Origin of the sequence: Paraburkholderia sp. NPDC080076 (genome assembly GCF_050281145.1) — a bacterium.
GTDB lineage: Bacteria > Pseudomonadota > Gammaproteobacteria > Burkholderiales > Burkholderiaceae > Paraburkholderia.
Genome location: NZ_JBNNWQ010000008.1, coordinates 225,843 through 339,307 on the forward strand (window position 1 = coordinate 225,843; position 113,465 = coordinate 339,307).

General features: G+C 61.7%; 106 protein-coding genes and 1 pseudogene (1 of these 107 only partly in view). 46 read left to right on the plus strand and 61 right to left on the minus strand.

The features are described 5' to 3' along the window. On the minus strand, positions 1-171 hold the beginning of the coding sequence (locus tag ACQKRQ_RS28805; protein WP_427481173.1) for a LysR substrate-binding domain-containing protein. The gene continues 750 nt to the left of window position 1, outside the view; the window shows 171 of its 921 coding nt (coding positions 1-171); its start codon is at positions 169-171; its stop codon lies beyond the left edge, outside the window. A gap of 121 nt (positions 172-292) precedes the next feature. On the opposite strand from ACQKRQ_RS28805, the gene ACQKRQ_RS28810 reads away from it, so the two are divergent. Continuing rightward, positions 293-1,060 carry a transporter substrate-binding domain-containing protein gene (locus tag ACQKRQ_RS28810; RefSeq protein WP_427481044.1) on the plus strand — a complete coding sequence of 256 codons (768 nt, stop codon included), beginning with the start codon at positions 293-295 and terminating at the stop codon, positions 1,058-1,060. Between the two features lie 39 nt (positions 1,061-1,099). Then, positions 1,100-2,215, plus strand: a complete 1,116-nt coding sequence (locus tag ACQKRQ_RS28815) for a succinylglutamate desuccinylase/aspartoacylase family protein (RefSeq protein WP_427481045.1) — start codon at positions 1,100-1,102, stop codon at positions 2,213-2,215. A 42-nt stretch (positions 2,216-2,257) separates the two neighbouring features. Here the strand turns inward: ACQKRQ_RS28815 and ACQKRQ_RS28820 are convergent, their stop codons facing one another. From ACQKRQ_RS28820 to ACQKRQ_RS28830, 3 genes are all read right to left on the minus strand, one after another. Next, positions 2,258-2,527, minus strand: coding sequence for a cupin domain-containing protein (locus tag ACQKRQ_RS28820; protein WP_132379200.1), 270 nt, complete (start codon positions 2,525-2,527; stop codon positions 2,258-2,260). A 153-nt stretch (positions 2,528-2,680) separates the two neighbouring features. Next, positions 2,681-4,834, minus strand: coding sequence for a phosphocholine-specific phospholipase C (locus ACQKRQ_RS28825; protein WP_132379198.1), 2,154 nt, complete (start codon positions 4,832-4,834; stop codon positions 2,681-2,683). Between the two features lie 58 nt (positions 4,835-4,892). Beyond that, complete coding sequence (locus ACQKRQ_RS28830; RefSeq protein WP_427481046.1) at positions 4,893-5,372, minus strand: hypothetical protein; 480 nt, start codon at positions 5,370-5,372, stop codon at positions 4,893-4,895. Between the two features lie 45 nt (positions 5,373-5,417). Between ACQKRQ_RS28830 and ACQKRQ_RS28835 the strand changes: the two genes are divergently transcribed. From ACQKRQ_RS28835 to ACQKRQ_RS28855, 5 genes are all read left to right on the plus strand, one after another. Beyond that, positions 5,418-7,403: an amylo-alpha-1,6-glucosidase gene (locus tag ACQKRQ_RS28835; protein WP_427481047.1), complete on the plus strand. Its 1,986-nt coding sequence runs from the start codon at positions 5,418-5,420 to the stop codon at positions 7,401-7,403. A gap of 51 nt (positions 7,404-7,454) precedes the next feature. Beyond that, positions 7,455-10,262, plus strand: a complete 2,808-nt coding sequence (locus ACQKRQ_RS28840; protein WP_427481048.1) for an MGH1-like glycoside hydrolase domain-containing protein — start codon at positions 7,455-7,457, stop codon at positions 10,260-10,262. A 149-nt stretch (positions 10,263-10,411) separates the two neighbouring features. Continuing rightward, positions 10,412-12,022, plus strand: a complete 1,611-nt coding sequence (zwf, locus tag ACQKRQ_RS28845; RefSeq protein WP_427481049.1) for a glucose-6-phosphate dehydrogenase — start codon at positions 10,412-10,414, stop codon at positions 12,020-12,022. Between the two features lie 164 nt (positions 12,023-12,186). Further along, a complete protein-coding gene (locus ACQKRQ_RS28850; protein ID WP_427481050.1) occupies positions 12,187-12,966 on the plus strand; it encodes an ROK family protein in 780 nt (259 codons plus the stop codon). A gap of 39 nt (positions 12,967-13,005) precedes the next feature. Then, entirely contained in the window at positions 13,006-13,575 is a 570-nt protein-coding gene (locus ACQKRQ_RS28855) for a YbhB/YbcL family Raf kinase inhibitor-like protein (protein WP_132379188.1), read from the plus strand. Between the two features lie 31 nt (positions 13,576-13,606). Here ACQKRQ_RS28855 and ACQKRQ_RS28860 read toward each other — a convergent pair whose 3' ends face one another. Next, positions 13,607-14,602, minus strand: a complete 996-nt coding sequence (locus ACQKRQ_RS28860) for an aldo/keto reductase (RefSeq protein ID WP_132379186.1) — start codon at positions 14,600-14,602, stop codon at positions 13,607-13,609. 455 nt (positions 14,603-15,057) lie between these two features. Between ACQKRQ_RS28860 and ACQKRQ_RS28865 the strand changes: the two genes are divergently transcribed. The 6 genes from ACQKRQ_RS28865 (at position 15,058) to ACQKRQ_RS28890 (ending at position 25,160) form a co-directional block, all read left to right on the plus strand. Next, on the plus strand, positions 15,058-17,259 hold the full coding sequence (locus ACQKRQ_RS28865; RefSeq protein ID WP_408313534.1) for a TonB-dependent receptor: 2,202 nt from the start codon (positions 15,058-15,060) through the stop codon (positions 17,257-17,259). Positions 17,260-17,326: 67 nt separating this feature from the next. Next, positions 17,327-18,010, plus strand: coding sequence for a Fe2+-dependent dioxygenase (locus ACQKRQ_RS28870; RefSeq protein ID WP_132379182.1), 684 nt, complete (start codon positions 17,327-17,329; stop codon positions 18,008-18,010). Further along, a complete protein-coding gene (locus tag ACQKRQ_RS28875) occupies positions 18,007-18,726 on the plus strand; it encodes a PepSY-associated TM helix domain-containing protein (protein WP_427481051.1) in 720 nt (239 codons plus the stop codon). The genes ACQKRQ_RS28870 and ACQKRQ_RS28875 overlap by 4 nt, the downstream gene beginning before the upstream one ends. 332 nt (positions 18,727-19,058) lie before the next feature. Then, positions 19,059-24,002 carry a response regulator gene (locus tag ACQKRQ_RS28880; RefSeq protein ID WP_427481052.1) on the plus strand — a complete coding sequence of 1,648 codons (4,944 nt, stop codon included), beginning with the start codon at positions 19,059-19,061 and terminating at the stop codon, positions 24,000-24,002. 106 nt (positions 24,003-24,108) lie between these two features. Continuing rightward, positions 24,109-24,798, plus strand: coding sequence for a nitroreductase (locus tag ACQKRQ_RS28885; protein ID WP_408286202.1), 690 nt, complete (start codon positions 24,109-24,111; stop codon positions 24,796-24,798). Positions 24,799-24,848: 50 nt separating this feature from the next. Then, positions 24,849-25,160 (plus strand): high-potential iron-sulfur protein, encoded by a 312-nt coding sequence (locus tag ACQKRQ_RS28890; RefSeq protein WP_427481053.1) that lies wholly within the window; start codon positions 24,849-24,851, stop codon positions 25,158-25,160. A 35-nt stretch (positions 25,161-25,195) separates the two neighbouring features. Here the strand turns inward: ACQKRQ_RS28890 and ACQKRQ_RS28895 are convergent, their stop codons facing one another. Next, on the minus strand, positions 25,196-25,546 hold the full coding sequence (locus tag ACQKRQ_RS28895) for a DOPA 4,5-dioxygenase family protein (protein WP_427481054.1): 351 nt from the start codon (positions 25,544-25,546) through the stop codon (positions 25,196-25,198). 35 nt (positions 25,547-25,581) lie between these two features. Beyond that, entirely contained in the window at positions 25,582-26,055 is a 474-nt protein-coding gene (locus ACQKRQ_RS28900) for a GNAT family N-acetyltransferase (protein WP_132379170.1), read from the minus strand. A gap of 377 nt (positions 26,056-26,432) precedes the next feature. Between ACQKRQ_RS28900 and ACQKRQ_RS28905 the strand changes: the two genes are divergently transcribed. From ACQKRQ_RS28905 to ACQKRQ_RS28920, 4 genes are all read left to right on the plus strand, one after another. After that, positions 26,433-26,717, plus strand: a complete 285-nt coding sequence (locus ACQKRQ_RS28905; protein WP_427481055.1) for a hypothetical protein — start codon at positions 26,433-26,435, stop codon at positions 26,715-26,717. A 144-nt stretch (positions 26,718-26,861) separates the two neighbouring features. Further along, on the plus strand, positions 26,862-27,134 hold the full coding sequence (locus tag ACQKRQ_RS28910) for a DUF1488 domain-containing protein (RefSeq protein ID WP_095421882.1): 273 nt from the start codon (positions 26,862-26,864) through the stop codon (positions 27,132-27,134). A 1,029-nt stretch (positions 27,135-28,163) separates the two neighbouring features. Further along, positions 28,164-28,637: a hypothetical protein gene (locus tag ACQKRQ_RS28915; protein WP_132379168.1), complete on the plus strand. Its 474-nt coding sequence runs from the start codon at positions 28,164-28,166 to the stop codon at positions 28,635-28,637. A 140-nt stretch (positions 28,638-28,777) separates the two neighbouring features. After that, positions 28,778-28,987 (plus strand): hypothetical protein, encoded by a 210-nt coding sequence (locus tag ACQKRQ_RS28920; protein ID WP_427481056.1) that lies wholly within the window; start codon positions 28,778-28,780, stop codon positions 28,985-28,987. Positions 28,988-29,007: 20 nt separating this feature from the next. Here the strand turns inward: ACQKRQ_RS28920 and ACQKRQ_RS28925 are convergent, their stop codons facing one another. Next, the gene (locus ACQKRQ_RS28925) at positions 29,008-29,193 is read right to left on the minus strand and encodes a hypothetical protein (RefSeq protein ID WP_427481057.1); all 186 of its coding nucleotides are present in this window, start codon (positions 29,191-29,193) and stop codon (positions 29,008-29,010) included. A 100-nt stretch (positions 29,194-29,293) separates the two neighbouring features. Here ACQKRQ_RS28925 and ACQKRQ_RS28930 point away from each other — a divergent pair, with 100 nt between their 5' ends. From ACQKRQ_RS28930 to ACQKRQ_RS28950, 5 genes are all read left to right on the plus strand, one after another. Next, positions 29,294-29,647, plus strand: a complete 354-nt coding sequence (locus tag ACQKRQ_RS28930) for a YciI family protein (protein ID WP_132379166.1) — start codon at positions 29,294-29,296, stop codon at positions 29,645-29,647. Between the two features lie 150 nt (positions 29,648-29,797). After that, complete coding sequence (locus tag ACQKRQ_RS28935) at positions 29,798-30,211, plus strand: YciI family protein (RefSeq protein ID WP_427481058.1); 414 nt, start codon at positions 29,798-29,800, stop codon at positions 30,209-30,211. Between the two features lie 44 nt (positions 30,212-30,255). Beyond that, a complete protein-coding gene (locus tag ACQKRQ_RS28940; RefSeq protein WP_427481059.1) occupies positions 30,256-30,783 on the plus strand; it encodes an SRPBCC family protein in 528 nt (175 codons plus the stop codon). A 93-nt stretch (positions 30,784-30,876) separates the two neighbouring features. Further along, entirely contained in the window at positions 30,877-31,284 is a 408-nt protein-coding gene (locus ACQKRQ_RS28945; RefSeq protein WP_408286210.1) for a VOC family protein, read from the plus strand. A gap of 4 nt (positions 31,285-31,288) precedes the next feature. Next, positions 31,289-32,563 (plus strand): RNA polymerase sigma factor, encoded by a 1,275-nt coding sequence (locus ACQKRQ_RS28950; RefSeq protein ID WP_132379158.1) that lies wholly within the window; start codon positions 31,289-31,291, stop codon positions 32,561-32,563. A gap of 119 nt (positions 32,564-32,682) precedes the next feature. Here ACQKRQ_RS28950 and ACQKRQ_RS28955 read toward each other — a convergent pair whose 3' ends face one another. The 5 genes from ACQKRQ_RS28955 to ACQKRQ_RS28975 form a co-directional block, all read right to left on the minus strand. Then, positions 32,683-33,261, minus strand: a complete 579-nt coding sequence (locus ACQKRQ_RS28955; RefSeq protein ID WP_132379156.1) for a DUF4337 domain-containing protein — start codon at positions 33,259-33,261, stop codon at positions 32,683-32,685. Between the two features lie 182 nt (positions 33,262-33,443). Further along, positions 33,444-33,620: a DUF1427 family protein gene (locus ACQKRQ_RS28960; protein WP_132379154.1), complete on the minus strand. Its 177-nt coding sequence runs from the start codon at positions 33,618-33,620 to the stop codon at positions 33,444-33,446. A 55-nt stretch (positions 33,621-33,675) separates the two neighbouring features. Continuing rightward, positions 33,676-34,641 (minus strand): quinone oxidoreductase family protein, encoded by a 966-nt coding sequence (locus ACQKRQ_RS28965; protein WP_427481060.1) that lies wholly within the window; start codon positions 34,639-34,641, stop codon positions 33,676-33,678. A gap of 146 nt (positions 34,642-34,787) precedes the next feature. Beyond that, positions 34,788-35,618: an AraC family transcriptional regulator gene (locus ACQKRQ_RS28970; RefSeq protein ID WP_427481061.1), complete on the minus strand. Its 831-nt coding sequence runs from the start codon at positions 35,616-35,618 to the stop codon at positions 34,788-34,790. 145 nt (positions 35,619-35,763) lie between these two features. Beyond that, positions 35,764-36,708, minus strand: coding sequence for an AEC family transporter (locus ACQKRQ_RS28975; protein WP_132379150.1), 945 nt, complete (start codon positions 36,706-36,708; stop codon positions 35,764-35,766). 136 nt (positions 36,709-36,844) lie between these two features. On the opposite strand from ACQKRQ_RS28975, the gene ACQKRQ_RS28980 reads away from it, so the two are divergent. Further along, positions 36,845-37,711, plus strand: a complete 867-nt coding sequence (locus tag ACQKRQ_RS28980; RefSeq protein WP_132379148.1) for a LysR family transcriptional regulator — start codon at positions 36,845-36,847, stop codon at positions 37,709-37,711. Between the two features lie 9 nt (positions 37,712-37,720). Here the strand turns inward: ACQKRQ_RS28980 and ACQKRQ_RS28985 are convergent, their stop codons facing one another. Next, positions 37,721-38,389 (minus strand): VC0807 family protein, encoded by a 669-nt coding sequence (locus tag ACQKRQ_RS28985; RefSeq protein WP_427481062.1) that lies wholly within the window; start codon positions 38,387-38,389, stop codon positions 37,721-37,723. 191 nt (positions 38,390-38,580) lie between these two features. On the opposite strand from ACQKRQ_RS28985, the gene ACQKRQ_RS28990 reads away from it, so the two are divergent. Then, positions 38,581-39,114, plus strand: coding sequence for a GNAT family N-acetyltransferase (locus ACQKRQ_RS28990; protein ID WP_408286360.1), 534 nt, complete (start codon positions 38,581-38,583; stop codon positions 39,112-39,114). A 75-nt stretch (positions 39,115-39,189) separates the two neighbouring features. On the opposite strand, the gene ACQKRQ_RS28995 is transcribed toward ACQKRQ_RS28990, so the two are convergent. Further along, complete coding sequence (locus ACQKRQ_RS28995; protein ID WP_427481063.1) at positions 39,190-39,930, minus strand: GNAT family N-acetyltransferase; 741 nt, start codon at positions 39,928-39,930, stop codon at positions 39,190-39,192. Between the two features lie 108 nt (positions 39,931-40,038). Here ACQKRQ_RS28995 and ACQKRQ_RS29000 point away from each other — a divergent pair, with 108 nt between their 5' ends. Both ACQKRQ_RS29000 and ACQKRQ_RS29005 read left to right on the plus strand, forming a co-directional pair. Continuing rightward, positions 40,039-41,562 (plus strand): PLP-dependent aminotransferase family protein, encoded by a 1,524-nt coding sequence (locus tag ACQKRQ_RS29000; protein WP_427481064.1) that lies wholly within the window; start codon positions 40,039-40,041, stop codon positions 41,560-41,562. 227 nt (positions 41,563-41,789) lie between these two features. Continuing rightward, on the plus strand, positions 41,790-42,122 hold the full coding sequence (locus ACQKRQ_RS29005; protein ID WP_132379516.1) for a hypothetical protein: 333 nt from the start codon (positions 41,790-41,792) through the stop codon (positions 42,120-42,122). Between the two features lie 49 nt (positions 42,123-42,171). Here ACQKRQ_RS29005 and ACQKRQ_RS29010 read toward each other — a convergent pair whose 3' ends face one another. Then, entirely contained in the window at positions 42,172-42,978 is an 807-nt protein-coding gene (locus ACQKRQ_RS29010; protein ID WP_427481065.1) for an aminoglycoside phosphotransferase family protein, read from the minus strand. Between the two features lie 186 nt (positions 42,979-43,164). Between ACQKRQ_RS29010 and ACQKRQ_RS29015 the strand changes: the two genes are divergently transcribed. Then, the gene (locus ACQKRQ_RS29015) at positions 43,165-43,752 is read left to right on the plus strand and encodes a flavin reductase family protein (RefSeq protein ID WP_132379140.1); all 588 of its coding nucleotides are present in this window, start codon (positions 43,165-43,167) and stop codon (positions 43,750-43,752) included. 16 nt (positions 43,753-43,768) lie between these two features. Here ACQKRQ_RS29015 and ACQKRQ_RS29020 read toward each other — a convergent pair. Next, positions 43,769-43,855, minus strand: a pseudogene (locus ACQKRQ_RS29020) (phosphotyrosine protein phosphatase); the annotation flags it as partial. A gap of 7 nt (positions 43,856-43,862) precedes the next feature. Further along, the gene (locus ACQKRQ_RS29025; protein WP_132379138.1) at positions 43,863-44,348 is read right to left on the minus strand and encodes a GNAT family N-acetyltransferase; all 486 of its coding nucleotides are present in this window, start codon (positions 44,346-44,348) and stop codon (positions 43,863-43,865) included. 366 nt (positions 44,349-44,714) lie between these two features. Between ACQKRQ_RS29025 and thrS the strand changes: the two genes are divergently transcribed. Further along, positions 44,715-45,695 carry a threonine--tRNA ligase gene (gene thrS / locus ACQKRQ_RS29030; protein WP_427481066.1) on the plus strand — a complete coding sequence of 327 codons (981 nt, stop codon included), beginning with the start codon at positions 44,715-44,717 and terminating at the stop codon, positions 45,693-45,695. Next, positions 45,682-45,930, plus strand: a complete 249-nt coding sequence (locus tag ACQKRQ_RS29035; protein ID WP_427481067.1) for a His/Gly/Thr/Pro-type tRNA ligase C-terminal domain-containing protein — start codon at positions 45,682-45,684, stop codon at positions 45,928-45,930. Before thrS ends, ACQKRQ_RS29035 begins: the two co-directional genes overlap by 14 nt. Positions 45,931-46,194: 264 nt before the next feature. Here the strand turns inward: ACQKRQ_RS29035 and ACQKRQ_RS29040 are convergent, their stop codons facing one another. The 8 genes from ACQKRQ_RS29040 to ACQKRQ_RS29075 form a co-directional block, all read right to left on the minus strand. Continuing rightward, the gene (locus tag ACQKRQ_RS29040) at positions 46,195-46,926 is read right to left on the minus strand and encodes a maleate cis-trans isomerase family protein (protein WP_427481068.1); all 732 of its coding nucleotides are present in this window, start codon (positions 46,924-46,926) and stop codon (positions 46,195-46,197) included. A gap of 24 nt (positions 46,927-46,950) precedes the next feature. Further along, positions 46,951-48,330 (minus strand): amidohydrolase family protein, encoded by a 1,380-nt coding sequence (locus tag ACQKRQ_RS29045; protein ID WP_408286364.1) that lies wholly within the window; start codon positions 48,328-48,330, stop codon positions 46,951-46,953. 79 nt (positions 48,331-48,409) lie between these two features. Further along, entirely contained in the window at positions 48,410-49,750 is a 1,341-nt protein-coding gene (locus tag ACQKRQ_RS29050; RefSeq protein WP_427481069.1) for a nucleobase:cation symporter-2 family protein, read from the minus strand. Between the two features lie 89 nt (positions 49,751-49,839). After that, on the minus strand, positions 49,840-50,928 hold the full coding sequence (locus ACQKRQ_RS29055) for a CobW family GTP-binding protein (RefSeq protein WP_427481070.1): 1,089 nt from the start codon (positions 50,926-50,928) through the stop codon (positions 49,840-49,842). Between the two features lie 40 nt (positions 50,929-50,968). Beyond that, a complete protein-coding gene (locus ACQKRQ_RS29060) occupies positions 50,969-51,559 on the minus strand; it encodes a UbiX family flavin prenyltransferase (RefSeq protein ID WP_427481071.1) in 591 nt (196 codons plus the stop codon). After that, positions 51,556-52,950 (minus strand): UbiD family decarboxylase, encoded by a 1,395-nt coding sequence (locus ACQKRQ_RS29065; RefSeq protein ID WP_427481072.1) that lies wholly within the window; start codon positions 52,948-52,950, stop codon positions 51,556-51,558. Before ACQKRQ_RS29065 ends, ACQKRQ_RS29060 begins: the two co-directional genes overlap by 4 nt. 75 nt (positions 52,951-53,025) lie before the next feature. Further along, positions 53,026-53,952, minus strand: a complete 927-nt coding sequence (locus tag ACQKRQ_RS29070) for an amidohydrolase family protein (RefSeq protein WP_012428924.1) — start codon at positions 53,950-53,952, stop codon at positions 53,026-53,028. Beyond that, the gene (locus ACQKRQ_RS29075) at positions 53,952-54,908 is read right to left on the minus strand and encodes an amidohydrolase family protein (RefSeq protein ID WP_012428925.1); all 957 of its coding nucleotides are present in this window, start codon (positions 54,906-54,908) and stop codon (positions 53,952-53,954) included. Before ACQKRQ_RS29075 ends, ACQKRQ_RS29070 begins: the two co-directional genes overlap by 1 nt. A 241-nt stretch (positions 54,909-55,149) precedes the next feature. On the opposite strand from ACQKRQ_RS29075, the gene ACQKRQ_RS29080 reads away from it, so the two are divergent. Continuing rightward, positions 55,150-56,037, plus strand: coding sequence for a LysR substrate-binding domain-containing protein (locus ACQKRQ_RS29080; RefSeq protein ID WP_427481073.1), 888 nt, complete (start codon positions 55,150-55,152; stop codon positions 56,035-56,037). On the opposite strand, the gene ACQKRQ_RS29085 is transcribed toward ACQKRQ_RS29080, so the two are convergent. Further along, complete coding sequence (locus ACQKRQ_RS29085) at positions 56,024-56,920, minus strand: LysR substrate-binding domain-containing protein (RefSeq protein ID WP_427481074.1); 897 nt, start codon at positions 56,918-56,920, stop codon at positions 56,024-56,026. The genes ACQKRQ_RS29080 and ACQKRQ_RS29085 overlap by 14 nt on opposite strands. Positions 56,921-57,068: 148 nt before the next feature. Between ACQKRQ_RS29085 and ACQKRQ_RS29090 the strand changes: the two genes are divergently transcribed. From ACQKRQ_RS29090 to ACQKRQ_RS29110, 5 genes are all read left to right on the plus strand, one after another. Beyond that, positions 57,069-57,596 (plus strand): (2Fe-2S)-binding protein, encoded by a 528-nt coding sequence (locus ACQKRQ_RS29090; protein WP_427481075.1) that lies wholly within the window; start codon positions 57,069-57,071, stop codon positions 57,594-57,596. Beyond that, complete coding sequence (locus ACQKRQ_RS29095) at positions 57,597-59,855, plus strand: molybdopterin cofactor-binding domain-containing protein (protein ID WP_427481076.1); 2,259 nt, start codon at positions 57,597-57,599, stop codon at positions 59,853-59,855. 157 nt (positions 59,856-60,012) lie between these two features. Beyond that, positions 60,013-60,315 (plus strand): hypothetical protein, encoded by a 303-nt coding sequence (locus tag ACQKRQ_RS29100; RefSeq protein WP_427481077.1) that lies wholly within the window; start codon positions 60,013-60,015, stop codon positions 60,313-60,315. Positions 60,316-61,282: 967 nt separating this feature from the next. Next, on the plus strand, positions 61,283-61,468 hold the full coding sequence (locus ACQKRQ_RS29105; RefSeq protein ID WP_132379132.1) for a hypothetical protein: 186 nt from the start codon (positions 61,283-61,285) through the stop codon (positions 61,466-61,468). A gap of 33 nt (positions 61,469-61,501) precedes the next feature. Then, positions 61,502-62,086, plus strand: a complete 585-nt coding sequence (locus ACQKRQ_RS29110) for an alpha-ketoglutarate-dependent dioxygenase AlkB (protein ID WP_427481078.1) — start codon at positions 61,502-61,504, stop codon at positions 62,084-62,086. A gap of 335 nt (positions 62,087-62,421) precedes the next feature. Here ACQKRQ_RS29110 and ACQKRQ_RS29115 read toward each other — a convergent pair whose 3' ends face one another. The 19 genes from ACQKRQ_RS29115 to ACQKRQ_RS29205 form a co-directional block, all read right to left on the minus strand. Next, positions 62,422-64,815 carry an SdiA-regulated domain-containing protein gene (locus ACQKRQ_RS29115; RefSeq protein WP_427481079.1) on the minus strand — a complete coding sequence of 798 codons (2,394 nt, stop codon included), beginning with the start codon at positions 64,813-64,815 and terminating at the stop codon, positions 62,422-62,424. 286 nt (positions 64,816-65,101) lie between these two features. Next, on the minus strand, positions 65,102-65,935 hold the full coding sequence (locus ACQKRQ_RS29120) for an AraC family transcriptional regulator (RefSeq protein WP_427481174.1): 834 nt from the start codon (positions 65,933-65,935) through the stop codon (positions 65,102-65,104). An 85-nt stretch (positions 65,936-66,020) separates the two neighbouring features. After that, on the minus strand, positions 66,021-67,526 hold the full coding sequence (locus tag ACQKRQ_RS29125) for a DHA2 family efflux MFS transporter permease subunit (RefSeq protein ID WP_427481080.1): 1,506 nt from the start codon (positions 67,524-67,526) through the stop codon (positions 66,021-66,023). A 192-nt stretch (positions 67,527-67,718) separates the two neighbouring features. Next, positions 67,719-68,396 (minus strand): glutathione S-transferase, encoded by a 678-nt coding sequence (locus tag ACQKRQ_RS29130; RefSeq protein WP_132379124.1) that lies wholly within the window; start codon positions 68,394-68,396, stop codon positions 67,719-67,721. A 73-nt stretch (positions 68,397-68,469) separates the two neighbouring features. After that, positions 68,470-69,693, minus strand: coding sequence for a dienelactone hydrolase family protein (locus tag ACQKRQ_RS29135; RefSeq protein ID WP_427481081.1), 1,224 nt, complete (start codon positions 69,691-69,693; stop codon positions 68,470-68,472). Positions 69,694-69,735: 42 nt separating this feature from the next. Next, positions 69,736-71,376, minus strand: a complete 1,641-nt coding sequence (locus ACQKRQ_RS29140; RefSeq protein WP_427481175.1) for an AMP-binding protein — start codon at positions 71,374-71,376, stop codon at positions 69,736-69,738. Positions 71,377-71,455: 79 nt separating this feature from the next. Beyond that, positions 71,456-71,851: a RidA family protein gene (locus ACQKRQ_RS29145; protein WP_132379118.1), complete on the minus strand. Its 396-nt coding sequence runs from the start codon at positions 71,849-71,851 to the stop codon at positions 71,456-71,458. Beyond that, positions 71,848-72,291, minus strand: a complete 444-nt coding sequence (locus ACQKRQ_RS29150; RefSeq protein ID WP_132379116.1) for an acyl-CoA thioesterase — start codon at positions 72,289-72,291, stop codon at positions 71,848-71,850. The genes ACQKRQ_RS29145 and ACQKRQ_RS29150 overlap by 4 nt, the downstream gene beginning before the upstream one ends. Then, on the minus strand, positions 72,288-73,496 hold the full coding sequence (locus ACQKRQ_RS29155) for an acyl-CoA dehydrogenase family protein (RefSeq protein ID WP_427481082.1): 1,209 nt from the start codon (positions 73,494-73,496) through the stop codon (positions 72,288-72,290). The genes ACQKRQ_RS29150 and ACQKRQ_RS29155 overlap by 4 nt, the downstream gene beginning before the upstream one ends. A 1-nt stretch (position 73,497) precedes the next feature. Continuing rightward, the gene (locus ACQKRQ_RS29160; RefSeq protein WP_427481083.1) at positions 73,498-74,349 is read right to left on the minus strand and encodes an enoyl-CoA hydratase family protein; all 852 of its coding nucleotides are present in this window, start codon (positions 74,347-74,349) and stop codon (positions 73,498-73,500) included. 34 nt (positions 74,350-74,383) lie between these two features. Continuing rightward, the gene (locus ACQKRQ_RS29165; protein ID WP_427481084.1) at positions 74,384-74,944 is read right to left on the minus strand and encodes a MarR family winged helix-turn-helix transcriptional regulator; all 561 of its coding nucleotides are present in this window, start codon (positions 74,942-74,944) and stop codon (positions 74,384-74,386) included. Beyond that, on the minus strand, positions 74,941-75,714 hold the full coding sequence (locus tag ACQKRQ_RS29170) for an SDR family NAD(P)-dependent oxidoreductase (protein WP_427481085.1): 774 nt from the start codon (positions 75,712-75,714) through the stop codon (positions 74,941-74,943). The genes ACQKRQ_RS29165 and ACQKRQ_RS29170 overlap by 4 nt, the downstream gene beginning before the upstream one ends. Next, a complete protein-coding gene (locus ACQKRQ_RS29175; RefSeq protein WP_427481086.1) occupies positions 75,711-78,083 on the minus strand; it encodes a bifunctional salicylyl-CoA 5-hydroxylase/oxidoreductase in 2,373 nt (790 codons plus the stop codon). The genes ACQKRQ_RS29170 and ACQKRQ_RS29175 overlap by 4 nt, the downstream gene beginning before the upstream one ends. Positions 78,084-78,370: 287 nt before the next feature. After that, the gene (locus ACQKRQ_RS29180) at positions 78,371-79,198 is read right to left on the minus strand and encodes an ABC transporter permease (protein ID WP_427481087.1); all 828 of its coding nucleotides are present in this window, start codon (positions 79,196-79,198) and stop codon (positions 78,371-78,373) included. A 38-nt stretch (positions 79,199-79,236) separates the two neighbouring features. Then, entirely contained in the window at positions 79,237-80,490 is a 1,254-nt protein-coding gene (locus ACQKRQ_RS29185) for an ABC transporter permease (protein ID WP_132379510.1), read from the minus strand. Positions 80,491-80,527: 37 nt separating this feature from the next. Beyond that, positions 80,528-81,574, minus strand: a complete 1,047-nt coding sequence (locus ACQKRQ_RS29190) for an ABC transporter substrate-binding protein (protein ID WP_427481088.1) — start codon at positions 81,572-81,574, stop codon at positions 80,528-80,530. Between the two features lies 1 nt (position 81,575). Next, entirely contained in the window at positions 81,576-82,757 is a 1,182-nt protein-coding gene (locus tag ACQKRQ_RS29195; protein ID WP_427481089.1) for an ABC transporter ATP-binding protein, read from the minus strand. Between the two features lie 32 nt (positions 82,758-82,789). Further along, entirely contained in the window at positions 82,790-83,953 is a 1,164-nt protein-coding gene (locus ACQKRQ_RS29200; protein ID WP_132379098.1) for an aromatic ring-hydroxylating oxygenase subunit alpha, read from the minus strand. A gap of 181 nt (positions 83,954-84,134) precedes the next feature. Then, positions 84,135-85,061 carry a LysR family transcriptional regulator gene (locus tag ACQKRQ_RS29205; RefSeq protein ID WP_408319251.1) on the minus strand — a complete coding sequence of 309 codons (927 nt, stop codon included), beginning with the start codon at positions 85,059-85,061 and terminating at the stop codon, positions 84,135-84,137. Positions 85,062-85,324: 263 nt separating this feature from the next. On the opposite strand from ACQKRQ_RS29205, the gene ACQKRQ_RS29210 reads away from it, so the two are divergent. The 5 genes from ACQKRQ_RS29210 to ACQKRQ_RS29230 all read left to right on the plus strand — a co-directional run bounded on the left by ACQKRQ_RS29210 (position 85,325) and on the right by ACQKRQ_RS29230 (position 90,618). Continuing rightward, positions 85,325-86,683: a flavin-containing monooxygenase gene (locus tag ACQKRQ_RS29210; protein WP_132379094.1), complete on the plus strand. Its 1,359-nt coding sequence runs from the start codon at positions 85,325-85,327 to the stop codon at positions 86,681-86,683. Positions 86,684-86,737: 54 nt separating this feature from the next. Further along, the gene (locus ACQKRQ_RS29215; protein WP_132379092.1) at positions 86,738-87,175 is read left to right on the plus strand and encodes a RidA family protein; all 438 of its coding nucleotides are present in this window, start codon (positions 86,738-86,740) and stop codon (positions 87,173-87,175) included. Between the two features lie 10 nt (positions 87,176-87,185). Continuing rightward, positions 87,186-87,863, plus strand: a complete 678-nt coding sequence (locus ACQKRQ_RS29220; protein ID WP_427481090.1) for a DUF1028 domain-containing protein — start codon at positions 87,186-87,188, stop codon at positions 87,861-87,863. Next, the gene (gene argE, locus ACQKRQ_RS29225; RefSeq protein ID WP_427481091.1) at positions 87,856-89,019 is read left to right on the plus strand and encodes an acetylornithine deacetylase; all 1,164 of its coding nucleotides are present in this window, start codon (positions 87,856-87,858) and stop codon (positions 89,017-89,019) included. Before ACQKRQ_RS29220 ends, argE begins: the two co-directional genes overlap by 8 nt. Before the next feature lie 171 nt (positions 89,020-89,190). Next, positions 89,191-90,618 (plus strand): purine-cytosine permease family protein, encoded by a 1,428-nt coding sequence (locus tag ACQKRQ_RS29230; RefSeq protein ID WP_427481092.1) that lies wholly within the window; start codon positions 89,191-89,193, stop codon positions 90,616-90,618. Positions 90,619-90,673: 55 nt separating this feature from the next. On the opposite strand, the gene ACQKRQ_RS29235 is transcribed toward ACQKRQ_RS29230, so the two are convergent. Beyond that, positions 90,674-91,399, minus strand: coding sequence for an SDR family oxidoreductase (locus tag ACQKRQ_RS29235; RefSeq protein ID WP_427481093.1), 726 nt, complete (start codon positions 91,397-91,399; stop codon positions 90,674-90,676). Between the two features lie 119 nt (positions 91,400-91,518). On the opposite strand from ACQKRQ_RS29235, the gene ACQKRQ_RS29240 reads away from it, so the two are divergent. The 3 genes from ACQKRQ_RS29240 to ACQKRQ_RS29250 all read left to right on the plus strand — a co-directional run bounded on the left by ACQKRQ_RS29240 (position 91,519) and on the right by ACQKRQ_RS29250 (position 95,320). Continuing rightward, a complete protein-coding gene (locus tag ACQKRQ_RS29240) occupies positions 91,519-92,466 on the plus strand; it encodes a LysR family transcriptional regulator (RefSeq protein ID WP_427481094.1) in 948 nt (315 codons plus the stop codon). A gap of 309 nt (positions 92,467-92,775) precedes the next feature. Further along, entirely contained in the window at positions 92,776-94,080 is a 1,305-nt protein-coding gene (locus ACQKRQ_RS29245; protein WP_427481095.1) for an MFS transporter, read from the plus strand. A 67-nt stretch (positions 94,081-94,147) separates the two neighbouring features. Then, positions 94,148-95,320, plus strand: coding sequence for a thiolase family protein (locus ACQKRQ_RS29250; RefSeq protein WP_427481176.1), 1,173 nt, complete (start codon positions 94,148-94,150; stop codon positions 95,318-95,320). Positions 95,321-95,393: 73 nt separating this feature from the next. Here the strand turns inward: ACQKRQ_RS29250 and gcvA are convergent, their stop codons facing one another. The 3 genes from gcvA to ACQKRQ_RS29265 form a co-directional block, all read right to left on the minus strand. Continuing rightward, positions 95,394-96,293, minus strand: coding sequence for a transcriptional regulator GcvA (gene gcvA, locus ACQKRQ_RS29255; RefSeq protein ID WP_427481096.1), 900 nt, complete (start codon positions 96,291-96,293; stop codon positions 95,394-95,396). Between the two features lie 338 nt (positions 96,294-96,631). Further along, complete coding sequence (locus ACQKRQ_RS29260) at positions 96,632-97,057, minus strand: ester cyclase (protein WP_427481097.1); 426 nt, start codon at positions 97,055-97,057, stop codon at positions 96,632-96,634. A 1-nt stretch (position 97,058) separates the two neighbouring features. After that, positions 97,059-99,134 (minus strand): CoA transferase, encoded by a 2,076-nt coding sequence (locus ACQKRQ_RS29265; protein WP_427481098.1) that lies wholly within the window; start codon positions 99,132-99,134, stop codon positions 97,059-97,061. Positions 99,135-99,481: 347 nt separating this feature from the next. Here ACQKRQ_RS29265 and ACQKRQ_RS29270 point away from each other — a divergent pair, with 347 nt between their 5' ends. Further along, complete coding sequence (locus ACQKRQ_RS29270; protein WP_427481177.1) at positions 99,482-100,249, plus strand: SDR family NAD(P)-dependent oxidoreductase; 768 nt, start codon at positions 99,482-99,484, stop codon at positions 100,247-100,249. A gap of 11 nt (positions 100,250-100,260) precedes the next feature. Further along, complete coding sequence (locus tag ACQKRQ_RS29275) at positions 100,261-101,064, plus strand: enoyl-CoA hydratase/isomerase family protein (RefSeq protein ID WP_408177377.1); 804 nt, start codon at positions 100,261-100,263, stop codon at positions 101,062-101,064. A gap of 85 nt (positions 101,065-101,149) precedes the next feature. On the opposite strand, the gene ACQKRQ_RS29280 is transcribed toward ACQKRQ_RS29275, so the two are convergent. The 5 genes from ACQKRQ_RS29280 to ACQKRQ_RS29300 form a co-directional block, all read right to left on the minus strand. Further along, entirely contained in the window at positions 101,150-101,605 is a 456-nt protein-coding gene (locus tag ACQKRQ_RS29280) for an MEKHLA domain-containing protein (protein ID WP_427481099.1), read from the minus strand. Further along, complete coding sequence (locus tag ACQKRQ_RS29285) at positions 101,596-103,671, minus strand: FUSC family protein (protein ID WP_427481100.1); 2,076 nt, start codon at positions 103,669-103,671, stop codon at positions 101,596-101,598. The genes ACQKRQ_RS29280 and ACQKRQ_RS29285 overlap by 10 nt, the downstream gene beginning before the upstream one ends. Before the next feature lie 123 nt (positions 103,672-103,794). Next, on the minus strand, positions 103,795-105,273 hold the full coding sequence (locus tag ACQKRQ_RS29290) for an aldehyde dehydrogenase (RefSeq protein ID WP_427481101.1): 1,479 nt from the start codon (positions 105,271-105,273) through the stop codon (positions 103,795-103,797). A 138-nt stretch (positions 105,274-105,411) separates the two neighbouring features. Beyond that, on the minus strand, positions 105,412-105,738 hold the full coding sequence (locus ACQKRQ_RS29295) for a DUF4148 domain-containing protein (protein ID WP_427481102.1): 327 nt from the start codon (positions 105,736-105,738) through the stop codon (positions 105,412-105,414). 314 nt (positions 105,739-106,052) lie between these two features. After that, complete coding sequence (locus ACQKRQ_RS29300) at positions 106,053-106,226, minus strand: helix-turn-helix domain-containing protein (protein WP_427481103.1); 174 nt, start codon at positions 106,224-106,226, stop codon at positions 106,053-106,055. 305 nt (positions 106,227-106,531) lie between these two features. Here ACQKRQ_RS29300 and ACQKRQ_RS29305 point away from each other — a divergent pair, with 305 nt between their 5' ends. Further along, a complete protein-coding gene (locus ACQKRQ_RS29305) occupies positions 106,532-107,176 on the plus strand; it encodes an NAD(P)H-dependent oxidoreductase (RefSeq protein ID WP_427481104.1) in 645 nt (214 codons plus the stop codon). Between the two features lie 15 nt (positions 107,177-107,191). Here the strand turns inward: ACQKRQ_RS29305 and ACQKRQ_RS29310 are convergent, their stop codons facing one another. The 6 genes from ACQKRQ_RS29310 to ACQKRQ_RS29335 all read right to left on the minus strand — a co-directional run bounded on the left by ACQKRQ_RS29310 (position 107,192) and on the right by ACQKRQ_RS29335 (position 113,419). Then, complete coding sequence (locus ACQKRQ_RS29310; protein WP_427481105.1) at positions 107,192-107,866, minus strand: MarR family winged helix-turn-helix transcriptional regulator; 675 nt, start codon at positions 107,864-107,866, stop codon at positions 107,192-107,194. 150 nt (positions 107,867-108,016) lie between these two features. Further along, positions 108,017-108,961 carry an alpha/beta hydrolase gene (locus ACQKRQ_RS29315; protein ID WP_427481106.1) on the minus strand — a complete coding sequence of 315 codons (945 nt, stop codon included), beginning with the start codon at positions 108,959-108,961 and terminating at the stop codon, positions 108,017-108,019. An 8-nt stretch (positions 108,962-108,969) separates the two neighbouring features. Continuing rightward, complete coding sequence (locus ACQKRQ_RS29320; RefSeq protein ID WP_427481107.1) at positions 108,970-109,722, minus strand: SDR family NAD(P)-dependent oxidoreductase; 753 nt, start codon at positions 109,720-109,722, stop codon at positions 108,970-108,972. 85 nt (positions 109,723-109,807) lie between these two features. After that, positions 109,808-111,076, minus strand: coding sequence for a Rieske 2Fe-2S domain-containing protein (locus ACQKRQ_RS29325; protein ID WP_427481108.1), 1,269 nt, complete (start codon positions 111,074-111,076; stop codon positions 109,808-109,810). 27 nt (positions 111,077-111,103) lie between these two features. Next, the gene (locus tag ACQKRQ_RS29330) at positions 111,104-112,402 is read right to left on the minus strand and encodes a Rieske 2Fe-2S domain-containing protein (RefSeq protein WP_427481109.1); all 1,299 of its coding nucleotides are present in this window, start codon (positions 112,400-112,402) and stop codon (positions 111,104-111,106) included. Positions 112,403-112,447: 45 nt separating this feature from the next. Then, entirely contained in the window at positions 112,448-113,419 is a 972-nt protein-coding gene (locus ACQKRQ_RS29335; RefSeq protein ID WP_427481110.1) for a PDR/VanB family oxidoreductase, read from the minus strand. Positions 113,420-113,465: the final 46 nt, after the last annotated feature.

Consider the following 113,465-nt stretch of genomic DNA (forward strand, 5'->3'; position numbering starts at 1 on the left):
AATGCCACGATTCGTGCGGGTGAACAGGGTCGCGCCGAGCATCGATTCGAGATTCTGCAGCTGCTGCGTGATGCCGCTCTGCGCGATGCCTAGCGCCCGCGAGGCCGCGCGGATGCTGCCATGCTCGGCCACGGCGGTGAACGCGCGGAGCTGGGAGATCGTCAACGCCATGAGGGCTGCCGTCCGGTGATCGGTAAAAGTGATCATGATAGTCCGAATGGGACTTCTTTGAGGCGCGGACGCGGCATAGGATAGCTGGGTCGTCATTCGCCCACCCACACTTCGTGCTCCCATGAAAATTCCGTTGATGATCTTGAGCGCCGCGCTGGTTTTCAGCAGTGGCGCGTCTGCCGCTGAGCCCACCACGCTGCGCCTCGGTATCGACCCGAGCTATCCGCCGATGGACGCCAAGGCGCCCGACGGCAGCTTCAAAGGTTTCGACGTCGATCTCGGCAATGAAATCTGCAAGCGCATCCGCGCGCGCTGCCAGTGGGTCGAACTCGAATTTTCGGGGATGATTCCGGCGCTGCAGGCGCGCAAGATCGACGCGATCCTTTCGTCGATGGCGATCACGGAGAAGCGCGAGCAACAGATTCTGTTTTCGTCGAAACTCTTTCAGTTCAAGTCGCGGCTGATCGCGCGCCAAGGTTCGGCGCTCGCGGGCGGCACGAATGCGTTGGCGGGCAAGCAGATCGGCGTGCAGTCGGGCACGCAGTTCGAGGGCTATGCGCTGAAGAACTGGGCGCCGCTCGGCGCGCATGTGGTGGCGTACAAGAGTCAGGACGAAGTGTTCGCCGACTTGCAGAACGGGCGACTGGACGGCGCGTTGCTCGGTTCGGTGGAAGCGGACATCGGTTTCTTGCGTACGCCGGCGGGCAAGGGCTTTGCGTTCGTCGGCGAACCGCTTTCGATGGGCGATCGCGGCGTGGGCATTGGCTTGCGCAAGGACGAGACCGCGGTGCAGGCTTCCATCAACGCGGCGATCGCCTCGATGCTCAAGGACGGCACGTACGCGCAGATCGCGAAGAAGTACTTCGACTTCGATCCGTACGGCAATTGATTCTTCGACTTCCGACTTCTCTTCTACAGACCCCCGCTCATGAACAGGCAATCGATTCCGCTTCTCTCGCCGGCTATCGGCACGCACCGCCAACTGGTGTCGTTTCATTTCGGCCCGGCGAATAGCGGGCAGAAGATTTATATCCAGTCGTCGCTGCATGCCGATGAAACGCCCGCGATGCTGACGACGGTGTTGTTGAAGCGTCGTTTGCTCGAACTGGAAAAGCAAGGCGCGCTGAACGCGGAAATCGTGCTGGTGCCCGTGGCGAATCCGGTCGGGCTCGGGCAATACGTGCTCGGGCAGTTTCTTGGCCGCTTCGATCTGGGCAGCGGGAAGAACTTCAATCGCCACTTCCTGCAGTTCTCGAAGCTGGTCGCGCACGCTAAAGAAACGCTGGGTTCCAATGCAGCCGAGAACGTGCGGCTAGTGCGAAAGTTGATTGCCGAGGAACTGGCCGATCAGAAACCGTTGACCGAGTTCGAATCGCTGCAACTGGCGTTGCTGCAACTCTCGTTCGATGCGGATGTGATTATCGATCTCCACTGTTCGCTTGAAGCGGCCATGCATCTCTACACCAGCGAGGCGGCGTGGCAGGAGTTCGAGCCGTTGTCGCGCTATCTCGGCGCACAAGCGTCGCTACTGGCCACCAATTCAGGCGGCGAATCGTTCGATGAAACGCATAGTCTTTTGTGGTGGAAATTGCAGCAGGAGTTGCCGGCCGATAAGCCGGTGCCCAACGGTGTGATCGCCGTGACCGTGGAATGCCGCGGGCAGCGCGACGTGTCCTATGAAGTCGCTCAGGAAGATGCCGACGCGCTTGTCGATTATCTGGTATGGCGCAAGGCGATCAAGCTCGATGCCAAGCCTTTGCCGGAGCTACTGTCGCCTGCCACGCCGCTCGCCGGCAGCGAGCAGTTCTATGCGCCCGTAAGCGGGATTCTGATTCATCGCGCGAAGATCGGCGATACGATTCGCGTCGGCCAGGCGCTGTTCGATATCGTCGATCCGCTGACCGACGAGACCACGACGATCGCCAGCAAAACCGAAGGTGTGCTTTACATGCGGCGCGCGATTCGCTTCGTGACGGCCGGCGCGCCGCTCGGGCGTGTGACGGGTACGCGGGCTTTCAGGACTGGGGTTTTGCTGGGTGCCTGATGCTTTTCTTTCTACAGGCGCGCGCTGTCATTCAGGCCGCGCCTACTGCTTCCTTCCCACCAGATACGTCACACCATTCGGACCAAAGCGCTCCGCATGCGGCTTGTTCGCCGGCAAGTGGAAGACGTCGCCGACGCGATACGCCCGCACTTCGTCGTCCATGCGTATGCTCATTTCGCCTTCCAGGATCAGGGCCTTGGCTTCGAATGGATGCTCGTGAATTTCCATCTCGACGTTGGCCTCGCGCGTGACAACCACGGCGTCAGGGAAGCCTTCTTTCGTCAGGCTTTCGATGAATGCGTTACGGTCCATGATGTGCCCATCAGCAGGAAGTGGCGAAGACTGAATGTAACGCTATCCGCCATTTCGTGCAGGACGTCTTGCGCGACACAACCTGCGCTGAGCTACGGTCAAGCGCGCCGCCGAGGCGGCCGCCTGACCGAAGCCCTTTACCTTCACCGGCCTTTAGTTCACCACCAACACCGGCGCAACCGCCGCTGGATCGCTAATGCTCGGCCGCCCATTCTCGACGTGACCCGCAAGACGGCGCGAGAAGCTGGCGTCGTCATGACTCGTCACCGTCAAGTCGTACCAGTGATGGCTCGACGCCAGCACCCACGCTTCTTCGATATGCGCGCCGGCCGGCACCAGCACCGGACGCGGGCGCGCGCCGTACGCGTTGTCCGTCACCGTCAGACGCGCAATGCCGCTGCCCTTGTTGCTGAACTTCAGGAACACGTTGCCGTTCGCGGCGTCGTATTGCACCTTCACTTCCGGTTCCGCCGGTTTGTTGTTGCCGCGGCCGGCGGCGATCTGCGCGTTCTGCGCCGTCGACTGCTGCGTGTTGCCCGCAAACTTGCGCACGAAGCCATTCGGGCCGAACACTTCGAAGGTGTACACGCCGTTGGTCATCGTCAGATCGAACGTCTCATTGATCGACTTGCCCGCTTCGACGGTGTAACGCCACGGACCGTCCGTGCGATTCGTCGCGTACATATAGAAGTGCGCGCCTTGATCGCCGGTGTTGCCGATCGAGATCTCGAACGTGTTCTTCTTCTCGTTGGCCTGGCCATTCACATGCAACTCGTACGGCAACGCGCGCGCGAAACGAATACCGCTTTCCTGCGGATCGATAGCGCCCGGCGTCGCGGGCACGGTCGGCTTCGGCTGCGTTGCGCACTGATTGTCGGCGATGCTCTTGTAGTTGCTCGTGTCCGGCAGCGGCGGCACTTTCGAGTCCGGCGTGCGGAAGTCGAAGGCCGTGGTCAAGTCGCCGCACACCGCGCGGCGCCATGCCGTGATGTTCGGCTCATACACGCCAAAGCGCGCTTCGATGAAGCGAATTACCGACGTGTGGTCGAACACCTGCGAGCAGACAAAACCGCCTTTGCTCCAAGGCGACACGATCGTCATCGGCACGCGCGGGCCGAGGCCGTACGGCAGGCCGTCGGCGGTGTAGCTGCCGCCGCGCTGCGGATTCACCACGTTGTGAATTTCGCCTTCGGTGCTGACCGTCGACTTGCCTTGCGCGCCGGTCGTCGCCGGTTGCGGCGGCACGAGGTGATCGAAGAAGCCGTCGTTCTCGTCGTACATGATGAACAACACGGTCTTGCTCCACACCTCGGGATTCGACGTCAACGCATCGAGAATCTGCGAGGTGTACTCCGCGCCGTATGCGGGCGTATAGCTCGGGTGTTCCGAGTACGCGGCCGGCGGGCACAACCACGACACTTGCGGCAGCTTGTTGGCCAGCACGTCGGCCTTCAGGTCGTCGATGGTGCGCACGGTTTGCGCGCGCTCATACAACGGCGAACCCGGCTGCGCGTTGATGAAATTCGTGAAGTTCTGCAGGATGTTGGTGCCGTAGTTGCCGTTCAACGGATCGGCGCCGGTCAGCCCCTGCTGGTACACCTGCCACGAAATGCCCGCGGATTGCAGACGCTCCGGGTACGTGGTCCACGAGAGCAACTGATAATTCGGCGGACCGTCGCCGTCGACGAAATCGTTGTTGTCGAGCAGCGGTCCACCCAGCGTGCCGCTCGGATCGACCATGCCGGTCATCAGATACGAGCGGTTCGGGTGCGTCGGTCCCGGCAGCGAGCAGAAGTACGCGTCGCAGATGGTGAACGCATCGGCCAGCGCGTAGTGGAACGGAATGTCGCTGCGCAGGTGATAGCCCATCGTCATGTCGGTCTTGTTAGCGGGCCACTGGTCGTAGCGGCCGCCGTCGATCGCGGCATGGGTCTTGTACCAGGAGTGATCCAGATCGCCGACGCATTGCGCGCTGGTGGTCGCCGTGTTCAGATGGAACGGCAGAACCGGCTGGGTCGGATCTTCCTTCGACGGTTGATACCACACCGGCTTGCCGTTCGGCAGCGGAATCGGGAACCGGTCGTTGTAGCCACGCACGCCGCGCATATGGCCGAAGTAGTGGTCGAACGAGCGGTTCTCCTGCATGAATACGACGATGTGCTCGACATCGCGGATCGTGCCAGTGCGCGAAAACGCGGGAACGGCGAGCGCGTTGCGAATCGACTCGGGCAGCGCGGTCAGCGCGGCAGCAGCGCCGGCGGATGAAGCCACGGTCTGCAGGAAACGGCGACGGCTAGTTGATGTCATCGAATATCACCTTCTGCGGGGGGAAGAATAGCGCGCCACGCGCGCCGGTGGAATTAGGTCAGTTGCTGCTGGCGCTGTCGCCGGGTGCGTAATGCATGACAGGCGCGACTTGCTGGTTGTCCGCGGCGAGACTGGCTTGCATGTTCTGCGTGATTGGATCGGAGGCCGCTGCCGGGTCTGCCGCGAGCGTTGAGGATGCGTTGAGGATTGGCGTTGCGGGCGCTGCCGCCGCATTCGGCGCGGCGTCGTTGTTCGCAGCGGCCGGCGTTGTCGATGCCGCCGACGGCGCGGAATCATCCGCACCGCAACCGCTCAACGCTAAAGTTGCAAGTGCAACCAAAACGGCACTTGCGACGCGTTTGTCTTGTCCCATGTCTACATCCAGTTTCGTGAAAGCGGATGCAGTGTCTAATCCTTTCAAGAAATAATTGTGAAACGTTTGCGAGTGGTAAAACTTGCGTTGATAAGTCGGTTTTTCGAAAGAAAGTGGAAAGTGATAAGTAGGAGAATGGTCACCGCGGCGCCTTATGCCTGACATTCAGGCGCGCTGAAAAATGGACGGCTTTGCTCAACCGATATGTTCATGACACACATCGAACAACCCTTCGACATCACGCGCCTCGAAGACGAATGGCTGGAAGCAGACGGCTTTGGCGGTTTCGCGTCGGGCACCGTGGGCACGCTGCGCACGCGCCGCTATCACGCGCTGCTGCTCACCGCGACGCGCGCGCCAGGCGGGCGCGTGGTGCTGGTCAACGGCGTGGAGGCGTGGCTCGAAGCGAACGGCGAGCGTTATCCATTGAGCATGCAGCGGTACGTGCCCGACTTGATTTATCCGGACCTGACAGCGAGTCTTGCCGCGTTCGATACGAAGCCATGGCCAACGTGGCGTTTTCAGATCGCTGCGCAACTAGTGGTGACCGCTGATGTATTCGTCAGCAAGACGACGCGCGAAACTGTTTTGCGCTGGCGCCTGGACGGGGGTGCTGGAGTTCCTTCTCAAGCGAGCACGCTGACATTGAAAGTCAGGCCGCTGCTGTCGGGCCGCGACTATCATGCGCTGCACCATGAGAACGCCGCGTTCAACTTCAACGCGCAGACGAGCGACGACCAGGCCAGCGTAAATTGGCAACCCTACGGCGACCTGCCGGTAATCCACGCCGCGACTAATGGCGTCTACACGCACGCGCCCGATTGGTATCGCAACTTCTGCTATGTTCGCGAGCGGGAACGCGGCCTCGACTTCAGCGAGGATCTCGCCACGCCCGGCGTGTTCAGCTTCAATCTCGCCGATGGCGAAGCGGTGATGATTCTCAGCGCTTCAGGCGCCACGAGCGGAACGCAACCGGCGAACGCAAGAGCGGCAGCCATCCACGCAGCAGAACTCGCGCGCATCGAACAACAACGCCGCGACGCGCTCGGCTCACGCCTGCAGCGCTCCGCCGACGCCTACGTCGTGACGCGCAACGAAGGCCGCACGATCCTCGCGGGTTTTCCGTGGTTCACCGACTGGGGGCGCGACACGTTCATCGCGATGCGTGGCTTGCTGATCGCATCGGGCCGGCTCGACGACGCGGAAGCGATCCTGCTCGAATGGTCGAGTACGTTGTCGCAAGGCATGCTGCCGAATCGCTTTCCCGACTATGGCGACACGCCGGAATACAACTCCGTCGACGCATCGTTGTGGTTCATCGTCGCCGTCCACGACTATCTGGCGACCCATCACGCGAGCGCTGCAACGCAGCAGCGGCTGCAAGAGGCCAGCGAATCCATCCTCACGGGCTACACGAAAGGCACGCGCTTCAACATCCAGGCCTCAGCCGACGATGGCCTGCTGAGCGCCGGCGTACCCGGCGTGCAACTCACGTGGATGGATGCGAAAGTCGGCGACTGGGTGGTGACGCCGCGCATCGGCAAGCCGGTCGAGGTGCAAGCACTTTGGATCAACGCATTGCGCATTGCAGCAACGTGGAATCCGCGGTGGCAGCCGGCCGCTGAGCGAGCGTTGCAAGCGTTTCATGAACGCTTCGTCGATCCGTCCACGCAAGCGCTTTTCGACAACGTGGACGTCGACCACGTCAAAGGCGCGATAGATCGCGCGATCCGGCCCAACCAGATCTTTGCCGTAGGCGGCCTGCCGTTTCCGTTGCTGGAGGGCGCACCGGCGCGCGCGGTGCTCGATCAGGTGGAAGCGCAGTTGCTCACGCCGCTGGGACTGCGGACGCTCGCGCCGTCCGATCCTGCCTATCGCGGACACTACAACGGGTCTCCACTCGAGCGCGATGGCGCCTATCATCAAGGAACCGTGTGGCCGTGGCTGCTCGGCCCGTTCGTCGAAGCGTGGCTGCGAGTCCACGGCGGCGCGGCGGATGCCCGTATGCAGGCGAAAACGCGTTTTCTCGACCCGCTCTACGCGCATCTCGACCACGCCGGTCTCGACCATCTCTCCGAAATCGCCGACGGCGATGCGCCGCACGCACTCGCCGGCACGCCGTTTCAGGCGTGGTCGCTGGGAGAGTTGCTGCGCATTGAACACCTGCTCGCCGGGTTGGCGACCGCGGGTGCCTAAACCGCGCTACGATGTGTGTCCCACCGCCAAGCCCGATGCAAGGATGTAGTCATGCCACCGCTGCGCGCTGCCAATCTGCTCGCCACCATTGAAGGTTCACGGCTGCATTCGGCCGACTGTGCGCATTGGCAGCGCTGGGGGCCGTATCTCAGCGAGCGTCAATGGGGTACCGTGCGCGAGGATTACAGCCCGGACGGCACCGCCTGGGACTATTTTCCGCACGACCATGCGCGCAGCCGCGCGTATCGCTGGGGTGAGGACGGCATTGCCGGTTTCGGCGACGACAAGCTGAGCTGGTGCGTCTCGCTCGCGCTATGGAACCGCAAGGACGCGATCCTGAAGGAGCGTCTGTTCGGCGTCACGAATGCGCAGGGCAATCATGGCGAGGACGTGAAGGAGCTGTACTTCTACGTCGACGGCACGCCGACGCATTCGTACATGCGCATGCTCTACAAGTATCCGCAAGCCGCCTTTCCGTACGACGACCTCGTTCAGGAAAACGCGCGCCGTGGCGGCGACATGCCGGAGTACGAAATTCTCGACACGGGCGTGTTCGACGATTTGCGCTACTTCGACGTGCAGGTGGAATACGCCAAACACGCGCCGGACGACATTCTCATGCGCGTGACGATCGAGAATCGCGGCGATCAGGCGGCCTCGCTGGATGTGCTGCCGCAAATCTGGGCGCGCAATTCATGGTCGTGGAAGGAGAGCAAGGACAAGCCCTCGCTCGTCGCCGGCACGGACCACAATGGCGAGGTGCATGTGGTCGGGCATCAGCATGGCCATGAGCCGATTGTCGTTACTGCCTGGTCGAAAGACGCACCGCAGCTGACGTGGCTCTTCTGCGAGAACGACACCAACGTCAAGCGCCTCTTCAACATGGACGGCGCGGGCCCGTTCAAAGACGGCTTCAACGATTACCTCGTGCACGGCGATGAACAGGCGATTCGCCGCGACGCGGGCACCAAGGCCGGCGCGCATGCGGCGATCGAGCTCGAACCATATGGACGCGCCGTGGTGTACATGCGCTGGCGTCCGCAGTCGAGTCCCGACGACGTGCAGCTCGATGCCGATGCGATCTTCGCGCACCGCATCGCCGAGGCCGACGAATTCTATGGTGCGCTGCAACACGAGATCACCGACCCCGATGCGCGGCTCGTGCAGCGCCAGGCACTCGCCGGCATGCTGTGGTCGAAGCAGTACTACCAATACGACGTGCAGCGCTGGCTCGACGGCGATCCGCTTCAGCCGACCCCGCCCGCCGGCCGCAAACGCGGCCGCAATATGGACTGGCGGCATCTGTGCAATGCGGACATCGTGTCGATGCCCGATAAGTGGGAATACCCGTGGTACGCGTCGTGGGACCTGGCGTTTCATGCGGCTGCATTCGCGCTGATCGACCCGGCGTTCGCGAAACGGCAGTTGCTACTGCTGGTAAAGGACCGCTATCAGCATCCGAACGGTCAGATCCCCGCCTATGAATGGGCGCTCGGCGACGCCAATCCGCCTGTGCATGCGTGGGCCGCGTGGCGCGTGTATGAAATCGACCGCGCGCTCACCGGCAAGGCGGATCGCGATTTTCTGGAACTCGTGTTCCATAAGCTGTTGCTGAATTTCACATGGTGGGTGAACCGCAAGGACGCCGACGGCCACAATATTTTCCAGGGCGGTTTTCTCGGGCTAGATAACGTCGGGATATTCGACCGTTCATCGCCGCTGCCAACCGGCGGCCACATCGATCAGTCCGACGGTACGGCGTGGATGGCCGCGTACGCGCTCGACCTGATGCGTATCGCGCTGGAACTCGCGTACGCCAATCACGTGTTCGTCGACATCGGCGTGAAGTTCTTCGAGCACTTTCTGTATATCGCCGAGGCCGTGAGTTGCGACGACGGCTGCGAAACGGGCCTGTGGGACAACGAGGACGAGTTCTTCTACGACAAGCTGCACCTGCCGGACGGCAGCAGCATTCCCATGCGGTTGCGCTCGATCGTGGGTCTGATTCCGCTATTTGCGGTGCACGTGCTCGAAGAGCGTCTGCATGGCGGCTTGCCGTGTTTGCGCGAACGGCTTGTCTGGTTCCTCGAACATCGTCCCGATCTGGCGAAGCTGGTTTCGCGCTGGAACGAGCCGGGCAAGGGCAATGCGCTGCTGCTCTCGCTATTGCGTGGGCATCGCATGAAAGCGTTGTTGCGCCGCGCGCTCGACGAAAGCGAATTTCTTTCCGATCATGGCGTGCGGGCACTGTCGCGGTACCACCGCGATCATCCGTTCGTGTTCAATCACAATGGCGATAGTTTTACCGTGAAGTATTTGCCGGCCGAATCCGATACGCGTGTGTTCGGCGGCAATTCGAACTGGCGCGGTCCGGTGTGGATGCCGGTGAACTATTTGTTGATCGAGTCGCTATACGAATTTCACCGCTATTACGGTGAGGATTTCAAAGTCGAGTATCCGACCGGCTCGGGCGAGAAGTTCTCGCTGAGCCACATCGCCGACGAACTGGCGCGCCGCTGCACTACGCTGTTTCTTAAGAACAAGGACGGCGAGCGTCCGGTCATGGGTGCTTATCCGCTGTTGCAGGCCGACCCGCGTTCGCGCGATCTGATCCTGTTCCATGAGTATTTCCATGGCGATAGCGGACGCGGCGTGGGCGCTTCGCATCAGACCGGCTGGACCGGGCTGGTTGCGTTGCTGTTGCAGCCGCGCGCGATGAGCGCGTCGGGCAATGTGCCGCTGGCGGGCGAACCGGATCAGGCGCCGATTCCGACTTCACCTTCGGCGCAAGCCACAGCGCCCGCGCGCCCGGCGGAGCCTGCGTCTGTACCCGAGCCGGCGCACGCATCGGCGAAGTAGTGCGCGGCGGCGCAAGCGAGTGAGGTTGCACAAGCCATGCAACGTCGCATAGTGACCAGGTTGCGTGGCTGTTTTTGAACTGTGTGGGTTCAAGCGTGGTCTTTCATGTACCACCACGTCCGTTCCATTGGTTTCCAAAAGTGAATCCCATGTCGACTACATCGAATACCCCAGCAGCCGATCGCCCCGCCGCCAGTCAACAACCGAGCTGCAAAGTCAGCGCGAGCCCGCAGGAAGCGCCCGCCTCGCCGCCCGGCAAGCGGCCCGCGCCGCCGTGTACGCTGGTGATCTTCGGCGCCGGCGGCGACCTGACCAAGCGGCTTTTGATGCCGGCGATGTACAACCTCGCGGTGGATGGCCTGCTCGACGACGGCATGAAAATCATCGGCGTGAATCATGGCGAGCGCGAGACTAGCGTGTGGCGCGAAGATCTGCACAAGTCGCTCGAACAGTTTGCCGCCGACAAAGCCAGCACTTTCCACGCCGGCAAGCTCGACGACAAGGCGTGGGACTGGGTCGCGCAACGCCTCGAATACATGCCCGGCGAATTCGAAACCGACGATGTCTTCACGAAGCTCAAGCAAAAGCTCGAGCAGACGCCCGGCGCCAACGTGATCTTCTATCTCGCGGTCAGCGCGCGCTTTTTCAAACCGATCGTCGAGCATCTCGGCAAAGCGGGTCTGCTGAAAGAGGGCGACAGCGGCGGTGGTTTCCGCCGCATCGTGATCGAGAAACCGTTCGGCACCGATCTCGCCTCGGCGCGCGATCTGAACGCGCATATCCTGTCGTACGCGAAAGAGACGCAGGTGTATCGCATCGATCACTTTCTCGGTAAGGACACCGTGCAGAGCATTCTCGCGGTGCGCTTCGCCAACGCGCTGTTCGAACCGATGTGGCGGCGCGAATATATCGACAGCGTGCAGATCACAGCGGCGGAAACCATCGGCGTGGAAGGGCGCGGCAAGTTCTACGAACAGACCGGCGCGTTCCGCGACATGCTGCCGAACCATCTGTTCCAACTGCTCGGCATGGTCGCCATGGAGCCGCCCAATTCGTTCGACGCAGAAGCCGTGCGCGACAAGAAGGCCGAAATCTCCGACGCGATCAAGCCGCTGACGCCGGACGATGTCGTGTTCGGTCAATACGAAAAGGGTCCGGCCGGTGTCGGCTATCGCGAGGAACCGGACGTCGCGCCGGACAGCACGACGGAAACGTACGCCGCGGCGCGCGTGTTCGTCGAGAACTGGCGCTGGGCCGGCGTGCCGTTCTATCTGCGCACCGGCAAACGGTTGGCCGCGCGTCGCACGGAAATCTCGGTGCAACTGAAGCCGGTGCCGTTCCGCCTGTTCCGCGACACACCCGTCGATGCGCTCACGCCGAACGTGCTGACCTTGCGCATCGATCCGGCTCACGGCACGAGCTTCGACTTCAACGTTAAAACGCCGGGGCCGGTCATGCAGATCGGCGCGGTGCAGTCGTCGTTCGACTATGCCGACTTCTTCGCGGAACGCGCCAACGTCGGCTATGAGACGTTGCTCTACGACTGCATGCTCGGCGACGAGACGCTGTTCCAGCGCGCCGACAGCATCGAAACGAGCTGGTGCGCGGTGGACGACGTGCTGCATCCGAAAGCCGGCGGCGCGATGCCGGTGCATGGTTATGCGGCCGGCAGCGAAGGCCCCGCGGAAGCAGACGCGCTATTGGCGCGCGACGGTCACGCATGGCGGCCGTTGAAAAGGGATGCTGTGCAGAAGAAGTAATTCAACGAGTCGCACCAACACAATCGGGGGACACCGTGGTGACACGCAAGACGACACCTAAGACGGCTAGCAAGACGACCCGCAAGGCACCAGGCAAGACGCCAAGCAGGACGCCAAGCAGGACGACACGCAAGACGGCAAGTAAGACGGCAAGTAAGACGAAAGTGACCACCAGCACCGAGCGGATTCTGGCAATCGACGTCGGCGGTACCGGCTTGAAAGCCGCGATCATCGACGCCGACGGCAAGATGAAAACCGAGCGCCTGCGGGTGGCGACGCCACATCCGTGCACGCCGGATCAACTCGTGGACGCGCTTGCGAAGCTGGTTGCGCCGCTCGTCGAACAGGAGCCGCCTACGCTGATGTCGATCGGCTTTCCGGGCGTGGTGCGCAACAACCGCATCCTGACCGCGCCGCACTTCGGCGTGGAAGGCTGGCACGACATTCCGCTCGCCGATTCGCTGGCGCAGCGCCTGGGCGGCTTGCCGGTGCGCATGATCAACGACGCCGAGATGCAGGGCTTCGCCGCGATAGAAGGCCACGGCCTCGAATTCGTGCTGACGCTCGGCACGGGCGCGGGCACGGCGATGTTTCGCGACGGCGAGCTGATGCCCCATCTGGAGCTCGCGCATCATCCGGTCAGCAAGAAGGGCGTGGCGTACGACGAATACATCGGCGACGCGGCACGTGAAAAAGCCGGGAATAAACGGTGGAACCGGCGCGTTGAGAAGGTGATCGGGATTCTGGGCGCGCTGGTGAACTACGACAAACTGTGGATCGGCGGCGGCAACGCGGCGCGCCTCACGATCGATCTGCCAGCGAACACGGCCACCGTTTCGAACGATGCGGGTATCGAAGGCGGCGCGCGTTTATGGCATCCGAGGTCCGTGCGTGAGACGCGGCAATTGCCGGAAGCGAATGAGCGGACGGGCCGCTTCAAGTGAGGTTGGACCACCTCTGAACCCTAGCCGGAGTAACAAACGATGATTCGCAGCAGTCGCTTCGGCGTCGCACGACGCCTGTTATCGGTCGGCGTGTCTGCCGCGCTGGCGCTTGCCGCGGTGCATGCCCGCGCGGCGGAAGTCTTCGTGGTGACGTCACCGGGTTTGGCCGACGGCGGCACGCTGGATTCGAGCCACGCGGCGAGCGCGAACAATTGCGGCGGCGGCAATGTGTCACCGGCTCTGCAATGGCGGAATGCGCCAGCCGGCACGAAGAGTTATGCGGTGACCCTGTTCGATCCCGACGGCGGAAAGGGTCTGGGAATCGTGCACTGGGTGCTATATGGCGTCGCGCCCTCGACGACTTCGCTTGGCGCGGGCGGCAGCCAGCCGCCCGGCAGCGTCGCCGGCACGAATCGGACGGGCGGCACGGGATATTACGGACCATGCCCGCCAGTGGGGGACAACCCGCATCACTACGTCGCGCAAGTCTATGCGCTCGATCTGCCGCCGGATGCGCTGCCGCCCGGTTTGACGCGGGACGCATTGTTCGCCGCAATCAAGGACCACGTGATTGCGGCGACGAGCACGGTGCTGCGTTACGGGCGATGAACGCGGCGGCCGTCGCGACAGGCGACTACGCTTATCGCGCCGCGTCGCCCCAACGGTATTCAATGCTGGCTTCATCGAGCTGCGTCTTGATCTGCTCATCGAGCACGAGCTCGGACGCAGCGAGCGTGTCGCTCAATTGCTCGGCGCGGCTCGCGCCGATAATCGCCGACGTGACGAGCGGATTCGCCAGCACCCAGGCGAGCGAAACGCGCGTCAGCGATTCGCCGGTCGGCGCCACGATCGCTTTCAACTGCTCGATCGTCTCGAACTCGCGCTTGTGCCAATACCGTTGCTGATACATCGCGCCGGCCTTGCCGACGGTTTCGGTGAAACGGCCGGACGTCGGCGCGGCATCCAGTTGGTGCTTGCCTGTGAGCAGGCCGCCCGCGAGCGGGTTGTACGGCATCACGGCCAATTGCTCTTCGGCCGCGAGCGGCAACAGTTCGCGCTCGATCTGGCGGAACAACAAGTTATAACGAGGTTGCACGGAGACGAAGCGCGCCGCGCGCAACACATCGGCGCGGCCCAAGGCGCGCGCCAGCCGGTAAGCGAGAAAGTTCGATACGCCGATATAGCGCGCCTTGCCTGATCGCACGATCACGTCCAGCGCCTCGAGCGTTTCGTCGAGCGGCGTATTCGCGTCGTCGGAATGGAGCTGGTAGAGGTCCACGTAATCCGTGCCGAGACGTTGCAACGAGGCGTCGATTGCATTCAGCAGATGTTTGCGCGACGCGCCTTGGTCCCACGCCGATGGTCCCATCTTGCCCACCGCTTTCGTCGCCAGAATGAAGTGCTCGCGCTTGCCCTTCAGCCAGCGCCCGACGATCTCCTCCGTGCGGCCGGCAATGTTCTCGCCGCCACCGAGCGGATACACATTCGCCGTGTCGATGAAGTTCACGCCGGCATCCGCCGCCGTATCGAGAATGCGATGGGAAACATCTTCTTCGGTCTGCAAGCCAAAGGTCATCGTGCCGAGACACAGGCGTGACACGGTCAGGCCGGTGCGGCCGAATTTGCGGTATTGCATGGTCAACTCCGGGAATGAACGGAACAGTTCGATAGGCAGTGTTGCAAAAAGGATAAACGGAGTCGGGATTTAGTGCCGGCAGCGGGCACTGGCAGACGTTATTAAATTGAAAGCTTTCCGGCAGCGTCTTTTTTACTTTCGAGCTCAAAAGCCTTTCGTTTCAACATACAAAACATTACAGAAATGTAATAAATAGGCCTGACAAAGGCCTGACAAATTACAAATGCCATACATCCGTAAAAAATAGAAACAATTCTGTTACTAGGGGTAAGGCGTGTCGCGATTGATGCGATTTTATGCGTGTGGAATGATAGCGATTCTCATTTAACCAAATAGCCAGCCATCCCGTCGTTTGTGCCGTGCGCACGAGACCGGCAGCCAGCCAATTGCGACTTTGTCATCGATTCCATCTCAGGTATGCGAATCCGGCAAGCGCATCTCCGACGGGAATTCCCATGTTCAACCACACGCCGCTTGCGACCGCGTTAGCGTTAGCTTTTGCCGTTCCCTTTGCGACTCCGGCGGTCGCGCAGACTGCTCCGCAAACCACTTCGCAGCCACCGGCCGCGAATGCAAATGCGACGACGACGACCACCGCGACCGACAGCGGCACCTTGCCGACCATCGGCGTGGCGGCGCAGGCTGAACAACAGGACTTCCAGGCGGAGCGTTCGACGGTGGGTGCAAAGACGCCCACGGCGCTGCGCGATATTCCGCAGACCGTCACCGTCATCAACAAGGCCGTGCTGCAATCGCAAGGCGCCACTTCGTTCCAGGACGCGCTGCGCAATGCGCCGGGTGTGACGATCGGCGCGGCTGAAGGCGGCCAGATCGGCAACAACATCAACCTGCGCGGCTTCACCGCGCAGAACGACATCTATCTGGACGGCTTCCGCGATCGTAACCAGTACTATCGCGACACGTTCGACCTCGACCAAATCGAAGTGCTGTACGGCCCGTCGTCGATGCTGTTCGGCCGCGGCTCGACGGGCGGCGTGATAAACCAGGTCAGCAAGAAGGCGAACCTGCATGACTCGGCCGAAGTCACGGGCATGATCGGCACCGACGACAAATATCGCAGCACTGTCGACGTGAACCATAAGCTGACGGATACCTCGGCGATTCGCCTGAACGCGTTCGGCCAAAGCCTCGGTTCGACGCGCGACGAGATGAAGAACAAGGACTACGGTATCGCGCCGGAAGTGCGCTTCGGAATCGGCACGCCGACCGAAGTGACGATCTCCGCGCTGATCCAGCACAACTACGACATGCCGGACTACGGCGTGCAGGCGTTGAACGGCCGCCCGTCGCCGGTGCCGAAGAACACGTTCTACGGCTTGACGACCGACCGCACGATCCAGGACGTGCAGACCGTCACTGCCGCGATCAAGCACAAGTTCTCGGACAACCTGATCCTGACGAACCAGACGCAGTTCTCGCACTCGATGACCGACGCGCGCGAAACCGCGCCGCAAGCGGTATTGACGGGCCCGCTCGCTACCAGCCCCGCGTTGAGCAACGGCAATTTCACGACGCTGTCGCCGTCGCAACTGTTCATCAAGTTGCAAAGCCACGACCGTGTGATCCAGAACCACTCGCTGTACAACGACACGATGCTCCAATACAAGTTCGTCACTGGCCCGATCAAGCACGACCTGATCGCCGGTGTCGACCTCGGTCACGACAGCTATTCGAACCAGGCGTACACCCGTAACAACTTGCCGGTCGTGACGATGGTGAACCCGGCGTATCTGTCCAACCCGGCCGGTGTGACCACCACGGTCGGCAACTACGCCGATTCCGGCGCGAACGAAATTGGCGCGTACGTGAACGACACCGTGTCGATCGGCCAGCAGTGGAAGGTGGTCGGCGGTTTGCGCTGGGATCGCTTCCAGGCGCAGATCCACAACTCGATCAGCCTGCCGAGCTATGCGACGCAGACCAACTTCTTCACCAGCGTGCGCGCCGGCGTGATCTATCAGCCGACCGACTGGCAGTCGTACTACGTGTCGTACGGCACGTCGTTCAATCCCTCGCTCGAAGCGCTGACGGTGACCAACCTCACGCAGAACCTTGCACCCGAGTCGACCAAGTCGTACGAAGTCGGCGGCAAATGGGATCTGCTCGGCGGCAATCTCTCGGTGACGTCGTCATTCTTCCGCGAAGAAAAGACCAACGCACGCACGCAGGTCTCGCCGACCGAATACGAACTCGACGGCGACATCCGCGTCGACGGTTTCCAGGCGGGCGTGACGGGCCACATTACCGACAAGTGGCAAGTGTTCGGCGGCTACACCTACATGGACGCCATCATCCTGAAGGCGCGCGACGGTACGCAAGGGCACGTGCCGGCCAACACGCCGCGCAACACGCTGATGTTCTGGACCACCTACGCGCTCACGCCGCACTGGGAAATCGGCGGCGGTCCGACCTATATGTCGCCGCGCTACGCATCGAATACGAACTACGTGCAAGTGCCGGGCTACACGCGCTGGGATGCGACCGCTGCGTACCACGCGAAGAAATACGACATCCGCCTGAACCTGCTGAACTTGACCAACAAGTACTACTACGACGCGCTGATTCCGTCGGACGGCGGCCGTTCCGTGCCGGGTATCGGACGTACCTTGTTGGCGACGTTCGACTACCGCTTTTGATATGCGTTGAACGGATGCGTTAGGCTTGCCGTTTTCGAACACGGTAAGCCGACGCAAAGGAAACACCATGTTGCTGCACATTCCGAATGTACTGAGCGCCGAGCAGTTGCGGCTCGTGCGCGAACGGCTCGACCAGGCGGGCGACGCCTGGGTCGACGGCCGCGCGACCGCCGGCTATCAGGGCGCGCCGGTCAAGCGTAATCAGCAGATCGCCGAGCACACGCCGATTGCGCGCGAACTCGGCGACGTGATTCTCGCGTCGATCGAGCGCAACCCGCTGTTCATCAGCGCGGTGTTGCCGAACCAGGTGTATCCGCCGCTGTTCAATCGTTACGAAGGCGGCATGCAGTTCGGCAGTCACGTCGACGGAGCCGTGCGCGTGCTGCCCAACGGCGTGAAGCTGCGCACCGACGTCTCGGTGACGCTGTTCATTTCCGAGCCCGCCGACTACGACGGCGGCGAGCTCGTGATCGAAGACACGTACGGCGTGCAGCAGGTCAAACTGCCGGCCGGCGACATGATCGTCTATCCGGCGACGAGTTTGCACCAGGTCACGCCGGTCACGCGCGGCGCGCGGATCGCGAGTTTCTTCTGGGTGCAAAGTCTCGTGCGCAGCGATACGCAGCGCGCGATGCTGTTCGACATGGACACGGCGATTCAACGGCTGAACGCCACCAACGCCGACGATACCGCGCGCCGCAGTCTCGTCGGCATCTATCACAATCTGTTGCGGACCTGGAGCGAGACGTGAGCGTACCTGAGGCAATCGACATTCAATCGCCCGTGGGCATCGACCATGCGACGCGTGAGCCGCGGCGGCTGGATGACGACGAATTGAAAGCGCGGCAGCAGCGCTCGCGCCGCGCCACCTTCGTCAAATGGCTGCGCAAGGTGCATGGCTGGGTTGGCTTGTGGGGCGCGGCGCTGGGTCTGTTGTTCGGCACCACGGGGTTCCTGCTGAACCATCGCGGCGGCCCGCTCAAAGTATCGACCGGCGAGCCGCAAGTGGCGGTGTTGCAGGTGCCGTTGCCGCAACCCGCGCCGGAGTCGCCGCGCGAGTTGGGCAAATGGCTCAAGCACGAACTGAAACTGACGGGCACGCCAGGACGCGTTCAGAAAGAGCCGGCACATCCGGTGGCCTGGGGCGAGCGCAGCGTCGTTCAGCCGGAGCACTGGCAGCTCAACTTCGCGTCGCCGCATGAGAACACGTCCGCCGAGTACTGGGTGGGCAACGGCTATGTGACGGTCAAGCGCAGCGAGAACACGTTTCTCGCGATGATGACGAACCTGCACAAGGGCGTCGGTCTGAGCGTCGGCTGGGTGCTGCTGATCGATACGCTCGCAGGCAGCATCATTTTGCTGTCGCTCACCGGCGTTCTGCTCTGGACGGAGTTGAACAAACGCAAGACCATCGGCGCGGTGCTGGTGCTGGGATCGATCGTCGCCGCGGTGTGTGTGGGCTTGTAGTAAAGACGCTGCGGGCATTGCGTGAGCGAGAAAAACCGGTCGCATGCGGAAGGCATTGCGATCGGGAAATTTGCCTGTCCCAAGGCGCTGCATCAAGGTACGTTTTACCTGCATTTCCGTTTCATTTCGCGGTGTCCCGTCGACGCCGCCCAATCCTCTGCCTAACGTGCAGTCCCACGCCGCGAAAAGCCCGCTGTGCCGGGCTTTTGCGCCTCGTCTCATCTTCCTCCGGCATACCGCTACGTGCGAGAATCGCGCTACATCAATTGCGTGGTGATCGTTAGCCATCCGTCGTATCAGGCACCGCTTTTGCAATAGCGGTCCGCACGAATATGACCCGCCGCGTCGAGGAGATCGCGTTGAAACAGCCGGACCGCTTCATGTCGGATGCACCGCCCGCCGGCCTGGCCGCCCCGTCCTTTCTTGCCGGCGGCGGCGAACTGGGCGCGCTGATCCGCGCCTACGACTGGACGCAAACGGCGCTCGGCGCGCCCGATACCTGGCCGCAAGGTCTGAAGATCGCGATCCGCATCATGCTCACGTCGCGTCAACCGATCTGGATCGGCTGGGGCGACGAGCTGCTCTATTTCTACAACGACCCGTACAAATCGATCATTGGCGGCAAGCATCCGGTCGCGCTCGGTCAACCGACTCACGTGGTGTGGCGAGAAATCTGGACCGACATCGAGCCGCTTCTGGCTACCGCGCTGGCGGGCGCCGAGGGCATCTTCGTCGAACAGAAGCTGTTGATCATGGAGCGCAACGGCTTTCCCGAGGAGACGTATTACACCTTCTCGTACAGCCCCATTCCCGGCGAGAACGGCGAACCCGGAGGCATCATCTGCGCCAACAGCGACGACACCATGCAGGTGGTCGGCGAACGGCAACTGGCGCTGCTGAAGGAACTGGCGGCGGTCAGTCCGGACGGCCGCGACTGGCGCGAGGCGTGCGAACTCAGCGCGCGCGCGTTGCAGTCGAATCCGCAAGACCTGCCCTTCGCTTTGCTATACGCAGCCGAATCCGGCAGCGACACGGTCACGCTGGTCGGGGCGTGCGGCATCGAGCCGGGCCATCCGGCCGCACCGCAGACAATGCGTGTCGGCGATTCGCTCTGGCCGGTCGCCGACGCGCTCAAGATCCAGGCGCCGCAACTGGTGCGCGACTTGACGCAGCGCTTCGGCACCGCGTTGCCGAGCGGCCCGTGGCATCTCGCGCCGGAGCAGGCGGTCATCCTGCCGGTGTCGCCCGGCAGCGAGTCGACGCAGACGGTGGTTCTAATCGCCGGCCTGAACCCTTGCCGCATTTTTGACGACGCCTATCGCAGCTTCCTGAACCTGGCCGCCGGCCAGATCGGCGCGGCGATCGGCTACGCGCAGGCGTATCAGGAAGAGCGGCGGCGCGCGGAAGCGCTGGCCGAAATCGACCGCGCGAAAACCACGTTCTTCTCCAACATCAGCCACGAATTCCGCACGCCGTTGACGCTGATGCTCGGCCCGCTCGAAGAACTGCTTGCCAAGCCGCAGCAGGCCGCGAACGGTGACAGCGCACAGACGGGCAGCGATATCGACGACCGCGCGCTGATCGAGATCACGCATCGCAACGGCTTGCGTCTGTTGAAGCTCGTCAACGCACTATTGGATTTCTCGCGGATCGAGGCGGGCCGCATCGAGATTCACACGGAACCCACCGACATCGCCTCCTTCACGGCCGAGCTCGCGTCGCTGTTCCAGTCCGCGATCGAGGCGGCCGGCCTGCGTCTCGAAGTGGAGATTCCGGCCACGCCCGTGGTCGTGCAACTCGACCGCGAGATGTGGGAAAAGGTCGTGATGAACCTGCTGTCGAACGCATACAAGTTCACGTTCTTCGGCACGATCCGCGTCGTGGTTCGCGCTGACGAAGGCGGTGGCGTCGAGGTCAGTGTGACCGATAGCGGTATCGGCATTGCGGAAGAAGAAGTGCCGCGCCTCTTCGAGCGCTTTCATCGTGTGGCGGGCGCACCCGGTCGCTCCGTCGAAGGCAGCGGCATCGGGCTCGCCATGGTGCAGGAACTGGTGAAGCTGCACGGCGGCACGGTGCGGGTCGACAGTGTGCTCGGCGAAGGCGCGTGCTTTACCGTTTCGCTGCCGCGCGGTGCCGTGCTGTCCCGGCCCGAGGATGCAATCGTGCATGCCGCCATGAGCAAGCACGCGCGCACCTATGTCGATGCCGCGTTGCGCTGGAGTCCGGAGAACGAAATTCTCGCCGACGCGTCGATCGGCGCAACGCCGGCAGGCGAGGTATCGCCGGAGGCTGCGCCGGTCGCCGCCGCGCGGCTGCTGGTCGTCGACGACAATGCGGACTTGCGCGAGTACATGAGCCGCATCTTGCGAGCGGCGGGCCACGACGTGCGGCTCGCCACCGACGGCCAGGCCGCGCTGGAAGCCGCGCGCGCGGAACCGCCCGATCTGGTGCTCTCCGACGTGATGATGCCGCGCCTCGACGGCTTTGGCCTGCTACGCGCACTGCGCGCCGATCCGGACTTGCGCGACACGCCGGTGCTGATCCTGTCCGCGCGTGCGGGAGAGGAAGCGCGCGTCGACGGCATCGAGCATGGCGCAGACGACTACCTGACCAAGCCCTTCTCCGCGCGCGAACTGCTGGCTCGCGTGTCGGGCAACCTGCAACTCGCGCGCTTGCGCCGCGAGACGGAGATGAAGCTGCGCGAGGAATCGCGCACGCTGGAGATTCTCAATCGCGTCGGCTCGACCGTGGCGGCTGAACTCGATCTGAACCGCGCGGTGCAGATCGTGACCGACGCGGCCACCGAACTGACCGGCGCGGCATTCGGCTCGTTCTTCTATAACGTGCTCGACCAGAAGGGCGGCAGCTACATGCTGTACACGCTGTCCGGCGTGCCGAAGGAAGCGTTCGAACGATTTCCTATGCCGCGCAACACGGCGGTGTTCGCGCCCACGTTCCAGGGCGAAGGCATCGTCCGCGTCGACGACATCACGCAGGATCCGCGCTATGGCCACAACGCGCCGCATCGCGGCATGCCGGAGGGCCATCTGAAGGTGCGCAGCTATCTGGCCGCGCCGGTGCAGTCGCGCAGCGGCGAAGTGGTCGGCGGCTTGTTCTTCGGCCACCCGGAGCCCGGCGTGTTCACCGAGCGTGCCGAGCGGATCGTGGCCGGCATCGCCGCGCAGGCGGCGATTGCCATCGACAACGCGCGCTTGTATCAGGCGGCGCAAACCGAAATCGCCGAGCGCACCAAGGCGCAAAGCGCGTTGCGCGATCTGAACGAAACGTTGGAGCGCCGCGTGATCGAGACGGTGGCGGACCGCGACCGTCTGTGGGAGTTGAGCGAGGATCTGCTGGTGGTGGCCGATATCGAAGGCCGCTTGCAGCGTGTGAGTCCTTCGTGGAGCACGGCGCTCGGTCATAACGTGCATTGGCTGATGTCGCGTTCGTATGTCGATCTGGTTCATCCGGATGACGTAGAGACTGTCCGCACGCATCTGGCCGAATTGCGCAGAACGGGCGTGCCGGTGCGTTATGAAAACCGTTTCAAGCGGATCGACGGCACATGGCGCTGGGTCGCGTGGACGCTCGCGCTCGATCCCGACTCGGCGCGCATTCACGGCGTAGGCCGCGACGTCACCGCCGACAAGGAAACCACCGAGGCGCTGCGGCACGCCGAAGAAGCGCTCCGGATGGCGCAGAAAATGGAAGCGATCGGCAAGCTCACGGGCGGCGTCGCACACGACTTCAACAACCTGCTGCAAGTGATCGGCGGCAATCTGCAATTGCTGGCGAAAGACGTGGCCGGTTCGGAGAAGCCCGAGCAGCGCGTGCGCAATGCGCTGGCGGGCGTGGCGCGCGGCGCGAACCTCGCCTCGCAACTGCTCGCGTTCGGGCGGCGTCAGCCGCTCGCGCCGAAGGTCGTCAATCTCGGCCGCTTCGTGCGCGGCCTCGACGACATGCTCAGGCGCGCGCTCGGCGACGGCGTCGAAATCGAAACGATCGTGTCGGGCGGCTTGTGGAATACGCTGGTCGATCCGTTCCAGGTCGAGAACGCGCTGCTGAATCTGGCGATCAACGCGCGCGACGCCATGAACGGCCACGGCAAGCTCACGATCGAAGCCGGCAACGCCGCGCTCGACGACGCCTACGCCAAGCGCAACGCAGACGTCACGCCGGGCCAGTACGTGATGCTGGCGGTCACCGACACGGGCTCCGGCATGCCGCCGGAAGTGCGCGAGCGCGTGTTCGAGCCGTTCTTCACGACCAAGCCTGAAGGTCAGGGCACGGGCCTCGGCCTGAGCATGGTGTATGGCTTCGTCAAGCAATCCGGCGGCCATGTGAAGATCTACAGCGAGGAAGGCCACGGCACGACGATCCGCATTTATCTGCCGCGGGTGCGCCAGGAAGAAGACCTCGAAACGAACATCGACGCCGGTCCTGCCAAGGGCGGCACGGAAACCATTCTGGCGGTCGAGGACGACGAAGAAGTACGCACGACCGTGGTCGAAATGCTCTCCGATCTCGGCTACCGCGTACTGAAGGCGAAAGACGCGCCAAGCGCGCTGGCGATCGTCGAAAGCGGCGTGCCGATCGACATGCTGTTTACCGATGTGGTGATGCCCGGTCCGCTGCGCAGCACCGAACTCGCCCGCAAGGCGCGCGAACGGTTGCCGGCAATCGCGGTGCTGTTCACGTCGGGCTATACGGACAACGCGATCGTGCATTCGGGGCGACTCGATGAAGGCATCGAATTGCTCAGCAAGCCGTACACGCACGAAGCGTTGGCGCGCAAAGTCCGCTACGTGCTGCAAGCGCAGAATCCGCAAGCGGCCGAAATCGCCGAGGCCGAACAGCATCTTCTCGAGATCGATCCGCCCGTAATGCCGGACAGCGCCGATAGTTTCGTCGCTCAGACGCGGCTGCGGATTCTGCTGGTTGAAGACGACGAGCTGATTCGCGTGAGCACCGCCGAATTGTTGCGCACGTTCGACTTCGACATTCTGGAAGCCGAAGGCGAGCATGACGCCAAGCAGATTCTCAGCGAGCACGCGATCAGCGTGATGTTGACCGACGTGGGGCTGGCGGGCAAGTCGGGCATCGACCTGGCGCTCGATGTGTGCCGCGAGCGGCCCGATTTGCGCGTGATCTTTCTGACCGGCTACGACCTCGTGCTGACGCCGGAGCAGCGCGCGGTCTTGCCGCACGCGATCCTGTTGCGCAAGCCCTACGATCCGCTCGATCTCATCGATGCACTGAAAACGCCGCTGCGCTAAAACCGCTGCGCGCGGCCGGCGTTGCCGGCCCGCCAGCGGGAAAGTGGGCGCTCGCGCTAGAATTCTCGCAGACCGCCACAACTGCTGGCTCCGCCGGAATTCGCCGATGACCACACCCGCCAACGATGTCGACGCCGCGCTCGTCACGCGGCGTTCGATTCGCGCCTTTCTGCCCACGCCGGTGTCGCGCGCCGACATCGAAGCCATTCTTGAAGCCGCCAGCCGCGCGCCTTCGGGTACCAATACGCAGCCGTGGAAAGTCTACGTGGTGAGGGGCGAGTCGCTGGCGCGTCTCTCGCAAGCCTTGCTTGCCGCTTACGACGACCCGCAACGCGACGCGCTGTATCAGGAAGAGTATCCGTACTATCCGCATCGATGGGTGTCGCCGTATATCGATCGGCGCCGCAAAATCGGCTGGGATCTGTATGGCCTGCTCGGCATCGAGAAGGGCGACAAGGCGCGCATGCATGAACAGCATGCGCAGAACTACCGCTTCTTCGGCGCACCGGTGGGTTTGTTCTTCACCATCGACCGGGTGATGGAGCGCGGCAGCTGGCTCGACTACGGCATGTTCCTGCAGGCGATCATGACGGCCGCGCGCGGACGGGGTCTCGATACGTGTCCGCAGGCCGCGTTTACGCCGTTTCATCGGGTAATTGCCGAGCATCTCGGCTTGCCGTCGCAAGAGCAACTGGTGTGCGGCATGTCGCTCGGTTTCGCCGACGAAAACGCATTGGTCAACACGTTACGCACTGAGCGCGAACCAGTCGAACGGTTCACGCGATTTCTCGATTGACGGCGCTTGATCGCGATCGAGGCAATTTCCCCACCTTCCATCGGACCCATATGAAAACATCGCGTCGCCATTTTCTGCTGCTGGGCGTGAGCGCGGGCTCGGCGCTCATGCTCACCCGTGCGGCCTTTGCCGATACGGCTAACAAACTCAGCGAAGCCGATCCAAAGGCGCAAGCCGTCGGCTACAAGGAGGACGCGTCCAAGGTCGACAAAGCGAAATTCCCCGGCTACGCCTCCGGACAAACCTGCGCCAACTGCTCGCTGTTCCAGGGCAAAGCCAACGACGCATATGGCGGGTGCACGCTGTTCGGCGACAAGCAGGTCGCGGCGCCTGGCTGGTGCAGTTCGTACTCGAATATGTGAACCGCGAGAGGCGCCGCGCGAGCTTCGAGCGGCGCCTAGTTCAACGCGCTCAGCACCAATTCATGCGATCGGCCGATCCATACGGCCGCGTCGCGGTGATCGCGTAGCGCGTCGCCGGTATTGGGGTGCACGAAGATATCCAGTGTGCCGTGATTCAGCGTGAGCCAGCCGACCAGCTCGGCGAATCGCGCCTGCGTGAACGCGAGTTGATACGACCACATGGGATGCGGTCCCACCGGGCGCTCGTGAAAGCGGCCCAGTTGCAATTTGTCGCCCCAGTGCGCGTCGATCTGCTCGCGGAAAGTCCACGCGGCGTCGCGGCTGCTCGCATCGAAATACACGTGGGCGTGCCAGCTTGCGATGGCGGAGGTGTCGCGAAAGGTCATAACAGGTCCGTTGCGTATCAGTCTTTATCCGACATTCATTCTGCTTCAATTTCCGCCGACGCGCGCGGCGCGCGCCTCATGTGAAACTGTCTCTCATCTTCGCCGACGATCTCGAAGCCGAGGCGCTCGTATAGGCGCCTCGCGGGATTGCCTTTGAGCACCTTGAGGGTGACCGGCAATGCGTCGGCCTGCGCGGCGCGCAACACCGTATGCAGCGCGCGTTCGCCGATACCGCGCCCTTGAAGCGCCGGCGTGATCTGCAATTGCACGACGACCCACTCGGCGCCGGTGCGATGCGCTTTGAGCAAACCGGCCGGCGCGCCGTCGATGCAAATCACGCGCGCCGTGTCATAACGGTGCAGCAGACGCGCGCGATGCTCGGTATCGTCCGACGGTTCGCCGACGCGCGCCAGGTGCTCCGTCATGGTCGCCTTGCGCAGCTCGAACAGGAAGGCCTCGTCCGTGTCCAGCGCCGGACGCAGGGTGAAGACAGGTTCTTGAACGGACATATTGGTAACGTTTCCGGCGTGCCGGCGGCTAGTAAGAATGGCCGTGAATTGTCGCGCCAGCAGCGCTTTTTTACCACGCGGTTATGTTTGCGCCTCTCGACTTTGCTGTTCGCCGGTCGTGCCGATGCCGCCGGCCGATGGTCCGCGCTATGACGGATTCGCGCGCTGCCGCGTGCGCCGCTTCAGACGCGGTCGGCGTTTGCGGCGTGCCGAAGGCGTCGTGTCGTCTGCTTGCAGTGCGCTCGCGACGTTTCGCGCGACGTGTTTGGTGCTCATTGGCATGCGCTTTGCTTTTGCCTTATCCGCGAATTGCTGGCGCGTGCGGGTTCGAACGTCGAGCCGCCGAGGAACGACGCCAACCTGGCATAACAACGAAAATGCTGAATACGAAACCACATACGGTCACGCACGGGGTCGACGGCGACGCGATGACGCTCGTCTTTTATCCCGATACCGGTTGTCTGCGCTTTGTCGATGCGCGCGGCACGTGCCACGAGCTTCGGCCGCCGCATTCCTGGTTCGCGCTTTCGTCCGCGTCGCGAGGCGCCCGGCGCGGCACGCAAGCCATGACGGAAGGATTAAACGCACTGCTGCATGAGTTCCGCGCGAAACGTCCGCGCTGGTTGAGCGCGCTTGCTCCGGCCCACTCGACGGTGGTCTAGCGCACAGTGAGCATGGCTGTGGCGCGATAGCGTGTATTGGTCAGTCAAAAGAACTCGACGGGCGGTTTCGCGTTTGTATTCAGTTTTTTTCGGTGTCGTTCGTTCAAGACGGCGAGCGGCTTAACGAACTTTGCGAGGTGGGCCATGGAGATTATCGAGCTTGAACCAAGCGTCTCGGCAGACGGACGCGCGGTGATTTTCCAGCTTTCGACGCGAGGACGGGACCTCGAGTGCGCCGTCACGCGAGAGGCCTTGGAACAGCATTTCTGGTTGCAACGCGACGCCGGCGAGGAACGCGTACTGAAGACGTTCGCGGACGGGCGCAAACGCATTACCGCTGTGGCGGAAAGAAAAATGCTGGCGCGTCCCGGCGAAAAAGTGCTGCTGACGATCAGCGATTTCGCCGCCCGGGGTTGATGAGTTTAGGCTGCTCGTCTTGCAAGCGCACATGCTCAAAGTTCAGCGAGCGACGGTGACGGGGCCGTCGCTCGCGTCGTTGCCGATCCGATCGGCGTTTTTCGGCCGCCCAGCTGAGGTCGCCGACTACGTATCGGCGCGGTAAATAACCGCGCGTATCGCCGTGGCGGCGCAGGCTGCGCGCCGCTCACCTCTGAGGAAATCGGCCTGTTACGCCGATTCGCCAAACTGGCCTGTCAAATCCCTTCGCTTCGCCCAATTGCATTCGCAGGGGCCGGAATACACTGTTTTCCATGGAGCGACAAATCACCGAGCCCCATCGACGCGGTCTTCCCCCCGCGTTGTTTTGAACCGTACCGTTGATGGCAGTTTGCCGCGGTTGTCGAACGCGGCAGGGCAGTAAAGCAGTAGGTAGTCGAAGCAATGCAAACGGCGCGCGATCCATGTAATTTGCGCGTGAATCAGCAGGGGGTTGCAGCCAGGCGATGTTGAAGGCAAAGGACCCGGCTGTGATTGCAGTGAGCAGTTCCGTAACGAATGTTTTTTGCAGCAGCAATATAGGCAGCACGGTTTTATTTGCGGTGGTAGTTCAAGCAACACAGCTTTAGCAGATGTAGTTCAAGTACTTACAGCTTTTTAGTTTGCGGTGGGTATAGGTCGGCAAGCATCCACGCGCGAGTACGACTGTTCCATCCTGTCAGACCCTGTTCCCTCGCGGGAACAGGGTTTTTTTTCGTCGTGACACGCGACGCGACTTGCAATTGGCAAGTTCGAACCGATATGCCAGCGTTGCGCTACGCGGTGCGCTTTTGGGCGGCATCGAACAGCCGGCCGGCCGCGTAGTATGAGATGCTTCATACAAACCGGACTTGAAGTCGTTTAAGTCTGTCTTAATAGTTGCTTGCGATGATGGCTGCACAGACTCACATCAGGGCCTGTCAAGCCGCCGGCGTATCGGCGGCGTTTGCCACCGGAGAGCAGAAGAATTCGGTGGCGAAGCCGAGAGTTAGAGAAGGAGGTTGAACCGATATGTCCAGTAAATCGCGAGTCCGCAAGCACAACCAGTCGGCCATGTCCCCGTTGTTGCGCGCGTTGACCTATAGCCGCACCGCCCATGAGCCGGTTACGTCGGCGATGCTTCTGCAGTGCTACGCCGCCCTCGATGCATTCCGGCACGGCCACGGCTCGCGGAATCTGCATATGACCTTGAGCCGGCATTTGCTGGTGTCGCAAGAACTTGCGCGCCTCGGACTCGGCGAGGACGTGTTGTCCGACATCGAAAGCGCGCATGCGGCGATGGTTCAGCTCGACGCGCGCGAACACGACGAAGGCGCGTGGGCCCTGCAAGACGGCGAATACGCCCGCCTGTGCACGGCGTTGGCAATTCTCGACGGCCAACTCTCCGTGGCATCGTTGAGCGAGATTGCTAGTGCGGAAGCGAGAATGATCGAAGGATTGATGCGGTCCGCGCAGGTCCAGGCGATTGCGGAAGCGGCGGTCTGAACCGCACGCACGGGTTTCTTCTTTCTCATACGCGCAGATGAAACGCCCCAGTGGGGCGTTTTTTTTATTCGGCCGCATGCGCGTGCCAAGGAACAGTGCTAATCGTTGTACGCCGTTAAATCGTAGAAGGCGAACCCGTCGTGCTGCAACTGGAGCCACCACCGCCGCACCCGCTGAACTGGAAAATGGCCAAGGCCACGACGGCGGCAATGCCGGTGCGCACTAACGATCGATGCATGATTTTCCCCGCTGCTCTGATCATTCGATTGCTTGTGAATCGGCCATCCTTTTGCGGGCAGATTTTGCTGCCGATTACGCACAATCTGGACCGTACATCGTCGTTAGATTGAAGGCCGATTATTCGCGGGTGTCAACGCGGTAAAACGAGCGGCAATTTCGCTGCGGTCTTCAGCGCATTGCGGGAATATTTCAATGCGGCGATATCGTGTCGCACGGTAAAAAACAATCCCCCTGCCGTTTGGATATTACGAGTCTCCGTAAGACGTCCGATTGGCCGCCGCGCCAGCGCCGGGTCAGGTTTGCCGGAGGCTTTCATGCTTGTTAGACTGCCTCTCGCAAACTCACCGCAAGCGCGTTTTTGCCTTCATACGCCTCCAGGGCGTTCACGTCTGCGGCGCGATCAAATCGGAGACGCCATGTCTTATATGCTGCTCATCGTCGAACCCCCGGATCAACGCATTGAACGCGGTGAAGCTGCGGGCCGCGAAGTCTATGACCAGATGGTCCGTTTCGCCGCCGACCTGAAAGAGCGCGGCAAACTGGTCGCGGTCGAATCGCTCACTTCGCTGAACGACGCCGTGCGCGTTCAGGTGCGCGACGGCCAGCCGAAACTGCTCGATGGCCCGTTCGCCGAAGCCAAGGAAATGGTCGGCGGGTTCTTTCTCCTCAATTGCGAAACCCGTGAAGAAGCCGTGGCGATAGCGCAGACCTGCCCGGCGGCAACGTGGTGCACGGTCGAGGTCCGCAAGCTCGGACCTTGTTTCCTCTAGCCGATTCGCGCATCGGCAGCATGTGTTCTTGGGGTTTTCCCTGGCGGATCGGCGAGTGTGTCGATCCGGCTGTGCGTTACTCGTCGTGTGAGTAAGAAGCCGGCCCACGGGCGCGGCACTCCCTCTCAGAACGACAAAGGAGTAACGGCGATGCGATTCATGATCCTCGTAAAAGCGACCGCTGCCAGCGAAGCCGGCGAGATGCCGGAAGCGTCCCTGATGGCCGCAATGGGCGCGTACCACGAAGAGCTCGCCAAGGCCGGCGTGCTGCTCGACGCGACCGGCCTGCAACCGAGTTCGAAAGGCTGGCGGGTTCGCTACAGCGGCGGCAAGCGCTCCGTGGTCGACGGTCCGTTTCCGGAAACCAAGGAACTGATTGCCGGCTACACGCTGATCCAGGTGCGCTCGCGTGAAGAAGCCATGGAATGGGCGCGGCGCTTTCCGGCGCCGTTCGGCGAGCAAGCGGATGGCGAAATCGAAGTGCGTCAATTGTTCGAACTCGACGACTTCGAACAGAGCCCCGAGTTGGACCGGTTCCGTGAACTGGACGCGGGCAAGCGCTAAGGCGGGAACGCGAAGCCCGCTCCGGCTTTATCGAAGGATTCATCATGCTCAAGACCATACTGATTGCCGTGGTTGCGGCCGTGGGCCTGCTGTCGGTCTACGCGGCGACTCGGCCCGACACATTTCGCATTGAACGCAGCGTGCGCATTCAGGCGCCGCCCGAGCGGATTTATGCGCTGATCGACAATCTCCACCGATTCAACTTGTGGAATCCGTTTCTGCGCAAAGACCCCGCGGCCCAAGGCACCTATAGCGGCACGCCGAACGGCAAGGGCGCGCGTTATGCGTGGCAAAGCGAAAAGGTCGGCGTGGGGCAAATGGAGATCGTCGATACGGCGGTGCCCTCGAGCGTGACGTTCAACCTCGATTTTCTGAAGCCGTTCGAAGCGCACAACATGGCCGAATTCACGTTGAAGCCTGAAGCGGGCGCGACGGAAGTGACCTGGGCGATGCACGGACCCACGCCGTTCATGTCGAAGCTGGTTCAGGTGTTCTTCAACATGGACAAAATGGTCGGCAAGGATTTCGAAGACGGCCTGAACAATCTGAAAACGCTCGCCGTAGCGAATTGAACACGGTGCGTGGCGGCCGGAGCGGCGCAACGCTCGCACTGAGCGCGAAGCGCCCAAGCCGTCCGAACCACAACCCGATCACTGGACTCCATCATGCATAAGCAGATCTACGTCAATCTCGCGGTTGACAACCTCGAACGATCGAAAGCCTTCTTCAGCGCGATCGGTTTGAGCTTCGAACCGCAATTCACGAACGGACAGGCGGCCTGTCTGATCCTCGGCGAGAACATCTACGCGATGCTGCTGGTCAAGGACCTGTTCAAGTCGTTCACGCGCAAGTCGCTGTGCGATCCGAAGGAGAGCACGGAAGCGCTGGTCGGGCTGTCGTGCGAAAGCCGGGCGGAGGTGGATGCGCTGGTCGCCAAAGCGCTCGCCGCCGGCGGCACCGTGCCGCGCGCGCCGCAGGATTATGGTTTCATGTATGGGCACGGCTTCGAGGATATCGACGGCCACATCTGGGAGCTCATCCACATGGACCCGAACGCCAAGACGGCGGGCTGAGGCTGTGACCACGGCAGCCACCCACCGTGCCATCGAGGCCGTCTGGCGGATCGAATCCGCCAAGGTCATCGCCCACGTCGCGCGGATCGTGCGCGACGTCGGGCTCGCCGAAGAACTGGCGCAAGACGCGCTGGTGGCCGCGCTCGAACATTGGCCCGACGCCGGCGTGCCCGACAACCCGGGAGCATGGCTGATGGCGACCGCAAAGAACCGTGCCCTCGACCGCTTGCGGCAGGAAGCACTGCACGCCCGCAAGCGCCAGGAGCTGGGTCACGATCTCGACGCGATGGAGGCTCACCTCGTGCCCGATTTCGTCGATTCCCTCGATGCCGCCCGCGCCGACGATATCGGCGACGACCTGCTGCGGCTCGTGTTCACCGCGTGCCACCCGGTGTTGTCGACCGATGCGCGCGTCGCGCTCACGCTGCGCCTGCTCGGCGGCCTCACCACGGACGAAATCGCGCGCGCGTTTCTCGTGCCGGAGCCGACTGTCGCCCAGCGGATCGTGCGGGCCAAGCGCACGCTGTCGGCGGCCAAGGTGCCGTTCGAGGTGCCGCAGGCGGACGCACGCGCGCCGCGGCTTGCCTCGGTGCTGCAGGTCATCTATCTGATTTTCAACGAAGGCTATTCGGCCACGGCCGGCGACGACTGGATGCGTCCCGCGCTCTGCGAGGAAGCGCTGCGGCTCGGCCGCGTGCTGAGCGGTCTCGTACCCGACGAGAGCGAAGTGCACGGCCTCGTCGCGCTGATGGAGATCCAGGCCTCGCGCACGCATGCGCGCACGGATGCGCAGGGCCGTCCGGTGCTGCTGCTCGATCAGGATCGAAGCCGCTGGGATCCGCTTCTGATCCGTCGCGGGCTGACCGCGCTCAACAGCGCGCATGCGCTGGGCGGCGCCAGCGGCCCGTACGCGTTGCAGGCAGCGCTCGCCGCCTGTCACGCTCGTGCGCGTCGCGCGAGCGATACCGACTGGACGCAGATCGTCGCGTTGTATGACGCGCTGGCGCAAGTGGCGCCGTCGCCGGTGGTCGAGTTGAATCGCGCGGTGGCGGTCGGCATGGCGTTCGGTCCGGCGGCCGGCCTGGAGATCGTCGATGCGCTGGCAAGCGATGCCGCGCTGGCGAACTACCACTGGCTGCCGAGCGTGCGCGGCGATCTGCTGGCGAAGCTCGGACGCGTGGAAGAAGCGCGCGCCGAGTTCGAACGTGCCGCGGGGATGACGCGCAATGCACGCGAGCGCGAGTTGTTGCTCGAACGCGCGCACGGCATCGCGCATTGAGCCTTGAGTCTTAGCGTCGTAACCGCTACCGGATCAACTGACGCACGCCCAACGCGACGAACCGCGGACCCATCAATCACACTGCACTCCTTCTTTCGCGCCGCGCGGCGCTTCACTCATCAAGCCGAGAAAAACGCCAACGCGCCGGTGATCACGCCCGCTCCCGCCACCACGAACGAGAGATTGCGCAACCACTTCTTGCGTGTCAGCAACGTGATCGCGCACAGGGCGATCGCCACCTGAATCAGCGTGGTGGCCTGCGCCCAACGATGATGGCCGTGCAGCAACGCTTCGCTGCGGGCGTCGTTATCGACGACTTCCTTTTCGATCGCTTCGGCCTTCGCGCGGATCGGCTCTTTCTGCTGCTTGTATTTGTCGACGTCGGCGAGGAATTTCGCATGCGCGTCCGTGTTGCCGGTGGACAGCGCCGCGCCGAGTTCGGCGAGATTTTGCTTCTCGCCCTTCGCCTGGTAGTAGTTCCACTGGTTCGACGCTTCGGTCTTTTTGATGGCGGCTTCGTTCTTGTAGTACAGCGCAAGATTTTCGCTATTGCCGCTCTGGTACGCGCACAGCGCGCCGATCGTCGCGAGGATCGCCGTGATCACGGCCATGCGGCTCGCAAACGGATCCGCGTCGTGATGACCGGCGTGTTCCACGGCATGGTCGTGCGGACCATGCACTTCATATTCTTCAGGCATCTGATTCTCCGAGGCAAAGCTTTTCTTGTCGTATGCGGGCGGCGCACGAGCCCGTCGGGCTCAATCTTAGCGTGTGACGCAGGGTGACGGAAAAGGTGCCTCGTGGAGATGCGGCCGCGTCGGCGTTTATTCGACGGCTACGCGGAACTCAACGCGAGCGAAGTGCAGCGGCAAGATGCGAGTCAATGAATGCCTGACGCCAGCCAGGTCCGCACCAACGGAATCATATGTTCGCCGCCAAGCATGCCGAGCAGCCCGACCAGCGCGATGGTCGGCGGCGCGGGCGACTTCACTTCCATCACGCTGTAGAGGAGGCCGACCACGACACCGGCGGCCAGCGAGATCAAATACGCTTTCATGACTGTTGTATCCAGATGAGAGGCGGGCTGCCACGCCCGCCGGTCGCAATGGCGATTACATCGTGATGACGACCCGGCCGCGTGTGCCGGCGGCCACGGCCTCGTAGGCTTCGCGAGCGCGTTCGAGCGGGAATGTCTGCGCGATGGCCGGTCCGGTCAGCTTGCCGGTTTCGAAGCCCTCGACTAGCGCCGTCATCAACGGCGCCGATTCCGCGACGCCTAGCTTCGCGCTATCCACACCGAGCAACTGCGTCTCGTTGTGATAGAAGTCGATCAGATCGAATTCGACGCGGCGCTTGCCCGTGCCGCTGATTTCGAGCACGCGGCCACGGCGTTTGACGAGGCTCAATGCCATCTCGAACGCCACGCCGCCGACCGTGTCGTATACCACGTCCGCACCCGCGCCGTCGGTCAGCGCCCTCAAACGGTCCGTGGTGTTTTCATCGAACGGCACGTACTCGTCGATCAGGCGGCCCGCCGGCGTATCCGCGTCGAGCGGATGACGGTCCACGGCGATCACACGGGCGCCGCGCGCCTTGGCGATCTGCACCACCGCACCGCCCACGCCGCCACCGGCGCCGATCACGGCGATGGTCTCACCCGCTTGCAACTGCGCGTACTCGACCGTGCCGAGCCAGGCGACCACGAAGTTCACGCCGATCGCGGAGGCTTCGGCATGGCTCAGCGTTTTGGGTTTGCGCGACAGTGCCGCGAGCGGCACCTTGATGAACTCGGCATGCGTGCCGTCGCGCGTGAAGCCGATGTCGCCGCCGGTACCCCACACATCGGCGCCGAGCCAGGCTTGCGGGCCGTCCACCACCACGCCGCTAAAGTCACGCCCCGGCGTGCGCGGCAGCACCGTATGTCCGAAATGCCCGGAGACGTTCTTGACGTCGCTCGGATTCACCGAGGCCGCCTTGACTTGCACGACGACGTTGTCGGCGTCGGCTTGCGGCGTCGGCAGTTCGATGTGGTCGAGCACCTCGGGGCTGCCGAAGGATTTGAACTGGATGGCTTTCATCGTATGTCGCTCCAATTGGATTCCGGGCTGCGTTGCGCAGTAGATTGAACGTTAGTCTAGGTGACCGGCACTCAGGTGTTGAGACAAAGACTTTCGAAATTCGGACAAGCAGTTGGCGACCCACGCCCGTGGCGCTGCGAAGCGGATCAACTTTGCTGGCTCTTCGCGGGTTCGGGCGCGACCGTGGACGCCGGCTCGCTCAACGTGCCGCTCGGATCGAAGCCGGTCGGCGGCGCGCCCAGTTCGCGCCGGAACATATCGCTGAAGCTGCTCGGCTGAAAACCGAGCGAGCGCGCGACGCTGCTCACCGGGCGTCCTTCGGCGAGCCAGGAGACGGCGACCGCCAGTTGCACCTGGCGGCGCCATTCGGCAAAGCCGACGCCCAGTTCGCGTGTGAAGAGGCGCGCCAGCGTCCGCACGCTCGCTCCGACCGACGCCGCATGCTGCTCGAAGCTGATTGCGATCGACGGATTGTCGATCACCGCGCGGCATAACGCCTCGAGCCGCCGGTCCGAGGCATCGGGCAGCGCGATGCGCAGCGACGAGCGCGGCGCGTGTCCCAGTTCCAGCATGGCGAGACGGTACGCGGCGTCGAGATAGGGCTGATCGCGCGAGTCGCTGCTTTCATGCTCCGCGATCGAGGTGATCAGTTCGCGCAGCAGGCCGTTCACCTCGAACACGTCGCTGCGCCGGCTCAGATGACCGACATTGCGCGCGTGGAGATAGAGATTGCGCATCTCCACCTCGCTCATCATGTGGATGGAGTGCAGCGTGCCGGCCGGCAGCCAGACCGCGCGTTGCGGCGGCACCACCAGCGCTTCGCGGCCGACCTCGACCCACATCACGCCCGATACCGCATACAGCACCTGCGCCCACGTGTGCGAGTGCGGGTCGATACGCAGCCCGCGCGGATAGTGCCGGGCGAGCGAACGGGCGTCGGCGTCGTCGTGGAGTTCGGGGGGGCGGGCTTTGGGCACGGCGGCTCGGTTCAGGCTTCGCGCATGGCGGATGAAGATCGCGGACCGTGTCGATCCGTTTGCGAAGCATAGCGCGAGGCGCGGGCCCGTGCATGTTGCGCGCCGGTCGGCGCGCTCAGATGCGCTTGGAGGCGCTTAGGTGCGCTTACGTGCGATGGCCCATCAACAGCAGCAGCAACGAGAGGGTCACGATCGAGCCCACGGTCGACAGCAGGATCGTCCGCGAGGTGATGTGGGCTTCACGTTCGTAGAACTCGGCGAGCATGAAGGGGCCGGTGCCGGTGGGCAACGCGGCGAGGATGACCGCCATTTCGACCAGCGTGGACGAGAGCCCGAACACGCGCGCCGCAAGCCACCATGTCAGCGCGGGCTGTACGAGCAGCTTGACGCCGGTCAGCAGCCAGGAAATGCCTCGCGCCCCGGCCTCGGATGGGCGCTTCTCCGCGAGGAACAAGCCGAGGCTCACCAGCGCGCACGGACTCGCCGCGCCGCCCAGCAGTTTAAGAAAGGTTTCCGCGCTGGGCGGCAACGCGACATGGAGGCTGGCGAACAGCACGCCCACGATCGGCGACACGATCAGCGGATTGCGCGCCAGCGAGCGCAGCACTTTCAAACCCAGCTTATGCGGCGTGCGCTCGGTCTGCAGACCCACTTCGATCAGTACGATCGCAACCGCGAACAGCACGCAGGCAACGAGGATCGTGGCGATCGTGGTCGGCGTCAGACTGGCCGAGCCGAACGCGATCATGCCCAGCGGGAAACCGATATAGCCGGTGTTCGGATACGAGGCCGCAATCGCATCGACGCTCGCATCGGCGAGATGCCGGCCGCTCATCAAGCGCATCGCCAGAATCAGGACGAACACGCTGACACACGCAATCGAAAATGTGGCGACGAACGCCGGCTGATAGAGCTGCTGCCAGGTGGCGTGCGCCATGATGTCGAACAGCAACGCCGGCAGCGCCAGCCAGACCACGAAACGGTTCAGTTCCGATGCCGAGTTCGGCCCGAGCACATTGCGCCGGCGGCAGGCGAAACCCGCGAAAATCAGACCGAAGACGGGGAGCAGGATTTCGAGGGTGGCTAACATCGGCGCAAAAATGTGGGGAAAATGGCGATCCGCCAGCGTAGCGGCTAGCGGCGATACAATCCAATACTGTTTTTTCTGCTCGACAATACCTTTTTTGCATTGTCCTTTCCTACGAGTCATTTCCCATGAGGCCGTCGTGATCGATATCAAGCCGCTGCGCTACTTCGTGACGCTTGCCGAGACGCGCCATTTCGGCCGGGCGGCGGCGCGTCTGAATCTGTCGCAGCCGCCGTTGAGCCGGCAACTGGCGGCGCTGGAGGCGAGCGTAGGCGTGACGCTGGTCGAGCGTAGCCCGCGCAGCGTGACCTTGACCGCCGCGGGCGAGCGCTTCTATGCCGATGCGAAAGCGATTCTCGCCTCCGTGGAGCAAGCGGTCAGCAACGCGCAAGCCGCCGCGCATGGCGACGCCGGCAAGCTCGCCATCGGCTTCACGATGTGCGCGGCGTACAACGTCGTGCCCGGCTATGCGCGGGCTTTCGGCGCGGCCTATCCCGAAGTCGCATTGAACCTGCGTGAGGTCGTCTCCAACGATCTCGCCGCGCAGGTGCTGGTCGGCCAGATCGACGCGGCCATCATGTTCCCGACCGTGCCGGACAAGGGGCTCGCCACGCGCACGATTCTCAGCGAGCCCTTGTGCGTTGCGCTGTCGCGCAGCCATCCGCGGGCCCGCGCGCGGCGTCTGAAGATCGCGCAACTGGCCGGCGAACCGTTCGTGCTTGCATCCGAGGACGTGGCGCCCACTTTGCGCGCGACGATCCTCGAGCATTGCCGCTCCGGCGGCTTCGAACCCGACATACGGTTCGAAGTGCAGTTGCAGCAGACGGTGTTGAGTCTCGTCGACGAAGGGGTGGGCGTGGCGCTGGTGCCGGCTTCCATGCGCAAAGCGCAACTCGCGGGCGTGGTGTTCCGGCCGCTGGTCGATGCACCGCTGATCGAACAGGTGCTGGCGTGGTCGCCGGCGAATCGCAATCCGTGTCTGGCGCGCTTTCTCGAGTTGGCGTGAGGGCAGCGCCTATGAACTGGCGAGGTGGTTTGTCTGCTCCACGGAGTCGTCCGGATAGCGCAGCGCATCTCGCTTGATGAGCCGGCGGCACCAGAAGGTCCAGGCCGTCAGGCCGGCATAGACGCCGTACCTCAGCACGGTGGACGCGATGGCCGAGCGCGGATCGTCGGGCCATTGCCAGACGATCAGACTGCGCAAGATGTTCTCGCCCGTCATGCCGATGCCCCACACGAGCGTCATCAAGCGGATATACGCGACGAGCGAGGGACGCTCGCGCCAATGCTTTTCGAAGCTCTCGACGCTGCGATGATCCTCGCGCGACATGGTCGAGCGCGCGAGATAAAACACTAGCGGTTTTGGCAGCGCGAGCGACACCAGGAACGATACGCCGATCATGCCGGAGACCATCGGGTCTTCGATCTCGCGCAGTCGCGTGTTGCCGCCGAAGCCGACGCTGAGTGCCAGCAGCGAGAGCACGATGCCGACCAGCACGAGCGCACTGAGCGCGTCGAAATGGCGATAGCGCAGCAGGTCCCAGCTCATCCACGCAATCAGCGGCAGCGCCGACGCGGCCAGCGCGCCGAGCTGGCCCCAGTGCGGGAACGCGAGCCGGTAGGCGAGCCAGGGCAAGGCGACGTTCACGATCAGCGCGGTGAGGTAGCGCAGGCGAAGTTTCATCGACGGAGCGGTGGTGAGCGTGGCAACGATGCGCGGACGTATCCGGCGAGTGTAGGGCGAAGTCTCTTCGCATGCCATAGCTTGCGGCGCGGGCGGCCAGGATTTTGGCAACGCACATGGCGCGCAGAAAATCTGCGATGATCGAGCGCACTGATCGCCGAGCCATTTCATCCACTATCCGCTCTTACGCAATGTCGATTGCTCCCCCGCTCCTCACCACCTCCCGCCTCACCCTGCGTCCCCACACGCGCGACGATTTCCTCGAGAGCTATGCGATGTGGTCCGATCCCGAGGTGATCCGCTATATCGGCGGCAAGCCCTTCACGCGCGAAGAAGTCTGGGCGCGTCTGCTGCGTTACGCCGGTCATTGGGCGATGCTGGGCTATGGCTATTGGGTCGTGCGGGAAAAGGAGAGCGGCCGGTTTCTCGGTGAAGTCGGCTTTGCCGACTACCATCGCGAGATCGAGCCGTCCTTGTTGGCGCCCGAAGTCGGCTGGGCGCTGGATCCGGCCATGCATGGCCGTGGCTACGCAACCGAGGCCGTGCGTGCCGCGCTGGAGTGGGCCGACCGGCAGTGGCCGGATGGGGAAACGGCCTGCATCGTCGCGCCGGAGAATCTGCCGTCGCTGCGCGTCGCTCATAAGTGCGGCTATCGTGAGCAACTTCGCACCACGTATAAAGGCAAGCCGACCATCGTGCTGCGTCGGCAGGCGCACGCGGTTTGAGCCAACGCGCGGCGCGCGCCGTTGGTGCCCGTTACATCGAGCGAGCCGTGCGCGCCGTCCGGATCGACAATCACCTCACCGCGCGTCGCCGCTCGCCACTGCCCGCTGCTGTGCGATCAGATCCACCAGCCGTTCGACCTGTTGCCCTTGCGCATCGAAGTTGCCGGCATCGAGCCAACGCGCATAGCTCGGACGGAGCGCAGGCCATTCGCTATCGATGATCGAAAACCACGCGGTGTCGCGATTGCGTTCGCGATACACGATCGCCTGACGGAAGATCCCCTCGAACGTGAAGCCGTAGCGCAGCGCCGCCGTGCGCGACGGTCCGTTCAACGAATCGCACTTCCATTCGAAGCGCCGATAGCCGAGCTTGTCGAACACCTGCGTCATCAGCAGAAACATCGCTTCAGTGGCGATGCGCGTGCGCTTCAGACGCGGCGAATACGTGACGTGGCCGACCTCGATCACACCGTTCGCGCGGTCGATCCGCATCAGCGCCAGCGTGCCGACCGCCTTGCCGGTCGTCAGATCGATCACCGCGTAGTGCAGCGGATCGGCAGACGCGGCGGCGCGCGTCAGATGCTCGCGATAGGCGGCGAGACTTTCGAACGGACCGACTGCCAGGTAGGTCCAGTCGCGGCCATCGGCGGCCGAGCTGTACGCGTCGTATAGATCCTCGGCATGACGCTCCACGTGCACGGGTTCGATCCGGCAATAACGGCCCGCCAACGGCTCGCGGCCAGGCGCCTGAGCGCCGTTCCAGCCCGGCACGGGGGTGCCGATCGGTTGGTCGAACGCGTTACGTCTGGGTTCCATGTCTGTTCTCCTGGCGGTTACGAATGATCGTCGATGATGGAGAACGATACGGCAAACGTGGTATGTTCAAAAGATCCACGTCAACGTTATTTGATAGGTCCAGCCGCGATGATCGAGATCATTGGCCCGCTTGCCAGCCCGGCTGCATCCACGGCCGCCGGCAGCGGCGCAAAGCCTGAGCCGCTGCAAAAACAACTAATCGAGCGCTTGCAGCAGGCGATTCTCGCTGGGCGTTTGCCGGCGGGATCGCTGCTGCCGTCGTCGCGCCTGCTGGCTGCGGAAATGGGCGTGTCGCGCAACACGGTGGTGATCGCGTACGAGCATCTGGCCGCGGTCGGTTATGTGGTCGCCGACAAGAAGGGCACGCGCGTGAGCCCACTCTCCAGCCCATCCGCCCGCGGCGAGCCGCGCTCGCACCCTGCCGCGCCGGAGGTGGCCTACGCGGCGCGCGTCGGGCAGTTCGCGGCCACCCGCACCCACGCCGACAACACTTTGCCTCTGACGCCCGGCACGCCCGCCTTGGACCGTTTCCCGGTGACGGCGTGGAGGCGCGCACTTGAACGCTCGATGGAGCGTGCGCTGCCCCTCGCGCTCGGCTACGGCACGCCGGCCGGCGAGCCGGCGTTGCGCGACGCCATCGCCGCGCACTTGCGAATGGCGCGCGGCGTGCGCTGCGAAGGCTCGCAAGTGGTGATCACCGAGGGCGCGCAGGAGGCGCTGAACCTGTGCGTGCGCCTCTTCACCAATCCCGGCGACGTCGCATGGGTCGAGGACCCCGGCTATCGCGGCGCGAAAGCCGCGTTCAATCTGGGCGACCTGACCACGCTGCCGATCCCCGTCGACGCCGAAGGCATGGCGGTGCCATCCGACGCGTGGCGCACGCAGCCACCCACGCTGATCTACACGTCGCCCGCGCATCAGTATCCGACGGGCTCGGTGCTGTCGGTGGCGCGCCGTCTCGAGCTGATCGCGCAGGCGAGGCGCAGCGGCGCGTGGCTGATCGAGGACGATTACGACGGCGAGTTCCGCCACACCGGCGAGCCGATCGCCAGCATGCAAGGGCTCGTCGAGGATCCGCCGGTGTTGTACGTCGGCTCGTTCAGCAAAACGATGTTTCCCGCGCTGCGCATCGGCTTCGTGGTGCTGCCGCGTCCGATCGCCGCGCACACCGCTGTCGCTGTGCAGGAGATGCTGCGCGGCGGGCATCGGCTGGAGCAACTGGCGCTGGCGCAGTTCATCGAGAGCGGCGAGTTCGGGCGGCATCTCGGGCGCATGCGGCGTCTGTATCGCGAGCGCCAGCAGGCATTGCGCGATGCGCTGAGCGCGCATTTCGCACCGTCGCAGATTCTCGGCGGCAATTGCGGCATGCATCTGACGCTGCGCTTGCCGCCGCGCATCGACGATCAGACCCTCGCCGAACGCGCGCTCGCTCACGGGCTCAATCCGCGCGCGCTGTCCGGTTTCGCGTTACAGCCGTGCGCGGAGACGAATGGGCTCGTGATCGGCTACGGCAGTACGCCGGCTGAGCGGCTGGCGCCGGCAATCCGCGTGCTGGCCGGGCTGGTGGCCGAGTTGGACGGCAAGCCGAAGCGTCAGCCGGCCAGGCAATCGGCCACGAAGATGCGCGTGTAACTTTTTGCGTTTGTCCGCGTGGCCCATGTCGCGCTATCGTGTCGCTTATGCGCGGCGATTTCGGAGTGTGCGTCATCGACGGATCGCCCGCAGCTCATGTCGCACTCGCCGCACTGCAACATCGCGTGATATGCGGTGCCGCAAGCGCTCGCCGGGTCGCTGTTGGCTCGGGCATGAAGAATGCCTTTGTTGTGGTTATCTATGACGATCTATCGACCGGAGACGACATGAAGGAAATCGAACCGACCCCGTGGTTTGAGCTTGAGGCCCACACGCCCGTCCGTGAAGGCTGGTACGAGGTGCAGTTGACGAGCGGGGACACGGCTTTTGCGAAGTTTGGCGACGGCGTATGGACCGAGAAACCGTTGCTGGTATTTACACACTGGCGTGGCTTGTCCGCCGATCCATCGAAAGCCGGCGAAGGCGAGACCGAATCGATCGCCGCCGAGGCCACCGCGGCCCAAGGCGTGCGCGCCGCGTGGAACGCGTTCTTCCCGGGACTCGGCGAGGAACAGCACAAGCCACTGGACGCCGTGCCCAACGGCAAAGCGCCGCACTGATGTACGCCCGGGCGGCGGCTCGCGAGTTGCCGCCCTGATCTGTCTGACCTTACCCGCGCTCGAGCGCTTCGGCAGCCAGCTTGCCGATCTCCGTATCAATGTCGGGCGTCTCGCCCGTCTCGAGAATCCACGCCGCGGACAAACCGGACCACGCCAGTATCCATTGCAGCAAACGGCGCCGATCGAGCCCGGCATGTTGCGCCACTCTTTCGACGCGACGCTCGAACCATCCCAGTCGCAACGCCGACTCAGCGTCCGGATTGCAGAAAATGTTCGCGTAGTCGAATCCGCGTTCGCCGCAGAGGCCTTTCGGGTCGATGGCCAGCCAGCCGCGCGGGCCGAAATCCAGCACGTTGCCGTGGTGGATGTCACCGTGCAATACCACCAGTTCCTGCGGCGCGGCGAGCAAGGCTTGCGCGACCGTGGCGCTGTTCTGCAACCAGCCACCGTATTTTCGCGCGGCCGGCCAGAGGCTCGCGAACCAGCGTGGCAAATCGATCAATTCGGGAAGCGGTTTGTTTCGCGGCGCGTGGAGCCGCGCGGCGGTGGCGCAGAGAATGTCGATGGCGCGGTCATCGGCGTCGCTGTTGCCGGTGCGCGCCAGGTCCGCTAGCGTGTGGCTGCTTTGCGCACGCTCCAGCAGGAGAGTGTCGGCATCGTGGGCGAGTACGCGGGCCGCGCCTTCGCCGTCCCACCACACCATCAGCCGCGCGCCGAATTTCTCTTCGGGTTCCTGCGCGACTTTTAGCATCGCGGGAATGCCGTATCGGCGCACGGGCAGGAGCCGGCTGCTGTGCGTGCGAATCGGCTCGCCATCCTGCTGCAGATCCCATTTGACGATGTACTCGGTGAACATTTGAGCTTCAGTTCGCGAGCAGGGCGATGTTGCTGTCAGGGGGATGCAGGCAGGCGATGCGCACGGTCTCTCCAATGAGTTCGACGGTTTTTCATTCTCGCTTAAATCGACACGCAGTGGCGCGCGCAGCGCGCATCGAGCCCCGCCGCTACAATCACTCTCATTCATCTGACGCGGAACCTACGTATGAAAGTCACCCGAGAACCCGTAGCCTTGCCGCGGGCCACGCAGCTACTGAATCATGGACCGGTTACGATCATCACCAGCGCGCACGGTGGCCGCTCGAACGTGATGGCGGCGTCGTGGGCGATGCCGCTCGACTTCAATCCGCCGAAGGTGGTCGTGGTGGTGGATAGCCGCACGCTCACGCGACAACTGATCGAGGCGAGCGGCGTGTTCGGACTGCAACTGCCGAGCCGGGGATTCGCTGCGCAAACGCTGGCGGTGGGCTCGAACGCGGGCACCGAACTCGACAAGTTTGCCGCCTTCGACCTGGAGACGTTCCCCGCGCAACAGATCGACGTGCCCATGCTCGCGGGTTGCATCACGTGGATGGAGTGCAAAGTCATTCCAGACGATAGCCAGCGTCACGATCTGATCATCGGCGAAGTGGTCGCGGCGTATGCGGATAGCCGCGTGTACTCGAACAACCGCTGGCACTTCGGCGACGATCCCGATCTGCGCACCTGCCACTACGTGGCTGGCGGGACGTTCTTTGCCACGGGCGATGCGTTCGAGGTGGACGCCGTGGCGAATGGCGCGGCGAGTGAGTGAGGCTCGGCGCGCGCGGCTATTTGCATCGAAGGAATTTGCCCGCCTTCAATTCCAATAGCGCGACGATTTCCGGCTGCATGAATGCGTAGTCGTCGGGAATGTCGCGCCACTCATACGTCGCCCTCGGCAAACTTCTTCAGCGCATCTCCCGCCAACCGATACCGCACCCATTCGCTTTGCGCGCTCGCGCCGATCGATTCATAGAAGCCGATGGCCGGCTCGTTCCAGTCGAGCACACTCCATTCGAAGCGGCCGCAACCGGTATCGCAGGCAATGCGCGCGAGGTGGCGCAGCATCTGTTTGCCTGCGCCGCTGCCGCGCGATGACGGCGACACGTACAGGTCTTCCAGATAAAGCCCCTGTTTGCCGAGCCAGGTGGAATACGAAAAAAAGTAGACGCAAAAGCCGATGGGCTCGCCGTTCATCTCGCAGATCAGCGCCTTCGCGCTGGAGCCGGCGGAAAACAGGCTTGCTTCGATGTCGCCGACTGTCGCGACGACTTCGTGCGCCGCCTTTTCGTACACTGCGAGTTCGGTGATGAAGCGAAGAATCAGCGCCGAGTCGGCGGCGTGAGCGGGACGGATATGGATAGTCAAGGTTGGATGCTCGATTGATCGGTTGAGTTGCAGAGCGAAGTTTCGCGCGGACGCGTCAGCTTCGGATCAGACATACATCGTAGCGTTTAACGTGCTGTTCTGACCAGAGCGCGACGAGAATGCGATTGACGCCTCGTCACAAAATCGTTTACTGTCGATCCATGGACTTCCACTCGATTCCCTTCGCTGCCGTCACCACCACGACGACCACCTTCACAGGCGGGTCGTCTGGAGGTTGCGCGCGCTAGAAGCACGAAGCTGTGGCAAACCACCAAAGGCCCCGCCGGAAACGGACGGGGCCTTTGGCGTTTCTGGACCTCCGTTTGCGGCATCCATTCGCGGCAACCGATCAAATGGAGCAAGACTGTGAACGACCTCGACCATCGTGTATTAGGCAATAAACTCGACCTCTTTCATCAACAGGAAGAAGGCGCGGGCATGGTTTTCTGGCACCCGCGGGGCTGGGAACTGTATCGCGTACTCGAAGATTATGTGCGTGCGCGCATGCGTCGCGCAGGATTTCGCGAGATTCGCACGCCGCAATTGCTGGCGCGTTCGCTGTGGGAAAAGAGCGGGCATTGGGAGAAGTTCGGCGCGGCCATGTACTCGTTGGCCGATGCGGAGGAAGGTCGCGCGCTCTGTCTGAAGCCGATGAGTTGCCCGTGTCATGTGCAGGTGTTCAACCAGCGCGTGCGGTCGTATCGAGAGTTGCCGGTCCGTTATAGCGAGTTCGGCGCTTGTCATCGCGACGAGCCGTCGGGTTCGCTCGAAGGACTGAAGCGCACGCGTGCTTTCGTGCAGGACGACGCGCATGTGTTCTGTATGCCTGCGCATATCGAAGCGGAAGTCGGCCGCTTCTGTGCGCTGTTGCGTACGGTCTATGCGGACCTTGGTTTTTCCGGGTTCAAGGTCGCGCTAGCGACGCGGCCGGCCATGCGCGCGGGCAGCGATCAAACGTGGGATCGCGCGGAAGATGCGTTGGCGAAGGCTGCGCGTGCCGCTGGTCTTGAGTTCGATGTGCTCGAAGGAGAGGGCGCTTTTTACGGGCCGAAACTCGAGTTTCATCTGACGGACAGCCGCGCGCGGAGTTGGCAATGCGGCACGATTCAGCTCGACTTCGTGCTACCTGAGCGGCTCGACGCGGAGTTCGTCAACGAGCGTAATGAGCGTGAGCGGCCCGTGATGATTCATCACGCGGTGCTCGGCAGTATGGAGCGGTTTATCGCGATGCTGCTTGAGCATCATGAGGGATGGTTGCCGGTGTGGCTGGCTCCTGAACAGGTCGTCGTGGCGACGGTCAGCGACGCAAAATATCGGCTACGCGCAGGAGGTTATGCAGGCGCTTGACGACGCGGGTGTCAGGGCGGTGCTCGATAGCCGGCCCGAGCGGCTGGAGAAGAAGATCTTCGATGCGCGCGAGAAGCAGGTGCCGCTTCTGGTCGTGGTGGGCTCGCGCGACGAGCGGGATCGGACGATCAGTATTCGCATGCGGGATGGGCGGCACGCGACGGTTTCATTTGTGGAAGGTGTGGAACGGTTGATGTTGATGGCGCCGACGCCTGCGATGGTGTCGAGGCTCTGACGTGGTGAGTGCGGCTCGCGTATCCAGCTCTGCCGGCGGGACCGGACGGCGAGCCCCTGTTGCTTCTGAGTAGCATCAGCGGCGAGGAAGAGCTGTCGAGAATCTTCCGCTATGTACTGAATGTGCGCACGTCGCCCGACGCGAACCTCACGGCCGATGAATCGGCCTTTCGCATAGCTTCCGACGGTGTATCGAGCTGCGCCTCCGGGCGCTTTAACGCAACGGAGCGCTTGGGCACGATACGTCACCATTCGAACATAGTGATCACCGCACCTCCGCAAATAACCGCCCCCACCGCGCCAGCGGCTCCGTGTCTACCCCCGCCATCCTCAACGCCTTCCAAACCACCGTCGCCACCGTGTCATACGCAGGAATATCCGTAGCCATCTCAGACGCGCGCACCAAATGCGCTGCATGCAGATTCGTGCAGAACGTCGTCACCGCATCCGGTCTCGCGAACGCGGCCTCGCGCATCATGATCGCGAGTTGGGTGTCGGGCACTTCAGCAAAGCTGAAATTATCCTGCAGCCCCAAATGCCGCTCCGCCACGCATTCAATGCCAAGCTTCTCGTAGTTACGGACGATTCGCTGCTGAACATCATCGGTATAAGGCGACACCAGACCGAATCGTCGCACGCCGGTCTTCTCGAAGATCTCGTTGAGCGCCAGCACAGAAGTCGTCGCAGCAATGCCCGTCGCCTCCGTAATCTGCCGGCACAACGCCTGATCGCGCTCGAACCCCAGCCAACCCGCCGACGTGCCGCTCCAGCCGATCACGTCCACCCGCGCATCGGCCAGTTGACGCGCGGCCGTCAGAATCCGGCTCGCGTCGAACTGGCCGAGCGCCCGCTCGGACAACGCGATCTCCGTCACCGAGAAGCGAGCAAAGTGCGAGCTGACGTGCGGCAGTTCGCTCAGCATCGCCGCGGTAATCGGCTCGAGCGCCGTATTCGACGACGGCGTCAGAATACCGAGCCGGATTCGTTTGCTTTGCATCGCAGCGCGTCCTTTACTCTTACCTTAGTCGGCCAGCAGCAACTTCACGCCCTCGGCGGCTTCATAGCGAAGCGCGTCGAGATCGAGACCCGGAATCACGCCGTTATCCACCACCACGCGGCCATTTACCACGTTGTAGCGAACGCGCGCCGGCTCGCCCGCCGTCACCGGCGCCACCGCGACATCGTGAAAGCCGTTGAAGCGCAGATCGCTGATGTCGTAGAGCACGAAGTCCGCCGCCATGCCGACTTCGAGTGTGCCGACCGCGTCAAGACCGAGCACGCCCGCGCCGCCTGCACTGCCCCAATGGATCGTCTCCTCCACAGTGGTCGCCGACGCGCCCTGCGCCGCGCGATGCACGAGCCACGCGAAATGCGCTTCGTTGGTCATGCTGCCCGATTCGTTCGACGCCACGCCATCCACGGCCAGCGACATCGGCACGCCCGCGGCCGCCATCTGCGGCGCAGGTGCGATGCCGCTGCCTAACCGCGCGTTACTGACAGGGCAATGCGAGCAACCACTGCCGGTTTCCGCGAGCATCGCGATCTCGCTCGCTTGCAGATGCACGAGGTGCGCGAACCACACATCCGGTCCGAGCCATTCGTGATCGGCGACGAATTCGACCGGCAGTTTGTTGAAGCGCTCCTTGCAAAAATCGACATAACGGGTCGTCTCGGACAGATGCGTATGCAAGCGCAAGCCCATCCGTCGAGCCGCGCGTGCGACTTCAGGCAGTAGCTCGGGCGGCAAGGAGAACGTCGGTGTGGTCGGCGCGACGACAACGCGACGCATCGAAGCATCGCCGGCATCGTGATAGCGCGACTTCAAACGTTCGATGTCGGCGAGCATCTGATCGAGCGTCTCGGGCTTGAGCGCGACTTTGGAAAAGCCTGGATGATCGCCCGCCGCCTGCAATGCGCCGCCACGGCACAACACGAAGCGCATGCCGAACGAAGCCGCTTCGTCGAATAGCAGATCGCCGGTTTCGGTGCTGCCGTCCGCGTGATAGAGATAGTGATGATCGGCGCAGGTCGTCACGCCGGAGAGGAGCAGCTCGGCAAGACCCAGGCGAGCGGCAACGCGCGCCAGATCCGGCGTAAAGCGCGCGAGACGCGGATACGGCACGGCGGCCAGCCATTCCTGCAAATCCGCATTGATACCGGACGGCACGGCCTTCAAGAGGTTCTGAAACAGATGATGGTGCGTATTCACCCAACCCGGATAGACCACACAGGAACGCGCGTCGATCACGCGTTCATCGGCACGAGGTTCGAGATTCGGCGCGATGGTTGCGATACGTCCCTGGCGAATCCGCAGATCGACCTGACCGAGCCTTGCGCGCTCGCCGCTCATTCCGCTCATCACCGCGACAGGGTTTTTGATCAGCAACGCTTCAGTTTGCATGCTCACGATTCGATATCCTTTCAGTTACTCGAAGCGGCCGCCTCTGCAAAGACGGCCGCGCCCGTCATGCAACATCCGCTTATTCGCGGACCATGTTGTGCGCCGGCACCACGTCCTCTTCATGCGCGCCGTTGAGCACCGCGTTCAACACAACGGAAACGAGGCATGCCAGCACTACGCCGCTATGCAGGAACGGTTGCGTCCAGTCAGGCATGTGCTTGAAAACCTGCGGAGCCATGACGGGAATCAGCGCGGTGGCGATCGTAAAGCCGACGATCAGCACGTTGTAACGATTGCGCTCGAAGTCCACTTTCGCCAACGTCTGCACACCAGCCGCGACCACTACACCGAACATGGCGATACCTGCCCCGCCGAGTGCCGCGGAAGGCGTCGAGGCAACCACCGCGCCGATCTTCGGTACCAGCGCCACCACGCACATCAGCACGCCGCTGATCGCCACTACCCAGCGACTGCGCACGCCAGTCAGGATGACGAGCCCGACGTTCTCCATGAACGCGATGAACGGAAAGGCCGCGAACATGCCCGCAATCGCGCTCGCGAGACCGTTGGCACGCATGCCGCGCACCACGTCCTCCTCGCTCACTTCTTTATCGACGATGTCGCCGATCGCGACGAACAGGCCCATCGATTCGACCATCTGCACCACCATGACCACGATCATCGTCAGCACCGGCACCAGCGAGAACACGGGCGTGCCGAAGTGGAACGGCAGGGGCATGGTGAACCACGGCGCTTGTGCCACGCTCGTGAAGTTGCCCATGCCGAGCGAACACGCCAGAATGCCGCCCGCAATCAAACCGATCAGCACCGACAGATTGCGCAGGAACGCATTGGCGAATCGGTTGATCGCGAGAATCACCAACGCGACGAACAGCGTGACGCTCAGGAAAGGCAGTGCACCGAACTGCTGTTGCGCGACCTCGCCGCCACCGGCCCATTGATACGCGACGGGAAACAACTGCAAGCCGATCACGGTCACGATGCAGCCCGTCACCACAGGTGGAAAGAACCTTCGTAAGCGCCCGACGAGCGGCGCGGCGAACATGGTGAACAGACCCGCGCCAATCACCGCGCCGCACACGCCGGCAAAGCCGACGCCCGGACTCGTGCCGATCGCAATCACCGGCCCGACGCTGCTGAATGCGACGCCTTGCAGAATCGGCAGGCGCACACCGAACTTCCAGACGCCGACGGTTTGCAGAATCGTCGAGATGCCCGAGCAAAACAGCGCCGTGCTGATGAGCACGGTGGTGTCGGCCGGCGACATCTTCAGTGCCGACGCGACGATCAGCGGCACCGCAATGGCGCCGATGTAAGCCACTAGCATGTGCTGCAAACCGAGCGTGATCATCTGGCGCTTCGGCAGAATCCGATCGACGGGGTGTATGGCGGTGTTCATGACATGTCTCCAGACTATTGTTTTCGATCGGAGCGCGCCGCACGAATCTCGCCATGCGGCATCACTTCGCGCGCCGACCGGATCTCCCGTCAGGCCGCAACCGGCACGGCAAGACAGGCATGGAAGCGGTCGGTCAGCGCGGCGCGATCGAGATCGCGTCCGATGAATACGATGCGGCACGAACGCGGCTCACTGCCCCACGCTTGCGCCGCGCGAAGTTCAATGACGTTGTGCACGCCTTGCAGCACGTAACGATGGGACTGGCCTTGTACGGCGAGAATGCCTTTCATACGGAACAGGTTCGCGGTATCCGAGTCGCGCAACTCGGCGAGCCACGCTTGCAGCGCGTCGAGGTCGATATCCGCATCGACTTCGATACCGAGAGAGGACACGCTTTCATCGTGCTGGTGGTGGGCGTGATCGTCGTCGTGATGGGCATGTTCGTGCTCATGTTCATGCTCTTCGTGGCCATGCACGTGTTCTTCTTCATGTAAGCCATCGGTCTCGACGAGAATCTGCGAGAACTCGTTCGCGCCCACGCCGAGAATCTTGCCGAGATCGATCTGCGCATAGCTCGACTCGACGATTTCCGCCGTGGCGTTGAGTCCGCGAATGCGTTGCGTGAGCGAAGCAATATCGTCCGGTCCCACCAGATCGACCTTGTTGATCACGATACGGTCCGCGCACACGATCTGATCGACGGCCTGGTTGTCACTGCCGTCGAGCACCAGATCGTCCAGATGCGCGGCGATATGCTTCGCATCCACCATCGTGACGACGGCGTCGAGGCTCACTTGTTTGGCGATTGGATCATCGAGAAAGAAAGTCTGCGCAACCGGATACGGATCGGCGAGCCCGCTCGTTTCGACGATGATGTGATTGAGCCGGTCCGGCCGCTCCACCAGCATGCGCACGATTCGCACCAGATCTTCGCGCACCGCGCCGACACAGCACACGCAGCCGTTCGTCATTTCGTAGATCTCTTCGGTCGATTCGAGCACGAGGCCGCCGTCGATGCCGATTTCACCGAACTCGTTTTCGATCACCGCGATCTTGCGCCCGTGCTTCTCGCGCAGGATGTAGTTGAGCAGCGTCGTTTTGCCGGCGCCGAGAAAGCCGGTCAGCACCGTGACGGGGATTTTCTCGACTTCGTTGTGGGTGGTGTGAATGTGATTCATGGCTCGTCTCCGTTTCTTCGTTCGTACTACGGTTCGGCTATCAGGCGATATTCGGTTCTTGTGTTTCGACTTCTCGCCAGCGTTTGACGGTGCCCGCTTCGAGACCGAACAGATCGAGCACGCGGCCTAGCGTGTGATCGATCATCTGGTCGAGTGAAGCGGGGCGCGCGTAAAACGCCGGCACGGGTGGCGCGACGATCGCGCCCATTTCGGTTACTGCAATCATGTTGCGCAGATGCGCCAGCGTGTACGGCGTTTCGCGCGCCAGCAGCACTAGCGGGCGGCGCTCTTTCAACGTGACATCGGCGGCGCGTGAAATCAGACTCGACGACATGCCGCTGGCAATTTCTGCGAGCGTCTTCATGGAGCAGGGTGCGACGATCATGCCTAGCGAACGAAACGAGCCGCTGGAGATGGCTGCGGCCATGTCGTCGCAACGGTAGGTGGCGCTGGCGAGCGCGCTGACGTCGGCGAACTTGTAGTCGGTCTCGTGCGTCATCGTGAGCAGCGCGCTGCGCGAAACGGTCAGATGCGTTTCGATATCGAGTTGACGCAGCAATTGCAGCAGACGCACGCCATACGTAAAGCCGGATGCGCCGCTGATGCCGACTACGAGTCGCCGCGCGCTCATCGCTGTGCTCCGGCGGCGCGGGCCAGAATGTCGCGGGCCTGTTGTGCAGCGCGTTCGCTTATGCGAGCGCGGATGCCGTCGAAATGCGAGCCACGTGTCGCGTCGATACCCATACGCGACGTGGTGCCTGCCGCGGACGACGAAGGGTCGAGCGGACTGCCCGGCAAGCCATCGACGATAAACATGTCCTGATGCGGCTGAAAATGCGTGGCGATGGCCCACAGCACCTGCGAGTCGTTGGTGATGTCGATGTCGCTATCCACAGCGACGACGTTCTTGAGGTACGGATCCCAGCCGAGCAGCGCCAGCATGATCTGGCGTGCTTCGCCGTCGCGCGTCTGATTCAACGCGACGTAGCAGTGAAAATGCGTACCGGAGTTGGGGTAGTGCAGCGCGGTGACCGATGGGAAGCGCGCCTTCAGCTTCTCGCTCATCTCCGCTTCGCGCGGCAAGCGGGCTAAAGTCAAATGTTCTGCGTAAGGACCGCCGACTACATCGACGAGCCATGCATCGTTACGGCGCATCATCGTGTCGACGCGCAACACGTTGTTGGTCGAGCGGTCCGATGAATAACCGGTGAATTCGCCGAACGGCCCTTCTTCGGCGTGAGCTGAAGGATCGATCGTGCCTTCCAGCACGAACTCGGCGGAAGCGGGCACGCCGATGCCATAACGCGGCGTGCGCACCAGCTCCAGCGGCGCGCCGAACAGACCGCCTGCAATCGCGCGTTCGTCGGTGCCGAACGGGACGCGCGCGGCGGCGGCCAACATGAACAGCGGATGCGCGCCTACCACCATCGCGACTTTCAATGTGTCGCCGCGTGCCTGGGCGGCTTGCAACATGCGCCAGAGGTGGCCGCGCGAATGCAGGCTGGTGGCCAAAGCGTCCTTCGCGTGCCGCATCGAGCGGTGATAGCTGAGGTTCGCCACGCCCGTGACCGGATCTTCGGCGACGATCACCGCGTTCGTAATGTACGGGCCGCGGTCGGTTTCGAAGTGGCGGATCATCGGCAACTGCGCGAGATCGACGGCATCGCCTTCGATTACCTGATCCAGCACGGGACCGTTTGCCACGAACACCGGCGCGATAGGCGCATTGGCGCGTTGTTGATAGGCATCGAACAAGCCGGACGCATCGACATCGAACAGGCGCCCAATGCGTGCACGTGAAGCAAAGAAATTGGTGACGAGAGGCGTTGCGATCCCATCGACCATTTCGCAGATCAGCATGGGATGCTGCCCGCGCGTCGCGAGTTCGGCGACGACCGCCGTGACGTCCTGATCGGCGGACAGCGGCTGCGAGAGCGTCAATACATCATCGGGATAGTGCTCGCGATACGCATGCGCAAAGCGATGAAAATCTTGCGTGGCGCGGAAAAGGTTATCCGCCATAGTGAACTCCGTGTGAGACAACCAAGGCAAGCGCGGCACTGACCGCGCTTGCTTTAAAACATCAGCCAGTCAGCGTTAAGCCGGCTGCGTGACGTCATTCACATAAGTCGCCTTCAAACGCTTCTCCGCTTCGGCGAGATCCTTCGGCGGCTTGGTCGGCTCGATTCCGACCAGACGGGCGATGTTGTTGCCCATGTAGTCTTCGAGGCCATCCTCATCCAGATTCATGCCTTGCGGCGCGGGACCACACAGCATTTCGAGTTCGCGCAGCCACATGCCCGGCTCGTTCGGCGGCGAATCCGTGCCGAACACGATCTTGTTGCGCGGCAGTTCGCGAGCGAATTCGACGATGCGCGACTGATAGCACCAACCCGATTCGCAGTACACGTTCGGCGTATCCATCGCCATCCAGAAGGCTTCGAACGAGTAGTTGCCGCCCGTCTGAATCCCGAAGTGACCGATGATGAAATTCACCATCGGGAATTCGCGGATGATCGGATAGAACTGCGTCGGAATCGTGTACGGTCCGTCGCCGGTGTGAATCAGCACGACCACACCGAGCTCGGCGCACTTCTTCATCGCGGGACGCAACCAGTCGAGCGCGCGATCCGGACGGTAGCCGTGCATGTTCGCGTGCAGCTTGAGCATCTTGAAGCCGTACTCCTTTACGTGGAATTCGAGCTCGGCCGCGCCGTTCTCCGGGCCCCAACGCGGGTTGTACGTGAAGTTGCCGATAAAGCGATCCGGGTACTTCTGCGTCAGTTCGGCGATATACGACATGTAATCGCGAATGCCTTCACGGCCGCGTCGGTTGCCATCGCGATAGCCCGTGTTGCCCGGGGGCGGCTGAATGAAACCCATGTCGATACGGCGCGGCTTGCCGTTGATGATGTACGGACCGTCCATCATCTTCAGCAGGCGTTCGCCGGTGAACGGCTCGCCGGTATGGCGCCACGCTTCGTCGACGAGATTGGTGGGATGCAGATGGGTATCGATGATCATCAGCGGGCTCCTGCGTAGTCGGCCTGGCCCGCGTGTTTCTTCGCGGCGCCGGCATGGTGTTTCAGATAGGCTTGCGCTTCTTCGACGCTTCTCGGCGGCGCGCTCGGCTCGATGCCGATCATGCGGGCGAGGTTGTTGCCGAGATAGTCTTCGAGCGTGTCTTCGTCGAGATTCAGGCCTTGCGGCGGCTCGTGACACAACACTTCGAGCAAACGCAGCCACATGCCCGGCTCGTTCGGCGGCGTGTCGGAACCGTAGAGAATCTTGTGCGTGGGCAGCACCTTCGCGAATTCGACGATTCGCGATTGCAGACACCAACTCGATTCGCAATACACGTTCGGTGTGTCGAGCGCCATTTGATACGGCTCGAAGCAATACACGCCTCCCGTCTGCACGCCGAAGTGCGCCATGATGAAATTCACCGACGGGAATTCACGAATCAGCGGATACCACTCGCTCGGAATGCTGTACGGGCCGTCGCCGGTATGCAGCTTCACGAGCAGGCCGAGGTCCGCGCATTTGCGCAACGCGGGGCGCAGCCAGTCGAGCGCGCGGTCGGGACGGTATGCATGCATGTTGGCCTGCAACTGGACCATCTTGAAGCCGTGTTCCTTCGCGTAAAACTCGATGGCTTCAGCACCGTTCTCCGGACCGCAACGCGGGTTGTAGACGAAACAGCCGAGCAGACGGTCCGGGTATTTCTGAACGCATTCCACGGTGTACGCCATGTAGTCGTCGATCGACTCGCGGCCCGAGCGTTCGCCGTCGGTCCACGTATAGATGGTGTTGCCTTGCGGCGGCTGAATGAAGGCCTTGTCGATGCGGCGAGGCTTGCCGTTGATGATGTAGGGGCCGTCCATCACCTCGATCAGACGCTCGCCGGAAAATGGCTCGCCATCATGGCGCCACGCGAGGTCGACCAGGTTGGTCGGATAACAGCTGGTGTCGATGATCATGTACTCGATCTCCTTGAGAGGAACTGGTGTATCCAGTTGCCGGATCGCGGGCAGGCGCATCGATGGAACTCAGCCCGTTGGGCTTGCCCATGCGGCCCTTTGCAAGGCGCAGTGTTCGTGCGCCTTCCCCTCGCCGGCATCGAGTGTCACACTGATGTGCACTGCTGCTTGCGATGCAGTCTCACAAGATAAAAACGCTCTGTACAATATTTTTTAACCACGATCTTGATACGTTTGCGATATGGACATCCGGCTGTTGCGTTACTTCGCGGTGCTTGCCGACGAACTGCATTTCGGCCGGGCAGCCGCGCGGCTGCACATTTCCCAGCCGCCGCTGAGTCAGCAGATTCGCATCCTCGAAGAGGAGATGGGCACGGCACTGTTCATGCGCTCGCAACACCGTGTCGAACTCACCGAGGCAGGGAAAACACTTAAAGAACAGGTGCCGTTGATCTTCGCGCAGTTCGAACGCGCGATCGATCTGACGCGTTGCGCGGGGCGTGGCGAAGTAGGGAGCCTCGAGATTGGCATCATCAGTTCGGCGATGGTCGAGCCCATTCCGCGCGCGCTACGGGTATTCGCGGAGAAGCATCCGCAAGTGCGGTGGACGCTGCATGAGATGACGCCGGCCGCGCAGATTCTCGCGTTGAAAGAGCGCCGGCTCGATGTCTGTTTCTTTCGCGTCTCGCATGAAGACGCCGAGATTCGCAGCGAAGTGGTGATGCGTGAGTCGGCGGTGGTCGCGTTGCCGTTGGGGCATGCGCTGGCGTCGCGCGGAGAGATTGCATTGCGTGAGTTGGAGGCCGAACGCTTCGTGTCGTTCGGTTTGCGGCAGTCGCAATTGGCGCGCTTTCTACAGGACTGTTGTGTTGAGGCAGGGTTTACACCGCGGATCGAACAGGAAGTCGTCGAGGTGCATACGTTGTTGTGTCTCGTGCGCGAAGGGTTAGGTGTGGCGTTGCTGCCATCGTCCGCGCGGCAGTTGTCGACGGGTGGTGTCGCGTTCGTGCCGGTGGCTGCGCCGCGGCCTGAAGTGTCGCTGCACGCGCGCTATCGTGCCGAGACGCCTTCGCCGGTGTTGTCGCTGTTTCTCGAAACCGTGCGGGAAGTGACGGCTAGTGTGAGCTGACCGTTTGCGCGACAAGGTCGCGGATCACTTGGATCAGCGGCGCCACGCGCTCGGCTTTTTCGCGCGGCCATACGGCGTAGAGGTTGTAGTGCGTCGGAATTTCCACTTGCGTGAGTTCGACTAGCGTGCCGTTGTGTTGCGCGTCGGCGGCGAGCAGGCCACGCGCCAAACCCGCGCCCACGCCTGCGCTGGCGGCGGCGATCAAGCCCGCGGCGTTGTCGAAAACCGCGATGGCGTCGGGTTCGACCTCGGGCAGACCCGCAGCGGCGAGCCAGGGAATCCACGAACGCTTTGTATAGCCGAGCAATGGCAGCTCCAGTAGCTGCTCAGGCGTGAGCGGCACGCTGAGCCCGCGTGCCTGCAACAATGAGGGCGCGCCCACAGCAGTCAGACGGTCGCCGCAGATCAGCGCGTTTTCGAAGCCGTCCCATTCTCCATACCCATATCGCAAAGCAATATCCACGCGCTCGAACGCGCTGCGGTCATGACGCGGTGTGGACAGCACCGTGAGCGATGTCCCGCTCAACGCGCCGAGCAAGGCCGGCAAACGCGCCACCAGCCAGCTTTGCGCGAGTTCGGGATCGACGTCGAGCGTGACGGACTGCTTGACCGTGCGCTCTTTTACCGACGACAACGCGCGATCGATTTGCTCGAAGCCATCCGCCAACTGATTCGCGAACAACACGCCCGCATCGGTCAATACCACGCGGCCGCTTTCGCGCACGAAGAGCGGCTGGCCGACGAACTCTTCGAGCGTGCGGATCTGCTGGCTGATCGCGCTATGCGTGAGCGACAACTGCCGTGCGGCGCTCGAGAAACTGCCGACGCGCGCTGCTTGCAGGAAGGCCTGCATCGACTGGATAGACGGATAGCGCTTCAACATGGTGTTAGCCGGACTTACGGGTGATGGAAGAAATGGTCGCTGGCGTTGTGCTTAACGGCTTTCAATAATGACCGCAAGCACGCGACCCTTGTCACGCATCCACTCATGCAATGCGCCGCGCTGCACAACGACATTCAGGAGACAGCGCATGATCGAGATCGTGGTCAATGACACGCGGCACTCGCTCGACAATGTACCGGAAGACATGCCCCTGTTGTGGGTATTGCGCGACCGGCTCAAATTGACCGGCACGAAATTTGGTTGCGGCGGCGGCTTTTGCGGCGCGTGCACGGTGCATCTGGAAGGCGAGGCGGTGCGCTCCTGTTTGCTGCCTGCTGTAGCCGTGGCCGGCAAACGCATTACGACGATCGAAGGGTTGTCGAAGGACGGCCGGCATCCACTGCAACTCGCGTGGGTCGCCGAGGATGTGCCGCAATGCGGCTACTGTCAGTCCGGTCAGTTGATGCAGGCGGCCGCGTTTCTCAAGGACAAGCCGACCGTCAACGATGAAACCATCACGACGGCGATGTCCGGCAACATCTGTCGATGCGGCACGTATTCGCTGATTCGCAAGGCGATCAAGCGGGCGGCGTCGGGTGATCCGGCGCTGGCGGCTGTGGAGATGCCCGCTTGCGCGTCCGCCTGCTCGTCTCACGTCACGAACGAGGAGGCTTGAATGCGCAACGACAAAGAAGCGCTGACCAGCGATCGCGGCGCTGCTCGCCGTCGCTTCATCAAGCAGAGTTCGGCGCTGTTGGCCTCGGGTCTCGCGATCGGCTTCCAGTTGCCCGATGCCTTCGGCAAGGGCGACAACAAAAGCGGTGATCCCAAACCGCAGGCCGGTGAGTTCGAACCGAATGCGTGGGTGCGCGTGCTACCGGACGATACGATCAAGCTGGTCGTCCACAAACATGACTCCGGCACGGGCACGCGTACCGCGCTCGCTGCGATGGTCGCGGAAGAACTGGACGTCGATCTGTTTCGCGTCGATGTGATCACGCCGGAGAATCCGTTTTACGGCGATTACATTCATCCATTGTGGAAGGTGTTTTCGACGGGCGGCAGTACGAGCGTGTCGCTGGAATACGAGCGCTTGCGACGTGCGGGCGCGACGGCGCGCGCGATGTTGATCGCCGCTGCGGCGAAACAATGGAATGTGGAGCCGGCAACGTGTTCGACGGATAACGGCTTCGTGGTCAATCAGGCTAGCGGTAAGCGTGCGAACTATGGATCGCTTGCGCAGGTCGCGGCGCAATTGCCTGCGCCGAAAGATGTCGCGTTGAAAGATCCGTCGCAGTTCAAATACATCGGCAAATTGCGGAAGAAACGCGGCGCTGCGGAGAAGGCGCGAGGCGCGTTTCCGTACAGCATCGACGTGTCGTTGCCGGACATGTTGGTCGCTGTCGTCACGCGCGCGCCGGTGATCGATGCGCGCGTGCGCAGCGTGGATGCTAAAGCGGCGTTGGCCGTGCCAGGCGTGCGGCAGGTTTTGCAGATTCCTGGGCGGCCCGACATTCTCGGTGGCAACCAGGCTGGCGTGGCTGTGTTGGCGGATGACTATTGGTCGGCGCATAAGGGGCAGGCAGCGTTGCATGTGGAGTGGGAAGATAGTTCGCTTGAGACTTTTGATAGCAGCACGCTTGCTGCGCGTCAGGCGGCGTGGCTCGATGATCCTGCGGCGCGGGTGGTGCCGACTGTTCAGAGTGGGGATTTGAAGACTGCGTTTGCGCACGCGGCGCGGGTGATTGAGGCTTCTTATTCGATGCCTTATAAGGCGCAGTGTTCGCTTGAGCCGATTAACGTGACTGCGTGGGCTAAGAAGGACGGTGCAATTGAGTATTGGGGTGGGCTGCAAGTGCCTTCAACGGTGCAGGAGGCGGCTGAGGTGGTCGGCGGTATCCCGGCGAATCGTGTGGTGCTGCATGAGCTTGTTTCAGGTGGCAGCTTTGGGTCGCGTGAGTCGAAGTACTGGCTTTTTGAAGTGACCTGGCTGGCGTTGAAAGTTGGGAAGCCGGTTAAGTTGATGAATAGCCGTGAAGATGAAATGCGGGCGCTCTATTACCACTCGGCGAGTTTTCATCGGGCGAAGGCTGTGCTCGATAAGCGCGGGAATCTGGCGACATTGCAGTTGCGGGCGGTGATGCCTGCTTCGCCGGAACAGTGGGAGCCCGGGTACTTCGATCGGCCGGACCGGATGGACTACAGCACGACTGAAGCGATCAGTAAGTATGAGTTCGCGTATGGGGCGCCGCATGTGGATATTGGTTGGGTGCGGCATGAGACCGGTGTGCCGACTGGATGGTATCGGGCGGTGAGTTATATCCCGAACGTGTTTGCGGTTGAGTCTTTTATGGATGAGGCCGCGCATGCGGGGCGTCGGGATCCTGTTGAGTTTCGGTTAGCGCATATGAAGGACCCTAGGCATAAGGCTGTTTTGATGGAGGCGGCGAAACGTGCTGGCTGGGGAAAGGCGTTGCCTGCTGGGACTGCTGTGGGCGTGGCGACTAATCAGGCTTATAGCAGTTATGTTGCTGTTGTGGCGCGTGTTGCTCGGAAAGGCGATGGTGTTGTAATCGAGAAGCTGACCTGTGTCGCGGATTGTGGGTTGGCTGTTTCGCCGGGTGGGGTCGAGGAGCAGCTTTATGGCGGGTTGATGTGGGGGTTAGGGCATGCGACGGCGGATCGCATCGATATTCGGCATGGGCAGGTCGAACAGAAAAACTTTGATACGTATCGGGTGATGCGGATGAGTGATATGCCGGAGATTGATATTTTGATTGTGCAGGGGGATACGTCGAAGCCTGGTGGGGTGGGGGAGTTGTCTAGTCCTTCGGTGGCGCCGGCGATTGCTAATGCGGTGTTTAGGCTTGCTGGGCGACGGTTGAGGGAGACGCCCTTCGATCTCGCGAAGGTGGGTGGGAAAGGGAAAGCTTGAACTGCGTGCGTGGCGCTTGGTTCTAAGGGTTTGTACTTATTTCTACAACATTGTTTTGTTCTGCAAGTACTTAATTGCGAGCAGGCCACAGCCTAGACTGCAAGTACTGAAACGCAAACGGGCGTTTGCGGACAAACGAAGTCTGGAGGTAAGCATCATGAAACTCGTTCAATCGCTCATCGTCGTAGCTGCTCTTGCAATTCCGGCTGCCTCATCTTTTGCTCAATCGAACGAAGCGGTCGCTCCGACCAATGTTCAGGCCGCGCAAACTAGCGTGAATCCAGGAAGTGGCGCTGCGACCGATTTTGGCGGCGTCGCTGACGGTACTTCAGTGTCGGGCAGCCATCATCAACTGCGCTCGTTCGGCACCGCCGTCGCCCACTTGGGACATAAAATCCAAGGCTCTATTCGCCCGGACCCGAATGATGGAATGAAGCCCGTGTTTTTCGGCGGCGCATAAATTGACCGCATTGATTGCAGCCTTGTGTCGTTGATTGGGTGGTGCCTAGACGTCCTTGGTCTGTTAAGGGAATAACGTAGAGACGCGCAGATAAATCTGCGCGTTTTCGCTTTCAGGAATCCGCCGCTGGGCTTGTTTCGCTGAGTGACGAGTTTCGAGCGGGTCAATTGACTGCAACGGGTCGAGATGGAATGGATACCGCCCCTCCCTCCGGAGACCGGTCAACGGCGGAGCACTACGCCGGTGCGACGTCATATCGGGTCCGCTAGGGGCGGACGATCGCGGATGGCAGCTATCCTGCGCCCCTGGTGCGGTCTGAATCTCTAGCGTAGCTTCTCGCGCGGATACTCCTGAGCTTGAGCGGTAGCTCAGGTCGGCAGCGTTACGACCGGCTGCTTCCCGCAAGAGAAATTCGGAGCGCTGCTGGAGCGCTAAGGGTCTCCAGCGTTACGATCGACCCGGCCACTCTCGGGCTGCGCGCGGCAACTAAGAGACCTTCGTCCGATGCGTCGCTGAGACATTCAGGCGTCGGCTCCGCCCCCTGTAAGCGGACGCTCCAGCTTCACCGATCCTGTTGCTTCAGAGGAAACCGTTTCTGTCGAAGACGATGTGTCGATGGGATCCAGGTGTATGCGTCGATTCGACGTCGGCAACAACGGCGGCCGCTTGAGGACTATGCTGCACAGACGAGGTTGTGAAAACGGAGTTAGAGCACTTCTCTTTTCCGATACAAGCCGTCACGGCCGCCCTCGCGCTGGCGACGCTTTCCGTTCACAGAAATCAAATAGCAAGAAACGGAGTGTTTGTATCGAGCGGCTGCCATAGATTAATCATTGAATCCCGCAGTAGCCAAGGTCGGTGCACGACGCAGGGCGCGATCGAACCTCCCTTGTTGCGCACGCGGCCAATACGTCAATTCTCTCATCGGCATCGCGTTCGCCGGTCTTTCATTGAATGGAGTTTAATCATGCTGCCATTTCTCTCGCTTCACGCTCTCGCTGCTCAACGCGGTGACGGACTGCGCCCTGAACTTCTAGCTCTATTTGAACGCCATACCGGATCAGAGACCGGGCTCGCTGCCATCATCGAACCAGACGAAACGGAACACCTTAACCAGGTGATGGACGTCGTGCCCAAAGAGCCAGTGAAGTAGTGCGGGGCTGCTGCCAACCATCCGAAAAATTTCTTGGAGCCATTGCATTTTTCTGACGATGCAATTCTTATGACCGACAAGGCTCACTTGATGATCGACTACCCTGACTATCGCGCTCTCGAGCATGGCGCTTTTGTCTTGCGTGGGTTTGCGCTGCGCTACGGGGAAGACCTGCAGCGCGGCCTAGCCGAGCTACAAAAATCGTCACCTAATCGCCCCTCTGTAACGCCGAGTGGACTGAGCATGTCCGGCGACTCCACAACATGTTTTCATCTGGGCTGCACGACAATCGAGCGAAGTAAAGATCACTTTCCGATCGACGTGCCGCGTGCGGCAATACCAGAGGTATTGAGGAGTTTAGGGCGGGACGCCGCCGCTGCCGTGGGCTTCAATTACTTTGTCCCTGACGTCAGTCTGCACAGTCACTCTTCGCCAGGCGCGCGCGTCTCTTTGCATCAGGAGATGAGCTGGCCAGAAGGTGGCGCGCCTATTGTTGCATTTGTATTGGGCATGGCAAGCGCATTTCTCTTCAAGGAGCGCGAGTCTTCGGTGGATGCTCGCAGGATCAACCTTTGGCACGGCGACGTCATCGTGTGGGGACCGGCTGGCACCGCTTGAGTCATTTGCACTTTCGGTGTCAGCCCCCGGCCGCGTTTGATAGCGGCGCGGACGAGGGCAAATGTGGGCTGCGGTGACATCGCAAGTGCGATTGTGAATGACCGCTTGCAACTTGGAACCGATCGCCCGAGCAACATAGGGCGGTCGTCCGTTGTGGGTCGAACTGCGCCCACCGTCGTTCGGCTCAGGTCGCCCACGAGCGGGCCTCCGTGGGCGTGATTCAATTCACCCCGCAGCCGACATTCGGTGCGAGTTCGGGTTCGTAGACCATAAAAAAACCGCCCGACATAGTCGGACGGTTCTTCGCCATACTCATGCCGCAAAGCGGCAGGAAATTACTGTCCAGGTGAACCAATCGACGCAGGTTTAAGCGGTTCGGCTATGCCGCCGTGCACGCCAATCACCGCCTCAACATAGTTTGGCGTCGTTGTCGAAACCGTATCCCATACCGCGGAAACCTTCGCGTTGCCACCGGCGAAGACGGCACCAGCATGATTTCCGGCGGCAACGAGGCTGGCATCTGCACCCGAGGCCGATGGAATCGCTTTCATCGTGCCGTCTCCCTGCGCTGCATTGATCGGTGTGCCGTAGTTCATTGCAGCCGCGACATTACCGTTCGCATCATAGACGACCACCGCATCGCCTTTACCCAAACCGATCGGATTCGCTGCATCGTTGTTGACGTTCAACATCGCAACGACCGGAACCGTGCCAGCGAGGCCCCAGGTTGTGCGGAACGTATTTTCGTCCGTTCCGGGCACACCCGGCACAACGACCAGATGTTCACCCGGTGCAAGCATCGTACCGGCTACAAATGCCGCGCTATTGTTGGCATCGTTGACGTCAGCATGATTGTCGCCCCACTTCCAGCCGGTCAGATCAATTGCCGTGCTGCCATAGTTATAGATTTCAAAGAAATCCTGACCGCCGTCTGCGTTCGAGTTCACCTCCGAGATCAGCACGGTCGGCGCTGGCGCACCTGCTGCTGCAGTCGTGAAGCTCTGCGTCGTGCCTGCATACGCATTGCCATACAGGTCAGTGATAACGCCACCGGCCAATTGCACGGTGTAGCGAGAACTATCCTGCAACGGTGTCGTCAAGGTGATGCTCACCCGACCGCCGTTGAATTTGACCTGGGTCGTGTCGTCAACGGACACATTACGCGTATCAGAGCCGTTGCTGATAACAATGTTACCTGTGCCGGCCTGCACGACTTCGCTGAACGACAGTGTCATGTGGTTGCCGATGATGCCTGTCGCGCCATCGACCGGCGCAGTGCTGGTCAATGTCGGGGCTGTGTGGTCAACGGTACCAATCGCCTTGAACGAGAACGTCGATAAGTCGGACACGGCAGAGGTATCGTTCCCCGCTGCCGTCTTGACCGCCCCCATTGGATACGTGATGTGGTAGGTGGTGCCGGCAACCATGTAGAACTTCGGATGAATCTTCATCACATTACCGCTGAACGTCACTTGCGATGCGTCGGTTACGGGAATCGACCGCGTATCGTCAGCGCCGTTACTGAGAACGATATTACCCGCACCCGCCTTCACCGATTGATCGAACGTCAGGTAGAGGTTGCTGCCAATGCCGACATTGTTTGTGCTGGTGGTTGGCTTGAAGATGGTCAGGCCTGGCAGGCTCGGCCCCGCGGCCTGTTCACCAACCGCATAAATAGTCCCGTCCGGGCCCATCGTCACACCCTCATTCTGGGCAGTGGCACTCATATACAAGCTGCTCAGCAACTTGCCGGTACGATCCATCTCGACGATCTTGCCATCCGGCGCGCCGATGATGATGATGTTGCCGTAATCCGGAGCGCTGCTCGGTACGATATTCGACACCGAGAAAACGTCATTGAACGCAGAAAGGCCCGTCGTGGCCGCATCGAACAGCACCGGCGGATTGTCTGTCGTCGGCAAGATGGGCGTACCGTTCGATGCTGTCGCCGACCCGCCCGCAAAATTGATTGCGGCCTGGAAGATGCTGGTGGGTTGCGACTGGCGCACGGCAATGTAGCCGCCTGTTTTGGTGTCGAAAGTAACACCCTCAATACCGACGTTGGCAACCGTTGTCCCCAGTTTGACGGACTGTACGTCTGCTCTGCGCAGTATTCCACCAGGAACGTAAGTGAACAGATCGACTTGACGGAGACGCTCTTCCACCAATACGAACTTGCCGCCACCGACATAGGTGATGCCCTCAGTGTCCTCGAAGTCGCCGGCATTAAGCGTCATGGAATCGATAACGTGACCATCGCTCTTTGCAACCTGCACCACTGAGGTCGCACCGTCGCCAATGACAAACAGCGAATCGGTATCCTTGTCATAGGTCACGCCGGACGCCTCTGCATTCAGCAGATTGGTGCCGGTCGTAGCGAACTGCAGAGGAAACATTGCTGTCTGCGTGTAGCTATTCAAATCATAGGTGCTTTGCGGATTGGCAAATGCAAGCGTAGGAATTTTGCTATCTACTACAGGCGCTACATTGCCGCCAGTGTCACCAGCAGTGCTGCTGCTATTATCGCCCCCGCCACATGCACTAAGACCGGCTGCGAGAATCGCAGAAATTAAAAGTTTTATTTTCACGGTACGGTAAGTATTTGAAAGGTTGAAGAATTCGCGACCATATCGGACGTGTATTGCATTTTCATGACCGATAAAACTGTACGAGAGCGCGCTCGGGCAGGAATAGCCGATATCTTTGGTTTGGCGGTCGACGCTGTCCAACCGGAGATGCGATTTGCGACCGATTTTCAGGCTGCCCCACCGCCTGATTTCAAGCGCAACGAGTACGACAGATTGCCTGACGATATCCGGGACGTGGCGAATCGCGAAATAGCAAGATCAAGACGTTCAGCGCGAGCAAGATAATCTCGCGATCGATATGTGTGCATTCTCATTCAAGAATGCACATGGCGAACATCGGGCGCTTCGGGCGTTTGTGCAGGTGATTATTCAATGTCACCGTAAACGCACCCGCCACACGCATCGCCGCACCGAGAATGGAGGCTCCTCAGCTCTTCAATGGCAACCATATCTCAAGCCCGCCCATCCCACTAACAGGATCAAACTTCTCGTCATACCGCTCGAAATTCGGCGCATCAGCAGGAATATGTCCCGATGCCGGCAGCCACTGATTCCAGATCGTGTTCCAGGTACGCCGGATAGTCGAAATATGCTCGCGATGGCTGAACACCGCATACCGCTGCGGCGAAATCCGCAGGCGGCTCAACTCAGCAGGCAATGCTGAAAAGTCACTGACTTCGACACCGCACAGATAGTCAATGTTGCCAGCATCGTCAGCGTTATAGCAGACGCCATACGCCACATTGCCGATCTGCCCAGGCACTTTGCCGAAGTAGTCACCAAAGCGCTGCCACTGCGACGGAATTGCAGCGCAGGTTTCGCTGGTATAGCGCTCGCTCAGACCCGCAACAAGAAACGCTTTACCGTCTTCAAAGCGCGGCGGTTCGAGATGGGTAAGCAGGGTTTCGTCCATTTTGATCGGCTCCACGAGGGCGAGATTGTCGAGATGGCCACGCGCGCGCAGCGCGTCGGGCGTGAGCCCGAATTGCTCGCGAAACGCGCGTGTGAATGCCTCGTGAGAACCGTAGCCGGCGTCGATGGCGACCGCGAGGATGTCCGGTGCGCCACTCGCCAGACGGCGTGCCGCTTCGGTCAAGCGACGCCCGCGGACATAGCGCATCACCGAAAACCCCGTGGCCGCTTCGAAGGCGCGCGCCAGGTGAAAGCGCGACACGCATCCGCAGTTGGCGATGTCGTCGAGCGTCAACTCGTGGGCAAAGTGGCTTTCGATAAACCACAGCGCTTTTCCAACCGGGTTCATATGGGCTCTCATGTCAGCATGGAACCAGCATAGCGAGCGCCGATCCGGGATGTTTGATCGGGATTGCGGTTTTGCGGGGCGGCGTTTAGTAGTTTTCGGTCGCGGCTTTGTTGCCCGTGGCGGGGGAGTGTCCATCCGCTGCCGTCACGTTGTGACCGTGAGCCCCTTCCTGCGCCCCAGCCGAACCCGTGTGCCCCGGCCGCAACAACAGCCCGCCAAGCACCCCCGCCACTGCCGCAAAGATCGCCCCAAACAAAAACGCGACGTGATACCCACTGTTCAGCGCCGCGACCGCATCACCAGACGCCTGCATCGCCTCACTCCGCGCGGCGGCAAGACTCGCCAGCACCGCAAGCCCAAGCGCGCCACCCATCATGAACGACGTATTGACGATACCCGACGCGAGCCCCGAATCACTCGGATCGACATCGCTCATGGCGGCGAGCAGCATCGGATTGAAGGCGATACCGGCGCCGAAGCCGAGCAGAATCATGCCGGGCATGACATCGAGCACAAAGCTGCCGCTCACCGGCGCGCGAGCGAACAACGCAAGACCGCACGCCGCGACCAGCAGACCGACGGCCAGCGGAAGCCGTAGCCCAAAGCGCATCACCACCCGCGCCGACAGCCCGAGCGAAAAGAACCCCATGATCAGATTGGCCGGCAGGAACGCAAGCCCGACCTGCAACGGCCGATAGCCAAGCACACGCTGCAAATACAGCGCAGAGATGAAGAACCAGGCAAACATCGCCGCCGCCCACAACACGCCGACCACGTTCGCGGTCGCGACATTGCGCAAGCGGAACAGACCAAGCGGCATCAATGGATGCTGAACGCGCGCTTCGATCACAAGGAACACGACAAGCAGCGCCAACGCGGCAAACAGCAAACCGAGCGTCTGCGCCGAAGTCCAACCAGCCTCATTGCCATTCACCACCGCATAGACCGCCAGCATCAGCGAAACAGTGACAGACACCGCGCCGGCCACATCGAGCCGCTCGCCGTGCGCATGCCCGCGCGCGGACGGCAACAGCGCGACACACAGCGCGTACACGGCAATACCGATCGGCAGGTTGACGAGAAAGATCCAATGCCAGCTCAGCAGATTGGTCAGCAGCCCGCCGAGCAGCACGCCGATGCTGCCGCCACCCGCGCACACGAAACCGTACACGCCCATCGCTTTGGCACGCTCGCCGGGCTCTGTGAACAGGTTCATGATGAGGGACAACGAAACCGCCGAGACAATCGCACCCGCCACGCCCTGAACGGCCCGCGCGCACACCAGCAGTCCTTGCGAGTTCGAAATCCCACAAGCAAGCGACGCCAGCGTAAACAACGTGATGCCGATAAGAAACAGCTTGCGATGCCCATACAGGTCGCCGAGCCGCCCGCCAAGCAGCAGGCAACCGCCGAAGGTGAGCATATACGCATTGACCACCCATACGAGCGATGTCTCGGTAAAACCGAGATCCGCCGCAATGGACGGCAGCGCAACGTTCACGATCGTCGTATCGAGCACGATCATGAGCACGCCGAGGCACAGCACGATCAGTGCGAGCCAGCGTTTGTTGCCGTGGATGGAATGGGTCATGCAGGCGGCTCCTTAGGCACGGTCTATCGGATGCCGGACGCGCCGCCGCTGAAACAGACGCCGCGCCGAAAGAAACGCAACCGGCCGCAACACCGTCCAACCGGTTGGCAACTCGTTGACGACAATGGGATTTTTCAGTCTAGCACCCGCGGGTTTGGGCCCACAACTACGATTTCCAGGGCCGCGCAAACCTCAATCGCCGCCGAGCAATTCGTACTTGCCGCCGCGCTCCAGCGCTTGCTGATAAGCCGGCCTCGCATGAATACGCTTGAGGAAATCGACCACCGCCGGAATCTGGCCTTCCATGCCGCCGCGCGCCGTGGCGGCTTCGAGCGGGAAGCTCATCTGCACGTCAGCCGCCGTGAAATCGTCACCGACGAACCAGCCGGTCGCGCTCAGTTCCTTGTTGATGTAGCCGAGGTGCAGCTTCAACTGCGGATCGATGAAGCTCGACTGCAACGTGCCGGCAATCTTGCGCGCGATCGGCTTGGCGAAGAACGGCATCGGCGCGCTGGCAATGCGCAGCGCCACGAGCTTGAGCAGCAGCGGCGGCATCGCGGAACCTTCCGCGTAATGCAGCCAGTACGTGTAACGCAGCCGCTCCGGCGTGCCCGGCGCCGGCGCAAACCGTCCCTGCCCGTATTTGCCGATCAGATACTCGATGATCGCGCCCGACTCCGCGATAGTCTGGCCGTCATCGGTAATCACCGGCGACTTGCCGAGCGGATGCACCGCGCGCAACTCGGGTGGCGCCAGCATTGTTTTCGGATCGCGCTGGTAACGCTTGATCTCGTAAGGAACGCCGAGTTCTTCGAGCAGCCACAGCACACGTTGCGAGCGGGAGTTGTTCAGATGATGGACGGTCAGCATGGGTCGAGGGACGGTGGCCAATGGAGTGTCACATCATAAGGTTGTTGTGCAGAGGCGGGCCTCTAGTCGCACCTCACACGCGTGATTTGCCGCCCATCAATTGATTCGACGGCAGCGTTTCGTCGAGCAGCTTGCGCGCGCTTTCGATACCGGCCACAGGCAGCCCCTCTGGGTTCAGCAAGCCCACCTGCACCAGCACGGATGCCTGATCCCAATAGATGTGCTCGTTATAAAGCTTGTCGCCGCGGAAACACACGACCGCGAGCATCGGCACCTCGAAATACTTACCGGTCGGCGCGACGCCGGGCAGCAACCAGTCGATCTCGCAGCTATGCGTGCAGCTAAAAATGAATTCGTCGACGATGCGATCCGCGCCGATGGTGCGCGAAATCGGAATCAGCTTCGTATCGACAGGATTCGAGTTGACGAAGTGATGCGTATAGAAACGCTTGAGGTTGTCATGACCGACTCCGCCGGTCATGGTCGGAACGTGATTGACGTAGGGTTGCGCGACCATGGTGGGCATGACCGCATCCACGTCACGCGTGGCGAACTCGTAGTAGCAATGCGCTTCCCACAGCGCGTTGAGATCGTAGACCGGACCCAGCACCTTGCGCATCAGCGCAAGCGTGCGCGAATAGGCCATCATCGCGGCGGGTTTGTCGTATTGCGGACGCGACGGCGCGGCAAACGCATGATCGCAACCGGGGTACACGTATTGCTCGATTTGCGGCCGCGTGCGCAACGCTGCGCTGATCCGTTCGCGGGTTTCCGGCGGACAATGCGAGTCGTTTTCGGGGAAGTGGAACACCATCGGGCAGCGAATCGCGGGCACTTCGTCCAGATACGCTTCGAGGCCCACGCCGTAGTAGCTGACTGCGCAATCGACATCGGTCCGCGCGGCGCTCAGGAACGCGAGCTTGCCGCCGAGGCAGTAACCCACTGTGCCCACCTTGCCGGCCTGTTCGGGCATGGCGCGCAATGCGGCGACGGTGGCCGCGATATCGTCGATCGCGAGGTCCGTGTCGAACTGGCCGAGATAGGCGAGCGCCTGCTTCATGTCGGCTTCGCCATATCCGAGCACGATGCCCGGTTTGATCCGCCAGAACAGATCCGGCACCAGCACCACATAGCCTTCCTCAGCGAAGCGGTCCGCCATCGCCTTCATGGTGTCGTTGATGCCGAAAATTTCCTGCAGGAGCACGAGTCCCGGCCCCGACCCTTGCGCGGGGCGCGCGACGTACGCATTGAAACGGCCGCCATCCTGGGCGACGACTTCGATGAAAGAGGCGGCCATGCGGTGTGTCTCCTGTGTCGATCGTTGATCGACAAATGTGTGCTAGGCCATCGTACGCAACTCGAAGCGTTTGAGCTTGCCGGTTTCGGTGCGCGGCAGTGAATCGACGAAAACGATGACACGTGGATATTTATACGGCGCCACGCTATTTTTCACGAAATCCTGCAGTTGCGCGACCAATTTGTCGTCGCGCTCGTAACCCGGATTGACCACGACGAACGCCTTGACGATCTGCCCGCGGGTTTCGTCCGGCGCACCTATCACGCCGCATTCGGACACCGCGTCGTGTTGCAGCAGGACGCTCTCCACTTCGGGGCCGGAGATGTTGTAGCCGGCGGAGACGATCATGTCGTCGGCGCGTGCCTGGTAGAACACGTAGCCGTCTTCGTCGAGATAGACGGAATCCCCAGGTAGGTTCCAGCCGTCGCGCACGAATTTCTTCTGCCGCTCGTCGGCGAGATAGCGGCAGCCGGTCGGGCCGCGCACCGCGAGTTTGCCGATCGTGCCGGGCGCGACCGGTCGCATGTCGTCATCCACGGCCTGCACGACGTAACCCGGCACCGCGCGGCCGATGGCGTTCGGGCGAATCTCGTCGCCTTGCGCCGAAATGAAAATGTGGATCAACTCAGTGCCGCCAATGCCGTCGATCATGTCGATGCCTGTCGCGTCGCGCCACAGACGCCGTGTCGAATCCGGCAATGCTTCACCCGCCGACACGGTTTTCTTCAGCGAAGAGACGTCGTGGTGCGCAACCAGCGGCGCCATTTGCCGATAGAAAGTCGGCGCGGTGAACATGACGGTCGCGTGAAAACGCTCGACGGTCTGCAGCAACGTCTCGGGCGTGAGCTTCTCGATCAACACCGTGGAGGCGCCAACTCGCAACGGAAAACACAGCAGGCCGCCGAGCCCGAACGTAAACGCGAGCGGCGGCGTGCCGCAAAAAATATCGTTCGATGTGGGCTTGAGCACGTGACGCGGGAACAGATCGCACATGGCCACGACATCGCGATGAAAGTGCATGCAGCCTTTCGGCGCACCGGTCGTGCCGCTGGTGAACGCGATCAGGCAGACGTCGTCGGCGGCGGTGTCGCACGCGGTGAAGTGGTCGGGCTTGTTGATCGCGAGCGTATCGAGCGAATCGGCGGCGTCGTCGTGGAAGAGTCGCGTTTGCTTCAGACCCGCGCAATAGAACTCGTCTTCTGGATTGGTGCAGCGTGCCAGTTCGGCGGTCAGGCGGGCGTCGCACAACGCCGCGCCGACCTGCGCTTTCTCGATGATCTGCTTCAGTTCCTTGGCTCGCAATAGCGGCATGGTCGGCACCACCACTAGTCCGACCTTCAGCGCCGCGAGCGCGGTCACGGCCATGTGCAGCGTGTTCGGACCGCGTAGTAAAACGCGGTTGCCGGGCTGCAGTCCCATTTCGTCGACCAGCACGTGCGCGCTGCGATTCACGAGCGCCAGCAGTTCACCGTAAGTGGTGGCGCGCGGTGTGCCGTCGACATCGGACCAGATCGCAGGATGATCGCGGTGGCCTGCATCGATGGTTCTATCGAGCAACTCCGTCGCGCAGTTCAAGCGCGCCGGGTACGCGACGTCGGGGTTGTCGAGCAGAAAGACGGGCCATTGATCCTGCGGCGGAAGATTGTCGCGCGCGAAGGTATCGACGTGTGCTGACGGTTCCATCATGGTCTCCCGGGCGTTGAGCCGGCTAAATGCGCTTCGGTTGGCTTGGTGGGTTCTTTTCGTGTGCTTCGTTGCTCTGTTACTGAGGGACCACGGCGGTCGCCTCGATTTCGACCTTCGCTTCGTCTTCAATCAGCGCGACGACCTGCACCGCGCTCATCGCGATGTCGTAGTCGCCGATCAGCTCGCGAAACGCGCGGCCGATGTCTTTCAACGAAGCGAGGTACTCGCGTTTGTCGGTGACATACCACGTCAATCGCACCAGGTGCTCGGGCTTGCCGCCCGCTTCGTGCAATACGGCGAGCACATTCTTGAGCGCCTGGATGGCTTGCGCGGCGAAGTCGGTCGTCTGGAAACGCGCCTGTTCGTCCCAGCCGATCTGGCCGGCAATGAACACCTGCGTACCGTTTGCCGCGACACCGTTCGCGTAGCCACGCGGCTTGACCCAGCCGGCGGGAAGAAGAGCTTTTTTCATGAGCGATGCGCCTCAATGGAGTCGGGCTGTGGAGCGAACGCCGCGAGCGCGCTCGCGATGTCGGCGGGAATGTCGATGGATGTGCCGCGTTCGAGCGACGTCGTGACGAGCACCTGTTTCGCGCGGAAACGGGTTTCGCCGTTGCAATGGCCGACGATCTCGATGCTGATCGAGCGCCGCCCGATCGCCGCAACATTAAGTGTCAGCGTGATCGTTTCGCCCATCTGGCTCGGCCGCGAAAACTCGCAGTCGAGTTTGACGATCGGCAAGCCGAGGCGGCGTTGCGAGATCATGTGCGCGTAATCGATATGCAGGCCTTCGTTGAACCAGTCTTCGACCAGCGCGTTGGTCATCACCAGATATTGCGGAAAGAACACGATGCCCGCCGGATCGCAGTGCGAGAAACGGATGCGTACGGGCCGCTCGAAAGACGCGCTCATTTGAGGTTCGCTCCGGCAGTCGCGGCAGCATGCGCTTTCAGCAGATCGCGTCCGACAATCAATTGCTGCACTTCGGTCGCGCCTTCGTAAATGCGCAGCGCGCGAATCTCGCGATACAACATCTCGACGGCCGTACCGCTTTGCACGCCCATGCCGCCGTAGAGTTGCACCGCGGCGTCGATCACCTGTTGCGCGCCTTCGCTGGCGTGCCACTTCGCCATTGCGGCTTCACGCGTGACGCTTTCGCCTTGATCGCGCAGCCACGCGGCGCGATAAACCAGCAACGCGCTGCTATCGATGGTCAAGGCCATCTGCGCGAGTTTGGCCTGCGTCAGCTGAAAATCGCCGAGCGTTTGCCCGAACATCTTGCGCGACGCGGCACGCGCGAGACCTTCTGCCATTGCATGACGCGCGAACCCGAGCGACGCGGCCGCCACGGAAGTGCGGAAAATATCCAGCGTCCGCATGGCGAGCTTGAAACCTTCACCGGGCGCGCCGAGCATCTGGCTGCGCGGCACGCGAGCGCCCGCAAAGTGCAGGCGCGCGAGCGGATGCGGCGCGATCACGTCGATGCGTTCGGCGATCTCCAGGCCCGGCGTTTTTGCATCGACAATAAATGCGCTAATGCCGCGCGCACCCGGCGCTTCGCCGGTTCTCGCGAACACCACGTAGAAATCGGCAATGCCGCCATTGGAGATCCACGTCTTGTCGCCGTCGAGCATGTAGGTGTCGCCGTCGTCGCGGGCGGACAGCGCCATGGCGGCGACATCGGAGCCCGCCTCAGGCTCGGACAGCGCGAACGCTGCGATGGCCGTGCCGTTGGCGACGCGCGGCAGGTAACGTGTCTTCTGCTCGTGCGTGCCGCCGAGCGAGATGGCGCCCGAACCAAGCCCCTGCATCGCCAAAGCGAAGTCCGCGAGTCCCGAGTGTTTGGCCAGCGTTTCGCGCAGCAGGCAAACGGCGCGCGTATCGATCGTATCGCCGTGGCCGCCGTACGCAACGCCGCCCACGCCGTACTTCAGCCAGCCTGCGGCGCCGAGTTCACGCACCAGATGACGGCAGGCCGCATCCACGTCCTTGTGGTCTTCGTGCGAGAGGTTCTCGCGGCACCATGCTTCGATGCCCGCGGCCAGTTCGCGATGACGCGGCTCGAAGAACGGCCACGCCAGCGCGCTATGCAGATCCAGTTCGGTGTTGGCGCTCAACTCAGTCTCCTTCGAACACCGGACGCGACTTCGCGGCAAACGCACTGTAGGCGCGCTCGAAATCGCGTGTGCTCATGCAGATCGCCTGGGCTTGCGCTTCGGACTCGATCGCTTCGTCGATGCTCATGCTCCATTCCTGATGCAGCATCTTCTTCGTGATGCCGTGCGCGAAAGTCGGACCGGCGACGAGGTCGGCGGCGAGCTTGTGCGCTTCTTCAAGGAGCGCCGCGGGTTCGCACAGCCGGTTGTAGAAGCCCCATGCGTGGCCTTCGTCGCCGCTTGCCGAGCGTCCGGTGAAGAGCAATTCGGCGGCGCGGCCCTGGCCGATGATGCGCGGCAGAATCGCGCAAGCGCCCATATCGCAGCCCGCGAGACCGACGCGTGAGAATAAGAAAGCGAGCTTGCTGCGCGCGGTGCCGAGCCGCATGTCGGACGCCATCGCGAGAATCGCACCGGCGCCGGCGCAGACGCCGTCGACGGCCGCAATCACCGGTTGTGGGCAATGGCGCATGGCTTTGACCAGATCGCCGGTCATGCGCGTGAAGAGCAGCAGTTCCGGCATGGGCAGATCGATCAGCGGCGCGATGATGTCGTGCACGTCGCCGCCGGAACAGAAGTTGTCGCCGGCGCCGTGAATCACCACTGCCTTGACGTCGGTCGCATAGGTCAATTGCCGGAACAAATCGCGCAACTCGGCATACGACTCGAAAGTCAGCGGATTCTTGCGCTCCGGGCGGTTCAGCGTGATCGTCGCGACCTTGCCGGCGACCGACCAGCCGAAGTGCCGCGCTTCGTAGCCGGCTAGCGTGAGGCGATTGCCGGCCAGCAGGGCATCGGCGTTGGATCGTGTCATGAATGTCTCCTATGTCCGCTCGTTTCGATGCCGATCAGTCTTTCAGACTGTCGAGCAGATGTTGCTTGAGTTTGCCGAGGCGTTGATGGGTGCGCGATTTTTCATCGAGGCTCAAACCGCCGAACAGTTCGACTACCCATTGCTCGTGCGCGACCGCCATCTTGTCGAACGCCTTGCGACCCGCTGGTGTCAGACACACGCTGATCGAGCGGCGGTCGTTCGGATCGTTGTCGCGCGAGACCAGTCCTTCTTTTTCAAGCTGATCCGTAATGCCGGTGATGTTGCCGCCCGTCACCATCAAACGACGCGACAGTTCGGTCATCTTCAGCCCTTCGGGATGTCGCTCCAATTGGGCCATCAGATCGAAACGCGGCAACGTAGTGTCGAATTCGTTGCGCAGACGCTTGCGCAATTCGGCTTGCACGAGGTTGGTCGTGGTCAGCATGCGCAGCCACAGACGCAAGCCCATGTGACTATCCGCACCGGTGCTCATTTCGAGGTCCACGACGTTGTCCGCGGGTTTGGGGACGCCTTTGCGCTGCGGTTTCGTTTCAGCCGCCGCCGCGGGCTTCTTGATGTTCGATGACTTGGTCACATCACTTCTCCACCAGAGATGGAAATGGATTGCCCCGTGATGGCGTCCGAGCCGGGTTGGCAGAGCCACAGCACCGCATTGGCGACCTGTTCCGGACTCACGAAGCGATGTTGCGGATTCGAGCGAAGCAGGGTTTCGCGCGCTTGTTGTTCGGTGCGCGAGGTCTTGCTGGTGATCTGTTCAAGCGATGCGTGCAGCAGTTCCGTTTCCGTATAGCCCGGACACACGGCGTTCACGGTGATGCCTTTCGTCGCGACTTCCAACGCGAGCGAACGCGTCAGACCGATCACGCCATGTTTCGCGGCGCAATAGGCAGCGACGTACGCGTAGCCGATCTGTCCCGCCGTGCTGGCCACGTTGATGATGCGTCCATGACCGCGTTCGAGCATGCCGGGCAATACCGCGCGCGTGCCGAGAAAGACGCCGGTGAGGTTCACGTCCAGCATGCGCTGCCAGAGCGCCGTGTCGGTGTGTGTGAACGGCGCGGCTTGCGCCTGACCCGCGTTGTTGACGAGGATGTCGACTGCGCCGGCCTCACGGAACGCGTTCGCGACGGAGTCTTCCTGCGTGACGTCGACGCTGATGCACGCCACGTCGCCCAGCGCGCGGCACTTTTCGCGCTGCATGTCGAGACGTTCCGCATTGCGGCCCATCAAGGTCACGCGCGCGCCGGCGCGCAGCAAGCTTTCCGCGACTGCCGCGCCGATGCCGCTGCCGCCACCGGTGACGACCGCGTGCTGTCCCGCGAGGGTGAAATTGAGCGTGTTCACACGGTTCCTTCAGCGCGTTGCGCGCGTTCTTGCGGCGACAGACCGGCGTTCGCGGCGGCTTGAGCGCGCTCGCGTTCGAGGTTGCGTTCCAGTTGGGACTTCGCCGCCGTGTAGGGCTTTGGCCACATCACATCGAAATAGCCGATCTTGGCCGCTTCATTCAACGTCCACGAAGGATTCGCCAGATGCGGGCGCGCAATCGCGCACAGATCCGCACGGCCTGCCGCGATGATGCTGTTCACGTGATCCGCTTCGGAGATCGCGCCGACCGCGATGGTCGCGATGCCGGCTTCGTTGCGCACGCGGTCGGCGAATGGCGTCTGGAACATGCGGCCGAATACCGGTTTTTCTTCCTTGCTGACCTGGCCCGACGATACATCGATCATGTCGGCGCCGGCGGCCTTGAAGGCTTGAGCGATCTTGACTGCGTCGTCGGGCGTTGTGCCGCCTTCGACCCAATCGTTCGCGGAAATGCGCACGGAAATTGGCTTGTCTTGCGGCCAGACCGCGCGGATCGCCTTGAAAACCTGCAACGGGTAGCGCAGACGATTTTCCAGCGAGCCGCCGTATTCGTCGGTGCGGTGATTGGTCAGTGGCGACAGAAAGCTCGACAGGAAATAGCCGTGCGCGCAATGCAATTCGAGCCAGTCGAAACCCGCTTCCACCGACATTTGCGTGGCGCGGACGAACTGCGCTTCGATTTCACGCAACTCGTCTTGCGTGGCTTCGCGCGAATGCTGGCTGACGCCACGCAGATATTGCTGCGGCGATGCCGAGATGAGCGGCCAGTTGCCTTCCGTGAGTGGCTGATCGATGCCTTCCCACGAGACACGTGTCGAGCCTTTCGCGCCGGAATGGCCGAGCTGAATGCCGATCTTCGCATCCGACTGACGATGCACGAGATCGACGATGCGCTTCCACGCGGTGAGATGCTCGGGCGCGTACATGCCGGGACACGCGGGCGTAATACGCGCTTCGGGCGAGACGCAGGTCATTTCCGTCATGACGAGCCCTGCGCCGCCCATCGCGCGGGCGCCAAGATGCATCAGGTGATAGTCGCCCGCAATGCCGTCGACGGCCGAGTATTGCGCCATGGGCGACACCACCACGCGGTTTTTCAGCGTGACGCCGCGCAGCGTGAAGGGCGTGAACATCGGCGGGACGGAGTGCTTCTCCGGCGCGCGATTCACGCCGGAGCGCTGGGCGAGCCAGTCTTCGAAGCCGGACAGGTACTGCGCATCACGTTCACGCAAATTTTCGTGAGAAATACGCTGCGAGCGCGTGAGCAGCGAATAAGCGAACTGTTCCGGCTCGAACGACGTGTAGCGGTCGACATGCTCGAACCATTCCGTCGAATTGCGCGCCGCGTTTTGAATGCGCAATACGTCGATGCTGCGCACGTCGGTGTAATGCTTCAGCGCGGCGGCGAGGTCACCCGGATGCGCGCTCATGCTGTTGGCGAGTTCGATCGAATCTTCGAGCGCGAGCTTGGTGCCCGAGCCGATCGAGAAGTGAGCGGTATGCGCGGCATCGCCCATGAGGACGACCGGCGTTTGCGTGCCGTCCGCGTTGCTGCGCCAATGCACCCATTCCTCGTTGACGACGCGCGGGAAGCGAATCCATTGCGACGAGCCGCGCAAATGCGCCGCGTTCGACAACAAGGGGTTGCCGTCCAGATACTTCGCGAACAGCTTTTCGCAGAAGGCAATGCTGTCTTCCTTGCTCATTTCGTCGAGGCCGGCGGCGCGCCACACGCGCTCCGGTGTTTCGACAATGAACGTGGAGGTCTGATCGTCGAAACGATAGGCGTGCGCCTGGAACCAGCCGAATTCGGTTTCTTCGAAGGCGAAGGTGAAGGCGTCGAAGAGTTTTTTGGTGCCGAGCCAGACGAAGCGGCAATCGCGCATGTCGACGGAGGGCCGATAGGTGGCCGCGTACTTTTGACGGACCGCGCTGTTGGCGCCGTCGCAAGCGATGATCAGGTCGGCCTCGTAGACGCTGTCGTCCGTGACCTGGGTTTCGAAAACCAGCTTGACGCCGAGTTCCTCGCAACGCGCTTGCAGGATATTCAGCAGACGCTTACGGCCGATGCCGCAGAAGCCGTGACCCGATGAACGGATTTGCCGGCCGCGGAAATTGATCTCGATGTCGTCCCAGTGATTGAAGGCGTCGAGGATCGCGTCGGCGCTGGGGGCGTCGGCGGCGCGCAGATTGCCGAGTGTCTGGTCGGAGAAGACGACGCCCCAGCCGAAGGTGTCGTAAGGGCGGTTGCGCTCGACCACCGTGACATCGTAGGCCGGGTTCCGGCTCTTCATCAAGAGGCCGAAGTACAGACCGGCCGGGCCGCCACCAATGCAAACGATGCGCATGCTTGTTCCCCATATGTGAACGCTGCTGATGGAGATAATTTAGGCGTAGATAGTTTAGATGTCAAGTAAATGTGCGGGCAAAAACACCGAGCCACAACGCGGCGCGGCGCTGGCCTGACGGCCAGCCGGACTAGATTGTCGGGTGGATTACAGCAGCTGTGAAAATAAAGTATGTGGCGAACCTGCATTTTCGACGCTGAGGCGGGGGCACACAAACCCTGCCCGAGAACGCGCCCTGTGCGCGAATTGAAGCTTGCATCAGCTTGGCCCCAGGCGGCCTCGATGCATCAGACGAGCGCTTTGCTGGCGGCGGCCGTGCGGCCGCGCAGCCAGTTAATGCTCGCGAAGAGCAGCACGGCGAACACGATCAGCATCGTCGCCACGGCGAGGATCGACGGGTCGATCGAGTCGCGAATACCGCTCCACATCTGCCGCGGCACGGTGGTTTGATCCGGGCCGCCGATGAACAGAATGACGATGACCTCGTCGAACGAGGTCGCGAAAGCGAAGACGCTGCCGGTCGCGACCGCCGGCGTGATGAGCGGCAAGGTCACGCGCCTGAATGTGACCCACGGCGTCGCGCCGAGCCCGGAAGCGGCGCGCAACAGACTCTGATCGAACGAAAGCAGCGATGCGGTCACGGTGATCACGACGAATGGCGTGCCGAGCGCCGCATGCGCCAGCACCACGCCGGGATACGAGTTCACCAGGCCGAGCGGTGCGAAGATCAGATAGAAGCCTGCGGCGACGACGACGATCGGTACGATCATCGGCGAGATGATGATCGGCATGATCAGCGAGCGCAGCGGAAACTGCGTGCGCGAAATGCCCAGCGCGGCGAGCGTGCCGAGACATGTGGCGATCAGCGTCGATGCCGCGCCGATGCCGATGCTGTTCAGGAGCGATCGTTGCCAGCCCGCGCTCGTGAGCGCCTGCTCATACCAGCGCAGCGAAAAGCCCTGCAACGGGTAGGAAAAATACGAGCCCGAATTGAACGAGAGCGGGATGATCGCGAGAATCGGCGCAATCAGGAAGAACAGCACAAGCGCTGTGTGCAGCCGCACCCAGCGCGCGGCGATGCGTTCCGTCGCCACCTTGTTGCGTTGATCTTGCATGTCGTTCCCTCGTCGTGTCCGCATGTTTCAACCGAGTCTCAACCGAAGCGCAAGCGGTCGATACCGACGATGCGGTTGAACAGGAAATAGAAGATCGCCGTGAAGATCACGAGATAGGCCGAGAGCGCACCGGCAAGGCCCCAGTTGAGTTGCGTGTTGGTCTGTATCGCGATGAGCTGGCTGATCATCTCGTCGCCTGCGCCGCCGAGCAGTGCGGGCGTGATGTAGTAGCCGAGCGCGAGCACGAACACGAGGAAGCAGCCTGCTCCCACGCCCGGCAGCGTCTGCGGCATGTAGATCCGCACGAACGCGGTGAACGGGTGCGCACCAAGCGATTGCGCGGCCCGCACGTACACGGGCGATACGCTCTTCATCACCGAATAGATCGCGAGAATCATGTAGGGCAAGAGCACATGCGTCATGCCGATGAGCACGCCCGCGCGGTTGAAGATGAGCGGCAGCGGATGCGTGGTGAGCCCGAGCCCCATCAGCAGGCTGTTGATGACGCCGCCCGGTTGCAGCAAAACGTACCACGCGGTCGTGCGCACGAGCACCGAGGTCCAGAACGGCACGATCACAAAGAGCATCAGGCGGTTGCTGCTTTTTGCGGGCAGGTTCGCTAGCAGCCATGCGACCGGATAGCCGAACACAAGGCACAGCAGCGTGACCGTGGCGCTAATCGAGATCGTGCGCACGAACGCCTGCCGATAGACGGAAGCGTTGTCCGGCACGAACGCCACTGAGCCTTGCGGTGTCACTTGCGCATCGACGGCCGCGAGCAGGTAGTCCGGCGTCGGCGACGTGGCGGCGCGCTTCAGCAAGCGCCAGATCTCCGGCGAATTCCAGCGTGCGTCGAGTTCAATGAGCGCCGGTTTCCACACGGGCGGCGCATCGGCGGGCAACTGGCGCGCGGTGCGCATCAACAGGCTACGGAACTCGGCCTGATCGAAGTTCAGCCGCCGCGCGACCGTGCCGAGCTGCCCGTTTTGCTGCGCCTCCTTGAGCCCCGCAGCGAGCAGGGCGAACATGCGCTCGTCGGGCACGCCGCGCCCGTCCCATGCAACGAGCGCGCGCGTGAGCGCGGGCATGCTGTCGGGCACTTCGTGATTCTGCACGCTGCGCGCGAGCAGGAGCGCGATCGGCGCGATGAACGTCGAAAGCAGAAACACGATCAGCGGCAGCGCGAGCAAAAGCGCCTGCACCGATGCACGGCGGCGCGCCTTTTGAAACGACGCGCGGCCGTCGGCTCTCGTCGGAGAGCCCGGGGCCGTGGCTCGGGCCGAAGCGGGCATGTGGGTAGTCAAGTTGGGCTCTCGTCGGACGGTGGTGTTACTGCGTGAGCCACACCTGGAAGCGCTTATTGATCTGGTCCGCGTTGTCGGCCCAGAAGTTCGCGTTGATCTGCAAGGCGCGCTTGAAGTTCTCGGGTGCGGTCGGCAGATCGGCGAGGCGTTGCTTGTCGACCAGCGCGATCGCGTCCTTGCGCGGCGGCGCGTACGCGATGTACTTCGACAAATCCGCATACGCCTTCGGCTGCGAAGCGGAGACGATGAATTTCGCGGCGGCGTCGGCGTGCTTCGCGCCCGTCGGAACGGCCCACCAGTCGAAGTCGTAAACTTGCGCGTCCCAGACGGTCTTGAACGGCTTGTTGTCCTTCTTCGCGGCGTCGGAAATACGGCCGTTGTAGGCCTGCGTCATCACGACCGCGCCGTCCGCGAGCAACTGCGGCGCCTGCGCGCCCGACTCCCACCACACGATGTTCGGCTTGATCGTGTCGAGCTTCTTGAACGCGCGATCCACACCGGCGGGCGTAGCGAGCACTTTGTAGACATCTTTCGGATCGACGCCGTCCGCAATCAACGCCCATTCCATCGTGACCTTCGGCGACTTGCGCAGGCCGCGCTTGCCGGGGAATTTCTGCAGATCGAAGAAGTCGTTGACGGTGGTCGGAGCGGTCTTCAGCTTGCTCGTGTCGTATGCGTAGACCGTGGACCAGACCATGCTCGCAACCGCGCAATCGCTGATCGTGCCGGGGATGAAGTCACTCGTCTTGCCGAGCGTCTTCTTGTCGAACTTCTGCAGCAGGCCTTCGTCGCAGGCCGTGATTGCATCGTTCGTTTCGAGGTCGATCAGGTCCCACGTGGTGTTCTTCGCCTGCTCCATCGCGGAGAGCTTCGCGAGACCGCCGTCATACGATTCGGTCGAGAAGCCGATGCCAGTCGCCTGGGTGAACGGCTCGAAATAAGCCTTCTTGGCCGCCGCTTCGTATGCACCGCCGAAGGTCACGACGGAGAGCGTCTCCGCTGCCTGGGTGGTCATGGCGGCGAAGGCGAGTGCTGCGAGTGCGACGCTTTGTGTTTTGATGAGAGTGCGCATTTTAGTTGGCTCCTGCAGGTGCGGTCGTGATGATGGAAGGTGAGAGCGGGGTGGATGCCTGGATCACGGGCGCGCTGCGCGGCGCGCTCATCGCGAGAATCTTGCAGTCGTCGTGGCGCCAAGCGATCTCGATCGCGCTGCCCGGCGAAGGCAGCGCATGGCGCTGCGTATTGGGCACTTTCACGACGAAGGAGTCGCGCGAACCGAGCGCAAGGTGCACGCGATGATGATCGCCGCAATACACCAGTTCCTCGACGCGTGCGTGCACCACGTTGCTGTGTTCGTCGACCTGCGCGCCGGCGGCGCTCGGGATATGCGCGCGTTCGGGGCGCAGCGCGAGCATCGCTTCGTCGCCCGCATGCAGGCCGGGTTCGCAACGGCCACGAATGACGCTGCCGTCTGAGAGCGCGAGCGTCGCCCACTCTTCGCCGGCAGTGACGACGCGCCCGGTCAGCCCGTTGTTCTCGCCGACGAAGTTCGCGACGAAGGCGTTCTGCGCGTTCTCGTAGAGTTCGCTGGGCGTGGCGGCTTGCTGAATACGGCCATCGGAGAACACGGCGACGCGGTCCGACATCGTCAGTGCTTCGGCCTGATCGTGCGTCACGTAGACGATCGTGAGCGACAGCTCGCGATGCAGGCGCATGATTTCGTATTGCATGGTTTCGCGCAGGCGCTTGTCGAGCGCGCCGAGCGGCTCGTCCATCAGCACGACGCTCGGCTCGAACACGAGCGCGCGCGCGAGCGCCACGCGCTGCTGCTGTCCGCCGGAGAGCTGCGCGGGACGCCGGTTCGCCAGATGCGGCAGCTCGATCATCTCGAGCGCGCGCTTCACGCGCGTTTTCTGCTCGGCACGGCTCACGCGACGCACGGAGAGTGGAAATGCGACGTTCTCCGCAATCGTCAGATGTGGAAAGAGCGCGTAGTTCTGAAACACCATGCCGATGTCACGCTGATGCGGCGGCTTGTCGTCGAGCCGCCGTCCGTCAAGACGTATCTCGCCGCGCGTGGGCGATTCGAATCCCGCCAGCATCATGAGCGTCGTCGTCTTGCCCGAACCGGACGGACCCAGCAGCGACAGGAATTCTCCCTTGCGCACGTCGAGGTTCAAGTCATCGACGACGTATTGAGCGCCGTCGTACGATTTGCTCACGCCCGAGAACGAAATGAAGGAAGGGTTTGACATCGTGATCGCGTCCTGTCGATGATGCGTCGTAATCAATGCGTGCCGGGCTGCGTCGCGGCGATTTTGCTGGCGACATAGCGCGCGAAGTCATAGTTGGGGCGTTCGAGAGGGCTCAAGTGACCGGGCTTCGCGAGTGGCGCGTGCACGCCGCGAAAGACGGCTTCCACGCCGCGTTTGTCTTCCGCGTTCACTTCGTCGAGCAGCTTCTTTAGCGTCGTCATGTGCGCGTTGGCTTCGGGATCGGCGATGAACTCCGGCGCAAGTCCGCCGCCGAAGCGGATATGCACGCGCTCCACGCCTTGAGGCTGCAGCACGAGATACCAGAAGTAACCCGGCGTAAGCGTGACGAGATGCGTCGGATAGATCGCGAGCAGCGCCGTGGTTTTGCGCCAATGTCCCGTGAGGCGCGCGTTGTCCGGATGCGCGTTGCCGATGGGCAAGGACGCTTCCTTCGTGATCCAGTGATAGTTGAAGGCCGGATAGCCGGGCGGGCATTCCATCTCCTCGAGACGAGAATGCGGTCCTACCGTCGCGCGATGCAGCATCGGCAGGTGGTAGCTTTCCATGAAGTTTTCCGCGAGGATCTTCCAGTTCGTGTCCCACACGTGCTCTTCATAGAAAGTTTCGATGTAGTCCGCCATGCCGTACGCACCGACGAGCTCGCTCAGTTCGGCGAGCTGCGCATGAACGGGCGGCGCGTTTTCGTCGAGGGTCACGTAGATCCAGCCTTGCCATTCTTCGCAGCGCACGGCGGGCAGTTTGTAGCTTTCCTTGCAGAAGCCCTCTTGCCGATCCATGAGCGGTGCGCCTTGCAGTGCGCCGTCCAGAGAATAGTTCCAGGCGTGATATGGGCAGACGATGCGACGCACGTTGCCGCGTCCTTCGAGCAGTACCGACATGCGGTGCAGGCACACGTTCGACATCGCCTTGAGCTGCATCTGTTCGTCGCGCAATACGACGATCGGTTGCGCTCCGATCCGCGCCGTCATGTAATCGCCGGGCACTTTGAGGGCACTCGCGCGGCCGACGCATTGCCATTCACGCTCGAAGATAGCGCGCTCTTCCAGCGTGAGGAATTCGGGCGACGTATAGACGCCGGGCGGCATCGCGTGCGCATCGCTGAACGGCCGTTCGCAACCCGTCTGCAACTCGTCGACAAGCGCTTGCACTGCGATCGTCCTTGCCGGGTTGCTCATGGTCTCCCCCTCGATTCGTCACGGTAAAAGCGCGGCGACGTAAGGCTTTGCGGCGTGGCGCTCAACATGGACACCAATCTATCAAGCCAAATTGCAAGCCAAAATATTGTTTTCAGATACAAAGCAAAGCTTTTGCCTATGCAGTGCGTGCACGTTTAAAGCAAACAAACGCGCTTTCCTATCATGCATCGATATGCAACCGCCGAATATAGGTTTCGCAGAACGACGCGAAGCGATGCACCACCTGGCGCGGCTTCATTGTGCGCGATTGCGCGATGCCGAGTGTCGTTGCGTTGACGTTGTCTTTGAAGCGCTTAATGACGAACTCTTCCCCATCGACAGTGCGATTCGATTTGAGCGGAAAGTTCAGGAGGCTATAGCCGAGACCGTTGGCCACCATGCCGCGCACGACCTCCGGCTGCGACGAACGGAACGCGGGCACAGGACGGCTGCCCACCGCGTCGAAGAGTGCGGCGAAGTACTCGCGGCTGTGCGGCAGGTCGAGCATCACGTACGGCTCGGGCAGGAGGTCTGCGAGCGATATCTTGCGCGCGCGTGCCAGACGATGCGTCCTCGGCAGGATCGCATAAGGCGGCAACGAGAGCAGCGGCGTGAAGGCGATTTCCTCGGTCAAGTCGAGGCTGTAGGTGAGGGCAATGTCGAGCGAGCCATCGTGCAGGCCGCGCAAGAGGCCATCCTGATGCGCCTCGACCGTGCGAAACGAGATGCCGGCGTTCTCGCCCGTGAATCGGCTGATCAGGCCCGGCATGAGCGGCGGCGCAAGCGAGACGAGGCAGCCGAGCGTGATGGCGCCTGTCATGCCGCCGTCCATTTCCTTCGCGGTGGTCTGCAATTCCTCCGCGAACTTCAGAAGATTGCGCGCTTGCCCCAGCAGATCGCGGCCGGCTTGCGTGAGCGAGAGGCCGCTCGCGTGATGCCGTATGAAGAGTTGCACGCCGAACGACACTTCGAGATCCGCGAGCGCCGTCGAGATGGACGGCTGTGAGATGTGCAGACGCTTGGCGGCGGCGGTGAAGGACAAGGCTTCTGCCGTGACCACGAAATAACGCAACTGGCGCAACGAGTAGCGCAACGGTTGACTCTCCATCGACGAGGCTCCGTGTTCAAGGTCTCCAATGGGCGGCATTGTGAAGCGGTCAAAAAGGCCTGCATAGGTAAATCCGATGCCATGCATTTTTTAAATATATTTTTCAAATTCTGAAGGGGCGCGTAGATTTTCACGCAGACGAACGGACCAGGCGGCAACGCGCCGTCGGAAAACACTACCGGGTCCGCAACGATCGCAAGCGCTGAGAGGCCGCGACGCCGCGATCGAATCGAAACATTCCGCCTTTTCAGAAGGACACAGCCATGACAGTGGAAACAACGTCAATCGACACGCTCGTAGTCGGCGCCGGTCAAGCCGGCGTCGCCATGAGCGAACATTTGAGCAAGCTTGGCGTGCCGCATCTCGTGCTGGAACGCGCTCGTATCGCGGAGCGCTGGCGCACGGGACGCTGGGATTCGCTGGTTGCCAATGGCCCCGCGTGGCACGATCGTTTCCCCAATCTCGAGTTCGCGGACTTCGACCCCGACGCGTTCGCTTCGAAGGAGCAGGTCGCGGACTATTTCGTCGCTTACGCGAAAAAGTTTGAAGCACCGATCCGCACCGGCGTGGACGTGAAGAAGGTCGTGCGCAATGCGGGGCGGCAGGGCTTCACCATCGAAACGTCGGAAGGCACGATCGAGGCCAATCGCGTGGTGGTCGCAACCGGGCCTTTCCAGCGGCCCGTCATTCCGCCGATCGCGCCGCAAGATCCGAAACTTACGCAGATTCATTCCGCCGACTATCGCAATCCGAATCAATTGCCCGAAGGGGGCGTGTTGGTGGTGGGTGCGGGATCGTCGGGCGTGCAAATCGCGGACGAGTTGCAGCGGGCGGGCAAGCGCGTCTATCTGTCGGTCGGCGCGCACGATCGTCCGCCACGCGCCTATCGCGGCCGCGACTTCTGCTGGTGGCTCGGCGTGCTCGGCGAATGGGATGCGGAGGTCATGAAGCCGGGCAGGGAGCACGTCACGATTGCGGTGAGCGGTTCGCGTGGCGGCCATACGGTGGACTTCCGGCGTCTTGCGAATCAGGGCATCACGCTCGTGGGTCTGACGAAATCATTCGATGGCGGCGTGGTGACCTTCGAAGCGGATCTCGCGGCGAACATCGCGCGCGGCGACGAGAACTATCTGTCGCTGCTGGACGCGGCTGATGCGTATGCCGAGCGCAACGGTCTCGAGCTTCCCGAAGAGCCCGAAGCTCGCGTCATTCCCGCGGATCCGGAATGCGTGACCCACCCGTTGCACGATCTCGATCTGGCGAAAGCGGGTGTGACGTCGATTGTCTGGGCGACCGGGTATGCAGTCGATTTCAGCTGGTTGAACGTCAACGCTTTCGATGAAACGGGTAAGCCGAAACATCAGCGCGGCGTATCGAAGGAGCCTGGCATCTATTTCCTCGGTCTGCCCTGGCTATCGCGCCGCGGCTCCGCATTCATCTGGGGCGTGTGGCACGACGCGAAGCACATCGCCGATCACATCGTCACACAGCGTAAATACCTGGCTTATTACGATGATGAGCAACGCGAGGCGCACGGCCGCCGCGAGAACAGCGTTGCAAGCGTTGAAAACACATCCGCCGATTCACGCGTCCACAAAGTCAGCGAGATGGGTGTGAATTGATACATAAGCCTCTCTGATCCGCGATCCATTTCTTCCTAACATTAAGGTGCATTGATGAGCCAACCTACGCATACCCGTATCCGTATGTTCAATACGAAAGATACGTATCCGAACCAGACGCTCGACAACGATTTGTGCCAGGCCGTGCGCGCCGGCAACACGGTCTACGTGCGCGGTCAGGTGGGCACGGATTTCGAAGGCCGCCTGGTCGGCATCGGCGATCCGCGTGCCCAGGCCGAGCAAGCGATGAAGAACGTCAAGCAATTGCTGGAAGAAGCGGGCAGCGACCTGTCGCACATCGTCAAGACGACGACATTCCTGACCGACATCCGTTACCGCGAGCCGGTCTATCAGGAAGTCGGCAAGTGGCTGAAGGGCGTGTTTCCCATTTCGACCGGTCTGGTGGTGGTCGCGTTGGGTCAGCCGCAGTGGTTGATGGAGATCGACGTTATCGCGGTCATTCCAGATGGATGGACGTCACCGAAGGCCTAAGGAGCGGGACATGACATTCTCTATCGTCGGACGTTGCCCGGAATCCGGGCAGCTTGGAATCGCGATCAGTTCGTCCAGCATCGCGGTGGGCGCTCGCTGCCCGTGGCTGCGCGCAGGCGTGGGCGCGGTGGCGACGCAGAACGTCACGCTGCCCGCGCTAGGGCCGCAGATTCTCGACCTTCTGGAAAACGGGCAACTCGATCCCGCCGCGGCATTGGACCGCGTGCTCGGCGCGAGCGAGTGGAGCGAGTACCGCCAGGTGACGGTGATCGATGGAGAGGGTCGCACGGCGTTCTTCAGCGGCAAGGAAGCGCTGGGCACGTATCACGCTGTCGCCGGCAAGCAGTGCGTAGCCGCAGGCAACATGCTCGCCGGCATCGAAGTGATCGAGGCCATGCTTCCGGCGTTCGAGCAGGCATCCGGCACGCTTGCCGATCGCCTGCTCGCGGCCATGCATGCTGCGATAGCTGCAGGCGGCGAAGCGGGGCCCGTGCATTCGGCGGCGCTCAAGATCGTGGGCGACGTGAGCTGGCCGATCGTCGATTTGCGGGTCGATTTGGCGGACGACGACCCCATCGGCCTGCTCGACGGTTTGTGGCAGGCGTATCGCCCGCAGATGCAGGACTACTTGACGCGGGCGTTGAATCCAACCGCCGCGCCCAGCTACGGAGTGCCCGGCAATGAATGACAGATCCAGCCGCGCGCTGCTCGAACGGCTGATCGGCTTCGCCACGGTCAGCCGGGATTCCAATCTGGACATGATCGAATTCATTCGGCTGTACCTGGAGGAACTCGGCGTCGAGAGCGAGCTGTTCTACAACGCCGAGCGAACCAAGGCGAATCTGTTCGCCACTATCGGTCCGCGTGAGCGCGGCGGAATCGTGCTGTCCGGCCATACCGACGTGGTGCCCGTCGATGGCCAGGCTTGGACCGTCGATCCATTCCGTCTCACCGAGCGCGACGGGCGGCTGTATGGCCGTGGCACGGCCGATATGAAGGGCTTTATCGCTTCGGTGCTGGCGGCGGTGCCCGGGTTTATCGAGCGCGAGTTGAAGTTGCCGGTGCACCTCGCTTTTTCGTACGACGAGGAAGTCGGATGCCTCGGGGTGCGGCCGATGCTGGCGGAATTGGAGCGGCGTACGCATAAGCCGAGCTTGTGCCTGATCGGCGAGCCGACCGAGCTCAAGCCGGTGCTGGGCCATAAGGGCAAGCTGGCGATGCGCTGTCAGGTGAAAGGCGCGCCTTGCCATTCAGCTTATGCGCCGTATGGAGTCAACGCCATTCAATACGCGGTGCGGATGATCGGCCGTCTGGAAGAGATCGGCGAGCAACTGGCGCAGCCCGAGCATCACGACGAGCGATTCGATCCGCCGTTCTCGACCGTGCAGACGGGCGTGATCAAAGGCGGCCGTGCGCTCAACATCGTGCCGGCCGAATGCGAATTCGACTTCGAAGTGCGTGCGCTGCCTGGCTTCGACGCAAACCAGGTAGCCGACCAGTTGCAGACTTACGCCGAGGCAGAGCTATTGCCGAAGATGCGCGCCGTGAAGTCCGACACCGACATCCGGCTTCAGCCGCTCTCCGCATATCCGGGGTTGGCCACATCTCCGGATAGCGAAGCGGCGCGTCTTTTGGCGCTGCTCAGCGGCTCCATGGAGTTCGGCACGGTCGCATTCGGCACCGAGGGCGGGCTCTTCGATCAGGCGGGCATTCCAACAGTGGTCTGCGGACCCGGCAGCATGGACCAAGGGCATAAGCCGGACGAATTCGTCACTGTCGAGCAATTGCGCGATTGCGATGCGATGCTGGCTCGGCTGGCGGACTACGCTTCGGCCGCGGCCTGAGACGTAGACATCGCGGACGCTGCCGTGACGGCACGTCGCTCAAATAGAGAGGCGACTCTCAAGTACTTTCGAATGCCAGGCATGGCGATTCGGTAGACCGAACACGCCTGATCACGTAAGGGACGGGAATAAGCGCTAAAACGCTAACTCCGGTCGACACAGGAGACGAACTTGAATACTTCGGAAAGCAATGCCTCGGCGTTGATCGAAAAACACACCATCGGTTATGTGCCGCCCGAGGATCGCCACGGCAAGGTGCGCGATCTGTTCACGCTTTGGTTCGGCGGCAACATCGCGCCGTTGCCCATCGTCACGGGCGCGCTCGGCGTGCAGATCTTCCACTTGAATTTGCTGTGGGGCATCGTGGCGATCGTCGTCGGTCAGGCCGTCGGCGGCGTGCTGATGGCGTTGCATTCGGCGCAGGGCCCGCAAATGGGCATCCCGCAGATGATTCAGAGCCGCGCGCAGTTCGGTTCATGGGGCGCGCTGCTGGTCACCGTGATCGCAGGCGTAATGTACGTGGGCTTCTTCGCGTCCAATATCGTGCTCGCCGGGAAGTCTCTTCATGGCATTGAAAACGGCATCCCGGTTCCTGTCGGCATCGTGATCGGCGCGTTGGGATCAGGGCTGATTGGAATCATCGGTTACCGGATCATCCATATCCTGAACCGCATCGGAACCTGGGTGCTCGGAATCGGCATTTTCATCGGATTCGGCTATATCCTCACGCATATCGCCACGGACGATGTTCTGACGCGCGGCGGATTCAACATCGCGGGCTGGCTCGCCACCGTTTCGCTATCGGCGCTCTGGCAGATCGCTTTTGCCCCGTACGTCTCCGACTATTCGCGCTATCTGCCGGAGAACGTGCGCGTCGCATCGACGTTCTGGGCGACTTACCTCGGCTGCACGATCGGCTCGACGCTCGCGTTTGCCTTCGGCGCGGTAGCCGTGCTCGCGGTGCCGCCCGGCGCCGACGCGATGGACGCCGTCAAGCTGGCTACCGGACCGCTCGGACTGCCGATGCTCGTCCTCTTCCTACTGAGCGTGATCAGCCACAACGCGCTGAACCTTTACGGCGCGGTGCTCGCAGCCATCACGTCCTTGCAGACCTTCGCCTATCGCTGGATTCCCACGGCGAAAGCGCGGGCCGTGCTGTCGATCGCGATTCTCCTCGCATGCTGCTATGGCGCGATCGGCGCGTCGACGAATTTCGTCGGCAATCTGGTCGATCTCGTGCTCGCGCTGCTTGTCGTGCTGGTGCCGTGGACCGCGATCAATCTGATCGACTTCTATGTGATCCACAAAGGCAAATACGACATCCAGTCGATCTTCCAGGTGGACGGGGGCATCTACGGCCGCTTCAATCCACAGGCGCTGATTGCCTATGGAATCGGCATCGTCGTGCAGATTCCGTTCATGAACACGCCGATGTACGCGGGTCCCGTGCCGAAGTATCTCGATGGCGCGGATCTCTCGTGGGTTATCGGACTGCTTCTGACGTCGCCGCTATATTACTGGCTCGCGTCGCGGGACACCCACTATCGGCGCAGACAAGCGGGTGCCAGTGTCGCGCGTCACCCGGCGGGACAGTCATAACCGTTGAGGTGCCTCCGCATTGGCGCGGCGTTGCGGGTGATCGATGGAGGCACCGTCATAGCAGCCGCAAGCCGCCGTCGCATTCGATGACCGCGCCCGTCATGAAGGTGTTCTCCATCAGAAACTGCAGCGCGTGCGCGACGTCTTGCGCATCGCCGACACGTCGCACCGGCAGGGTTTCGGCCTGCTGACGAAAAAGGTCCTCTTTGACGTCGCCGGGAAATCTGTCCCACCAGGCGGTATCGACCACGCCGGGCGACACGGCATTGACGCGCAACGGCGCCAGTTCGCGCGCGAGCGTCCCGATCATGCTTTCGAGCGCGCCGTTGATCGCGCCCAATCCGGCAGTGCCCGGATTGGCGATGCGCGCGGAAATCGCAGTCACGAACGTCAAACTGCCGTCGCCGCGCAAGGCCGCAAGACCAGCTTGTGCCGCTTCCAGCTGCGGCCAGAACTTGGCCTCGAAGCCGCGGCGCAAGGATGTCAAATCGAGTTCCTTGAACGGGCCAGCGCCCTCGCCGCCGGAGAGCGTCAGCACCAGATGATCGATGCCACCCAGGCGGCTGAAGAAACCGTCGAGCGCGGCGCGGTCGGTGCAGTCGAGTGCATTGCCGGTGACAGTCCCACGTCCTTCGAGGCCAGCGAGCGCCTCATCCAGTTTGGCCTGGCCGCGGCCAACTGCCACGACATGCGCACCGACTTCCTTCAGCCGAGACACCGTCGCTAGCCCAATGCCGGACGAACCACCCAACACGACGACTTTCTGATTCTGCCAATCCATGTCGCTGTTCCTGTCGATGATAGGAGGCACGGGCCGATGTGCCCTCACATCGCCTTGCAGCGCACCTCCTTGGCGCTAGAATGCGTGTCAGGCTCATATCATTCAAATCGTTTGTGACGATGACCGACATCATTGAGAATGATTTCAGGCGTTTCGACCTGAACTTGCTGCTGGCCTTTCGCGCGCTGTTGGAGGAACGCAGCGTCACGCGTGCCGCTCAGCGACTCTTCCTTGGCCAGCCGGCGATGAGTGGCGCGCTGAAGCGTCTTCGGGAGGCGTTCGGCGACGAACTGTTCGTGCGTACTCCGCACGGCATTACGCCGACGCCCCGCGCGCTCGAACTGGCGCGGCAGGTCGAGCCCTTCCTCCAATCGCTGCACCAGGCGCTCACGCAACCGCCGGCGTTCGATCCGGCACAGGCTCAGCGTGTGTTTCGCATTGGCTTGAGCGATTCGCTCGAGGTCCTGCTGATGCCGGAGATCATGGGCCGCCTGGCCACCAAGGCGCCCGGCGTGAAACTGATCGCCCGCTCTACAGACTCGACGCGCGCGGCGGCGATGCTCGACGAGGGCGCGATCGAACTGGCGGTCGGCGTGTTCCCGGAAAGCGTGCAGTGGCAGCGGCGCCGGCCACTGTTTCAGTGGCGCTTCGTGAGCGTCTACAATCCGCGGCTCGTCAAGACGCGCCGCAAGCGCCTGTCAATGGATGAGTTCCTGCGGCACCGGCATGTGCTCACCTCGTTCAGCGCCGGCCTGCAAGGCTTTATAGACGAGCAGCTGGCCATGCAGGGTCTCAAGCGTGACGTGGTGTTCTCCAGCTCGAATTTCGCGACTAGCCCGTTTATCGTGCGGCACACGCCCGCGATCGCCACGGTGCCGGATTTCATCGGCCGCGTCTGGCGCGACACATTGGATCTGGCGATGAGTCCGTTGCCATTCGACGTGCCCGGCTATGAAGTCGCGCTGATGTGGGCTGCGTCCAGGGATCAGGATCCGGGACTCGCGTGGCTGGCAGCGGAGTTCATAGACGCGTTCGGCGTAAGCGAAAGAAGATCGCTCCGTCCTTGAAGACAGGCCAGAATGCTCATCACCGAGCGCAATGTCAGACATGGCACCGCTCGATTCCTGCTGTCCTCGCTGCACCAGAAAAAAGTCAATCCAACCAGCAAAAAAAGTAGTTTGCGTCGAAATCACACGCAAACCTACGATGCGTACATGTGCTAAGTCGCCAGGGCGGCACTGGCAAGAACTCCGGCAATGATGGCTTGATCTGCTGAATATCCTCTCCACGAACCCAGGCCTGGCGAATGGGGCAGCCACGTCCATGACACCGCGACTAGCCATGCGCTTTACCCATAAGGATTGATGGAGACAGATATGAATACCGCCTTGTCCAACGCTACCGTGGAAGCTTCGATCCCGTTCACGCGTGAACAGAAAAAAGCGATTGCTGCCGCGACTCTGGGCACTATCGTCGAGTTTGCCGACTGGATCATCTATGCAACATTCGCCTCGCTGTTTTCCCGCCATTTCTTCCCGGCCCACAATGAAAAGATATCGCTGCTCTCTGCCTTCGCCGTATTTGCAGTCGGATTCGTCATGCGGCCAATCGGTGGTGCTGTTCTAGGCGCTTATGCAGATCGTCACGGACGAAAGAATGGTCTTGCTCTCTCAGTCGCATTGATGGCCGGGAGTTCCCTCGTGATTGCAGTGTGTCCGGGATACGCGGCAATCGGAATGGTGGCGCCGATTATTCTTGTTGTCGCACGGCTGGTGCAGGGATTCGCAGCCGGTGGGGAATTCGGCTCCGCGTCCACTTTTCTCATAGAGTCCTCCGCGCCCTCGCGACGCGGATTTACCGGCTCGTGGCAACACTTTGCGGTGAACGCTGGCGTCCTTGTCGCGGCGATGATCGGCTACGTGCTGACATCCTGTATCAGCGAACAAAGCATGGCAAGTTGGGGCTGGCGGCTTGCATTCGCGATTGCCGGTCTGATGGGTTTCGTGGCTCTGTGGGTGCGTCTATCTGTTTCAGAAACCGAAGCTTTCAAGAAAACGGCCGGTAGCCATCAACATCGCCGACATCCGTTTCTGGTCCTGGTGGGCGAACATCGCCGCGCCGCGTTGCGCGTGATTGGTATCGCCATGGCAGGGAACCTGTCTGTTTATCTCTGGCTCGTCCTGTTCCCAACGTTCGCCCACATGCGGACGGGTCTGCCGCTGCGTGACGGCTTCAGCGCCAGTGTCATCTCAATCGTGGTTTCACTCGTTGCGATTCCATTTTTTGGAAAGCTCTCTGACCGAATTGGCCGCAGGCCTGTTCTGCTCGCGTTTGCCGGCGGTTCCGCAGTCTTCGCGTGGCCGAGTCTCCATTTTCTCGCGAATGATTTCTGGACGGACACGGTCATTGTGACGATTGGCATGTTGCTCTCGTCAGGCTTTACCGCTACCTGCGCAGCGGTGATGGCCGAGCAGTTTCCGGCGGAGATCCGCGCGACAGGCGTCGCCTTGCCTTACGCGATCTCAGCGACGCTGTTTGGCGGAACGCTTCCGTACATCGTGACAGCCATGTCGAACGCGGGTTTCTCGGACTACATATGGGTCTACATTGCGGTGGTTTGCGCAGTCGGATTCTGCGTATACGCCGTGATGCCCGAGACGAAAGGAAAGGTGCTGGATTGATGTAGGTAATGCGGGTGCCTCGGAGTGAGTGCCTCCCGGAACATTCTTGGAATTGATGGAGAAAGAAATGCGTAAGGTCGTTATTGGCGGTATCGGTATGACGCACTTTGGTAAATTTATCGAGCGGAATCTGAAGTCACTGTCGGAGGAAGCAGTCGGCCTCGCGCTCAAGGACGCTCGCGTTACGGTCAACGACGTAGACCGGATTTATTTCGGCAACGCGGCAGCAGGCGTTGTTACCGGTCAGGAGATGATTCGCGCGCAATCGTCGCTTCGCAATACCGGGCTCGATGGCAAGCCGATGTATAACGTCGAGAATGCCTGTGCCTCCGGCAGTTCAGCCCTTAATCTGGCGTGGCTCTCGGTCGCTTCCGGACAATCCGAAACGGCGCTGGTGGTCGGTACGGAGAAACTCACTCACGAAGATAAGGCCGTCTCGTTCGGTGCATTCGCGAAGGCCGTCGATCTCGAGGAACCGCTGCCTGAAGGCGTGACAGCCGGTACCGGCTCGCTCTTCATGGATCTTTATGCCGCCAAGGCTCGCAAATGGATGGAAAAGACTGGTGCAGAGGCGAGCGACTTCGCGCGGGTCGTGGTGAAGAGCCGTCGCGCCGGTTCCCTTAACCCGGTTGCGCAATTCCGCAAGGAAACGACAATCGAAGAAGTCCTGGAGAGCCGGATGGTCAGCAATCCGCTCACTCTGTTCATGTGCTCTTCGATTGGCGATGGCGCAGCCGCGCTCTTCATTTGTTCGGAAGATTACGCGAAGAAGCACGATATTCGTCCTGTCTACATTCGCGCAAGTTCGATCGTATCCGCGAAAGCCGACGGGTCGGGTGATCTCGTTGCGGTACGAGCGGCGAGAGCGGCATACGAAGAAGCGGGAATCGGGCCGTCCGATGTTCACTTGGTCGAACTTCACGACGCCTCCGCGCCGGCCGAACTGATCCACTACGAAAATCTCGGCCTCTGTCCTCCGGGCGATTCAGCCAAACTAATCCGTTCGGGTGACACCGACATCGGTGGTCGCATCTCCGTCAACCCGAGCGGCGGCCTTCTTTCCCGTGGTCATCCGGTCGGGGCGACAGGTGTCGCGCAAATTGTCGAACTGACCCAGCAACTGCGGGGAACGGCGGGCGCTCGTCAACGTCCGGGTGCCAAAGTGGCACTCGCCGAGAACAATGGTGGTCAACTGGCGGGTGATTCGGCTGTCGCTCTCGTAACCATCCTCTCGACTTGATCTCGAGACTTGCTGCACCGCACGTCGTCGCTCCAATAGGATGGCGGTGCGGGCAGTCAGAGTGGCGGACAGATCAGGTCTGCCCGCCACCCACCGAGAGAAGCCACTCGCGGAAAGCCGTAAATTCGGGCGACGAGATGCGACTCTTGGGATAGACAAGATAGTACGTGAACGCGCCTTCATCGAGAACGAAGGAGAACGGCATCACGAGACGGCCGGAATCCAGTTCTTCTGTTATCAGAACACGCTGCGCTATTGCGACGCCATGCCCCTGCGTGGCCGCGAAATACGCGAGGATCGAACTCTCATAACTCAGACCGCCGAGCGGATTGACGCCTTTCACGCCCGCGGCATCGAGCCACTTTGCCCAATCTTCCCGGCGCGCGAGCGAGTGAAGCAAAGGTACTGTGCGTAGCGCCTCCGGCGTCGCGTCCGTCAGGTCCGGATGAGCATGCAGGAATTCCGGGCTGCAGACAGGGACGAGCTCGTTCGGCACAAGCCGATCAAAGCCGATATCGGATGACGGCGCGTGGGACAACCGTATCGCAGCGTCCACATCGTCGGTGTTGAAATCGACCGCGTGAAGCGACGTTGTGAGAATCACTTCAATATCCGGGTGCTGAAGATGAAACGACGAAAGGCGAGGAATGAGCCAATTCCTCGAAAATGTCGTGTATGCGCGGATCTTGAGGTGCCGCCTGCGGCGACTCTCGGTCAGATTGACGGTCGCAGTGCGCATCGCCTCGAAGGCGCGCGCGATGTCCACGAGATAGCGCTCGCCCATCGGCGTTAGCGTTATCGACCGATGTCCCCGGTCAAACAGCGTCACGCCGAGCTGATCTTCGAGCAGCTTGATGTGGCGGCTAACGGCGGCGGGCGTGACATGCAATTCCTCCGCGGCCAGTTGGACGCTGAGGAGCCGACCCGCGGCTTCGAAAGCTCGCAGAGCGTTGAGAGACGGAAGCGTTCGCATGACGAAATGTTACCACGTACCTACGGTGGCCGATTCGCCGAACTCTCCGTTGCGACGGCTGCGCGGCATCGACACGCTGGTCGCTGTCGCAGCAAAAAAGCGCCTACATGACGCAGGAGATGGAAGTATGGAAGGAGTTGCGAACGGTGCGACAGACTTCTCCGCCCGAGCTTAGAAGAAAGCCGAGATTGGCACCGCGAATTCCGGCTGTGTCGCGTGGATTTGCGGGCCGGCCACCCGTTGTTGACTTCATTCGCCGGCGCGGCGCGAGGACTGGGCGATTCGTTCGTTGAATCAGAGAACGACTCGAATGTCGACAGGTCGACGCCGATCCGGCCTCAAACGATCGATTTTTTCGCGGACAGACTCCGAAGCACTTCTAACGCGCTGCGCTCCACCCAGTTGTGTCTTAGCAGACCGTCTTCACCAACATGCAAGACAGCAGTCCCCGTCATATCGATCGGCGACCCGCACGATTCAGAACCCATGAAACCCTTGTTTTTGCCCGTGACACGCCAGCGGGTCACCACTCGGTCGCCTGTCTCGTTCTGGAATGTTTCGATGACATTGAATTCAAAGTCGTCAATGCTCGACAGGAATGCTGCCACCCACTTTTTGAACGCTTCGCGCGATCTGATATCCACACCGCCGGACGTCACGGTGAAGTCTTCCGAAACCAGATGGTCCGCAGCGTTCGGATTACGCAACTGCCATACTTCACGCCAGAATTTCTCGGCGATCTGCACTGAATCTCGCTTTGCCATTTCAACTCTCGTGCGTATTGGTGATAGGTATTTCGTTTGTTGACTCATGCTTTTCAGTGAACTGCACCATCACGGGTTCGAGGCGGCTAGGAACGGTACGAACTTTTGCTGGCGTGCGGGACAGCCTATAAGGCATTTTTATGAGCGGCCAGAATGCCCCCTCATTGTCCCGGCCGACACTCAATATATCCGCCAGAAAATCTGGGTCGTCCATTAGCTCGTCCATGCGGACTACAGGCACGGCTGCAATGCCCAGTGACTCAAGCTTTGCTATCAGGAGGTCACGAGTCGTCGCCTCACAGTGAGCGCCTGGTGCCTGGCTATGAACCACTTCGATTTCCACGGAATTCGTTGCCTCGGCCAAGACGTATCCGTCCGAACAGGCAATGGTCATGCTTTTCGAAACAGGATTGCCGGCAGCGAATAGACAACTCCACGCTGCCACGTCCTGCATGGATATCTCTACGAACCTCCCGCTTCCTTCCGACGGTCCAACGAGTTCGGCAACTATCGCAAACAAGGCCGCCTGGCCGCCGAAAATGTCGGCTGCCGATGCGCCCGCTTTCACAGGAGCGCCGTTACCATCGCGTGTGAGGTCCATGAGGCCGCTCATCGCCTGGATGACCGTATCAAACGCAGGTCGCGTCGGATAAGCGGACTCAATTCCAAATCCCGAGATCGAACAGTAGATCAGCGCCGGATTGATCTCTTTCAAAGAGGATCGGTCCAGGCCAAGTTTGGCTAGCGCTCCCGGACGAAGGTTTTCGACGAGGACATCACTTGTGGCGAGCAACGCTTCGAGGTAACGCAGGTGAGATGCCTGCTTCAGATCCAGCGAGATGCTCTTCTTGTCGGTGTTGTTGAGGGCAAAGAAATAGCTCAACCCGTCTTGTCCCGGAGACCAGTTTCTCGCAACTTCTCCCTCCAGCGGCTCAACCTTGATCACCTCGGCACCGAGCGCCGCAAGATGTTTTCCGACGAGAGGCGCGGTTGTGTATTGCCCGATCTCGATCACCCGGACACCCGTCAACGCGCCGGCTGGATTTGGACCTTGTCGCGCCTCTAATCCTGCGACGTAACCGGCAGATTTCGCAGTCAACCGTCGCGGACTTTCAGGCGCATTGCCGTGAAACTCGCTGTCGTTCATCAGAGGGAATGTCCGGAACGGCGTAACCGCCGCATACGTGTGCTTCCCGATTTCACCCGCCAAAATCTGTGCGGCGGCCACTGGATGCCGCAGCTTGAAATTCGGCTCTTCATGGAGCAACGAAATGGGTACGATGGGCCCCGCTGCCACGCCGATTTTCTCGCACAGAGCGCAGCACTGATCGGTAGTCAACTCGGAAGACCAGGCCTCGATAAACGGATCAAGTGAATCTACGTTGCGGACCCTTTCATTCAGGGTCGCGAAGCGAATGTCGTCGAGTGCCGGTTGATTGATTGCGATCTTCAGTTTTCGCCACTGGTCTTCGGTGCTGGTACAAATCAGGATCCAACCGTCGAGTGTCCGATACGCGTTCCACGGGGCGCACGCCGGGTGCCGGTTCCCGACACGTTCAACGCTGCTGCGGGTGAACGCTTTCGGCAGAAAGGTGGTCAGTGCGCTGCTCGCGCAGGCGAATAGGGAAACGTCGATGTTCTGCGCGAATCCTTGCACACGAAGGACTCGCGATGCCGCCGCTATGGCCGCCGCAGCGTATAACGCTGCGGAGATTTCGGTGAACGGGATACCGATACTCACCGGTTCTCCGCTTTCAAAGCCCGTCGTGTCCATCAGGCCAGTGATCGCCTGGATTTGCCCATCTGTCCAACGGCCTGCAAACCTCGCACTCTGGGGGCCCGTAGCGCATATGTCGCAGACGATGAGCTTGCCAGACGCCTTCAAACTCGATATCTCCGCCCACGCTGCAAAACTGGCCGTATCAGACGAGACGATCACCACGTCGTACCCTGAGAACGACTGAGATGAGTCAGGGTCTGCAACATGCACTTGCGCGCCCGCGTGTCCAAGCAGACTCGCACTCAATTCAACTGCACTGCGTGAGCCCCACGCGAGAATTCGCATTCCGTCCAACATTCCAGTCTCCCAAACGTCCGGTGTCTATCCATTGACCGATGACAGATTGATCGCGTGGTAGCAACACACGCCGCATCTTGATTCAACGATATGGCAACGAACTGGGCGGTACAACCGACATTTCCTGCTGTTTGGGTTGACATTTGATGAACTGAACGACGAGTGGTGACAACGCCTGGACTAGCTACAGTGAAAGTCAATCGAACTCGGCGAAAAAGTGATTTGCCCGCCAAACAGCGGCGCAATAGCATCTATCGCAATCGGTCCACTCTTCAACTGGGTGGCCCGAGCGCTCGCCGGTATTCATGGCGGCCGTGTTCATCCATCTCTTCGCGTGCGTAAACATCATGAACTCATCTGAAACTGGTCGCGACGCCGAAGTCGCAATCATCACGGGCGGTGCCAAAGGCATTGGCTTCGGTATTGCATCGGCTTTGGCGCAGAAAGGTCGACGGATCGTCCTGTTTGACATGGACCTAGACAGCCTCGATGAAGCCACGACAAGCCTTTCGCGCGCGGGGGCCGATGTTGTAGGCATGCCAGTGGACGTGACGAGCAGTGAATCCGTGAACCAGGCAGTGGATGCGGTCGCCGAGCGACTGGGCCGGCTGGACGTTCTGGTGAACAACGCCGGCATCGTGAAAGACAAACGCATCACCAAGATGAGCGATGATGAGTGGGATTCGGTCATCAACGTCAATTTGAAATCGCAGTTTCTGTGCTGCCGGGCGGCATTGAAACATATGGTTCCGGCCAATTATGGCCGCATCGTCAATATCTCTTCGCGGGCATGGCTGGGTGGCGTGGGGCAATCGAACTACTCGGCGGCCAAGGGTGGCGTGGTAAGCCTCACGCGGAGTCTCGCGCTTGAATGGGCGAGTGCTGGCATTACGGTGAACGCCGTTGCTCCGGGAATCGTGGACACGCCGCTCTTTCGCAAATTCGACGTCGAACTGCAGGAACGTCTGAAGAAATCGGTTCCGGTCCAGCGCATTGGAACGCCCGACGATATCGCCCAGGCGGTTCTGTTCTTCGCGCAAAGGGAGTCGTCCTATATCACGGGGCAGACGCTATATGTCTGTGGTGGGCGATCACTGTCCTCGCCGAGTGTTTGAGGAGCAAGGCCATGACCATCCATTACTCAGTTTCGGATCGAATCGCAACGGTTACCCTGGATCGTCCGGAAGCACTGAACGCACTCGATCTGGAGAGCCTGAAGGAGCTCCGCGCCGTTTTGGCGGAGGCTCGGGACGACGAGGAAGTTCGCGTCATCGTTCTGACCGGCGCCGGGCGTAAGTCGTTCTGTGTCGGGGCGGACCTGAAGAACACGCTGCCGCCTTCGACCAACTTCGGTTCGTCGTTCGTCAAATCCATCGATCGTGCCGCTGCTGAAGGTGTCTACGTTCGTCTGATCGAACTCAGTTCGCTTCGAATCTTCAAGCCGATGATTGCCGCGATTAATGGCTACTGCCTGGGCGGAGGTCTTGAGCTGGCCCTTCAGTGCGACCTGCGCATTGCCGCCACCAACGCTGTGCTCGGCCTGCCTGAAGCTGTCGTGGGCAGCATTCCGGCCGTCTGCGGCATTCAGGCGCTTCAGAAAGCGGTGCCGTCCGCCGTTGCAATGAAAATGCTGCTGACAGGTGGCAAGGTCGACGCAGGATACGCAGAACGTGTTGGGCTGGTGTCGGACGTGGTTGAGCCCGAATCTCTGATGAATAAAGCGTTGGAGCTGGCAAGGATCATCGCGGGTAACGGACCACTGGCCGTCCAGATGATCAAGAAGGTTGCCGAAACCAGCAGCAATGTGCCACTGACCCAGGCGCTTGAATTCACGGAGTTGGCGTGGGGCGCAATGCGAGAATCGGAAGATCGTATCGAAGGGCGCCGGGCTTTCGCGGAAAAGCGCAAGCCGCAGTTCAAGGGTCGATGAAACCAGGGCGGTGGGAAGCAGTGTCCGAGGCCAGTGCCGATGCATGCGCGTCGCAACTGGCCTGCGGAAGCATTTGAACGATGCGTCAAATATCGGTCGTCTCAGGGATCATCGCGGTTTGACCTCGATACGTCCCATCTTCGTCGAAGAGTTGCCACACGGTGGCCCGTTCAATCCAGAAGCGCCTGCCCGATTTCGCGACCCGAATGCCACGATATCCGGTAACGAATCCGTCGCGTCCTACCTGATCGAGGAACGCCTGGCGCTCGCTGCGCTCCGGTGCTTCAGCCGACAGCCGCGAATGCAGCGAGGTGAGCTCATCCCAGTCGTATTCGAACAGGAACTGTGCGCGCTTGTTGCCGTAGATGAACACGGGATCAGCCGCGGTGTCGTGCGCGAGAATGCCAAACGGGGCTTCGGCATAAAGCCATTCAACACCCTGAACGACGCTTAATCCCTTGGGAACAAGCGGTTTCCCAAGGAGTCGCTCATAAGACCCGGCCATAAGCTGGAAGAAGCGGGTATCGGTATTCATTGCCATACAGTATTGCTCCTGGATTTCAGTTGATACTCTGCGCCGTTGGCGCAACTCTCCGCCGCCGCGATGCGCTGTATAAGCGAGGCAAGTTCAAGAACCACCGCGCGAGTCCCCAGTACATGCTGGTTGCCGGCGAGCTTCTCGTCGCGCAGTTCGGCATCGGCTACGATCAACCGCACGTGCCACGATTGCAGTTCGAGACTCTGAAGGTCCGTCAGCAAGTCGTCGATCGACTTTCTGGCGCTCAACGGAAGCGGCTCGACGCGCGAAGCTTCCTTCAGCTTGAGAAGTTCACCTCCAATCTCTATCCACGCCATGCACTCGTCCACCTCCTTGACGGAGGCGGCGGGCAACGCGAGTCGCACCAGCGTATCGATGCTACGGCATTGCCACGCATGGCGCATTTCGACCGTTTGCTGCGCGACGGGTGAAGCGATCAAGGCCCTGATCGCGTCGGCTATCCGTTTGAGGCGCTGTTTGCGCCACTGTTGTTCAAGCCTGCGCGACGGAACAAGATGGAAGGCTAGCGCGGCCAGTGCGGAGCCGGCCAGCACACCCAACGCATGCGCGCTTATCGCGGCCGTGGTCGTATGAGCAATGGACTCGGGATCCGACACGACGAGGAACACGAGGCAAAAACCCGACGCCCAGAACGCGTTCGAAAGCGCGGACGCGACAACGATCCCAAGAAAAACAATGCCGCCCTCGGCGAGCGAAACGCCTATCGCGTGAGGAAGATGCGGCGAGACCGTCGCATAGAACAGGAACGCTGCGCCGGCCCCAACCGCGCCCGACGCGAGAAAATGACGACCCGTATCTCGCGGGTCGGGCCGGATGGCGAAGAGGGCAATTGCAATCGCCGTAAACGCGACGAACAGCGGTCCGCCTTGCCAACCGGTGGCAATCCAGATAGCACCGGCTAACAGTAACGCGAACCCGGCGCGCAACGCCGCAGCGATCGCGTAGCTGTGATCAAGTGCGTAGACCGGGGGCGGATAGCTTTCTGTATCGACACCTCCTTGTTCCCCTGTCAACGCGGCATAAGTTCTCAGTGCGGTTTCCGTTGCGCCGAGGAGTGCCGATACGAGATCGATGCGCCGACGTTCAATCGCATTTCGTGCCTGAATGGATACGAGCATGCCACGCAATGCCTGCGCCTGAAGCCGAAAGCCTGGCAGCTTTTCGATGTCGTGTGCCGGATCGTCGGTTAGTGCGACAGCGATGGACGTGAGCAATACGGATGCTTTGACGACGACGACTTCGACCTCTTCGCTTATTGGGTTATTTGTGGCGGCAGCCTCTTCGAAGTTCCGCTCGACGCTTCTCGACACGACGAGCAGATCGAGTAGTGCCGGCACGATCTTGTGCAAACGGCCCGCGCGAGCCCACAGCGCCGGCGACTCGGCGACTGCACTGTGAACGGCGCCGTCAAGCGCCAGGATGTCGCTCAACTGGCTGCGCAGCCGTTGCGGGCCGGTGCCGTCGGCGGCCCAGGCGCGCGGCAAGCCGACAAGCCGGTCCGCGCTCCAGGTGCATGCCGTCGCAATCGCGCGACGAATACGTCGGCTGGCATGTCCGCTTTGTACGTCGCGCGACAAAAGAAGCACGAGCAAAGTGCTGGCGATGCCGATGAAAATACCGGCGCAACGATCTCGCCCCACCTCGAACAGTTGACCCGTTTGGTCCGTGAGAGACATGGCAATGATGACCGCGCTGTAGCCAGCCAGTACCGCCGCGTAGGCGCGATAATGACGCAACGAGAGACCTGCATAGACAGACACGGCGAGCCATGCCGCCAGCAAGCCGACGAGCAGCGGCTCGCTGCCGTGCGCCGCGAAAGCAAGCAGAACGCCGGTTGGCGCGCCAATTGCCGTTCCGATCGCCCGGTTGAGCGATTTCAGCAGACCGTCCCCGCGTGCTGGAAGCCCGACGGAAACCGCGGTCCATGCGGCCCAATGCGGCTCGTGCAGGCCAAGAAGCAGCGAACAGACTAGCGCGAGCGTCGCGGCGAGAGCCGCACGGCCCGCGAACATCACGAGGCTATAAGAGGGTATCCACTTCGAACGCATTGGCTTGCCAACCCTTTTGCTTGCTGTCGACGTTGGTTGAAGAATGTGTGCAGTCGGTGTCCTTGCATAAGGACGATCGCCGGCGTGTGACTACGTCGGCGATCGTCCTGGAGACACAGCCGCTCAGCCCAGCACGAACGGATTTTCGACACCCGGCGTGGGGTTGATGAAGACACTCTTGGCTTCGAGGTATTCGTAAATCGCACGAATGCCATTCTCGCGGCCGATTCCCGATGCTTTCACACCGCCAAACGGCGCGAGATAGCTGACGAGGCGATACGCATTGACCCACACACTGCCTGCTTCGAGTTGTTTCGGCACCGTCATGGCGCGGCGAAGATCGCGTGTCCAGACGCCGGCCGCCAGACCATAGTTGCTGTCGTTGGCAATCGCGATCGCTTCCTCTTCCGTGTCGAACTTGATGACCGCCACGACCGGTCCGAATACCTCTTCCTGCGCGATGCGCATGTCGTTGCGAACATCGACAAAAATGGTCGGCTCGACAAAGAGGCCGTTCTCGGTGCCAGGCCGCGTCGAACGTCCGCCACCCAGAACGAGGCGTGCGCCTTCCTGTTTCGCCACGTCGATGTAGTACAAGGTTTTTTCGAGTTGCGGCTGGGTCGAGACAGGGCCCATGTTCGTCTCCGGCGACATCGGATCGCCCAGTCGCACGTCCTGCATGAACTTCACCAGCCGCTCGACGAATTCGTCATGGATGCTCGAATGCACGAGCAGGCGTGATCCGGCCATGCAGCTCTGGCCCGTTGCCGAGAAGATGGCGGTTACGGCGCCCTTCACCGCGTCGTCGAGGTTCGCATCCTCGAAGACGATATTGGCCGACTTGCCGCCCAGTTCCAGTGAAACGCGCTTGAAGGAGCGTGCCGCGTTCTCGTACACATGGCGACCACCGCCCTCGCTGCCGGTGAAGGCGACGCGTGCGACCAATGGATGAGCGACGAGCGGTTCACCCACTTCTTTGCCGAAGCCGGTCACGATATTGACGACGCCATCCGGCACGCCGGCCTCTTCACACAGTTTCGCGAACAGAATGGAGGATGCCGACGAGAACTCGGATGGCTTGATGACGACCGTGTTACCTGCTGCAAGCGCCGGCGCTATTTTCCAAACCGCGAGCAGCAGCGGAGAATTCCACGGCGCGATCGTTGCCACTACGCCGAGCGGCTCGAACGTGCTGTAGTGGAAAATGCCGGGTTTGTCGAACGGTGTGACGTCGCCCTGAACCTTGTCGGCGAGGCCGCCGTAGTAGTAGAACCATTGCGGCAGATATTCCATCTGCTTGAGCATTTCGGCTTTCAGCTTGCCGTTATCCTTCACTTCCATGTCGGCCAGCTCCTCCGCGTGCGCGGCGATCGCATCGCCGATCTTGTGCAGGACCATGCCGCGCTGGCTCGCTGTCATCGTCGCCCAGGGGCCGCGCTTGAACGCTGCATGAGCCGCGCGCACCGCGGCGTCGACATCTTCGGCTGTGCCGCGCGGCACCTCGGCCCAGATCTCGCCGTTGTAGGGGTTGAGGCTTTCGAACGTCCGACCATCGCTCGCACCGCGCCACTCGCTGCCGATGCGCATCTTGAACTGTTCCATCACGTTACTCCTTGACTGGTTACGGTGAGTTCATCGTAGTTGCCTGACCGGCGTCACGGAACTCCTCACTACTGCACGCCGCATGTGAAGAAATGCGCATCGGGTTCTGGCGATGCGCATGCATTCTTTACGCGACGTTCATTGACCGAAATAGATGCTGTCCCGTGCTTCGGGCGCGGTTACAGTGCGGCGTCCGCTTTGAGAGTGGCCCGCGACGCTGCCACCCACGGCCGATGCGCTGGCGTTCGTGGCGGCCGTGTCGGCGGCCTGCAGTGCGGCTGCTGCGCGCAACTGAGCGGTGGGGTACGTGGTATCGGGCGCGTCGAGTAAACCCGCTTCACGAGCCTGGATCAGTTCCGCCCGCACTTGTGCGCGAGTCTTGCCGTAGTCGGCAGGTGCGGCGAACACAGTGGATGATGCGATGACACTTGCAAGAACAACAGTCGGGATCAGTACGCGTTTCATTTCATGCTCCTTGAGAGATCGAAGAGAAGACGTTCAACGACGAGGCGGAAAATCTACGATCCATCTCGTGTTGTTCGTCGATCGGTGAATTCATTATTGCTACCGGTCTTCTATCTGCCAATTCCCGAAATGTGCGGATGGTCCGTGAAGAAATGCACAATCTTTGGTGACGTGCTGCTGGCGTCAACCGTCGCCGGGGAAGCAGTTGGCAATGAACTGCATGACGCTACGGATGGCCGGCGCGTGCCGCAGATCGTCGTGGATGGAGAGCCATACTTCCTTGCCGCGTTCGGCGATGCGCTCGCCGTCCGTGGTCAGAACATAGGCGCGCGGGGGCGGTCGACTAGCTTGAGTTCAAGGGCCTGTTCGAGTGAAGCAATTCTTCGCGCGACGGTCGCGTGGTCGACCTTCAATTGCGGCGCCGCTTTTGCGAGGGATTCTTCCTGACTTAATGCAACGAAATAGCGTAAATCCTCCCAGTCGAACATGGATGCTCTCCATTTCTCTCTTGATCGCCCGAGTCTCGAGGTGACGTAGCTGGACAGAGATATTAGAAGCGGACTGGACCGATCTCAATCAACTATTTTTGCGCCTACGATTGACTTTAATTGCAAGGCTGCGGATGTGCGCGGACTTGTGCATTGCTGCACCCGTTGCCCGCATGTTTGGGGAATTGGCGGCGCCGCTCAGGCGGGCAAGAATGGCTGCAACGGGTCGACGCACCGGAGCGCGAAGGCAGATCTTGCGCAGACACCGGGTCGTTGGGTCCCTCTTATCCGTCAAGGAGCCTGACATGAAAGGCATTATGAACGCGCATCGATTCCCGTCATGGAGCGAGGAAATCATGAGCAAGAAAACGCTGGTCATACTCGCTCATCCGAACCTTGCCGAGTCGCAGATCAATGCGGCGTGGCGATCCAGGCTCGAGGAAGCTCCGGGTCCGGTCACCATTCGGAATATTTATGGGCTATACCCGGACTGGAATATCGACGTCGCCGCGGAGCAGGCGCTGCTCGAAAGTCACGAGAGAATCTTTCTGCAGTTTCCGCTGTACTGGTACAGCACTCCGCCGCTGCTGAAAAAATGGCTCGACGACGTCCTCGCTTATGGCTGGGCGTACGGTCCGGGTGGCAACCGGCTGGCGCACAAAGAAATAGGGCTGGTCGTATCGACCGGTAGTCCTGAAGGCGCTTATCAGACAGATGGCCGTGTGGGACACACGCTGGTCGAACTGCTTCGTCCGCTCGAACAAACGGCGCGTTTTGTCGGCGCGCGTTATTTGCCTCTTTTCGCGTTGCAGGGCGCGAATCACGTTATTCCGGCGGATCAATTGAGCCGTAGCGCGAACGACTATATCGAGCACATTCGGGCACCGCACGACCAGGGCGATGCCCGCGTGGGCCACCAGCACCGGCGAATGGAGAGTCTCAGTATGTGAAGATGAGTGGGATCTTCAACGACTGCGTGGCGAGCGCGTGCCCTTGGCCCGAGGCTTCGACAATGCGTTGTCGGGTTCTTCAAGACCCGGAAGGACCAATTCTTCCATTAACGCCAGTGTCCGCAGGCAGAACTCGTTGCCCGCAGCGCGCTCCGCCTCCGAAAAGTGTGCCATCGCGGGCGCGATCGACGACTCTTCCGCCAGCTTCACTATCGCCTTCTCAACGACATCAAGGCCTTTCCTGGTCAAATGGACGATGAATCCGCCGCCGTGACTTGGGTCTTGCTGACGCTCCACCAAGCCAAGGCTCGCGAGACGGTCGATCTTTTTGGTAATTGCGCCCGAGGTAACGAGTAGTGCCCGATACAAATCCGTGGGGCGCTTCGCGTATGGATGACCGCTGCGGCGCAGCGCCAGCAGCACACGCATGTCCGACCCGCTAATGCCACACAGGCTCTGGCACATTTTGTCAAACGCCTGTTCTACGAGCGTGCCGAGCCGCATGAAATAGATCGCGAGCAGGAAGTTGGAGAGATCGAGCTCGCTGTGTTCGCGTTGCCACTGTAGCGTGATGAATTCGATCAGGCTGCTACCAGGAAGATTCGCTTTCCTAGGGGCCTTCGACTGTTCCGATGCCGCATTCTTGCGGGTTCGGGTAGGCGCGGGTCGCTTTGGTGCTGCGATGCTCATCTCGATGACTTCCCTGGAAGGATGTTCACTCCCGGCAAATTTTAGCGGGACTGGCTCAATATGGCCGCGCACAATTGTACGTAAATTTTCCGACGACGCGTCAAAGATCAGGCGCCCGGCCGAGTAGTTCCGCTTGGAGGATAGTCGTCCTTATACCGCTTGCACCGCATTGCGCAACATGTCGGCTATCTGGCGCTGGGCCAGCGCCGCCGCGTCGACTTGGCCGCGCATGCTGTAAAAGGTATGCAGCATGCCGAGGTATCGCACGCACGTCGCCGGGACGCCCGCTTCGACCAATCTCCGCGCGTAGGCTTCGCCATCGTCGCGCACGGCATCACACTCGGCGGTGATAACGATGGCCGGCGGTAGTCCCGCATGGTTGTCGGCAAGGAGCGGCGAGAGCTTCCAGGTTGTGGGCGTCACACCATGATCCAGTGCGTACGTGCGAAATGCGTACTCGACGTCGGCCTTGCGCTGCATGAAGCCTTCGGCATAGGTGGATAGCGAGGCCATCTGCTGACGAGCATCTGTTGCAGGATAGACGAGTGCCTGGGCGAGAATGCGCGGCTTGGCGTGGTCCCGCGCTAGTAGGCAGACCACTGCCGCGAGATTGCCGCCGGCCGACTCGCCGAAGACGGTCAAGCGTTCGGACGGAAGGCCCAGCGTGTGCCCGTACTCGGCGACCCAGCAGGTCGCGGCCCACACGTCGTCCAACGCTGCAGGGAAGGGATGCTCAGGCGCGAGCCGATAGTCGACACTGACCACCGCCAGTCCGGAGTCGTGGGCCAGATGCCGGCATACCGCGTCGAAGCTGTCCCGATTGCCCATCAGCCATCCGCCGCCGTGAAAGGCCATCGTGACCCCTGTGGCGCCCTTTGGATGGTAGATGCGTACGGGGATTTCGGCGTCGAGGCCCGGAATCATGAAATCGAAAACCTTGCCGATACGGGGGCCGGGCTCCCGTGCGGCAGTGCGTGCGGCGATGCCTGCACGCGCCTCCTCGGGGCTCACCTCCGCCATGCTCGGTTTCGCTGCGGCATTTGCAGCGAGAGCGCGAAGCGACGGGTGGATATGGTTTTGAGAGGAAGAAGACATCGTTGATTTCAGGGGGTCGGGGTCGTGGAGGGAGCGAACGTAATGGCGGGAATGGCGGCAACGACGCTGAGGCCGCCATCCACAGTGATGATCTCACCGGCCATATGGGCGCTCAGGTCGGAGGCAAGGAATAGCAGGTGGCCCGCGATTTCCGCCGGCGTGGCAGCCCGGCCAATCGGAATCGCACGACCGACTGTCGTCCACGTCGATTCGTCCAGACGCTGATTCAGTCGCGGCGTGCGGACGAAACCCGGAGACACTGCATTGATGCGCACGTTGTGGGGGGCATACTCAACACCCGCGCAGCGCACGAGGTGATGCAATGCCGCCTTCGAGGCCGCGTAGGCAACCTCGTTCGGCACCGCGCGATCGCCGGCGAGCGAGCCGACAAACGCAAAGGTGCCGCCACCATCCGCCTTCATCATTTCACCGGCAATTTGAATCGCGAGGTACGCGTGGCGTACGACGATATCGAATTGCTGGTCCCACGACGCATCGTCGACGGCGGATAGCGGCTTGATTCCCGCGACACCGATGATATCGACGACGCCATGGACGCGGCCGAAATGCTGCCGCGCGGTGTCGAACACGCGCTGCATGTCGACGCGCGATGTTGCGTCCGCCACGCACGGTATCCCGGCCACGGCGTCCGCAATGTTCCGGGCGAGCGTCTCGTCGCGGTCGACGCAGAGCACGCGAGCACCGGCCTGAGCCAGTGCATGAACGGTCTGCGCGCCGATACCCTGGCCGGCGCCAAGCACTACAAAACCGCGACCGTCGAGTCGTAACAAGGACAAGTAGTCCGGAACGTCGTTATGGATGTTGTTGCTCATGCGAGTCTCCTCCTCAGGCTGCCACTACCTGGCGATGTGAAGGCAGCAGCTCTTGCCAGGCTACACCGTCTTCGAGTTGTCGGTCACAGGCGCTCACGCCCCGAAGGTCGAGGCCGAGCGCGGGCGGCTGCTGGTTCTGCGTCACACGCTTGATCGAATCCAGCAGCACGCGGCGCACCCGCACGACAGCCTGGTCGGCAGGCACCAGATGCTCGCGCGAACGGTCGTAGAGCGGCCCTTGAGACAATCCGATCGTGGCGTCCTCCACCTCGACGCCGCGCAATCCGGTCCAGCTTTCCTTCATCAGCTCGCGATTCTGGCCGAAGGTGTCGGTCCAGCTAGCCGTGAATGCGCAATTCTTGCGGTCATAGTACTTAGGGTCGTTCAGCCCGAGCAACTCGATGATCTTTTCTTCGCTCACCGGGGCGTCGCCATGAACGACGATGTAGGTGCTGGTGTGCGTGTCGTCTTCGGGGACTTCGAGGACGGTGAACTGAAACGCCGGGGCAGGAATGATGCGGCCGTACGGGACGATAAATGGGACTACGCGTGCATTACGGACTCCCGGCGCATCGGTCTTGCGCAGCGCGACATAGTGGAAACCGAAGGCCGTCTCTTCGATTTTCAGAGCCGGTTCAAGGTCATTGGATGCAAGCGCAGCAGGATTGATTACGTCAGGGTTGCGTGTGAACTCGTTGTCTTTCCAGCCGGGGCGTGCCATGTTGGTATGCAGCACGCCGACATGAGAGCTGTCCTCTCCACCCTCCACCAGTTGCAGATAGTTGCAGGCGACGTTGACGCGCAGCACGACGCGGTGGTTCGGTTCCGCGTCCATGAAGGCATAGCGGGAAAACGCCGGGAGCAACTCGTCTGGGCCCACATACGCCCAGACGATGCCGCCTTCCTCGCGCACTGGAAAGGCCGGCGCCTTCATCCTTGTAGCGTATTTCGGATCGGCGTGGTTCGGCGTTTCCATGACGGTGCCGGACGCGCTGAACTTCCAACCGTGATAGAGGCAGCGGATGCCGCCTTCCTCGACCCTTCCAAGTGCGAGCGATGCGCCCCGGTGCATGCACAGCTCTTCCAGAAAGCCGACCTTGCCCTCGGTGTCCCGGAACGCGACATAGTTCTCGCCGAGCAGTCGGACGCGCAGTGGCGCGCAGTCCGGATGCGGCAATTGGGCCGAGGTGCACACCGGGTGCCAGAAGCGTCGCATCAGGTTTCCTCCAGGGGTACCCGGACCGATACGGCAAAGAATCTCGTTGTCTGCGTGGCTCAACATTTAATGCTCCTTTCCTGACTTCCGTTATTAACTGCGCTCTGCACGTGCACCATGGGACGAAACGATTCGATGGTGCGGAACCAGGGTGCGCCAGTTCTCGTCGATACCGATCTCACCGGACACGCCTATTGCGCTGCCAGCGTCCGCTCGCAACGCGGCTATCTCCTGCTGGTCACGGGCCGCCCGGGCGTACGCCAGCAAGCAGCGCTGAAGACGGCTGATTGCGATGTCGGCCGTGGATAGCATTTCCTGCGAGCGGTCGCGAATCGCGCCGCTCGACACGCTGCACGCGGCGTCTTCCTGCGTGATGCCGTCAAAACCGGTGAAGTGGCCATTGCGCTGCTGCACGCGGTCCTGGCGATAGCCATTGGCGACGGACATCGCGGCCGACGAATCACAGGTGTCGGTCGTCATCCCGTACTTGCGCAGCGTCGGCTCATCCAGGCCCACGAACGTGAGTTGCTCACTGCGCAACGGTTCTACGCCAATGCGCTTTTCGGCGTCCCACCACACGTGATACAGGTTGCAGCGCTCGTCGCTAACCGGGACGATCGCAAGCCAGACATCCCCGTTCGCGTTGGCGATGAAGCAAGGTGCGATGAATGCGGTTACTCGAGCGATACGTTTGTCCCCGTTTTGGCGGATTGCGACATAGTGGAAACCGAAGTCCGTCTCGTCTGCTTCGATCTTCGGGGTTGCGTCGAACTGCATGTGCGAAGTCTTCTTCGCATAGTCGAGATCGGAGTCGTTGGTCCTCGCGAGGGCGGAACTATGGAGGACGGTCAAATGCGATGAGTCGACGAGACCTTCCATCACCTGAACGAAATTGGCGTTGATGACCGCGCAGGCGTTGATGCGGTGCGAGTCCGACTGGTCCATGAAGGCCGTGTGCGGGAAGGGCGGCTCTCCACCCTTGGGACCCAGATAACCCCAGACGATGCCGCCCGCTTCCCGCACTGGATAGGTTCGTCCCTTGATGCGCTCCTTGAATTTCGGGTCCTCGATGTTCGGGGTCTCGAGGACAGTCCCATCCACCGCAAACTTCCAGCCGTGATAGATGCAGCGCAGGCCATCGCCCTCCGAACGGGCCAACTGCATTGAAGCACCCCGGTGCAGACAACCCTCTGCATAGAGGCCGGGGCGACCATCCTGGTCGCGCCACACGACAAACCGCTCACCCAGCAGCTCTATCGTCTGTGGCTCTCCATTCGCCTGCGGCATGTCCGACGACTGCATGACGGGCAGCCAGAAGCGGCGCATTGCCTCGCCCATGGCAGTGCCTACTCCAATACGGCACATCAATTCGTTATCTTGCTTGGTCAACATGTTGATCCCCTCGCTACAGTGTCAGGCAGTGAGTAACAGGTGGCCTCAAAGATCGAGCACCAGCCGGGAAGTTTTGGCGCGCGAGCAGCACGGCATGAAGCTGTCGTTGCGTACCCGCTCCTCGTCCGTCAGATAAAGATCTCGATGGTCGGGTGCGCCGGCCAGCACCTTCGTCATGCAGGTGCCGCAAACTCCTTGCTCGCAAGACAATGGCAAGTTGAAACCGGCGTCGAGCAAGGCGTGCGCGGCACTTTGATCCGCGTGAACCTCGATGACCTGGCCACTGCTGCCGATCTCGATTTCGAACCGCCCGTCCTCTGAAGAATCGATTGGCGTTGCCGCGAAATATTCGCGGTGCAGGTGTCCCTCGTCCCAACCGAGTTCGCGCGCGGTCTGCAGGATGTGGTCCATGAAGCCGTTGGGTCCACACACGTAAAGATGCTTGTCGGAAGAGGGCGAGCCTATCGCGGAGCAGGCATCGAGTTGCTGGTCGGGAGCGCCATCATCGACGTACACGTGCATCTGCGAATCGTCGCCAAATTGCGCTTGTTGCAGGCGATCGACGAAAGCCATGCGCGACAGCGTGCGCCCACAGTAGTGCATCGCGAATGGGCGGTGCTCGCGCGCCAACTGCTGCGCCATGCAGAGGATCGGCGTGATACCGATGCCACCCGCGAACAGGATCGAACGGTTGTTTTGACCGTTGTGCAGGCTGAAGTGATTGCGCGGGGCGCTGATCGTGAGCGTATCTCCCGCATGCACGTTATCGAGAAGCTGCACCGAGCCGCCGCGGGACTGGGGATCGCGCAACACGCCAATCCGGTAGCGGGGATATTCGCCCGGCAGTTCATACAAGGAGTACTGACGTACGGGGCCACCAGGCACGTGTAGGTCGATGTGCGCGCCCGCTTCGAAGGCAGGCAGTGCACTATCCGCCAATGGCGAGAGGTCATAGCCGGCAATGTCGTCCGCCAGCCAGGTTTTGGCAGAGACTTTGACTTGCAGCAAAGTGTTCATAGGGGTCGATTTGTGTTCCATGACGGATATAGCCGTAAAGAGAGGA

Coding starts and splice junctions, on each gene's coding strand:
- ACQKRQ_RS28810 (WP_427481044.1), top strand. CDS start 293: ATGAAAATTCCGTTGATGATCTTGAGCGCCGCGCTGGTTTTCAGCAGT.
- ACQKRQ_RS28815 (WP_427481045.1), top strand. CDS start 1,100: ATGAACAGGCAATCGATTCCGCTTCTCTCGCCGGCTATCGGCACGCAC.
- ACQKRQ_RS28820 (WP_132379200.1), bottom strand. CDS start 2,527: ATGGACCGTAACGCATTCATCGAAAGCCTGACGAAAGAAGGCTTCCCT.
- ACQKRQ_RS28825 (WP_132379198.1), bottom strand. CDS start 4,834: ATGACATCAACTAGCCGTCGCCGTTTCCTGCAGACCGTGGCTTCATCC.
- ACQKRQ_RS28830 (WP_427481046.1), bottom strand. CDS start 5,372: ATGTCAGGCATAAGGCGCCGCGGTGACCATTCTCCTACTTATCACTTT.
- ACQKRQ_RS28835 (WP_427481047.1), top strand. CDS start 5,418: ATGACACACATCGAACAACCCTTCGACATCACGCGCCTCGAAGACGAA.
- ACQKRQ_RS28840 (WP_427481048.1), top strand. CDS start 7,455: ATGCCACCGCTGCGCGCTGCCAATCTGCTCGCCACCATTGAAGGTTCA.
- zwf (WP_427481049.1), top strand. CDS start 10,412: ATGTCGACTACATCGAATACCCCAGCAGCCGATCGCCCCGCCGCCAGT.
- ACQKRQ_RS28855 (WP_132379188.1), top strand. CDS start 13,006: ATGATTCGCAGCAGTCGCTTCGGCGTCGCACGACGCCTGTTATCGGTC.
- ACQKRQ_RS28860 (WP_132379186.1), bottom strand. CDS start 14,602: ATGCAATACCGCAAATTCGGCCGCACCGGCCTGACCGTGTCACGCCTG.
- ACQKRQ_RS28865 (WP_408313534.1), top strand. CDS start 15,058: ATGTTCAACCACACGCCGCTTGCGACCGCGTTAGCGTTAGCTTTTGCC.
- ACQKRQ_RS28870 (WP_132379182.1), top strand. CDS start 17,327: ATGTTGCTGCACATTCCGAATGTACTGAGCGCCGAGCAGTTGCGGCTC.
- ACQKRQ_RS28880 (WP_427481052.1), top strand. CDS start 19,059: ATGACCCGCCGCGTCGAGGAGATCGCGTTGAAACAGCCGGACCGCTTC.
- ACQKRQ_RS28885 (WP_408286202.1), top strand. CDS start 24,109: ATGACCACACCCGCCAACGATGTCGACGCCGCGCTCGTCACGCGGCGT.
- ACQKRQ_RS28890 (WP_427481053.1), top strand. CDS start 24,849: ATGAAAACATCGCGTCGCCATTTTCTGCTGCTGGGCGTGAGCGCGGGC.
- ACQKRQ_RS28895 (WP_427481054.1), bottom strand. CDS start 25,546: ATGACCTTTCGCGACACCTCCGCCATCGCAAGCTGGCACGCCCACGTG.
- ACQKRQ_RS28900 (WP_132379170.1), bottom strand. CDS start 26,055: ATGTCCGTTCAAGAACCTGTCTTCACCCTGCGTCCGGCGCTGGACACG.
- ACQKRQ_RS28905 (WP_427481055.1), top strand. CDS start 26,433: ATGCTGAATACGAAACCACATACGGTCACGCACGGGGTCGACGGCGAC.
- ACQKRQ_RS28910 (WP_095421882.1), top strand. CDS start 26,862: ATGGAGATTATCGAGCTTGAACCAAGCGTCTCGGCAGACGGACGCGCG.
- ACQKRQ_RS28915 (WP_132379168.1), top strand. CDS start 28,164: ATGTCCAGTAAATCGCGAGTCCGCAAGCACAACCAGTCGGCCATGTCC.
- ACQKRQ_RS28925 (WP_427481057.1), bottom strand. CDS start 29,193: ATGAAAGCCTCCGGCAAACCTGACCCGGCGCTGGCGCGGCGGCCAATC.
- ACQKRQ_RS28930 (WP_132379166.1), top strand. CDS start 29,294: ATGTCTTATATGCTGCTCATCGTCGAACCCCCGGATCAACGCATTGAA.
- ACQKRQ_RS28935 (WP_427481058.1), top strand. CDS start 29,798: ATGCGATTCATGATCCTCGTAAAAGCGACCGCTGCCAGCGAAGCCGGC.
- ACQKRQ_RS28940 (WP_427481059.1), top strand. CDS start 30,256: ATGCTCAAGACCATACTGATTGCCGTGGTTGCGGCCGTGGGCCTGCTG.
- ACQKRQ_RS28945 (WP_408286210.1), top strand. CDS start 30,877: ATGCATAAGCAGATCTACGTCAATCTCGCGGTTGACAACCTCGAACGA.
- ACQKRQ_RS28955 (WP_132379156.1), bottom strand. CDS start 33,261: ATGCCTGAAGAATATGAAGTGCATGGTCCGCACGACCATGCCGTGGAA.
- ACQKRQ_RS28960 (WP_132379154.1), bottom strand. CDS start 33,620: ATGAAAGCGTATTTGATCTCGCTGGCCGCCGGTGTCGTGGTCGGCCTC.
- ACQKRQ_RS28965 (WP_427481060.1), bottom strand. CDS start 34,641: ATGAAAGCCATCCAGTTCAAATCCTTCGGCAGCCCCGAGGTGCTCGAC.
- ACQKRQ_RS28975 (WP_132379150.1), bottom strand. CDS start 36,708: ATGTTAGCCACCCTCGAAATCCTGCTCCCCGTCTTCGGTCTGATTTTC.
- ACQKRQ_RS28985 (WP_427481062.1), bottom strand. CDS start 38,389: ATGAAACTTCGCCTGCGCTACCTCACCGCGCTGATCGTGAACGTCGCC.
- ACQKRQ_RS28990 (WP_408286360.1), top strand. CDS start 38,581: ATGTCGATTGCTCCCCCGCTCCTCACCACCTCCCGCCTCACCCTGCGT.
- ACQKRQ_RS28995 (WP_427481063.1), bottom strand. CDS start 39,930: ATGGAACCCAGACGTAACGCGTTCGACCAACCGATCGGCACCCCCGTG.
- ACQKRQ_RS29000 (WP_427481064.1), top strand. CDS start 40,039: ATGATCGAGATCATTGGCCCGCTTGCCAGCCCGGCTGCATCCACGGCC.
- ACQKRQ_RS29005 (WP_132379516.1), top strand. CDS start 41,790: ATGAAGGAAATCGAACCGACCCCGTGGTTTGAGCTTGAGGCCCACACG.
- ACQKRQ_RS29010 (WP_427481065.1), bottom strand. CDS start 42,978: ATGTTCACCGAGTACATCGTCAAATGGGATCTGCAGCAGGATGGCGAG.
- ACQKRQ_RS29015 (WP_132379140.1), top strand. CDS start 43,165: ATGAAAGTCACCCGAGAACCCGTAGCCTTGCCGCGGGCCACGCAGCTA.
- ACQKRQ_RS29035 (WP_427481067.1), top strand. CDS start 45,682: ATGCAGGCGCTTGACGACGCGGGTGTCAGGGCGGTGCTCGATAGCCGG.
- ACQKRQ_RS29040 (WP_427481068.1), bottom strand. CDS start 46,926: ATGCAAAGCAAACGAATCCGGCTCGGTATTCTGACGCCGTCGTCGAAT.
- ACQKRQ_RS29045 (WP_408286364.1), bottom strand. CDS start 48,330: ATGCAAACTGAAGCGTTGCTGATCAAAAACCCTGTCGCGGTGATGAGC.
- ACQKRQ_RS29050 (WP_427481069.1), bottom strand. CDS start 49,750: ATGAACACCGCCATACACCCCGTCGATCGGATTCTGCCGAAGCGCCAG.
- ACQKRQ_RS29055 (WP_427481070.1), bottom strand. CDS start 50,928: ATGAATCACATTCACACCACCCACAACGAAGTCGAGAAAATCCCCGTC.
- ACQKRQ_RS29060 (WP_427481071.1), bottom strand. CDS start 51,559: ATGAGCGCGCGGCGACTCGTAGTCGGCATCAGCGGCGCATCCGGCTTT.
- ACQKRQ_RS29065 (WP_427481072.1), bottom strand. CDS start 52,950: ATGGCGGATAACCTTTTCCGCGCCACGCAAGATTTTCATCGCTTTGCG.
- ACQKRQ_RS29070 (WP_012428924.1), bottom strand. CDS start 53,952: ATGATCATCGATACCCATCTGCATCCCACCAATCTCGTCGACGAAGCG.
- ACQKRQ_RS29075 (WP_012428925.1), bottom strand. CDS start 54,908: ATGATCATCGACACCAGCTGTTATCCGACCAACCTGGTCGACCTCGCG.
- ACQKRQ_RS29080 (WP_427481073.1), top strand. CDS start 55,150: ATGGACATCCGGCTGTTGCGTTACTTCGCGGTGCTTGCCGACGAACTG.
- ACQKRQ_RS29085 (WP_427481074.1), bottom strand. CDS start 56,920: ATGTTGAAGCGCTATCCGTCTATCCAGTCGATGCAGGCCTTCCTGCAA.
- ACQKRQ_RS29090 (WP_427481075.1), top strand. CDS start 57,069: ATGATCGAGATCGTGGTCAATGACACGCGGCACTCGCTCGACAATGTA.
- ACQKRQ_RS29095 (WP_427481076.1), top strand. CDS start 57,597: ATGCGCAACGACAAAGAAGCGCTGACCAGCGATCGCGGCGCTGCTCGC.
- ACQKRQ_RS29100 (WP_427481077.1), top strand. CDS start 60,013: ATGAAACTCGTTCAATCGCTCATCGTCGTAGCTGCTCTTGCAATTCCG.
- ACQKRQ_RS29105 (WP_132379132.1), top strand. CDS start 61,283: ATGCTGCCATTTCTCTCGCTTCACGCTCTCGCTGCTCAACGCGGTGAC.
- ACQKRQ_RS29120 (WP_427481174.1), bottom strand. CDS start 65,935: ATGAACCCGGTTGGAAAAGCGCTGTGGTTTATCGAAAGCCACTTTGCC.
- ACQKRQ_RS29125 (WP_427481080.1), bottom strand. CDS start 67,526: ATGACCCATTCCATCCACGGCAACAAACGCTGGCTCGCACTGATCGTG.
- ACQKRQ_RS29130 (WP_132379124.1), bottom strand. CDS start 68,396: ATGCTGACCGTCCATCATCTGAACAACTCCCGCTCGCAACGTGTGCTG.
- ACQKRQ_RS29135 (WP_427481081.1), bottom strand. CDS start 69,693: ATGGCCGCCTCTTTCATCGAAGTCGTCGCCCAGGATGGCGGCCGTTTC.
- ACQKRQ_RS29140 (WP_427481175.1), bottom strand. CDS start 71,376: ATGGAACCGTCAGCACACGTCGATACCTTCGCGCGCGACAATCTTCCG.
- ACQKRQ_RS29145 (WP_132379118.1), bottom strand. CDS start 71,851: ATGAAAAAAGCTCTTCTTCCCGCCGGCTGGGTCAAGCCGCGTGGCTAC.
- ACQKRQ_RS29150 (WP_132379116.1), bottom strand. CDS start 72,291: ATGAGCGCGTCTTTCGAGCGGCCCGTACGCATCCGTTTCTCGCACTGC.
- ACQKRQ_RS29160 (WP_427481083.1), bottom strand. CDS start 74,349: ATGACACGATCCAACGCCGATGCCCTGCTGGCCGGCAATCGCCTCACG.
- ACQKRQ_RS29175 (WP_427481086.1), bottom strand. CDS start 78,083: ATGCGCATCGTTTGCATTGGTGGCGGCCCGGCCGGTCTGTACTTCGGC.
- ACQKRQ_RS29180 (WP_427481087.1), bottom strand. CDS start 79,198: ATGCAAGATCAACGCAACAAGGTGGCGACGGAACGCATCGCCGCGCGC.
- ACQKRQ_RS29185 (WP_132379510.1), bottom strand. CDS start 80,490: ATGCCCGCTTCGGCCCGAGCCACGGCCCCGGGCTCTCCGACGAGAGCC.
- ACQKRQ_RS29190 (WP_427481088.1), bottom strand. CDS start 81,574: ATGCGCACTCTCATCAAAACACAAAGCGTCGCACTCGCAGCACTCGCC.
- ACQKRQ_RS29195 (WP_427481089.1), bottom strand. CDS start 82,757: ATGTCAAACCCTTCCTTCATTTCGTTCTCGGGCGTGAGCAAATCGTAC.
- ACQKRQ_RS29200 (WP_132379098.1), bottom strand. CDS start 83,953: ATGAGCAACCCGGCAAGGACGATCGCAGTGCAAGCGCTTGTCGACGAG.
- ACQKRQ_RS29205 (WP_408319251.1), bottom strand. CDS start 85,061: ATGGAGAGTCAACCGTTGCGCTACTCGTTGCGCCAGTTGCGTTATTTC.
- ACQKRQ_RS29210 (WP_132379094.1), top strand. CDS start 85,325: ATGACAGTGGAAACAACGTCAATCGACACGCTCGTAGTCGGCGCCGGT.
- ACQKRQ_RS29215 (WP_132379092.1), top strand. CDS start 86,738: ATGAGCCAACCTACGCATACCCGTATCCGTATGTTCAATACGAAAGAT.
- ACQKRQ_RS29220 (WP_427481090.1), top strand. CDS start 87,186: ATGACATTCTCTATCGTCGGACGTTGCCCGGAATCCGGGCAGCTTGGA.
- argE (WP_427481091.1), top strand. CDS start 87,856: ATGAATGACAGATCCAGCCGCGCGCTGCTCGAACGGCTGATCGGCTTC.
- ACQKRQ_RS29235 (WP_427481093.1), bottom strand. CDS start 91,399: ATGGATTGGCAGAATCAGAAAGTCGTCGTGTTGGGTGGTTCGTCCGGC.
- ACQKRQ_RS29240 (WP_427481094.1), top strand. CDS start 91,519: ATGACCGACATCATTGAGAATGATTTCAGGCGTTTCGACCTGAACTTG.
- ACQKRQ_RS29245 (WP_427481095.1), top strand. CDS start 92,776: ATGAATACCGCCTTGTCCAACGCTACCGTGGAAGCTTCGATCCCGTTC.
- ACQKRQ_RS29250 (WP_427481176.1), top strand. CDS start 94,148: ATGCGTAAGGTCGTTATTGGCGGTATCGGTATGACGCACTTTGGTAAA.
- gcvA (WP_427481096.1), bottom strand. CDS start 96,293: ATGCGAACGCTTCCGTCTCTCAACGCTCTGCGAGCTTTCGAAGCCGCG.
- ACQKRQ_RS29260 (WP_427481097.1), bottom strand. CDS start 97,057: ATGGCAAAGCGAGATTCAGTGCAGATCGCCGAGAAATTCTGGCGTGAA.
- ACQKRQ_RS29265 (WP_427481098.1), bottom strand. CDS start 99,134: ATGTTGGACGGAATGCGAATTCTCGCGTGGGGCTCACGCAGTGCAGTT.
- ACQKRQ_RS29270 (WP_427481177.1), top strand. CDS start 99,482: ATGAACTCATCTGAAACTGGTCGCGACGCCGAAGTCGCAATCATCACG.
- ACQKRQ_RS29275 (WP_408177377.1), top strand. CDS start 100,261: ATGACCATCCATTACTCAGTTTCGGATCGAATCGCAACGGTTACCCTG.
- ACQKRQ_RS29280 (WP_427481099.1), bottom strand. CDS start 101,605: ATGGCAATGAATACCGATACCCGCTTCTTCCAGCTTATGGCCGGGTCT.
- ACQKRQ_RS29285 (WP_427481100.1), bottom strand. CDS start 103,671: ATGCGTTCGAAGTGGATACCCTCTTATAGCCTCGTGATGTTCGCGGGC.
- ACQKRQ_RS29290 (WP_427481101.1), bottom strand. CDS start 105,273: ATGGAACAGTTCAAGATGCGCATCGGCAGCGAGTGGCGCGGTGCGAGC.
- ACQKRQ_RS29295 (WP_427481102.1), bottom strand. CDS start 105,738: ATGAAACGCGTACTGATCCCGACTGTTGTTCTTGCAAGTGTCATCGCA.
- ACQKRQ_RS29300 (WP_427481103.1), bottom strand. CDS start 106,226: ATGTTCGACTGGGAGGATTTACGCTATTTCGTTGCATTAAGTCAGGAA.
- ACQKRQ_RS29305 (WP_427481104.1), top strand. CDS start 106,532: ATGAAAGGCATTATGAACGCGCATCGATTCCCGTCATGGAGCGAGGAA.
- ACQKRQ_RS29310 (WP_427481105.1), bottom strand. CDS start 107,866: ATGAGCATCGCAGCACCAAAGCGACCCGCGCCTACCCGAACCCGCAAG.
- ACQKRQ_RS29315 (WP_427481106.1), bottom strand. CDS start 108,961: ATGTCTTCTTCCTCTCAAAACCATATCCACCCGTCGCTTCGCGCTCTC.
- ACQKRQ_RS29325 (WP_427481108.1), bottom strand. CDS start 111,076: ATGTTGAGCCACGCAGACAACGAGATTCTTTGCCGTATCGGTCCGGGT.
- ACQKRQ_RS29330 (WP_427481109.1), bottom strand. CDS start 112,402: ATGTTGACCAAGCAAGATAACGAATTGATGTGCCGTATTGGAGTAGGC.
- ACQKRQ_RS29335 (WP_427481110.1), bottom strand. CDS start 113,419: ATGAACACTTTGCTGCAAGTCAAAGTCTCTGCCAAAACCTGGCTGGCG.